This window comes from Methylomonas sp. AM2-LC, assembly GCF_039904985.1.
In the GTDB taxonomy this organism is placed as follows: Bacteria; Pseudomonadota; Gammaproteobacteria; order Methylococcales; family Methylomonadaceae; genus Methylomonas.
This window is the reverse complement of the sequence record NZ_CP157005.1, coordinates 3,057,501-3,172,843: the sequence shown is the minus strand read 5'-3', so window position 1 is coordinate 3,172,843 and position 115,343 is coordinate 3,057,501. Positions and strand designations below refer to the sequence as shown.

The following is a 115,343-nucleotide window of genomic DNA, read 5'->3' as shown; positions in this document are numbered from 1 at the left end:
ATATAGACAGTGTTGGTCGGGTTGCCGCCAATATTTTAAATGCCCTGTCCATTCCTTACCAGTTAGGCGATCAGCTGACGTATACCTCTGCAAGTATAGGCATTACTATTTATCCAGATGATGCCACTGATATTAGCACCTTACTCAAGAACGCTGATCAAGCTATGTATGCCGCTAAGCATAGAGGACGCAACTGTTATAATTATTTTACCTTAGCCATGCAAGAGGCGGCTAATGCGCGTATGGATGTGCTGAATGGTTTACACGATGCACTGCTTAAGAACCACTTCAAAATGTATTATCAGCCCATTGTTAATTTAGCAACGAATAACATAGAAAAAGCGGAGGCATTAATACGCTGGCATCATCCAGGCAAAGGCATAATCAGTCCGCATGACTTTATCTCTGTTGCTGAAGAAACCGGATTAATTGGTGAGATTGGGGCATGGGTGTTCAATGAGGTGGCAGTGCAATCTAAGCACTGGCAAACAATATATCACCCGCAGTTTCAAATTAGCATTAATCAGTCGCCGCTAGAGTTTAAAGATTACCCGCATAAACTTGATAAATGGTTTGTTTTTATGGATAAACTGGGGTTGTCGGGTCAGAATATTGTTATTGAAATTACTGAAGGCATACTCATGGAAGCCAGCGATGAAATTTGTAATACCTTTTTGGCATTGCGTGATAAAGGCATACAGGTGGCGTTGGATGATTTTGGTACAGGGTATTCTGCGATGGCTTACTTGAAGAAATTTGATATCGATTACATAAAAATTGATCAGTCTTTCGTGCGTAATCTTGCTCCGCAATCTGATGATCACGCGCTCTGTGAAGCCATGATTGTAATGGCACACAAACTGGGAATTAAAGTCATTGCAGAAGGTGTGGAAACTGTACAGCAACTACAGTTATTAAAAGATATTAATTGTGATTATGGGCAGGGATACTTATGGTCGCCCCCTGTGACGTCCAAGGTATTTGAATCGTTATTGGTTAACCGTCAATGATAACTTTGTAGTAAACCATTAAACAAGAATGAGTGAGTGTTACTTCAATAACAGTTCAAACGCTTGCAAGGGTAAAGGAGGGCTGTTTTTAAACGGTCATTTACATTGAGCAAACCGACGTGAGTCTGGTTGTCAATAGTTTTCATAATGTTGAAATCTTGTCTGGTTAAAATCGAGGTAATTCACCAGTAAGGTACACTCACCAGTGTTTGCAGACTTGCTTTTCCGAGCTAAAAATCTAACCCTAAAAATGCAAAATTGTCATTTAATACTATTATTGGCAATTTTGTTGCCAGCCTGCGCTGCTTCGCCAACTAAAACCGCAATATGGTCTGATGAGGTTCCTGCTCAATCCTATTTTAAAGAGGTATATGCTCAGGACAACAACAATAATAGTCGGCAGACTTTGGAAGAATATTTGCTATGGGTTATGCGTTTTTATCAAGGTACTGAACTTTATGCAAATGGTTGGAATACCATTACGCAAGCTATTTTGTTAAAGAACGATACGCCTGAACGGGTAGCTGAACTCAAGGATAAAATGGAACGTTTGGGTTTTTTGGTTTCTAGTGAATGGGCCAAAGATAACCAGACGCGTATTATCACTACTCGGCATGTATCCATATGGGGAAACGCACTATTAAAGTCTCTGGAGTTAGGTGAAAGTTTGGCATTGATAGACCGAGTAACGGCTGATGTTGAAGATTTACTTGCCAAGCGCATTTCAGCAGAGATGATTACCGAAGACCGTTTTTACGCAGAGGAAGATGTTTTTCAATATCTTAATTAACGCGGTGTATTTAATGCAACGCGTATTTAATTAATTATTTTGAGTGATGATAGCTATCTACCGTCAATATAAATAGTTATCGGTTGTGACTAGGCTATAAGGCGAATGATTAACTGACAAACTAATTACTTGCGTAGTTTCTTACAAATGGTATAGTGTAAATACCTAATTATAATCAAGAGTTTTACGTTTATGAGCCTAACTAAATATCTTATTTTTCCTGCATTGTTGTTTACTTCAGTTGCTGCACAGGCCAGTAGTTACGATGCCATTTATGCGTTTGGTGATAGTTTAAGTGATAATGGCTCAGCTCACTCCACTAATCCGCCGTCACCCTATGTGGGTGGACGATTTTCTAATGGACCCGTCGCGATAGAATATTTAGCTAATTTATTAAACGCACCCTTAACAGATTATGCCTTTGCTGGCGCAACCACGGGTACAGATAATCCTGATTTAGTCGGTACGCCCTATGCGAATACGGGTATGCTTTCACAAGTGAATGCCTATGCCGCTAGCAACGCTAAAGCGGATCCGAATGCTCTTTACTTTCTGTGGGCAGGCGGTAACGACTTATTAAATGCGGCAACTACAGTGCCTGCCATAAACGCTGCCATTCAAACCGCAGTGGCTAATATTGTGCTTGAAGTGAATACACTGGAAAGCATGGGGGCTCAACATATCTTAATACCTAACTTATCCGCTTTGGGTTTAGAGCCCCAAGTTTCAGTATTAGGTAGTGCTGCTATCAGTTTTGCAGATCAGGCCACCATTGCCTTTGACACAGCCTTGGCGGCTGCATTGCCTGCAAATGTCACGCAATTTAATACCTATGTTGCAGTCAGTGCCATCATTGCTAATGCCGGAGCTTATGGCTTTACCAATACAACGGATGCCTGTTTTAACGGGTCTACTGTCTGTACTAATCCAAATGCTTATGTGTTTTGGGATGGATTACATCCCACAACCGCTGCGGATCAATTGTTGGCTAATGAATTTGCTGCTGCTGTCGTGCCGCTATCACCTTCGTTTAGCTTTATGTTGATAGGCTTGGGGTTAATGGGTAGACGAATGCTACGTCGTGCATAAGTAATATACTTTCACAACGCACTCTAGGGTTTGTAAAGGCTGTTTGATTAAGTTGGGTTTCTACTGGGTAACAGGCTTTTTTGCACGTGTATGCACAACCATGCTGCTGCCAACGCCAATAGCCAGCGGCCGCCCATTTCGCAAAATACCATCCAATCCACACACCAGGGAACTGCGCGCGGGTTTTCTCCACTTAGGGCTATATCCTGAAAAGATATTTCCAGATTGGCTAATAAATGTGTGGGTAAAGTCAGCACGATGACGCATGCTGCCGACACTAATCCCCATGTAAGTAGTAATAAACGCTGTAGCCAGTGCTGAACTGGCCAAACGCATAAAACAGTCACTTCAATGACCAGCGGCACCAGAATATGTAGCAAGTGCACTGTTGATTGCAAATCGGTGCCTATTGGAATGAAGTGGCTGGTGTTTAAGTAAACGGGTCGCACTACCCATGCTGATAATTGTAGCGATGTATCCCATTGCGATTGGGTGGACTTGATCAGTTCTATGCTGGGTAAAAATTCTGGGGCCAGCATGATTATAATGGCCTTTATTACAGGAAATAGTCCAGTTAGCAGCCATTCACCCACATACCCGGTCAGGCATGATAACAATAGCCATATCAGTAGGGCTTTTCCGGTTAACCAAAGCAAATCACGCTGGTTCATTGCGCTTATTGCTAATCGCCAAAGCCCACCAGGCGAAGTAAGTGCTGGCCATTATCACCATTAACGTGGGTGCCAGATAAGTGTGTACTAAGGTGAACCAAGCAGGTTGATAAGCAAAAGTAAAATACAAAGTAGCAATACGTACTAGATTAATCACATAGATTAAGCCTACGCCGAAAAAAAGACCGCTTAGTTTACGATAGATAGTGGCCGGAAAAACCAGAATGGCAGAGATCAGTAAAAATATAACCCCCGCCCCATCACAGCCGTTCACAATTTCCAGATCGGCTTTGCTGGATAGTAAATGATTATGCATTGCCGATACCTGTTCTTGCGGGGCTATCAGATTGATAACATCGGCACAAACGCGGACAACACCTTGATAATAAATGACATTAATAAATACATCGACCGGAATCTTGAAATAGCTGTAGTCTAGTAATACATAGCAGGCAACGAATAAAAAGAACTGTAGCCATTCATAGCGTTTACCCGCAAAATGTTTGAATGTATTCATTTTAGGATGTACATAAACAAGCTTGTATAGTGCGATGCCAAAATTTCACGTTTAAAAACGTTTATTGCTTAAACACCGCTTTAAACAAGGCCTGCATAGCTGTCCAGGATTGTTTATCCGCTTCAGCATTGTACGCTAAAGGCATGTTGTTGGTTTTGCCAAGCCGATCAGCATCACTATTAGTGAAACCATGCATAGCATTTGGATAATTAATAAATTGATATTTTGCGCCCGCCTGTTTCATTTCGTGTTCAAACTGGGTGATACTGTCGGCAGTAACGAAGTTGTCATTAGCTCCGTTCAGCACTAAAATTTGCGCTTTAACTTGGCCAGGTTGTGCGGGTGTTTTAGTTGCCAGGTTGCCGTGAAAACTGACTACAGCGGCCAAATCTACACCCATTCTGGCCATGTTCAGTACGGTAGCACCACCGAAACAGTAACCAATGGCCGCTATTTTGCCGGCATCAACGCTCGGTTGACTGGCCAATAAATCCTTGGCGGCCAGAAAACGTAGTTTTGCTAAATCTGCCTGTTTAAGTACGCTAGACATAAATTTGGCCGCATCATTAGGGTGGTCTGTATTTTTACCCTCTCCATACATATCAACTGCCAGCGCAGTAAAACCTAAGTCAGCCAGCATACGTGCTCTGTGGCGGGCATAGTCATTAAGCCCCCACCATTCATGTACCACCAGCACTCCCGGTTGTTTGTCGCCTTTGGCATCATCCCAAACCAGATAACCTTTAAGAGTAGTTTCGCCAGCTTTATAGTCAACGTTTTCCTCATGTAATACTGCTTGCACGCAGGTACTAAACAGTAAAATGCATAGTAATAGGCAATGTTTCATAGTCTGTATCGATAGTTAGGTTATTGATAAATGTTTGTTTTATAATGTTTATTTATGTGCTTCTAATTAGTCTTAAAGCTTTTCCAGATACACTAAGGTTTTGATATTTAGCGCTATATTTAATATAGCTTGTCAGCCTATTATTTAGTATAACAATTCATTTTGATTTGATTTTACAACAAAGAATACGCCACCATGCATGAATGTTTGCACTTACTCATTTTTTACAAATTAAAGCTTATGTAAGAGTAATTTATGTTTTTGGCTAATTGCTTAGTTGTATACCATTTTATTCAATGCTAATGAGTACTATAGCGTAATAATATAGGTACATATGGCGTAGAAGCCTCGCCCTTCCATACATTATCGTTAAAAATCTTATGACTAGGAAGCTCTGACTCCAGATTTGAAAGTGAATTTTGATATACGAGTCTAAGCAGATAGTTGCCTGGTTTTAAGTCATCAAAATACTGTCCAGGTTCTCCTGATGAAAGCCACCATCTAAACGTAAGTGTGCTAGGTTCTAGATTGGGCCAAAACAAATCAACCAGAAGAGGTAGAGTTATACTATTACCATGCTCAATCAGTGGATAATCGCTGTCTTGTGCTTGACGATGTCGCAGGGTTTCATCTGGAGCTTGCCAGCAATGTAGATGCTTGCCATCCGATGTAACCAGCTCTGGAAAGAGTGAATTAAAGCCGTTAAAACGTAGTGGTTTGTTTGTGGTATTAGTGATTCGTAACTTTACATCCAGTAAAGCAGTTGAATTACCCGGTTTATTTTCGGGTATCACCCAATCCGTGTAAGGTAAAACTATTTCAAAAACTATTCCATTTTTTTCCACCGTAAAATCCTCGTTATTGACGGTTCGCTGTGGTAAAGCTTGTCCAGCCAAAGCTAAATTGTTAGTTGTCACCAGTATAAGCACCACTAGCTGTATAAACTTCATAAGATAACTCCTTGATAAAGGATAAAAATTAGCAATCGGTGACAGATGTGGGTTATTGGTGGATTGCTTGTATCAGTCAGTTTGCATCCACGCTATTCTTTGTTAAGCTATCTTAACTTGCATAATGAATAATTGAAGGTAAAAAAGTCACCTCTAATGAGGTGACATGATCGCTTCGGACAGATGCTTGTCATAGTATTTCAACGACTTATGGAAAGTCAGTGCTTAAATTATTGTTTTATTTCCGTCTGATTTTAGATAGCTAGCGCATTGTTAATCTTCTGGTTGTTTGCTTCATTAATGCCAGGATGTTTACGATGGGTTACCCAGCCAATCATTGGTAAACCCAGCATTAGTAACAGCCATTCTTCTGCTTCGGGGGCGGGGGAAGCATTAATTTGGAAGCCATATGCAATCCCATAGGAGCCAACATCAATCGTTTCTGATGCTGCTTTACCTCCTGCTGCCGGAGTATAAATATCCCAAGTTGGAATGGCGGTAAAATGCAGATAAGTACCAACACCTGAATAATAATGTGGGAAGTCGTGGAAGGTAGGTGGTACCGAAAAGCCGCCGCCCGCAGCATTGGAATCGTAATAAGGACCAGTGCCTGCACCTGCTGCTGCACCACCTGCTTTGTCGCCATTATCCAATTGCCAAAATCCATTCTGTCCTGCAATAGCGTAACCAAATCCACCATATTTTTGGTCTTCGTTAAGTATCTGTAACCAATGCTCGGTGACTGTGGAACCTGCGGGTGCAGTTGGTGCAGCAGGATTAGGATTTAATGTAAAGTCCATGGTTTCTCCAAACTTAGTACCTGTACCGTTGAGAGAAAGAGAGTAGTTTGTGATATTAAATTTTGTATTATCAGCAAGTGCAACCGCGTTATTCACCAGCGTCCAATTATTAGCAGCGGTAAAGCCTTGAGCATTTAGTGTTGCTTGAAGAACGTTGGTAAAGTTTGCTGCTGAAACCAGAGTAGCAGTATCTGCGACAGCTATTTGCTTAGGATTAAGTCCCGTTGATGCCAAATTTGGTGGCGGGTTAACGACGCCAGCACCCAGGGTAATTGATGGAGCGGCATGTGCCGGTACCATCAGCAGCAGGTACAATAACCCTGCTAAAATAAATTGATTTAAAAGGATACGACTTTTCATTGGAAGAAAACCTCTTAGAGTTGTGGATTATTAGAAAATATTTCTATACATCAATCAATTGCCCAAATAGGCTTCACAATCTACCTTACTACTGATTAGTCAGCACTTTGTTGTGTAATCCCTGCTGTTATGGGCAACTTTCATCTGACCTTTTGTTGTTAAAAGGCACTTTACCTATATCATAAAACTGATTTTATTGTCTAGGTAATTATTCTGGGTTATGCATAAATGTAGCTATCTGCTCTACTAATTCCTTATAAATTCAGGTGTCTCCATATTTTCAACGGTTTTCTAGCTCCGTAATATTTTTAACTTTATCAAGTAGATTAGTGTTTTTTTGGTGTAGTTTGTCTAAATTATTTTTATTTCTCACAATATAAACCAAGTGTTAGTTGTTATCCGCTTTGTCTGTTTGCCTAGTATCTTACCCCTGTTGGTCTTATTTTTTCCTGTAAGCTGGAATTTACTCGGAACCGCAAAACAATTACCAAGCACTTTACTTGGTAATTAAATAGTACTAAAATAGTACTCATTCAAGGAGTGGCAATGTTAAGACTCAGTAAGTTGACCGATTATGCAACCGTTATCTTAAGCTATATGGCTAAGGATAAAGCGCGTGTGCAAGGTGCGCTGGAAATTGCTGATGCCACTGGCATTGCTGCCCCTACTGCCAGCAAAATTCTGAAAATTTTGGTCAAGGCCAATTTGTTAACCTCGCTACGTGGTACCAAGGGTGGGTATAAACTGGCTAGGTCACCTGAAAAAATTACAGTGGCCAGCGTCATTAGTGCTTTGGAAGGACCCATTGCGTTGACAGAATGCACTGCTTCACATAAAGGCTGTGAACAGGCTGTGGGCTGCCGGATTCAGGGTAACTGGCACATGATTAATCAACGTATTTCGCAAGCGTTGGAATCAGTAACCTTGGCGGATATGATTTTGCCTCACCACGCGCCGCAGGAAGTAACTATTCCTGTTAGTCGTTTGTTTCGTTAATTTGTTTTAAGGCGTTATATGTCAACCAGCGCACAAGAAATTGAAAATTTAATTTCGCAAGAATACAAACAAGGGTTTGTAACTGATCTGGAAGTGGATACATTTCCACCCGGTTTGGATGAAAGTGTGATTCATCGACTGGTTAAAATTAAAAACGAACCAGAGTTCATGCTGCAATATCGATTACAGGCGTTTCGACACTGGCAAACTATGCCAGAGCCGGATTGGGCGCAATTACAAATTGAGCGAATCGATTATCAGGCTATCAGTTATTATTCTGCACCCAAATCTAAAAAAGACGGACCTAAAAGCCTGGACGAGGTTGATCCTGAGTTATTAGATACCTATAAAAAACTGGGTATCCCGTTGGATGAGCAGGAGCGGTTGGCGGGAATTGCGGTTGACGCGGTATTTGATAGTGTCTCCGTAGCCACTACTTTTAAGGGCAAGCTAAAAGAAGCAGGGGTTATTTTTTGCCCTATGTCGGAAGCATTGCAAGAGTATCCGGAATTGGTAAAACAATATCTGGGGTCTGTTGTACCCGTTGGCGATAATTTTTTTGCCGCTTTAAATGCGGCGGTATTTACCGATGGTTCTTTTGTGTATATTCCAAAAGGCGTGCGCTGCCCTATGGAGTTGTCTACTTATTTTCGTATCAATGCTGCCAATACTGGGCAGTTTGAACGCACACTGATTATTGCCGATGAAGGTTCGCATGTGTCCTATTTAGAGGGCTGTACGGCACCGATGCGTGATGAAAATCAATTACATGCTGCAGTGGTGGAGCTGGTGGCACTGGATAATGCCACCATTAAATATTCAACCGTGCAAAATTGGTATCCAGGCGACAAAGACGGAGTAGGGGGGATCTATAATTTCGTCACTAAACGCGCGGAGTGTCGTGGACATCATTCTAAAGTATCTTGGACACAGGTGGAAACCGGTTCGGCAATTACTTGGAAATATCCCAGTTGCGTTTTACTTGGCGATGATTCTATTGGTGAGTTTTATTCTGTGGCCTTAACCAATAATCGTCAGCAAGCCGATACCGGTACCAAAATGATACATATCGGTAAAAACACACGTAGCACTATTGTTTCCAAAGGTATTTCTGCAGGTAAAGCGCAAAATACCTATCGGGGACTGGTTAAAGTGGCCAAATCGGCTGTAAATGCCCGTAACCATACCCAGTGTGATTCGCTGCTAGTCGGCGATAAATGTGGCGCGCATACTTTTCCGTATGTTGAAGTAAAGCAGCCTACTGCACAAGTTGAACATGAAGCAACGACGTCCAAAATTAGTGAGGATCAGTTGTTTTTTTGTCAGCAGCGTGGTCTGTCCGCTGAGGATGCAGTCTCGATGATTGTGAATGGTTTTTGTAAAGAAGTATTCCGCGAACTGCCTATGGAGTTTGCCGTAGAAGCTCAGGCTTTGCTGGGAATTAGTCTGGAAGGTTCGGTCGGCTAGTGCTGAATAGTGAGTATTTAACTTATTACCCATCCTAGGATTTGAATAATTTCGTTTATTTTAAAGCAGCAGCCATTAACAGGCTGCCACTTATTGAGTTTAATCAGGTACACATATGCTGAGCATTAAAAATTTACACGTTAGCGTTGGCGATAAACCCATTTTAAAAGGGTTAAGTCTGGACATAAAACCCGGCGAAGTACATGCCATTATGGGACCGAATGGTGCTGGTAAAAGTACTTTGTCGCATGTATTGTCTGGCAAGGCCGGTTATACGGTAACTGAAGGTAGTGTTAGCTATTTTGGTAAAGATTTGCTCGAGATGGCACCGGAAATACGGGCGCGTGAAGGAATATTTTTGGCTTTTCAATATCCGGTCGAAATACCAGGGGTTAGTAATGTCTATCTGTTAAAAGCAGCCTTGAATGCGCAACGTAAGCATCATGGTTTGCCTGAACTGGATGCCATGGATTTTCTAACCCTGGTTAAGTCCAAGGTTAAATTATTACAAATGGATGAGAAGTTTTTATATCGCGCAGTGAACGAAGGCTTTTCGGGTGGCGAAAAAAAGCGTAATGAGATTTTGCAAGCCGCACTACTGGAACCAAAGCTGTGTATTTTGGATGAAACCGATTCCGGTCTGGATATTGATGCCTTGCGCATAGTTTCAGAAGGTGTCAATTCTTTGCGAAATGCGGAACGTTCATTTTTGATGATTACTCACTATCAGCGTTTATTGGATTACATTACTCCAGATGTTGTACACGTGCTGGCCGATGGTCGTATTGTCACTTCTGGTGGTCCAGAACTGGCATTGGAATTGGAAGAAAAGGGTTATGGCTGGCTGGAAGGGCGGGCAGCATGATGGCTGGTGAACATTCTGCACAACATTATCTGTCTGTTTATCCAGATTATGCAGCTACATTGCCTGGCCAGAATAATGCTTTTCTTAGCTCATACAGGCAGTCTGCATGGCAAGCATTTAAAACCTTAGGCTTTCCCCATCAGCGCTTGGAAGAATGGCGTTATACTAATCTGGCTGGTTTAAGTCGTGCCAACTATTTGCCTGTCGTTTCTGAGTCTGTCGATCTGGCTTGGCTTGAAACGGTAAGACTGGCTGACAGTTGGCAGATCGTATTAGTCAACGGTTGTTTTGCTGCGTCTTTATCTAATTTGTCCGGATTGCCACCTGAAGTGTGTGTGCAAAGTGTGCGTGATGTTTTGCAAACACAGCCACATCGTGTGGAAGCTTTGTTGGGTAAAGCTGTCAGTGTTGATGAACATAGTTTAATTGCTTTTAACAATGCCTGGTTTAGTGATGGCGTGTTTGTCGATGTACCTATGGGTGTAAGACTGATAAAACCCATACAAATCATACATGTCAGTAATGCTGACAATAGCTTGGCTGTTAGTAGACAGTTAGTGTTTGTTAATGAAAATGCTGCTGCGGAATTAGTGGAAACTTTTGTAGGTAGCGCAAGCAGTTATTTTAGCCATACGGTAAATGAGTGTTTTTTACAGCCGGGAGCAGAATTAACCTGGTATAAAGTACAAACGGAAGGCGTGGGTGCAACGCACTTTGGCGGTACTTATGTTAAACAGGCCGCAAAGAGTCAGTTTAAGCATCATAATTTTGCTTTGGGTAGTTTATTAGCGCGTAGCGAAATCCACACCGATTTACAAGATGCCGCAGAATGTGAACTGAATGGTTTGTTTCTGGGCAGCCAACGCCAACATTTGGATAATCATACGCGTATCAATCATCTGCAACCCAATGCCATTTGTCGCGAGTTTTATAAAGGCGTGTTGGATCAACGCGCAAGAGGCGTGTTTCAAGGCAGGGTGATAGTGGCCGAGCAAGCACAGAAAACCGATTCGCAAATGAATAACCGTAATCTGTTACTGTCTGCCGATGCAGAAGTAGATACTAAACCGCAATTAGAAATTTACGCGGACGATGTAAAATGTGCTCACGGTGTCACCGTAGGGCAACTTGACGAAAAGTCTGTATTTTTTCTGCAGGCACGCGGTATTGATATGGAAACTGCCCGGCATATTTTAACCTTTGCTTTTGCAAACGAAATGGTAGACAAGGTTGAAAATGCTGCCTTACGTAGCCAGTTGGTCAAGCAATTACAAGTGCATTTTCCGGCAATCAGCCTGTAATTGTTACCTGTTGTCCAGGTCAATCCCAGCGCGAACTTTATTTTATTTTATAGTCAATTCAAGATATGAGCTCATTCCCTATAGACGCTATTCGCGCCGACTTTCCAATACTGTCCGATAAAATTCGCAATAAACCGCTGGTTTATCTGGATAACGCGGCCAGCTGTCAAAAGCCACAAGCTGTGATAGATAGCTTAGTGCAGGTCTATAGTCATGAATACGCAAACATCCATCGTGGTGTGCATACGCTAAGTGTTCGAGCCACCGACCGATTTGAAGCTGCACGTGAAAAAGTACAGCATTTTATAAACGCTGCTAGCGAAAAAGAAATCATATTTGTGCGCGGTGCTACCGAAGCCATCAATCTGGTGGCACAAAGTTACGGTAAATCGCAATTACAAGCGGGTGATGAAATTCTGATTAGTGCCATGGAGCATCATGCCAATATTGTACCTTGGCAAATGCTTTGTCAGCAGATAGGTGCAGTATTAAAAGTAGCCCCCATGAACTTGCAGGGTGAATTAATATTCGACGATTTTGTAGCCTTATTAAACAGTAATACCAAATTGGTGGCTATTACACATATGTCAAATGCGCTAGGCACCATTAATCCAGTCGAAAAAATTATTGCCGCTGCCCATGCTCATAATATTCCAGTATTATTGGACGGTGCTCAAGCTATCCCACATTTACAAGTGGATGTACAGGCGCTTGATTGCGATTTCTATGTGTTTTCAGGTCATAAGCTCTACGGGCCATCCGGGGTAGGGGTGTTATACGGCAAACAAGCTTTATTATCTGCCATGCCGCCTTATCAGGGGGGCGGTGATATGATACGCAGGGTGACATTTGCAGAAACCGAATACGCCGGTTTACCGCATAAGTTTGAAGCAGGTACGCCCGCGATTGCTGAAGTGATTGGTTTGGGCGCGGCTATTGATTACGTTCAACAAATTGGTATTGATAATATTGCCCAATATGAGGCTGAATTGTTAGCATATGCTACAACACTGGCTGCGGAAATTCCGGCTTTAAAGATTATTGGTCAGGCTGCTGAAAAAGGCGCTATCCTATCTTTTACCTTAAAACGTATACACCCACACGATATTGGTACCATGCTGGACAGTTTGGGTATAGCTATTCGTGCCGGTCATCATTGCGCCATGCCGGTAATGGATTTTTATGGAATACCGGCTACTGGTCGAGCTTCATTTGCAATGTACAATACTCATCGGGAAATAGACGTTCTGATGCAGGGAATTAAGTCTTTAATAGAGGTATTTGGCTAATGTTTGATGATTTACGCGATCTATATCAGGAAGTGATATTCGATCATAATCGTAATCCCCGTAATTTTCGGGTGATTGCTGATGCAGACCGTCAGGTAGAGGGCTTTAATCCCTTATGTGGTGATAGGTTAACCCTCTATGTAAAAATTGCAGATCACGTGATCACTGATATCAGTTTTCAAGGGGAAGGTTGTGCCATATCTACTGCTTCTGTGTCGTTATTGACCGAAATTGTAAAAGGCAAAACCGAACAAGAAGCCGAGGAACTGTTTACGCTTTTTCATGAAATTACCACCGGCAAATCTGAGCAATTAAATTTGGAAGCGTTAGGCAAGTTAGCTGTATTGGCTGGTGTGCGCGAATATCCAGCGCGGGTAAAATGTGCCACTCTGGCTTGGCATACTCTGGATGCCGCGCTGAAAAATCAGGCAAAATCAATTTCTACCGAATAATTATTGCTGATGCAGGTATTGGCGGAGCTTTTGGCGGTCACTCACGCTGATGAGCTGGATTTTTCTACTTGTCAGACTCTGGCAGTTGGTTTAAATGTACCGTTACTGTCTATGGCTAAGTTACCAGATCCTGTAAAGCAGTCATTTTTTCTGTGTTACCGAGAAGGTTGTCTAAAGTTACTGGATCAGGATAGCTTGAAAAAAGGCGGTCTGATGGTGGAAATTGAGCCACGGCCAGGAGAGCAACATTCTTATCCTGCTCCTAAAAAAGATTTGTTAGCAGTAGCCGTGGGTAAAAAATCAAAGACCATTGTCGATGCTACAACTGGTTGGGCGCAAGATAGTTTAGCCTTGTTTCGTATGGGATATAACTTAACTTGTATGGAACGCTCTCCTGTCATGTCTGCATTAATCAATGATGGCTTTCAGCGTCTGGCGCAAAAAGACTGGGTAGTTAATCGCGAATTGCAAGTACCCACTCTGCTGAGCGGTAATGCTATACAGCTCTTAACCCACCTAAGTTTTTCACCTGATTGTATTTATCTGGACCCTATGTTTCCACCTAAGCGTAAAAAATCAGCTTTGGCAAAAAAAGCTATGCTGGTATTGCGTGATATTTTAGGTGATGACGAAGATCGTGAGGCTCTATTTGCTGCCGCCTGGCAGGCTACTGGCCGGCGAGTGGTGGTTAAAAGTCCAGATTATGCAGAGCCTTTGGGAGGTAAACCTCAGGAAAGTTATCAGGGTAAATTGCTGCGCTATGATGTGTATATAAAATGAGGACGTAATAATGAATGATTGGGTCGATGTAGGTGCTGAGCAGGCTTTAGCCGATGGCGAACATCTACTGGCTGATATTCAAGGCTATAGTGTTGCTGTGTTTAAGATTGCCGGCGAGTGTTTCGCTATTGAAGATGTCTGTACACATGACGGTACTGAAATAGCCAGTGGTGAGTTAGAGGGTGACGAAATTATCTGCCCACGTCATGGCGCTCGTTTTTGTGTGCGCACTGGGGCGGTTAAGTGTGCGCCTGCCTATGAAGATGTAGCCAGTTTTCCAGTGCAAATTATGCATGGACGCATACAGGTTAAAGTACCTCAGTATTAATTTGTAATGGAAAAGCGCTATACATTTTTGAGCATTTCAGCAAAATTCTGCTAATAAGGTTCACAGTTATCGCTGTCAATAAGCGTGGTATCATTCACGCTTCGTTTAACTTAACCATTGTCACTATTCGTCATTATGGAACACTTTACCTGGCAGATTGACCCTATTTTAATCAACTTTGGTTTTCTGAAAATCCGTTGGTATGGCGTTATGTTTGCCAGTGCTTTTGTGTTCTGTTTTAACATGATGCAATGGATTTATAAGCGTGAAGGTAAAAATGTTGAGGAGTTGGATCGTCTGTTATGGTATTTGGCTATCGGTACCGTAGTGGGAGCAAGATTAGGACATACTTTATTTTACGACCCTGGGTTTTATTTTACTCACCCCATTAAGATATTAGCTATCTGGGAAGGTGGTCTAGCCAGTCATGGTGGTATTATTGGAATTTTACTGGCTTTGTATTTGTATGTGCGAGGTAGCAAGGATGATTATCTTTGGTTGCTCGATCGGGTGGCATTTCCATGTGTGATGGGTGGGGCATTTATAAGGCTGGGTAACTTCTTTAATTCCGAAATTCTGGGTACTGTTACCGATCTACCTTGGGGCGTGGTGTTTGCACGGATTGATGACTTACCAAGGCATCCGGTGCAACTGTATGAAGCATTTAGCTACATCATTATTTTTCTGATTTTATTGGCCGTGTATAAAAAAACCTATGATAAGCCAATAAAGGGTTTGCTGTTTGGATTGGATATTAGTTTGGTATTTCTGGCACGTATTATTCTGGAATTTTTCAAAACTGAACAGGCTATGTATACCAACAGCCTACCCTTTACCACTGGTCAGTTATTAAGTTTTCCTTTTTTGCTGGTGGGGATCGGTTTTGTTTATTGGTCTTTGCAAAACTACCGAAACGCAATACGTAGCTAATCGTTTATAATTGCGGCTTTTGATGTCCGGAATGTATCCGGTTTTGTACCTGGAAAAGGTTTATGCAAGAAATTAACCCTATTAAATATAAGATTGCCGATCTACGTGAACGTGGTAATGGTTTAAAAATCTACCTGGATTTTGAAACGAAAAGCGAAAGACTGGTCGAAGTATTACGCGAACTTGAAGATCCCGCAATTTGGAATCAGCCTGAACAAGCACAGGCCATGGGTAAAGAACGTAGTATGCTGGAAGGTATTGTAAATACTATTCTGGAACTGGAAACTGGCTTGGCAGATGCTGAAGAATTATTACAACTTGCTGTAGAGGAAGATGACGAAGAAACAGTGGATACGGTTGTCACTGATCTGGCGCATTTTGAAAAACGCGTTGCCGATCTGGAGTTTCAACGCATGTTCTGCGGGGAAATGGATGCTAATAACGCCTTTTTAGATGTGCAGTCGGGTTCCGGTGGTACTGAGGCACAAGATTGGGCATCAATGATAGAACGTATGTATCTTCGCTGGGGCGAAAGTCGCGGCTTCAAAACCGAACTGATTGAAGAGTCACCCGGTGATGTGGCCGGCATCAAAAGTGCCACTATCAAATTCGAAGGACCGTATGCTTTCGGTTGGCTGCGAACTGAAACTGGTGTGCACCGCCTAGTTAGAAAGTCACCTTTTGATTCTGGAAATCGTCGTCATACTTCTTTTGCCTCGGTGTTTGTGTCGCCGGAAATTGATGATGACATTGAAATTGACATTAATCCAGCCGATTTACGTATTGATGTGTACCGTGCCAGTGGTGCGGGTGGTCAGCACGTCAACCGTACCGAATCTGCTGTGCGTATTACCCATAATCCCAGTGGTATAGTGGTGCAGTGTCAAAGCGATCGTTCGCAACATAAAAACAAGGACACCGCCATGAAACAGTTAAAAGCCAAACTGTACGAATTGGAAATACTAAAACGTAATCAAACCCAGCAAGCTGTGGAAGATTCAAAATCGGATATTGGCTGGGGTAGCCAAATTCGTTCCTATGTACTCGATCAGTCACGTATTAAAGACTTACGTACCAATGTAGAAACCGGCAATACTCAGGCTGTGTTGGATGGAGCGCTCGATCAGTTTATTGAAGCGAGTTTGAAGAGTGGACTGTAAGCAATCTAAAACTAAATACCCATTGTAAAATCAGTAAACAGGGAAGCTTAAGATGCATACGGATAGTCTTTTTTACCGCCTGTTTCAAAACTGGCCGCAGTTAGCTTTAAACATGCTGCAATTACCTTATGCCGCTGAAAGTTATCGGTTTGTTTCGGAAGAAATTAAACAAACTGGGTTTAGAATTGATGGAATATTTAAGCCTTTAGATACTCAACTGGAGCAGCCGATTATTTTTACTGAAGTACAATATCAGCCAGATCCTGATTTTTATGGTCGGTTTATCAGTGAAATCATGTTGTACTTATATCGGCAAAAACCAGGAAGGCGTTGGCTGGCCTTAGTGATTTATCCAACCAGAAATATCGAGAAACCTGCCAGTATTGAATTTGAAGCGTTGCTATCGTTACCACAGTTGAAACGTATTTATCTTGAGGATTATCAGTACCGCCCTGAGCCAGGTTATGCCATGTTACGTTTGCTCGGCTGTTCAGTAAACGATACTGTAAAGGTGGCGCAAGCTTTACTTGAACAACATGATAAACTGGATAAAGAGGTAATTGAATTTATAGAGACTGTTTTAGTCTATAAACTACCTAATTTGAGCCGCGAGGAGATTAGAATCATGCTAGCATTAAACGATGTTGAATTAAAACAAACACGTTTCTATCAAGAAATTGCCGCCGAAGAAAGATGCGAAGGTAAGAAAGAAGGCAAGTTGGAAGGCAAGCTGGAAGGTGAATGCCATTTGTTAATACGCCAGCTTAACAAACGCTTCGGCCCTTTACCTCAGTCAGCGTTGCAAAAATTGGAACAAGCAAAAATAGAACAACTTGAGTTATGGGGCGAACGCATATTGGATGCCAAATCGTTGGCTGAGGTTTTTGAGTAAGCTATAGTTTCCTTGCTCTATCTATATTGACGCTAGTTAATCTCACAAGAGATACCGGCATTTAGGTTTTTATTTCACCGGCTCATCCATGTGATGAGTATCTTCTACATATTTTTCAGAGATTTAATAACAATAAAACAAACCATGTCAGAACTAGAACACGACGAACAAGAACAAATTAGACAACGCCGCGAGAAACTTACTCAGTTACGTGCCGAAGGTATAGCTTTTCCAACTGATTTTCGACGTGACAGCATTACCAGTCAATTACTGGCCAGTTATGCTGACAAGACAGAAGAAGAGCTGTTAGCGCTACCCGTACGGGTAAAAATCGCTGGTCGAATGATGACGCGGCGTATTATGGGTAAAGCTAGTTTCTGCCACTTACAGGATATGAGTGGTCAGCTACAAGTTTATGTCAGTCGCGATAATTTAGCGGAAGGCGTGTATAACGAGCAGTTTAAAAAATGGGATATTGGCGATATTCTAGGTGCAGAAGGGGTGTTATTTAAAACCAAGGTTGGCGAACTGAGCTTGCGTGTGGATAGCATACGCTTACTGACCAAGGCTTTGCGGCCTTTACCAGAGAAGTTTCATGGTATTGCAGATCAGGAAATTAAATACCGGCAGAGATATTTGGATTTGATTATGAGCGAGGAAACTCGCCACACCTTTTTAATGCGTTCTAAAATTATTGCCTACATCCGTCAATTTTTACTGGAACGTGATTTTCTGGAGGTGGAAACGCCGATGATGCAAGTCATTCCCGGCGGTGCAACGGCTAGACCTTTTACGACCTTTCATAATGCGTTGGATATGGAATTATATTTACGTATAGCCCCCGAATTGTACTTAAAAAGATTGGTTGTGGGTGGTTTTGAACGGGTGTTTGAGATTAATCGTAATTTTCGTAATGAAGGTTTGTCGACCAGGCATAATCCAGAATTTACCATGCTAGAATTCTATCAAGCGTATGCTGAATACGGCGAGTTGATGGATTTAACAGAAGCAATGCTTAAAGGTATCGCCGAAAACGTAGTGGGTCATACGGTCATTGAGTATCAAGGTGAACAATATGATTTTGGTAAACCTTTTGCCCGTATGACGGTGTTGGAATCAATTTTGCAATTTAATCCAGATTTGCAACTTGCTGATTTAAACAACAGAGAAGCTGCACAGGCGGTGGCAGAAAAACTGGGTATCATGGTTAAAGATAACTACGGTTTGGGTAAAATTCAGATTGAAATTTTTGAAAAAACCGTAGAACATAAATTGTTGAATCCGACCTTTATTACTGCCTATCCGGTGGAAGTATCGCCTTTGGCTCGACGTAATGATCTAGATCCACATGTGACTGATCGCTTTGAATTTTTTGTGGGAGGTAGAGAGATTGCCAATGGTTTTACAGAGTTGAACGATGCTGAAGATCAGGCGGAACGCTTTCAAAAGCAAGTAACTGAAAAAGAAGCGGGTGATAATGAAGCCATGCATTATGATGCTGATTATATCACCGCACTTGAACACGGTTTGCCGCCAACAGCGGGTGAGGGTATAGGTATTGATCGTTTGGCTATGCTGTTTACCAATGCCCCCAGTATTCGTGATGTGTTATTGTTTCCGCATATGCGGCCTAAAAATTAAGCGCATACCTCAAGTAATACTATACTGAGGCTGAATTTCAATTTAAAACCTATTGAGAACAAGATGAGCGTAAATGCTAATGACTTTAAAAACGCATTAAAATTATGGGCGAGTGGCGTGACAGTGGTGACTGCTCAATCTGCTCAGCAAGGTCCTAAAGGGATGACAGCTACCTCTTTTTCCAGTGTTTCGATGGAACCACCGCAAATTCTAGTATGTCTTAACCAGACTACTGATACTGGTGCGTTGGTACTTGAAGAACAAAGCTTTGCCATCAATATATTAAGTGCTGAACAACAAGCGGTATCGAATGAATTTGCAGGTGGTAGTAATCAGGAACAGCGCTTTGCTAATGTCGATTGGGAAACTGGGCTGTATGGTGCTCCCTTATTATCTGCTGCCTTGGTGAGTATTGAATGCAAGTTGGTACAGCAAGTAGTTGCAGGTACGCATTGGGTAGTCATAGGCGAAGTTGAAAACGTTATTTGTCGCACGGGTGAACCTTTGCTTTATTACCATGGCGGCTATCGACAGTTAGCTGAAGTATAGATTCAGGTCACTATTAACCGTAAAGGTAAGCATATAGAGGATGTGCCGACGCTTGGAGGTGCATCTGTCGTGACAGATGCTTAACATATCCAATAGCCCTAAATGCTAAATGTGTTGTTTTTCCATTTGGCTAGATTTAAAAATAACGGAATACTGTTTGCATTAGCGTTAAAGTCAACTCCTGGATTACCGTATGCACATACATCAATTGAGTAACTGGCAGCACCCGCATAATTTTGCCAAAATCAATCGACGCGGTGAAACGCGCACAAAATGGGTGTTATTGCTGACTTTTACCACCATGTTGGTGGAAATAGCGGCAGGAATTCAGTTTCGTTCAATGGCATTGCTGGCCGATGGTTGGCATATGGCTACGCACGTTTTGGCATTTATTATTACCTTGTATGCCTATCGCTATAGCCGTATTCACGAGCAAGATCAGACCTTTGCTTTTAGTCCAGCCAAGGTCAGTATACTGGGCGGTTTTGCCAGTTCCATTGCGTTGGCGATGGTGGCATTGATGATGATAGCTGAATCAGCAATGCGCTTGGTAAAGCCAGAAGAAATTAATTTTGATGATGCTACTCTGGTAGCCTGTATTGGTTTGGGTATTAATTTACTCTGTGCATTTTTGCTTAGCGACCATCATGACCATGCTCATGAAGCGGTAAAGCAGCATAATCACCATGAGCATGAGCATGAGCATGAGCATGAGCATCATCCTCACTCGACAGGCAAACACCAAGATCACAATCTGCGAGCTGCTTTTATGCATGTGCTCGCTGATGCTCTGACCTCTGTATTGGCCATTACAGCTTTGCTAGCCGGAAAATATTATGGCTGGAACTGGTTAGATGCCATTATGGGGTTTGTCGGTGCGGTCATTATTCTGATATGGGCTTGGGGCTTGATTCGTGATACCAGTCCGGCTTTGTTGGATCAAAGCGTCGATCAAGACTTTATACAATCAATACAGAATACTGTGGAAGCCGATGATGATTGTCGTGTAACCGATTTACATGTGTGGCGTTTGGGTGCTACTCATCAGGCAGCTATAGTGGTCATCGTCACACAACAGCCAAAGCCCCCCAATTACTATAAAGCAAAGCTGGCCAATTTTGTGCATCTTGATCATATCACTGTGGAAGTGAATGTCTGTGTCGGAGAGGCGTGTTTGGCTGAGTAGTCTTTGTAAATTGTTGCTAAAAAGTCTTGTTTACGGAGTTGGTTGTAAACTGCATAGAGCTAACGACAATCTTATTTGTCGTTAGGATAACAAGGCTTATTCCATTTATACCAATATATTAAACCGGATTTAATCGTAATCAGAAAAAATTTTTTACTCCGATGCGTTGCTCTTGCCCAACGGTGTATTGCTCTTGCATTGGGCAGGTAAACAACGCCCGCAATTTTGCGCATTCTTCGACCAATGTCAGCATCTTCGTAATACAAAAAATAATCAGGATCAAATCCCTGAATTTGTTGTAGTGGCTTTGTTCTAAAGAACATACAACAACCACTTGGAAATTCAACATTTTCAATAATTTGTTCGTAATTACAGTCGCGCATCTCAAATTTGGCTAAAGTCGATTGGAATAAAGTTTTAATCCACTTGAAAGGTAATGAACGAATAAACATGATGCATAAAGTAGGATTACGTTTGCATAGGTAATGACGATCACCATTTTCACCAAATACAGCAGGTACTAATAAGCCTATGTTAGGGTTGGCTTCCATAAAACGGATACATTGTAGCAACATATCCTGCTCAATAAATAAGTCTGGATTAATGACCAAATGATAATCAGATTTTACCTCCCTGATTACTTTATTATTGCCTGCTCCATAGCCCATATTGTCAGCGGAATGCAATAATTCCAGTGTCCAATCAGGCGCGCATTTTTGATACTGCGCATACTGAATTTGCAATTGTTTTTGCCAGCATTCTTCATTTGAATTATCGACGATAGTGAGTGAAAAACTGATTGTATAGTGCTGTTTAGCGGTTAAAGCGGCTTTTTGTAAGGATAATATGACTTCCTCAAGCATAACCAAATCTGGTTTATAAACGACCAAGGATGATGGCATGGACTTCTCCCCACCCCTAACGGTGTCATAATGCACCTGGCAAATAAACAAGGGTAAGGAGAAATCCATGATCAAGAATAACGTAATTGGTTTAGATTTAGCAAAAAACATTTTTCATCTGGTGAGTTTTAATGCTGAACTGAAACAGATTAAAAAGAAAGTAAAGCGAGCGGATTTATTGTCGTACATAGCGAACTTGCCAGTCAGTATCATTGGTATGGAAGCCTGTGGAGGCTCGCATTATTGGGCGCGAGAAATCAAGAAACTGGGGCATGAAGTGGTATTGCTGAATGCCCGTTATGTGAAAGGGTTTGTGGTGGGCAATAAAAATGATTATAACGATGCAGAGGCTATTTGGACGGCAACACACCGCAACCGAAAAGACGAACAGTTTCGCTTAAGACGCTTGAGCAGCAAGATATTCAAATGCTGCATCGATTGCGTCAAAGTACAGTGGATGAACGGACGGCGGTGGCGAATCGAATTCGGGGTTTTTTAGGTGAGTGGGGAATTGTGCTGCCTATAGGCATCAATCAGCTCAGAACGCACCTCACTGAAATTATTGAAGATGCTGAGAATGGTTTAAGCGTGATCAGTCGAAATCTGTTTGCCAAACAGCTTGAAAAACTCAAGGAATTGGATAAAACGATCAAAGAGTATGATAAGCAGATTGATCAACTCTGTATTCAGAGCGAATTATGTCAACGATTTGTAGAGGTTCCAGGTATAGGAGCCATTACGGCTACTATGGCTGCATCGGATATAGGGGACGGTAAAGGCTATACCAAAAGCAAAAATTATGCAGCCAGTTTAGGCATTGTACCCAAACAGCACACGAGTGGTGACAAGGTGGTGTTGTTGGGTATCAGTAAACGAGGTAATGGCTATCTGCGAACTTTACTGATTCACGGCGCCCGATCAGTCTTGAAAAACTGCCAAGGTAAAACAGACTCGCTAAGTCGATGGTTGCAGGCGCTAATTGAACGACGTGGTTTTAACAAAGCGGCCGTCGCACTGGCCAATAAAAATGCCCGAATTTTGTGGGTAATGGCTACACAAAATAAGAGGTATGAGGTTAGGTCCGCCGATGTAGTCATGTCGTAGCGTGTAGGCCGGGTTATCCACGCCTTACCCAACACCTACACGTGATAGAAGGGTTCCGGTGTTGGGTAAGGCGTGGATAACCCTCAGTTGATATGATTAAAAGTGAATGGTGTAACACAGAGTAAAACAGATTGCGGAGGCAAGTAAATCCAATTGATGATAACAACAGGTCAGACCGGTGCTATTTATCCCGTTCAAGCACATAGATTTTAAAAATCGTTAGGATGTTTGTGGAAATAGCGCGCGAATACGTTCATCAAGGTTCAGTGGTTAAATTAATCAACCTCTAATTGAAACCGAATATATGGCGGCAATCTTGATTACTTTTGAAATCATTCATTTTGGTAAAATTTGTCTTGCAATAGGGGGGAAGTCCATATATGTGCTAAGTGAAATTTTAGTCATTTACTTGTTTTTGGCTGACGATTTTAGCCGGTACACCCACGGCTAAGCTATTGGCTGGCACATCTTGTAATACCACCGCATTTGCACCAATCTTTGCGTAGTCACCCACGGTAATATTACCGATAATTTTAGCGCCAGCACCAATGAGTACATGATTGCCAATAACGGGTCTAGTACCCGTTGTAAAGTACATGTCGGGTTCTTTAGCACCTAAGGTAACCCCTTGCATAATGGTCACATTTTTACCAATTCGTTCTGCACCAATCACTGTACCCACCGTATGGGGTAAAAACAAACCGCCCGCAATTTGTACCCTGGGTGATGATTCAAGACCAAAAAAAATAACATTGATTAAGCTAAATAACTTAGCAATAAAACCCAGTTTTTTTTGGTAAAAATATTCTGATAAACGTATCACCACCACAGGAGCTATACGAGGATTAAAGCAGGAACGCAGTAAAATAAATGGAGTAATTAGCTCTGTGTTTCCTGAGAGTTGGTGAAATCGTTCAATATCCAGTCGTAGTTTATTCATAAAGCAATTTTTTTATAATTACACCAGGATAATCCACTAACAGCCAAACCTGTGGCCATGAATATAAAATTAGTTTGTTTTGATAAAATAGGCATATTATCGTTACAAAGTACTATTAACAGTAAAGGTAGTACGGCAAGTATTATCAAAGGCCAAATCTGGCGACGTGTTAGCAATTTATTGTTATAACACGCGTATTCCAGAACAAATGTCAAATAAAAAAAATGAGGTAACACAAATATCCAGCCGATAGAATCCATAGAAGAATAGTTTTGCATAACATATTGGGCTGATATCAATAATAATAAGTTAAAAGTTAAGTCTGACAATATCAGCATACGCGTATTTTTTTTTGCGACTATTAGCATCCCATACACCCAAGAAATGCTTCGAAAAATCACTGCTACGGTCAGAATGACTATCAATTGACCTGATTCTGCAAATTCTGGGGTATATAAAATTGAAATTAATTCTTTCTGGAAAACCACAATAAAAAAACAGATGAGTGTACAAGAGACTAAAATCAGGTAAGCTGTTTTTAACAAATATGTTTTTTGTTCTTTGTCTCCCATGCTACTCGCCAATAAAGGTAGGTATAGTGTACTGCATGCCGTTAATAAAAGGGTAATATAGTTAAATGTTAGAGTCCATGCCGCATCAAACAACCCGGCAAAGGCTAATCCATGGCTTTCAATAATCCAGGCTCTGATAAATAATAAGCTGACTGTTGAAGAAATAGCAGCTATTAGGGTGGCTGCTGCAAATTTAATAAACACGGCGGTGTCTGTTTTGCTCAGATAGTTAGCTTTTAAAGCGGATAACGCTGGTTTGGGTAGACGTAAAACCCCATAACTGCCGGCAAGGTAAGCGAATAAAAAACAGACTATCAGTAAATACCCTAATATTTCGGCATGAAATGGAAATTTCATGAAATATAAAAATGACAGCGCAATAACAAGTGCAAGAGGTCCAGCAAGTTGTGCTAATGCTAACAGCTTGTAAGAGCAGTATCCATTCAACACTGCAATTGTGTAGGTGCTACCCACATTTAACAAGATGGCAAAACAAATCAGGCGTAAAGTTCTAATCAGCTCGTCTGAGTCAGACGATAAAAAAGTGTGTGTTGCTGGCGTGGCGAACAGTAAGGCTAAGGCGATAATCAATCCAGCAGTGATTATCACTAAACGACTTGCAGTACCTCGTAATTGAAAGCATGCTTGCAAATTATTGCGGCGTTCGGCCAGACTTTGCACGATAGCGTTAGTTCCTCCATAGGTAATTGCTATAGTGGCCGCCTGCGTTATTTGTCGTAATTGTGAAAATAATCCAACCCCCTCAGGACCAAACCAACAGGCGACTAATTTAAAACTTAGCAACCAAAGCAGTGCAGAGCCAAAAACACTGCCAACGCTGATATAAATTTCTGATTTCATCTATAAACAGTAGAAGAGGGTGTTTGATCGTGATTGACACGAAGATTTGATAATAATAATCCCCACATAAAAAAGGCAAAAATACCGGGATAGGGTTGGCGTAAAGTCACTTTAAAGTTATTGTCAATAATCACTAAAAAAAATACGATGACTGCCAGCCAAAAAGTATCTGAACCCACTTTTCTTTTAGAGCGAAGGTATTGATGAGTCGTGAATAAAATTAAAAACAAGATGGGTAGTAATGCAATTATTCCAAAATTGTAAATAAGATCCAAATACCAATTGTGAGCGCTAGAACGAATTTCTCTTGGTAATGGCGCTGGGTGGCCAAGTAATAGTATGGCCGTGTTATCGGTCATACCATCAGTATATAATTTCCAGATATCCAGTCTCTCTTGTATGTTTGAGGGTATTTTTCCATTATAGAGATCTGTATATTTAGTACTTAGATTTTCAGAGGTTAGCGAATTATGATGGGTTAAATTTCCTAACTTATTATAAGCAGTTGGAAGATAAAAAATAATAACTGCAACTGTCATCAACGATAAAATCGGTAAAATAAATCGGCGCTGACTTTGTTGCCAATTGCCATAGATTTTAGAGCATGAAAAGACAATAATAAAAGAAAAGTAAGCAAAAATGGTTAAAAATGAAGTCGATGAAACCACGTAAATTAACATTAACAAAGTCAAAATACTCAGCCTTCGCTTATGGCTATCCCACAGTAATGACAATGTATAGGCAAAAGCACACACTAAAATAGGGGGAACATATTCAATATGAGAGTATATGCCGAATAAATAAAGATTGTGTGTTAGCGTTATCGTATCTTGCATCCAGCCACATATTAACTGAAGGGGTACTAAAAACAATAAGGTATAGAGAAAACTTTTGGCGATGGATTTATCATTGTCTTCGATTAGCAATCCAGCGATCAGGCCAAAAGTTGGCAGTAAAAATTGTAACATTAATAAGGCTTTGCGTAGCTCAAACCCCACGCTTATGCTGGAAGCGCACAGGGAAATCGACATAACAGCGCAAAAAATGGTAATGAATATCCAGCCAAAGTATGTACTTTTGTAATTTTTAATCCATACTAAAATCCCGCCAAAACAGACCAAAATTGAAAGCGGTAATGGGAGTGTCGCCAGCTTTCCGCCTGAATCTAATAAAGTTGTGCTGCTATTATAGATATGTCCAGACAGTTGAAAAAACAGTGGAAAGATTAATCCTATTCCAAAGAAACTCGATAGATTTAGCTTACTTTCTGGAGTCATTGATAGATACAAAAATATGTTTGGAATAACTATTTTAGAGATAATTATTTAAGGTCGATGTCGTATGAGCCGACATTGACCTTAAAAAGTAGCAATACCTAACTCTGTGGGATTCAAGCAGTAGTGTGTATAGAGATACCTCATCAGTAAAATCTACAGATAATGACATGCATGCGATAGGTGGATAACTTATGAATTATCTACTTCAATGGCAATCGCCACTAATTGCTGCATACTCTCTGTAAAGACAGCCTCATTATCGCTTCTAATAGTGGCATGCGCCACTTTGCGACCTTTGCGCGGCGTCTTGTCGTACAGATGCAGGTGACAATCCGTCAGATTTAATAACTGGCGAGTCTCCGCTAGTCCACCGATAAAATTAACCATTGCTGCATGGCCACGCGCTGTGGTTGCCCCCAATGGCAGATCAAGTATGGCTCGTATATGATTCTCAAACTGGCTGGTTTCCGCACCTTCTATAGTCCAGTGTCCAGAGTTATGCACGCGCGGTGCAAATTCATTAGCCAGTAGGCTGCCGTTTACATCAAATAATTCCAAGGCTATAACGCCAACATACTCTAGTTTTTCAAGTAATGCTCGTACATAAGCTTCTGCATTTGTTTGTAAGGGATCTCCACTTTTGCATTCTGCTACTCGTAAAATTCCGCCTTTATGTCTATTTTCAGAAAGTGGGTAATACACAATCTGTCCAGAGGGATTGCGCGCAGCAATAATCGACACTTCTCTTTTAAAGTTTACAAAGCCCTCAACAATTGCATCTGCACCCTGCATGGATTCGAAGGCTGTGGCTAGTTCCTCCGCCGATTGAATTATCACTTGACCTTTACCGTCATAGCCCATACGGCGGCTTTTTAAAATGGCAGGATAGCCAATTTGTTTCATTGCTTGTTGTAAGTCAGCCAAGCTATCAACCGCTGCATACGGAGCTGTGCCAATATTCAATTGCTGAAAGAAGTTTTTTTCCAGCAAGCGATCCTGAGCAACCGCTAGCGCATTGGCAGGTGGGTAAACCGTGGTATGACTGGATAAATATTCGGCCACATGTGCCGGAACATTTTCAAATTCATAAGTGACTACATCCGCTTCAGCAGCCAGTTGGGATAGTAAGCTAGGGTCGTCATATGCACCTTGCAGATGTTGGCTAAGCGCTGCGGCTCCTGCATGACTATCCGGATCAATAACGATAAATTGTAGGCCCAATGGGTAACCTGCTAAAGCCAGCATGCGTGCCAGTTGTCCACCACCTAATATGCCTATTTTCATGCTTGCACCTGCCTAGGGTCTGAATTAGCTAGAACAGTATCGGTTTGTTGTTGTCGATAAGCTTCGAGCGCAGGTCGATATTGTGGATGTTTATTGCTGATAATGGCGGCTGCAAATAAGGCTGCATTAATGGCACCTGCTTTGCCTATCGCCAGCGTGCCAACCGGGATGCCTGCTGGCATTTGCACGATAGACAATAAAGAATCGATACCGTTTAATGTTTTAGATTGTATTGGTACGCCAAGTACAGGAATACCGGTTTTAGCGGCAGTCATTCCAGGTAAATGCGCTGCACCTCCTGCGCCTGCAATGATTACCTCAAGGCCTTTATCTGCTGCAGTTTCTGCATAACGAAACAGTTTGTCTGGCGTACGATGTGCTGATACCACTTCAACTTCATGTGGTATGTCAAGGTGTTCCAGGGTCTGTGCAGCATGCTGCATGGTTTCCCAGTCCGACGTGGAACCCATGATGATGCCTATCAATGCCGTCATGCAAAATCTCCGCTTGTAGCAATAAAATTAAACCCGATATTCTCGCATAATTTTCTATATATTGTTTGAGTTTAACGGTTTATGGATGTATTAACTAAACAAACTTTACTTTCGTAGGTAGGTGTTTCAGATTATTAGTTTTACTGCTAACGTATTTTAGATTAATCAATGCACGCTCTATTAATGAATGCTTGAAACTAGATTGTTGTAATGGGAGTTAAAGTGGATAAGACAATTGTTACGTATCTGACAGACGTTCACTGCGTTGAATTACGTGTTTTAAGGGGGAATTCTCTGCAAGACTGCTGCTAAATTAGTCAATTAAGTAGATTACGTGTAACTGCTTAGGATGTGGTGTGTTTATTGCTGTCATTTAATTTTCAAATCCTTACAGGAAATATCAACATGTCTACCCTTTATACAGAAGATGAAATGACAGCAATTCTCACCATGACAGATGAAGATTTATTGGAATATTTTCTGTTTCGTATTGCTGAAATGGATGAGGTCTGTGGCTTAAAGCAAGGACCACATTGGATTACGCGTGAAATTAAAGAACAACATACGCTGCCTGTATGGCCTTTTAAAAGTTTTGCCGCCATGACTGCAATTGATGAATGGCAACATTTAAAACCTGTAGCGGAGTCGATTGAGTTTTTTATGTACAGGATATTAAATAAACAGATAGAGCAGGGCGTGATGATTGAAATTATGCCACGTAAGACCGGTGCAGGTTGTTTGATTAGTCCTCAACGTCTGCTAAATTATCTGGAAGATATGAGAGATAGTAGTGAATGTATGGTTGGTGATTAAACATCAGCCAGTTATGAAATAAGGGTGTTAAGCCATTTCTCTTATTAGTTAATTCTGGACTATGGTAATGGTATCCCTTATCAAGGAGTATTCAAATACATATTTGAAATTATAAAAACTAATATTATTTTTCTTGTCACTATAATCTAATCTAAGATTAAATTAATCCTGAAACTTACAATTAGTGTTTTGAGTTGGTTAGTCAGATCCCACCCGTGCAGGTTCATTAAACCTTAATGTTTGCATGTCCACACACTATCTGCAAATAGGCCGTTTAAAGCTTCTTTTCTAAACCTGTTGTGCGAAAGCCAAAATTTTAATCTGATCTTAATCTGATTTTCATTAAATACTTAAGCAGGATGATTAAAATTTTAAACCTGAGTAAGGAGAAATAATGAAAAAACTACATGCCTAGCATGTGGTTTTATCCCTTTCTACAGTTAATGCCCTTACCGCATAAATTGACAGAATTTTATGAAAATTGCTATGTCTAAAACTACAAAATTCATGCTGATTACTATGTTATTAATATCTTCAGTATGCGCTAATGCTGACGTTGTGCGTGGTTACGTGCAGCATGAACACCCATTTTATCTACCTCAATACATGTTATATTCGTTACCTGTACGGAATTATTTTGGATATGAACCACCTTCACTTTCACAAGGTCTTTTGGTAGGGAATGTCGGTACAAGTGCGTCTTATCAAATGGGTAAACGTAATCCACTGGCTGCTCATATCGACATTACCGAGGAAGCTTCCCTTGTTAGTGGTTTGCGCTAACTCTAATGCTCTTAAAGGGGCGTTAAAAATTAGAGACTCAGTCAAATTAACACTGACGCCATTAGGATTGGTGTTGTTGCTAAGTGGCTGTCAGCTTTTTCCTTCTGCTCAACAGTCAATCTTGCCACCTAGTGTTGAGCCTATAAAACAGGAAAGTATAGACAGTCATACTTTCTATTTATCACCCGATCAAAATGTAGTTGGTACATTAGCCAGTGTAACGGCGCGCGAGACTGATACATTGTCGGATATTGCTCGCAACTATGGGTTAGGCTATAACGATATTACACTTGCAAACCAAAATTCCGAGCCGTGGGCACTCACTAACGAGCAAACCATACTTTTACCTTTACGTTTTGTTTTACCAGATACACCACATCAGGGTATGGTGTTAAATTTAGCGAATATGCGTATGTTTTACTATCCGCACACACCGGGGGGCACCTTGCTGACTTTTCCGGTAGGTATAGGTCGACAAGGATGGAATACGCCTTTGGGTAGTACTCAAATTATGTCCAAAAAAGCTAATCCAGATTGGACTGTTCCGGCGTCAATTAAGCGCGAACATTTAATGCAGGGTGATGTTTTGCCTAATGTGATACATTCTGGCCCAGATAATCCCTTAGGTAATTATGCTTTTTCACTTGGGTTTAAGAGTATTTTGATTCACGGCACCAATAAGCCTTACGGTATTGGTATGCAGGTCAGTCATGGTTGTATTCAGCTATATCCTGAAGATATTGAGTTTTTGTTTAACAAAGTTGAAGTGGGGACACCGGTAAAAATTGTTTACCAACCCTATATGGTCGCTTGGGAAGGGGACATGCTTTATGTTGAAGCGCATCCTTCTTTAGAGAAGTGGGCTAAACAGCAAAACAGTTTGCAAAAAGACTTACGTAACAAACTCAAAAAATTAGCGGCAGAAAAGCATGCAATCGTCGATTGGAAGCAAGTTGACAGCATATTGCAACGATCAGATGGTATACCCAGCCCCGTTTTGGTAAATTCGCCTGATGCAGCGGATATTTCTGCTAAGGCATTACTATTGCAACATCCTGATAAACTTTTAAACCAACCCCAGGTTATGGAGTTGACTGATCAAGATTGGTCCATAGTGACTAATCCTATGCAAAACCGTGCTGAGGCACAAAAATTAGCGGCCATGCTTAATCATCAAGAACCTCAAATTCCTGCGCGGTTCATGGATAGTGCAGATGGTTATAAGGTGATTGCTGGGCCGTTTAAGGATAGCCAGGAGGCTAAGCTAAATGCCAAGCGAATTAAACACTTATTTGAACTGGATGTGACAGTAAGAGCTCCCCGTAATTCTGCGTATTGTATTAATCAGATGCTAAAGTCGGTTGCTTGTAAGATGTCCACATAAACTCGCTTCGAAAATTAAGGCTATCATCGTTATGCGATTACGCTGTGTAAGTTTTGCTAGAGAGCCTGAAATATTTTCGGTTAAGTGCATTTTCAAGAGATTGAACTTGTGTTTTAGAATTAAAGAATGTTAAAAACAAATAATCAGCACTTAACTATATAAATGAAACTTAAAAACTTATTCTCTTTGAAGTCATTGTTAATATTCGGCTTAAGTGTGGCGCTGACGCCATTTTTTATTGGTTTTTTGTACGCCACATTTGCTATACGTGATATGTCGATGTTAGGTCGAAGCATGAATGCAGAAATTTTTGAACAGACCAAAGCCATTGGCGTCGTATTGTTAAAAGCGTCGGACATTGAACGTAAAGCTCGATTATTTGTGTTGTTATCCGATCCTGCTGTACAGGAACCCTACGAGCGGCAATCATATGAAAATGCGCGGATAGCCTTTAAAAATGCGCTGAATCAATTGCTTAAATTATCAGTAGACAACAAAATAGCGTTATTAGGCAACGAATTATTAGCCAAAGAAGATATTATTTATCAACAGATTAGTAATACTGAAGCGGAAAACCTGATGCGCTTACCCATTGACGAGGCTTTTCAAGGTTTTCGTGAAACTGCCAATAATCTATCTCATGAAATTGAAACCAGTGTTGATTTAAAGTTTAAGGGATTTAGCGCAAATGCAGAAGATTTAGAACACACACATTTTTATGCTGGCATATTGTTGTTTCTACTTTCGTTAGTTTTTATTATTGTTTTATTGAGCATAGTCACGCGTGCTATTTGGCAGCTAAATATGGCTGTTCGCCGTTTAAGTGCAAGAGATTTGGTCGAACCCATTAATATTGTGGGTCCAAGTGATTTGAGTTATTTAGGAACTCAACTTGAGTACTTACGTCAACAGTTTGTAGAACTTGAAAATTCGAAACAAAACTTTATCTACAACTTTGCTAATGAAATTCATGTGCCAATTGATACGATACACGGATGTGCCGAATTTTTGATCTGTGAGGCTACGGCAAATATGAATAGGTCTGCACAAAAGGTTGCAGAAAATTTATTAGCTGAAATAAAAATATTGGAAACACTGTATAAACAATTGTTACGTTATAGTCAGTTGAATACACAGACTGATGCACAAATTAAAGAAATAACCAATGTGGATGCAGTGTTAGAGTCAGTGGTGGATGCTTTTCAAACTGATTTACAGCAAAAATCAATAATTCTGCACAAATTCATAGAACCTGTGCAATTATTTTGTATTCAAAGCGAATTACACACAATTTTCGAACAATTGTTGGCTAATGCGATAAAATTTTCACCGCAAAATGGTGAAATTCGCATGGTATTGCACAGCAATGCAGAGCAAATGGAGTTTGAAATTGAGGATGAAGGTCCAGGAATCGCCCCCGCACAACATTTAGCGGTTTTCGAGCCGTTTTTTCGGTCACAAACTCTGGTAGGAACTGATAATAAGCATGTTCCTGGTGTGGGATTGGCAATTGTTAGACAATATATTATAAAGCATCAAGGTACAGTAGAAATTATTGATTCTTCACCTGATCAGCTTGGTACCCGAGTACTGGTTAAAATTCCTCTTGGCGCAAACAGTTAAAAATGAATAGACTCCCGATTACAGTAAAAATATGGTGTTTAACTTCAATTCTGCTTTTACTGGCAGGATGTTCGCAATTGAATACTCAGGATGAGTATCCGCAAAGTAGTGGTCAAAACCAAGCGCCTGTAGTTAGTGCTTCCCCAGATTATGACGTCTTATTGGATTTTAGCCTAAAAGTAAGCAACATGGCTGTAGCGGGCCGCGCAGAATTATGCCGGTCTTTATTAAAACGCCAAAAAGAGACACCCAGTACAGAAATTTCGGTACAGCTTTTAATTGGACGACTATTTTCTGAGTCGTGTGGCGACATTTCTAAAATTTTGGACGCGGTTGCATCCGTTTCAAGCACTAATCAGTACGATGAACACAGCCAAAAGTTGATAGTCATCTATGCGGAAATTTTAAAACGCATGCAAAATAGTTCTAAAAAGCTTGTTGCTTTAGAACGTAAACAGAAATCGCTGCAAGCATTACTCGATAGTAAAGGCAATAAAAATCCCCAAGGTTCTAGCAATGATTCCCGCTTATTACGCGATAAACTGGATGCTATAAGGAATATGGAAAAGCAATTAGATGAAACCTCTGACAGTAACTAAACAGAATGTTGCGTATTCGTTTGGCGATGGTGATTATCGTTACTTTTATTTTTGTTTTATTATTGGCTATTACTTTATATTGGGGTTCTAATCAGGTCTCTATCTATATTCAACGTAGTGAAACTGCCTATATAACCTTTGAACAGTATGAACGCTTGTCCAATGAAGCCAATCGCCATTTTAAACAATACACGGAGCAATTGATTTTAGCGGGTACAGAGCAGGGTCACAGTGCAGACGTTGAGTCCTCCAGGCTGAGTTTGTATGCGGCCATGGATCAACTCAGGGCTCTTGTGGTTAATATGGGAGGCACAAGTTTACAGACGGATGACGCTGCCAATAATAAAATTGCTGAACTGAAACGGGTAGCGCAATTCTCTGCCATGTTAGATGCCAGTGAATATCGATTTAAAGAGGTTCAGCACTTGCACGAACAAGGTCTGCACGATTTAGCATTGCAAAAGTTATTGAAATATTTTAAAGAAGAAATTGATGGTAAATTTCAACCGTTAATTGATATAGCCATTAATCAAGAAAGGGAACATGCTGAAAAATCCAAACAGGAACTGGATAAATTAATTCAGCAATTGCGTTGGATAGCTATTTTAGCGTCCTTGCTGGCAGCCGTTTTTAGTTTAGTGTCAGGGTTTGTTTTACTGCGAGGATTGCGGATGCCCATCGCTAAATTAATGCAGGGTACGGATGAAATAGCTTCGGGTAATTTGCTATACCGAATAAATTTGGATACTAGCGATGAATTTGCTTATCTTGCAAAGCATTTTAATCAAATGGCGCAAAAGCTTGAACTTCAGCAACAACGATTGCGAGAAGGGCGCGCTGAACTTGAGAACAGAGTAACAGAGCGTACCATAGAATTACATCGGCTAAACGAAGCATTAATACAAATGGATAATGTGAGATGTGAGTTTTTAGCCGATATCAGTCATGAGCTGCGCACACCTATCACCATCATACGTGGCGAAGCAGAGGTGACATTGCGTGGTCAAGATTGTGATGTAAACGACTACAAAGATACTTTGCAACGTATTGTCGATTTGGCTATGCAACTTGGTAAATACGTAGATGATTTACTTTTTATTGCCAGAAATGAAACGGATAAATTGCAATTTGCATGGACCGTGGTTGATCTCTCTAGCTTGGTGGCTGATGTGGTTGATGATTTTCGGGTAATTGCTCAACAGCAAGGGCTTACTGTGTCACTGGCAATGCCGGCAGAAATACTCTGGGTTCGTGGCGATAAACAGCGGTTACGCCAGTTTTTGTTAATTTTAGGCGATAACGCCTGCCGCTACTCTAGCGAGGGTGGCAGCATCATAGTGACGTTAAAAGTAGAATCTCAAAAAGTAAAAATCAGTATTAGCGATCAAGGTATCGGTATACCCAGTCAGGATTTAAATCGGATTTTTGATCGTCATTTTCGTAGCGAAAATGCTCGAGAATCGAATAACTTTGGTTCAGGACTTGGCTTGCCTATGGCAAAAGCCATTATACAGGCACATGCAGGCAGTATTAGTGTTAATAGCACAGAGCTTGAGGGGTCCACCTTCACTGCGGTCTTGCCTTTACTTTCAATTGGCAATGGTAAGCTTTCTTATGAGCGATAATTACAGTAAATTCAATTCTCTGGTCGGTAGCAATAACAAACGCATATTGCTGGTAGAAGATGATGATCGTATCGTCAGTTTTGTTACGCGTGGTTTAAAGGCTGAAGGCTTCACGGTTGAACATGCGGGTAGTGGCAAAGCAGGTATTGCTATGGGTGCTGAAGCTGATTTTCGGGTTATTGTACTTGATCTGGGGTTGCCGGATATGAACGGTAAACAAGTCTGCGAAAGTTTACGTGATTTGGGCGTAAACACGCCACTCTTGATGTTGACAGCAAGAGATTCAATTCAGGATAAAGTAACCGGTTTACGTTCTGGCGCAGATGATTATATGACCAAGCCATTTGCCTTTGAAGAATTACTGGCTCGAATTGAGGTGCTAATGCGCCGAGGTACAATCAACAACGAGCAGGACGTTAAAGAATTAATACTGGCAGATTTGGTCTTGAATATAGAAACGCATGAAGTCAAGCGCGGGGATGTACAGATAGAATTAACTGCTAAAGAGTTCGCCTTGCTGGAATGTTTTATGCGTATGCAGGGAAAATTGCTCAGCAGAACCCGAATTTTGGAATGGGTGTGGGGCTATAGTGCAGACCCCTTAACCAATATAGTGGATGTTTATGTGAGACAGTTACGGCGTAAAATTGATGAGGAGTATGAGTTGAAACTGCTGAAAACAGTACGCGGCTATGGTTATAAGCTAGATGCTTTGTAAACATTATTTTACTAAAAATTGATTGTTATTAACGTAAAATACACTTGCTTGCAGTAGAAAAAGGCTATTTAATGATAAGCATGATTCACTTTTTATCTGTCTGAGGGTTTATGAATAAAGTAAGGTTCCTATTTTTTATAGTATTGCTATTCCCGTTTTTAGCCGAGGCAGAGGAATCGAAATTACAAAAATTTCAAGCTATGAATGAGTGCATGATGAAAGTTGATCAAACTCAATTGCAATCACTGGCCGATCGCAGTATTAAATTGATGGCTGATGCATCGGCACTGTGCGACAGCGGTAATCGGGATGCAGCCAAAGCGCTTGATGAAAGCTTTACCAAGCAGGAAGAGGCGACGCCCGTGACTCAGGCAATCAAAAAATGTGGTGAAATTTTTAAAAATGAGCAAAATAAAGACAAAGTAAAAGCGCATATTTGTGACAGAATTAAGCTCGCTACGTCGCCGAAATGATGTGTTGTAATGTGTTTGCTAATAGCTGTTTGTAAACTGGAATAAATCATTTTTTTATTTTCGCTAATTTTTTGCCAACCTCATCACCTAAGCTCGTCTGTAGGGAGAATAATGACGGGTAAGCCTAAGCCAAGGATGTAAAAAGCAGATGTTCATCATGCTGTCATTAAACCCGATAGTATCAGTGGTATTATGGGATGCTCTATTCAATTTTGCTTGCTTATTAACAGCTAGATATCAAAAAACTCTGTGAGAAAACTTACAAAGGTTATGTGGTGTAACGTACATATGAGCGGTTACTTATCTGATATTCTATTGGCTGGTGTAGCTGCCATCCTAAGTTTTAGCGTAGCTAGAATTTAAAGAGAGGTGAATCCAAGATATCTAATTGATTTAAAGTGTTTAAAAATTATAGTACAAGTGGTTATGCTGTTTGTCTGCACTTTTTTGGATAAATGATAGAATAATACAGTAAGTACAATTGACATAGTTCAAAAAAAGAATTATATCTATCCTGCAATTTGCAGTATTGAAAAAATAGCAGGGCAAATTTAGCAGTGTTGTTTGCTTTTAAGTGGTTTTATTCTTACTAATAGTTAAATGATTTTGCTCAAGTTTTATGTTTTTGTTTTGTTTGGTTTTTTATAAAGTTCTTTAGTGGTACCTGTTTTTCGTGTTTTAAATTTAGTCTTTTTTTAATTTTTAGGAGTATTAATCATGCGTATGAAAAAATCTACTTTATTAGCCAGTGCAGTTGCGTTGGCTGCATCAATGTATTTGCCAGCAGCAAGTGCTATAGGTACTGATACTTTTACACTACCAACTACTGGTGGCACCATTACTGGGGAAACAACGCTTGTTAGTTCAATATCAACCTACACCACAATCGATAGTTATCTGCAGGCTGCAAATCCCGGTGCATTTGATTTTATACTTTCATTTACTGACCCAAGTAATTCAGGTGGATACGCATTAACTACCGAGTCATGGAATTTAGCTTTTGATGATGGATCTTTTGCTGCCATACAATATATCTTGAATGGTGGAAGCTTGATTACTGCTACTGATGCGAATAATGCTTATGATGTTAACGGCTCTACTAGCATTATTGGTGGTACTACTGGTGGTACTACAACGCTTGAAGTCACAGGTATTATAACTAATAAAAATGTTACAAGTGGACATTATACATTAAATGTTACTCTTCCAAACAACGCGAGCGTACCAGAGCCTGAGATGTTATCTATGATGTTATTAGGTTTGCCATTAATTGGTTGGATGTCTCGTCGTAAACAGGTTGCTTAATTAAATAGGCAGAACCTGCCAAGTTTCACTGCTATTGATTTATTTTGTATTGGCAGTGAATGGGTTAAAGATCACATTTGAGAAATAATGTGGTCTTTTTTTATCAGTTGATTTAATAATCTGTTATCGATATCTACGACAGCTTGGTTGTGACTGTATAAGAATACACCATAAATTCTATCAAATTTCGTGATAAATAATAACTATCACTATATTGCTGCAATTTTAATTGCGATAAAAAGGCATGCCCAAATCTAAAAAACGAGTATCAACCTTAGCTTTGTGGACTCTTATCCTTTGCTTGTCGTCTACAGCAACTGCAAGTTTACAGACAGATATACAATCATATGACTTAATTAACTCGGTATGTCCAACCGGATTAGAACAGAGTCGGGCTTTTAATAAACTGCGCACCGATATTGTGACTGCGGAAACCCTCGAGCAAGCGCGTGTTATGGCGCTTAAGCCCACAGAGGACGCTATGAATGCCTTGGATAATGCTTATTCTTTTTTGCCATTTAGTGATGACTTGGCTGAGGCAAAATACCGCCTTAACGCCGCCCGTACCCGAATATTAGCTGCCTCATCACAGCAACAGGTCGCTGATGAGCTTTCTGGATTGATGTTGGCTGGTCTTGATGATAATGCAGCTACTCTTAATGTGGGTAAGACGGGTTGTCATTATACAAATGGCGAAGTCGTCGCTATTGTAATTGGGTTGATTCTAGGGATAATTCCAGGCCTTATTTTACTGGTTCTGCTTTGCTAGACTGAGCTAAGTTTCTTAAATGGGTGGTCAATTCGGTCCGCCTAGTAAAGAAATAGGTGTTTTTACGAATAGAAAATGTAGATTTTCCAGGTAATAATTAACTCGCATAGATTATACGAAATTGTAAAAAAACTTCGGCTTTTCAGTTTTATTATAGTCATAATATCAATTGGTTATGACGGTTTTGATAATAATTATGCGTGAGATAAGTTTGTGTTTTTTCTGTAAGAAAAACGCAGAATTTTGAAATTTTTTATAAATGCCATGATTTCGCAATATTACTGTGTTAGCATGGTGTCGTATAATCTTAAGATGATAGGGTTATATATGGCATTGTATAGGTCATCAAAAAATCCTATGCTCTGCACAAAATGATTTTTTTAAACTAGAGAGATTTATGGCTGCACAAATTGAAGGCAAAGTAAAATGGTTCAACGATGAAAAAGGCTTCGGCTTCATCGAGCAAGATGGTGGTAAGGATGTGTTTGTACACTTCAATGCTATCAACGGTGGAAATGGTCGCAAAACCTTGAAAGAAGGTCAACGCGTAACCATGGAAGTGGTTACTGGTGCTAAAGGACCACAAGCAGAAAACGTTACGCCTTTATAATCTTAACGCTCTCTGAGTGATTATCGTTAGTTAGTTTGAGTCTCCAACTGGAAAACCAACACGCGGTATACACTGACGGTAATATCAAATAACCCCCTTAGTCTAAAGGGGTTATTCGTTCCAATTGAAATGCTTAAAAAGTTTTTTTTGGGAAAGTATTACTGTTTATTTCGCTTTAGAGTGTTAGTTTGGAAAATATTTGGCGTGAAACCGATTAGTAAATTCGACCAAATTTGTATAGGATTTGGCGGCATCGAAAATTGGGGCTGTAAATTCTGTTACTAGCAGCATTTGCATTAATGTTGCATAAGCTGCCGCGTCTAATGAACTGGGTTTATCCCCAAAGAAGTAAGTTTTATCACCTAGCAATACGGATAAGGCGTTTAAATCCTGTTTGCCAATTTCTGTGATCTCAGCGTTGCTGTGTCTTCCCATTCCCTGTTTTTGTAGTTTACTTAACACGTCTCTGCGGGCAGTGTAGGCAATTATTTTATTCATTGGAAACGGGATACTATCAAAAAATGTTTTATGCAATGTAGTGATATTATGTGGTAATTGCCAGCGAGCATGCACCAACACCCAGTAAAGGTTTTCGTCCAGCATTTTGATAAACGCATGAGCAATCGCTTTTTCTATTGCGCTTAAATGGCTATCGATATTGGCGTTATAAGTATCCTGTACATAACGAATAATAAAACTTGAATCGGCAATCAGTTTGCCATTATCTTCAATAAACGGTAATTTTCCCTTAGGCGCTTTACATAAATACTGGGGGCCACTTGCTGTATCATAGGGTAAGTTAGCTAAACGAAAATACGCTTCAACCTTTGCACAAAACGAGCTGGCATCACAGACATCGCCCACTTGACCAAATTTATAGAGTTTAAGCATATTTTCACCTGAGTAGAAAGCGGATAATGGATTGCAATAGATAAATAAATTTTGTCTATTTGACTCTGCCAAGATGACTAACGTCAAGAAAATAGTAGGTGCTTAAGTCTCTACTCAATAAATTAACCTATTTTAATGGGTATATTTACAACACACTAAGGCGGTTCTACATGAACTCTTAGGCAAATGTGCAAAATGAAGTCATAATAAAACCATTATTATTTTTCAATTCATGCCTTATCGTGCAAAAAGCTTTTAAAATTCAAAGCAATTATCAGCCAGCCGGCGATCAACCTGTTGCCATTCAAGAATTAGTGGCAGGCATCAATGAGGGTGAGGTGCATCAAACCTTACTGGGTGTAACTGGCTCTGGAAAAACGTTCACCATCGCCAATGTTATCCAGCAAACCCAGCGGCCTGCCATGATTATGGCACCTAATAAAACCCTAGCTGCGCAGCTATATGGGGAAATGAAAGAGTTTTTTCCAGACAACAGCGTTGAATATTTTGTCTCATATTACGATTATTATCAGCCCGAAGCCTATATTCCGGCTTCTGATACCTTTATTGATAAAGATGCATCTTTAAATGAACATATCGAACAAATGCGTCTGTCGGCCACCAAGGCTTTACTAGAACGTCGTGATACTATTGTGGTAGCCACTGTCTCTGCTATTTATGGTCTGGGCGAGCCGGAGTCCTACTTCCAGATGGTGTTGCATTTGGTTCGCGGAGATATGATCAAACAGCGCGATATTTTACGCCGCTTAACAGAAATGCAATACACCCGTAACGACATTGAATTGCGACGAGCAACCTATCGAGTCAGGGGAGAAGTGATTGATGTGTTTCCTGCCGAATCAGAAGAGCAGGCCTTGCGTATCGAGTTATTTGATGACGAGATTGAACGTTTATCCATGTTTGATCCGTTAACGGGCGAAGTATTGCAACGCATCGCGCGCTTTACCTTATATCCTAAATCACATTACGTGACGCCTCGCGAACAGTTATTGATCGCGGTTGAGAAAATTAAAATCGAACTGGCAGAGCGTTTAGCTTATTTGCGCGATGCACATCAATTAGTCGAAGCTCAACGCTTGGAGCAACGTACCTTATTCGATATTGAAATGATTATGGAGGTTGGCTATTGTTCAGGTATCGAAAATTATTCCAGGCATTTGTCCAATCGCAGTCCTGGTGAATCACCGCCCACTATGTTCGATTATTTGCCCAAAGATGCCTTGGTTATTATTGATGAAAGTCATGTCACCGTGCCGCAAATTGGAGCCATGTATAAGGGCGATCGTTCACGCAAGGAAACTTTGGTAGCCTATGGTTTCCGTTTGCCTTCTGCTTTGGATAATCGGCCTTTAAAGTTTGACGAATTTGAGCAGCGCACCTCGCAACGCATTTATGTATCTGCCACACCAGGGCCTTATGAAAAAGCGCATTGTTCTACCATGGTAGAGCAGGTGGTTAGGCCTACTGGTTTGGTCGATCCACTGATAGAGGTTCGTCCAGCCACTACGCAAGTGGATGATTTGTTGTCAGAAATTAATTTGCGCGTACAACTTAAAGAACGTGTGCTGGTCACTACGCTGACCAAACGGATGTCTGAAGATTTAACCGAGTATTTGCTTGAACATGGCGTAAAAGTTCGCTATCTGCATTCAGATATTGAAACCGTAGAGCGGGTAGAAATTATACGCGATTTGCGGTTGGGGATATTCGACGCGGTGGTGGGGATCAATTTATTGCGCGAAGGACTTGATATACCCGAAGTGTCGTTAGTAGCGATTCTGGATGCCGATAAAGAGGGTTTTTTAAGATCCCATGTGTCACTCATTCAAACCATAGGTCGGGCTGCACGTAATGTCAGTGGTAAAGCCATATTGTATGCGGATAAAATTACCCGTTCCATGCAATTAGCCATTGATGAAACTGAACGCCGTCGCGCCAAGCAGCAAGTGTTTAATTTGCAACACCATATACAGCCGACCACCATTTATAAATCAGTGACCGATATATTGGAACTGTCTATACCTGGCTCAGGTGGATCTATTAATAATGCCCGTGCCAAAGTCGCAGAACCCGCCGCACAATACAAGCCGCTAACCCCTAAACAATCGGCTAAAGCACTGAAACAGTTAGAAGATAAAATGTACTATCATGCTAAAAATCTGGAGTTTGAAGAAGCAGCACGAATACGCGATCAAATTAAGTTAATTCAGGCAGAAATGGTCATTTAGGTGGTTTATATCGCCGAATAATGCCATTTATTATACAATTGCAGGTTTTGACTATCCTGCTAAAACCAGACTGTTTAACATTTTGTGGTGCATGGTTTTCTGCTTTAACCCGTAGCGACTTAAGCGTTATAGGTTCTCTAAGCATTATCTGGATAATCTTTTTTTTATTGCAATACTGTGTAATTTCGCATTCCAACTACCCTTTAACACATAAGCTGTAGTGATTTTGCTGTCATCAGCGTTGCTGTTTTTGCCAATCTATTATCAGGAAATGATTATGACTGAAACGCCTTCTGCTGCAATTCTCAATGCTATACCTAAATTGAGTGTGTATATCATTACTTATAATGAAGCAGACAAAATAGCCGCGGCAGTAGAAAGCGTGCTTTGGGCTGATGAAGTGTTAGTGTTGGATTCTGATAGTAGTGATGACACTGCAAAAATTGCTACGGCCTTGGGAGCGACTGTTAAGCAACTTGCTTTTACCACGTTTGGTAAGTTACGAAATGATGCGATTGCCGCTTGTCAACATGAGTGGGTGTTCAGTTTAGATGCTGATGAGCGTTGCACGCCAGCAGCACAGGCCGAAATTTTACGTGTACTGCAAAATCCCTTGGCAGATGCTTATTTCGTGCCACGCCGCAACTGGTTTATGGGACGTTGGATAAAGCATTGTGGCTGGTATCCAGATTACCGTCAACCACAGTTATTTCGTAAACAGGTAATGACATTTGATAATCGTGACGAAGTTCATGAGTCGTATAAGGTCACGGGAAAATCCGCCTATTTTGAAGCCTCTATTGTGCAAATACCGTTTCAAAATCTGGAGCAATTGCTACATAAAATGCAACGTTATTCCAGTTTGGGTGCGCATAAATTAGTACGCAATGGCAAACCCGTTAGTATGGGTACGGCATTGACGCATGGACTATGGGCTTTTATTCGCATTTATATTTTAAAATTGGGCTTTCTGGACGGTTGGGCTGGATTTGTATTGGCCTTGGGTAATTTCGAAGGTACTTTTTATCGCTATGCCAAAGCAGCTACCGCCAAACAAAATTGGAGTAAGCCCGACATTAAATGATTCAGCTTTTGCAGTTACTGCGTACTGTTGCTTAATGGGATGATGATGTTTGTAAGTTTTTGATTGGCTTAGTTAGCCCTAATCATTAACGCGCAAACATACAAATGGCTAACTGTATGCCAGTTCTGAATGGGTTCATGCTAATTTGTCGCAACAGCATGACAAACTTAGTATTTCATTAGGGATAACCAATATAAATTGGGTTCTATAATTGATAAAGATAAATTATGGGTGTTTTGGTTACAAAACATTAATTATAATAAGGTCTATAACGGTTGTTCTGGCAATTAATACTTTACTTTTGCTGTCGCTACCTATTAAGGCAGACGACATATTGTCCGCAAGCTCAAGATTTAGGTTTAATACTTTCGGAAGTTTAGGTATTATCAATGGCAGTAATGACTTGCATATGCAAACTGATCTAGCGCAACCCGATACCTTTCAAGGCAGCATGTCCTGGAAAGCAGATACTATGATGGGCTTACAAGCAGGGGCTTATTTAACAGATCAAATTGATGCAACGGTACAATTTGTTATTAAAGATAGAGTCAATCAGACCTTAAACGAAAATTTAGCCTGGGCTTTTTTACGTTGGAAACCTAATCAGGATGTTACCTTACGCACAGGTAGACTTGGATTTGATATCTATATGTTGTCTGATTATCGGAATGTCAGTTTTGCGTATCTGTGGGAAAGACCCCCCGTTGAATTTTATGGCCCGCTTTTGTTTCAGAATTTTGATGGTATTGATGGTAGCTGGAAAACACATATAGCTGATGGATTTTTGACCGCTAAAGTATTTGCCGGTACAACCACAAAATCCATACCCCCGCCTTTTGCAAACAGTGGACCCAGCTTGTTGTGTTTGGGGCCAATTACCGGTGGTAAATTAACTTTTGAGACTGAGAGTCTACGCTTATCTTCGGGATTCGCGTATATGTCATTCGACAAAAATTTTGCTATTACCTCAAGTTTGTCATCAGCGTTATCCGATCCCAATTTGCAAACTGCCTGGAATAACGCCAATCTATATGCTGACCAAGTTAATCAGCTAGGAAAATCCATTACTTTTTTTGCTTTGGGGGCCAGTTACGATGCGAATGATTGGGTAGTGCAAAGTGAATTGGGATACTTACATTCGAATTGGGCTGGCTTTAGAGATTTGCCCAGTGGCTACTTTAGTTTAGGCAGGCATTTTGCTAATTTAACGCCTTATGTTTTATTCAGCATGGCACGCAGTGCGGGCTCGGCATCACACGTTGTGCCGCCTGAAATTCAAGGCGACGCCATTAACCAACTTTATACAAATACGCAATTGTTCATGCGTGGTAGTCCGGTTAATCAGAAGACGGTTAGTTTGGGGGTACGTTGGGATGTCTTAGCTAACATGGCAGTTAAAGTACAATGGGACTATACGCAAATTGCCAGTAATGCAGATAGTTTGTGGATCAATGCCAACAATTTATCATCTGTTCCTGCAACAAATGTTAATTTGTTGTCAGCTAGTATTAATTGGGCGTTTTAATATGAAAACGTCACGGCTGTTCCTTATCATGGTTTTGTTAAATTATAGTTTTGAGTCTGCAATTGCTGATTTAGTGGTGGTGACGAATCAAAACAATTCAATTCAAGAGCTAAGCCGCGAACAAGTCGTCTATCTGTTTACCGGACGTGAACAAAATTTTCCTAACGGAAATTTGGCTTTTCCAATTGATCATATCGTAGACTCGACACTACGCAGTGATTTTTACCTGTTATTGTTAGGGAAAACAGTGGCACAAGTAAATGCCTATTGGGCGCGCCTTATGTTTACGGGTAATGCAACACCGCCTAAAGTTTTGCCTTCCGTTGAAGCGGTGCAAAATGAGGTACGCGAAAATCTGTATGCTATTTCTTATTTAGATGAGTCGTCCGTCGATAATAGATTAAAGGTGGTGTATCGGTTAAAGTAGAGCCGATACTCAATAGACACGAGTTCCTGAAATGAAGCTATCCATACGTATTGCCTTAGTTGTCACTGTTTTAGCCTTATTAGGATCTTTGTTGATTTCTCTATTTTCTTACCAGCACACACTAGAAAATGAACGTGACATAGCCAACACGCATATTACCCAGTTGGGCAACACCGTGTTACGCACCGCCATGATAGCCGTTTATCTGGATAACCAAGAAATTGCTGATGACGTCATTAAAGGTTTAACCAGCAATGAAATTGTTGATAGTGTGTTGTTAACCAGCGTTACCGGCATGAAAATTTATAATGATCCCAAAATGCTAGAAACTGATCAGTTATCGGGGGTTGTCAGTATCCAATTGGAATCGCCTTTTATTTCCGGCGACATAATTGGTGAATTGCAGATATTACCCAAACATGAATTAATTGAACGCAATGTCCGTTTAATCGCACAGGAAAGGGCGTTGATATTGTTTTGTAACACGGTTAGCATAGCCTTACTGGTTATGTTGGTTATCCAATATATGTTTGTCCGTGCTTTAAAACATATTGCCAAGGCTTTGCACAAAATTGAGCCTGGCAGTCAAGATAGACTTAAATATCCTGCTAACCATCAATCCGATGAAATAGGTGGTTTAGTTAATGATATAAATCATTTATTAGGTTTTGTCGCAGAGCAGTTTGAATCAGAGCGCGCCTTGCGCTTGCAAATGGAAAAGCTAGAACGGCGGTTTCGATTGATCTTTGAAAAAGCCAGCGTGGGTATTTATCTGATGGATAATGAAAACCACATAGTGTTATCTAATCCTGCCTTTTATGACATTGTGCGTACCAAAATTTCTTGCGATCAGGATTGCTTACCTTTTATTTTTAAAGATGTTTCTCTGGTTAATGATTTAATTAAAGATACTTTTTGTTTTGGCAAACTTAACAATTATGATTTGCAGTTGGCAGGCAGACCTTCTGAAAGGCCGCGCTGGGTACATTGTTTATTTTCTGTTGTTAACACCACTGACTGCGATAACGTGAGTAACACGTATTTACAAGCCATTATTGTTGATATATCTGAGCGTAAGTTTCAGGAACAGATTACCAAGTTTCAGGCAGAACGTGATCCACTGACACAATTGCTTAATCGACGCTCTATGGAAACACAGCTGATAAAATTACAGGTAAAAGCGCTGAATGAAAATAATTGTTTCTGTATTTGTCTATTGGATTTGGATAATTTTAAACCTATTAATGATACTTATGGTCATGAAGCAGGTGATCACGTGTTGCAAATTGTGGCGGATCGCATCCGTAATTTCCTACGAAGTGAAGATATTGCCTGCCGTTTAGGTGGCGATGAATTTTTAATAGCTACAATAGGTAAAATTGCTTCTGCCAGACTTGATATGGCTAATTTAGCGAGTAAACTGATTGCGACTATTATGGAACCCATTGAGCTTGGTAAAGGCAATGTGGCGAGTGTGGGTGTCAGTATGGGGATTGCTATATCGGGTGACTATAATCATGAGATTAGCAAATTGCAAAAAATGGCTGACGATGCTATGTACGAGGTTAAAAAACAAGGTAAAAAGGGTTATAAAATTTATGAGTAAATTAGACGCGCGGGTCTTGCATTTAAAATCTATCGTATCTAATTAGCGTAATTTTTTATCATTTAAACTTAATGGACTGTCTATATACTGAACGAAGTTAGGCGTATTGATCGCGATTGATGCGCCTCCTGGCATCGGCACAGCCTATAAACGCCAATATTTACGCTGAATAGTTAAAGTCTATATAGATAGGCATTATCCATTTTGGTTTGAACGACTTAATTTTTAATCGAAAAGGTAGAAAACTTAGGTTATTTTGTGTATAAGGTTAATATAAAATGATCTAAACAAACTTAATTAATTTAAGGGGTGCTATGTGAATAGGAAACAAAACACAGTACGCAAAGCAAGTCGAGCCAAAGCAAGCATAAAACGCACGGCAAAACCATCTAAAGGACGGTTTACTCACTTTTTAGAGGGTATGGCAAATATTTTTCCGGTGAGTTCTCGTGATTATGTACACCCAACAGGGGGAGGTTTTAGTAAAGATGCAGCGGCTATACGGAATGATTTTGGTACTATAGCCTTGGATTTGGATAAAGCATTATGTAAGTATGAGCAGACACAGTCAAATTAAGGCTAAGTCAGGTAATAACGAAGTTACTTTTAATGATCATGAAACAGACTCGCCCATCGTACCCATTGCTCAGATTGAGCGTCTTCATCTAATACGTCCAGATAAAGTAGACTGGATTTTTCAACAAACGGAAGCAGAGTCAACGGCAAGACGTCAAGAAGCCGCCAGACTTAACACACTTATTTTTATTGAAAGACTAGCGGGCGTTATCTTCGCTTTCTTGATTGCTAGCATAGGTTTGGCCGGATCAATATGGTTAGCTAGCCTAGGTAATCATGAAATATCAGCGGCTGCCATTGGCGGCACTACTTTGGTAAGTATGGTTTCTGCTTTTATTTATTCGGGTAAACGTAAATAATTTTGTTGTTTTAATTAAACAAAACAAAGTTTACTGTCACCCACTTTAGTGTTTCACAAATTTTTAACATGCAACAGTTACACTCTTAATTGCTAACAAGCAAACGGGTGTTACATTATCGCGACTGATAAAACTTAGTTGATCGATCCTATTAAAACCCGCCAGAGCAAATGCTAGCTCAGGTTTGCGGTTAATAAATTATTGATTTAATAGGTCTTGTTTTGACTAAACCATCCTTATTATTATTCGATCTCGGTGGTGTATTAACCGAAAATGCCGGATTCTCGCAATTAAATACCCTGTTACCGCAACCATTAGACAAACAAGATCTAAAACAGCGCTGGTTATTATCGTCATCTGTTAGAGCCTTTGAGCTAGGAGAACTAGGGGCGCAGGATTTTGCCCGGCAATTTATTCAGGAATGGCAATTGGAATTATCCGCAGAAGAGTTTTTGCTGGAATTTACTGCATGGTCGAAAGGCTTTTACCCAAATGCGCAGGCGACTTTACATTTATTGCGCCAAGAGCATCGTGTGGCTTGTCTGAGTAATTCTAACCCCATACATTGGCAAAAATTTGCGGGTTACGAAAATCATTTCGATATTGCCTTATTCTCGCATTTGCGCGGTGTAATTAAACCCGACCGTGAAGCGTTTATGCTAGCCATCGACGAATGCGCCGTTAAACCCTCTGAAATCTATTATTTTGATGACTCGGCAGCGAATGTGGAAGTGGCAGAGTCGTTAGGTATGCACGCATTTTTAGTAGAAGGATTTAAGGCTTTACTGCAATTATTAATTTGCCAAGGTTTGGTTGCAGTTCCAGTGGTTGTTGAATAAAAACGGCTTAGAGCTGGGTTAAATAAGTAGTTGCTACTGAAAAATTATTTTGACGAAAATTGGCTAAGCATAATTTAACTTCTTAGGCGGCTTCTAAAGTGACATGCACTTGCTGTGACCAAGGGCTACGGCAATATTGACCAGAGCATCCAGAGAAAAATTGATATACGACCACGCAACAGGTCATCCTACTTAGGACACGACTCTTTTTGACATTGGTGCCATTCGTTATGAATTAAAACAGCTTTTAGGGATAACGGTGGAAGTTTTAACACCAAAAGCACTGCCTGAAAATTTTAGACATATTGTGCTGAATGAAGCGTAACCAGTATGAGCAAGGCGGATATTTTACGTTTGCCAGAATATCTGCGACATATTTCTGTTTATCTAATTTTTTCGGCATCTCTTGTAGGATATTTTTCATAAATAAGTAACCCGACCCCTTTTATTCCTTTTATTCCCTTTTAGTTGGGATGAAAAAACATTGCAGAACCATAAACATTAAAATTTGTAGTTAATACCAAGCTTGGCAGTGTGGATGCCGCTGACTTTATCAGTCATGACATATGAATAACCATCAGACCCCATAGCCGTGGCTGTTTGGGTACTGTCTATCCCCAAGTAAAGATATTCAGTCTTGATAGTGACATGATTTGCCGCCCATTCAAAAGGTAAGACATATTCGATACCAGTACCAATCGCATAAGCAACAATATTGCTTTTGCTCGAAATATTCAATGTATTAAAGCTTTGATAAGGCGGAGAATCATAATTAGCCTGGATGCTGGTAAAGACAGCGCCGCTTTTCACATAGAACAGGATTTTATCAAGTGCGTAGCCTATACGCCCACCTGCTACGGCATAGCCAAAAGCACTGCCTATATTTGTGCTATGCGTTATAACAGTAGCGTTTGGAAAAGCGGCCAATCCGTTAGGGTCCGGACTTCTACCGTGCGCGCCGAGATAGCCATATTCACCTTCAAAGCCCAACACTAAGGGAGAATTCGCAACTTGCCAGTTATAACCAATAGTGCCGCCCCCCAAAAAACTAGCACTGTTTTTATAACCATAAGCAGCATTAGGAGTAATCCATGTACCACCCCAACCACTACTATACGGCTCGGTAGTGTCAGTTTTAGCGCCTGCACCGCCGCCGGCAAAACCGCCCAGATAACCCCCTGTCCAGTTATAGGCGGCATAAGTGCCGACCGTATCCGCCAAAACGGAGTTCAATAACGTAAACATTAATGGCAATAGAAATATAGCTTTAGTTTTCATTGATAATTCAATTTTTCAATTGTGTTGCTGTAAAATTTCTAAAAAAATCAATAACTTTAACACAACATAAACTATCAAGATAATTTAAAACCAACAGCGTGCCCATCTTATACAACAAATGTGCCTTCAAACCTTGGCATAGCGTTTTATCGCAAATTTTGCCGACATCCTGCGATAATACCCGGAAGTTAAATAACGAAGGGTCCGGTGTTAGTTTATCTGTTCTTTTTTGCTCTCTTGTGGGGTAATTTTCATAAATAAGTAACCCGACCCCTTTTTGTTCTACCTTTGATGACAAACGGTAGGCAATAAAAAAGCCGGAGTTACCCGGCTTGATTGGCGCCAACAAGCAATCTATATTAGCTTTTGCATTCTTGGCTTAAGGATTTTTTAATGTCAAAAAAACCTTGTTTAATAAAATTCATCCCTATTTCAAGTGGAATAGGCGATGGAGTACCAACGTGATACACCTCGGTACTTGCTTGAAATACCTTTCCTTGATTATCCTGAGTATTTAAAAAGTCATTAGCAGCTTCTACTTCTTTCTGGAACCCGAATACTTGTATTTCTAATTCAGTGCTCATTGGGTATGCCTCCAAGTTGTGAACATCATCTCGACGGATGCTGCAGTATTTAACTTCTCCATCCGTGTACTTATCATGCTTAATAGCTTCTAAAACCGCTACAACCGCATTTGGGCAGTCGTTAATAACATTTTGAACATATTTACTACCCGAACCAATTACTGTTGGTATTTGAGTAATGTTTTCAGCCTTAACTTCACTATTTCGTAATTTTTGAATTTTAATGCACGATCCATTTATATAGACCATGACAATAAAATCTCTATCCTTCCTATCCACTATAGTAGCCGGAATTATAAAGTCATCCGATTTTTGTAAAATAAAATTTAGGATCATATTGCTAAAATCGACCATACATTCTAGGCATCCCGCCATTCCGATTACAGCACCTTTGATACGCTTTACTTTTCTGAAAGGTACATCAAGGTGAACATTATCCTCACCATCTGTAAAAGCAATGTCTGACGCTATAAAGTGTGTGTCATAAGCAGTAGTTGTCAAAATTTAATCCTTTTTTATTAAAGACATACACACATAGAGCTAATCAAATATCAGTAAGTAATCTAAGTGTTACTCAAAACGCGAAGCAAAAAAAAGAGCCTAGACTCAGTGACTATTAGCCAGCAGTGCTTAGACTTTGCTTTATGCGACCTTTAATATAGCACAACAACTGTTATTAAAGCACCGTTTTGTACAAAAAAATTTAACTTAAGATAATGATATACAAAATGTAAGCAGATGATAACATGACATCTGCTCACAAAAAAGCCGATAACCCGAAGGCCACCGGCTAGAATTGGTTAAAATTGCGAGGAAGTCAATCGAACAATAAGCTGTAAGCTATGAATGTAAAGGGCTTTAAAGTTTTACATTTTAAATATACCCCCACTTAATTAATGCTACCCCACTTAAAGGGGGTGCATCCTGTTCATTAAATAACGGAAGAGTTAACACTGGATTGGATTGTAGCTCGTATTTAATCTCATCAATACCTTCGTAGAAAGTTTCAATTCTGTCATGCAGTTTTTGCAATCGGTTTTTGAACGCATCATTGCCCAGCATAAAAGGATGCTCAAGCATTACTTCAGTTACATGTGTTAAATGCATTAATTCGCAATAACAAGTATCTAATGCTTCAATAAAATCCTGAATGGTCGTTTTGTAATCACTCAACGTTTCCAGCAATGGCAAATAGGCAGCTGTAAACGGCAGAAATTTATTTATCATATAACCACCTTGTTTGTGGAATTCGCAATGCTCATCTACGACACTCAGAACCTTTGTGGCGGTATTTGTAATAATTTTTACTGTGCTGGCCAAACGATAAGTGGCTGCATATACTGGAGAGGTTTATGGTCACACAGTCACCCATGAGTTCGCGGTATTTAAAAGCTTTACAACAAGCGTTCAGTTTGACAGAGGCACATGCTTCATTAACAGGGCGCAATACCCAGTAAACACGGCGATTGCGGAAATAGAATCACAGGGGGCTAAATAAATATATGATATTTATTATGGGTGGCCATGCGTTGTTAACTATGTTCCAATCATCCTGGGGTCGAATGATGCTTATATTTTTAAAACTGTTTAAAATCATGAATTTAACTGTGTTTCAACTGGTGCATAACTAAAAATATGTACTCATTTATGTACTCAAAAAGTAAATTACTATGCATGCAATTATGTACATAAAAAGTAAATTACTTTGATCTGTCTATGCTTGCTTACCGAACAAGTTTGAAGGGGATTACTTGTGCGCCAGCTTTCAATCCGTCCAGATAATCAGCCCAGCTTTGCATCATTTTTGCCCGTTCCACAAGATGAGCGGTTCTGTTATAGGCTCTGCCGTTGGGGTCTTTAACAGCATGGGCTAGTTGATGCTCTATAAAGTCCGGTCTAAATCCTAAGACTTCATCAAGAATAGTCCGCGCCATTGCCCTAAAGCCGTGAACGCTCATTTCATCCTTAGTAAAACCCATGCGCCTTAAGGCTGCCAACAACGCCACATCAGACATTGCTCTGGAACCGTTCGGGGTTCTTGCGGAAGGAAACACAAACCGACCACCACCGGTGAGCGGGTGTAAGCTGGTTAATATTTCAACCGCTTGTGTGGATAGGGGGACAATGTGCTGTGTTTTGGTTTTAGTGACTAAGTAACGCCATTCTTTAGCCTCAAGATTAATATGCGCCCATTCCGCTTGCCGTAATTCACCAGGACGCACAAACACCAGTGGGGCTAAACTTAGGGCGCACTTAACAACAAATTACCGCTGTATTCATCAATTGCCCTGAGAAGTGGCCTTACTTGTTGCGGGTCAGTCATTGATGAAAAATTGCCGCCATCCACGCGGGATAATGCACCTTTCAAGGCTTGGGTAATGTCGCGCTCAATATATCCGCTTGCCTCGGCATAACGGAAAACTTGCCCTGATGTTTGCAAGGCTCTGTGTGCTGTTTCAATAGCATTTCTATTTTCAATGCGCTGTAGCACTTCGAGCAGTTCCGGCGCTCTGATTTCGGCAATAGGCCGAGTACCTAGCCAAGGAAATAGGTTACGCTTTAAAAGACTGAGTGTTCGCTTTTGATGACTTTCAGAGCGGATTAACATTTTCTTGTCGTACCATTCCAGCGCCACATATTCAAAGCTGTTTATTAACGGCAGGCCAGAATCAAGGCGGTTAGTGTTTTCTTTGGCTAGCTGTTCTGTGGCCTTTGTTTGTTTTCGGGTATCGCTGGGGTCTGTGCCGTTGGCCGCGCTGGTTTTGGCTTCTTCGGCTTTGCGTCTGGCATCGGCTAAGCCAATGGTGGGGTATACGCCCACTGATAAAGTTTTACGTTTACCGCTGAAGGTGTAATCAAACCGCCACCACATAGCACCATTAGGCTTGATGAGCAGGTAAAGGCCGCCGCCGTCATTCAGTCGCTTGTCATTAGCGCTAGGTTTGGCATTGCGCAAGGTTACATCGTTAAGTATATGTTTTGCCATACAGAAGCCATCTATTTGCAGTAACAAAAGTTACTGATTTCGTTGTTACTGTAAATGTTACTGCATATTTTGTCGAGTGTTACTGTATTTTACTGTACCTCGTTGGACAATAAAAAACCCGCTAAGCCAGATAACTTACGGGTTTTTTGTACTTTATTGAATCTCTTAAAACATAAACTTGGTCGACGGCGTCAACCGAATTAAGCCATATATGTACTGATTTTACTAAATTCATGCGCTTTTTAATTTATGAGTTATTACGAAAGTTATTACAGTTGCATGAAACAGCGCACCAGATTCTCCTTTTTTGAACTGAAAGTATAGGTTCAACCTCAACCAGAAAAAACAGACTCATTCTTGTTTATTGAAATGGTCGGGGGAACCGGGGAACTGAGAGAACTTTCAGGAAAATAGCCGGTTGCAGAGGTTCACTCTAGTTATATTAAGGGAACTCGGGGAATCAATTCGGATAGATACAAAAAACTTAATTTCTCAGGCGGCTTCTAAAGTTACATGCACTCGCTGACCAAGGGCAACCGCAATATTGACCAGTGCATCCAGAGAAAAATTTGATATACGACCACGCAACAGGTCATTGATCCGAGGCTGGCTCAATCCGCAATGTTCTGCCGCTTCAGCTTGTTTCCAGTTATTTGCCTTAATAATGGCTGCAATTTGCTGCATTAACTCGGCACGAGCTTGAAGATTCGCGGCCTGTTCCGGTGTATCGGCTATTGCGTCCCATACGCTGCTAAAAGTTTGAACGTCTGTCATGGCTTACCTCTCATTAAATCGTTATACCGTTTAGCTGCCAGTTCAATATCACGCTTTGACGTTGTCTGTGTTTTTTTCTGGAAAGCATGTAAAACATAAACCGCATCCTCTAGCCTTGCCGTGTAGACCACCCGGTAAATTCCGGATTCATCCTGCACGCGAATTTCTTCCACGCCTTTACCGATAGTGGGCATGGGCTTAAAATCATCGGGTTGATCACCCCGCTGAACCTTTCCCAACTGGTAACCTGCATCCTGCCGGGCGTTTTCTGGAAACTCCCTGAGGCGCTTAAGCGAATCACCCAGAAATTTGATTAGTTTAATAGTCATTACTGATCAAATATATCAAAACCGATATATTTTATAAAGCATCAACGCCAACATTTATTAAAAAAATTGGACGTAGTTGGATGTTACTGGCTTTTAAAGGACAGCAACAAAAACCTATCCTATTGAAATATTTTAAATTTTCCACTTGACAATTTATTCTCGTGTATAAGAAAATTTTTCCGCCCTAAATAACTTTTCAGGACGAACGTTCATAAGCTGCTAGCTCGGCAGTCTAAAGAAAGAGCAGTGCCAGCTTTGATGTAGTCCCTAAACCGTAAAGAATTTCTCTGCTTGTTTAGCCAAGGTATGCATTGCTTATCTCCACGCGGTTATGGCCTAATTCAATCGAGATTTGTAATCTGGCCTCGGAATCTATTCTTTGCGCTTCTTCTTCGGAAATATTCAGATAGAGCGCTAACTGAACAATTCTTTCTTTTCTTGACCAGCCTGCTTCTACCGGCGACGGGGCGCCGGTTATTTCCCGATAGCGGTCTTGGGCGTAAAAATGGCGTTCGCTATGAAAACCAATCTCGGCGAGTCGCGCTTGTTCGTAGCATTCATTTTGGAAATCAGCATACGACATGTTTTTTGGAATCAGTGATTTTCCATCCTGGATAGCTATGGCTTGTTCCAGCGCTAGTATTCCACAGGGTCTACAGGGAACGCGGCGCAGTTTTCCGCCTTTGGTGCCGGCGCGAAGGGTAATGCGTCCGTCTTTGAGTGCTTCTTTAAGCGCCAGTTTAGGATTGAGCAGGCAGCTTTCCTTAAATCGCAAACCGAATGCGCGTTGTAAACCCAGTAAGCTGGAAATTCTGTCATCGACTGCACGTTGCGCCGTTTGGTGGGTTGCCATGCTCATGGCTTTGCTTTCTGTCGGGATATACGACCTGGCTTGAATGCCGCAATCTTTCCCCGGCTTGACGGTTTTCCATTCGCCCTGGGTGGCGAGCCGCAGCACGGTGTTTACCGCACTGACATAATTCTTTGGCGAAGACGGCGATTTCCGTTCGCCAATATCCAATTCCTGCTGCAGCGATTGGCCGTATTCCATCACGATTTCCTTGGTGATTTTCTCCATGCGCTTGATACCCTGCGGCTCAGCCCATTTGCAAAAATAGGCCCAGCGTTGACCAATATCACGCTTGGACTGAAATCCGCCGTGAAAGCGCTGCTCGACCACCATCTGACCGGCGGTCGCCATGTCCCGGCTGCCGATGCTGTAGTTGCGGCTGTATGAAGTTTCGCCTTTTGCTTTTGCCATGACCATTTTTCCTGTTTTTAGCGGATTATTTGCCCTATCTCAAAGGGGTCTCGGCGAAATCGCTTTGAGATAGGGCGGGAGTTGTGTCCAAAAAATATTTTTTATCGTGAGCAGGGGCCTCCCACCCAAACCCTCTTTTTCACACAGGACACATTCTCACGATAGTTGAGCGAATTTGCGCAGGCCATACGCCCGGCAGATATGTGTGATGAACAAGGATCAATGCGCGTTTTAATACTCGCCGCGCGCAAGCGAGATCATTTGGAATTCCTTTCTAGACGGTGGGTGTCAATCGTTCCTGCGTTCCAATGCAACGCCGGTACTTACCGTTTCCGAGTGGAATTTTCCGTACTGGAAAGATAAAAGACCCTTTTTGCCCCGGCGTTCTTTAACGGAAGCAGGCGGGACTAAAGGGCTGTAGCGGTTCAGATAAAACGTCTCTTTGTGAGAAGCTTAAAAACCGTTTCTCGATTAGACCAAAGGTGGACGGTGGGGGGTATTCGATAGTTGAGAATTGGCACAACCGATTTTTAAAAACAAAAAACGGAATCTTGTTTGTGGAAGCTGGTTCCGGCAAACATTCGGCATTTTTGGGATAAAATGCAATACCAATAGCGCTGTTCGGACGCAGCTTACTAACGCGCTCTAGCGAAAATTTTTTGAATGCGTACCAAGGCACGCGGGGTGAGGTCTGGTGGTATACCAGAATTGCTTAAAGCTAGGCCTGTAGAGAGCATAGTCTCAGCCTAGATAATGGGATAATCAACGCAAGCGCAGATTGCCCTAGAAAAATAACATCACGGCAAGCCGTTAAAAATAATCACGCCGGAGCGCTTAACAGGTTCCTTATTTTAAGTGCTGAACTGGCACTACAAGTGAGCCGCAACTTGCAACGGTTAAACTGGCAAAAATTCTATTTTGAGTTTTCATTTTTGTCAACCCGTTAAATTGAATAAAAAAATAGATATTTTCGATTAAAAAATATAGGTTGAAATGAGTTTGTATGGTCTCTGAACGTCATTGACGGGTCAATGGCGTTCAGAGAGGGGGCAAAGGCGCTCAGGGAAAGGGGAGCGTTGACGTTCATTGTGAGGTCAATAACAGCCAGTGAGGGATCAGTGATAGGTCAATGACGTTGAAGAGGCTTAATAATTGCTTAGGTAGTCATGCAGGTTTTGCAAGTATCGCCAGTTTTGTTTTCTCCATTAAAAAACATTTGCCTCATAAGTTGACCATTCGCGCATCCTGTTGCAACCGAACCATCAAATTAATGCTGATGCTGCTACAGCGAAATTTCCCCGTCAATAGCCAAATGGCAGAAATTTTAAAGAGGCCGATTCTGGCGTTCTTTTGCTTCTATGAGATAAGAATAATCAGATTATTATTCTGATGATGTTATTTTTTAGGACGTTACCCCATGAGTCAATTAGTTACCTCTATCCCCGCAGATGTACGTGAACGAATCATCCAGGCTGCAAACGATTTGTACGAGCAAGTCGGTCGGCAAAGCTTCCCAACCGTTGACCAAGTGCGACGATATGCCCGCGTAGACATGAATGCGGCTTCTGCTATCATGCGCGAATGGCGACGAGTTCAGAGCGTTCAGGCAGCGCCGGTAGCTGTGCATGTGCCGGACGCCATGGTTAAGGCAAATCATCAGGTGTTGGTTGCGCTGTGGACTCAAGCCCAGGAGATGGCGAACGAAAGTCTTAAGACGGCTCAATCTGCATGGGAAGCAGAGAGAACCGAGCTAGACGACATGCGGCAGGAATTAGCTAATGCCTATGAGACACAGGCCGCCGAGTTTGAGCAATTTAAAACTCAGGCCGCCGATACGGCGCTGACCCACCAAGAAGACGCAAAGCTGGCCGCTAGTGATCTGGCAAGCGTCCGGATAGAATTAGCTCAAGCATTGACCAGAGCGGAACGTGCGGAAGCACAAGTCGGCGAGATTGAGCGCCGGGCCGCCGATCTTCGCGGCGAATTGGACAGAGCGCATGAGGATATTGACCAAGCACGTAGTGCCTTAACAGATCAGCAAAAATTAACCGCATCTATCGCCGTCGAGCGTGACGCGGCCAAATCTGAGCTGACCAGGGTGCTTGCGACCGCTGAGGCAATGGCGGAGACTCAACGGGAACAACGTAACGCCGCCACCCAAGAACTTGCTAAGTTGACTGAGCAGCGCGATCTGGCGCTTAAGTCGGCAGCGGCAGCGCGTGAAAATGGGGCGGAATTGGCCGGTAAGTTATCGGTCTTGCAGGAACAGAACGTGGCATTGTTGGCTCGACTGGTGCCAAATAACAATACTGCATTGTAAACAGGGGCAATACAAGAAACAAAGATTTTGATGCACACTTAGCGGTGTAAATGATTATGATGGTATTTTTGCTAAAACAATGATTACAATTATAAAAGACCCACTCGGATTTCTAAAAAACATTTAATTGTTGCTTTAAAAACTAATTAACCTTCCTTAACGCACACAATTTGAAGGCCAATAACCAATTTACGCGCAATTTCTTCTGTTACTGCTATATTTGGTAAATAATATGTGCCACCACTATCACGGTACTCAAATTTTTTAGAGCTATAATCGATATTCAATAGTTGAATTACACCTATATCAATGCAATTAAATTCAACCAAACTTTGAATGTTTCTGGTTTGTGCTTCGACAAATAATTTACTTATGTCATGCCCAATTTTTTTAAGTTCATTAGCAGTCATTCCAGAGCTAAATAGAAACGCTTTCAATGAAAGCTCTATAGAATGACCAAACAAATAAAATATTGGGTATTGCATGTTGTATTGAATATCAGCTGCTTTATTAAGCAGCGTTTCAGCAGCGATTAAAAACTCCGTAGCATGTAACAGCAAGCCATTGGTAGTTACGTTTATCTCAGACATACAAGCTCCAAATATAAAAGTTAATATTTCACGGGTCAATATAATATCAAAATATTATAGTAATTTTTCCATACAAATATTTCTATTTTTAAAAGGCGGATACCAGTAACGATGTCTGATAAGACTGATGTTATAAATTTATTTAGTCCCACGGGGAATGCCTCTTTATAATTTAAAAAACCAATAAAATAAACTATTTAGTGTCAGCAGATTGATTAATTCTTTCTTTCCAATATTTTGCTTTTTCAAAGTCGATTTTCTGATCAAGAAGTCCTTTTTCAAACGCTTCTTGTATTTTTTTCATTGATTCGACATCATCTTTAATTGCTGCTACCTTGGCGTAATATTGAAATGCTTTACTACCATTTTTTATAGTTCCAATACCATTTTCGTACATTTGTGCTATTTTGACATTTAGAGAAACATCATAATTTGATTCAGAAGCTCTCTCATAAAGTTGTAATGCTTGAACCGAATCTTTTGGTACACCTAAACCATCTTCATAAATCTTCCCTAATCGAGCAAAAGCAATATTGCTATCAGATATATCGATTGCATTCCTATACCAAGTAATAGCCTGTATATAATTTTGTATTACACCTTTGCCACTTAAATATGCATCACCAAGTAAAACAAATGCGCTGACGTCAGCTTCTTTAGCAGCTTTATTTAACCAAAAAATAGCGTCTGTATATTCTGTATCCGTGTTTCCATATTTAAGTAAAAGAATCCCGAGAAGTGATTCTGCAACAACATAATTTTGCTTAGCAGATTTTAATGCCCATTCTTTCGCTTTAGAAATATTAACTAATACAGTCTTTTCTTTAGGATATTTCATATTTAAATTCCCAGAATATATTAATGCTAGGCTATATTGTGAATCAGCATTACCTTGATTTGCCGCTAATAAATACCATTTCTCAGCCTGTATTTCATCACGATCAACCCCGATTTCGAATTCATAAATAAAACCAAGAAGTCTTTGAGCTGCTATATTGCCTTTTTCAGCGGCTTTGAGAAACCAACCTAAAGCTTGAGATTGGCTTGCTTGCAAATTGTCTGGAACGCCGAGCAAAGAACTAAAATACATGCAGCCTAAATTAACTTGAGCATTTACATCACCCTGTTCTGCTTTTCTTCTCAGGTGATCTTGTGCTTGATTAATAACTTCCTTAATTTGGCTATCATCCGTAATTTGTTTATCATCCGTACTGTAAGATAGCTTATTGCCGTTATGGCCATTAAGGATAAGAATGGCAAAAGTACCTGCTTCCAAAGATTTCCGATACCAATCGATTGCAATCAACATATCTTGTTTAACACCATAGCCGTTTGCATAAAAATTGGCTATTTTCTCCATAGAATCCCCATTGCCTTGATTAGCCGACTTACGGTACCAAACAAGTGCTTTATCATAACTTTTATCTACTCCATTTCCTTCTGCGTATAATGTACCGAGTAAGTTTTGAGCTGTGGGTATACCCTCCTTGGCGGCTAATTCAAATTCCTTAGCTGCGGTTTTATACTCCTTTTTTTTCATAGCTACTAATCCAGACTCAAGATCAGCTGAGGCATTTGTAGTGTACAAAATAGTAATTATTACGAATTGAGCAATTTTAATTTTCATCTAATTTACATTTATTTATTAAGTAATATAAAAAATTAAGAATTCAGAACAAAATTTAAATTTTATGTTGAACACTAAACTTTGGTGTAACTAATCAAGTTCTAGTTTTTTTCTGCGTTCATAATCTATCAATTTTATAAAGCAATCTTAAAGTTTAATTTTTCAATTTATTTAGTCCAGAAAAATAAAATTTTGGTTTTTTTCTGTCAATAACATCGTTTTGTTCATTTCCACTATTTTTAATTATATTTTGAATATTTCTTGACTGGATAGGTATGCCAGATGCTACTGCTTGAAGACGATTAATAGATTTTAAAACTGGTTCGAATAGTTTTTCGTAGTAAATTGGATCTGATTCAGCGGCTTCATCCATTACCATAATCAAGCTAGTAAAAACCTCAGCAGACAAATTTATTTCATAATTATGATGTGATTTGGTATTAAAGTCTTTTATATTTCTTGCAACTATATTAAAACTACGATTAAGCCCTAGCGATATTTGAAATGATTCAATATAAATAGAAGAGATGCCATGGTAATTATAAGCACCATAACGACTTATTTTTAAATTTGAATTTCTCATATTTATACTCCAACTCTTAAGTAAAGTTTGTTTTTAAAACTTAAAAAAGTAATTTTTCTAAAAAGTCTATTTAAAATACTCATTCAAAACTATCATAAGTACTATTAAATTCTTTTGTGCCTGGCACTTGGGAATCATCTAGAAAGCATGAAAATCCAATTCGTTCCGGTGGCAGCTCTAAAAGATAAATACCAGTGTTATATTGCTTTCTAACAGCATTTTCTATATAGAAAAACGGGTCTGATATTACTGACTCAATCGCATAAAGTGGACTAGTTGGCATACTCTCGCAATGTCTCAAATCTGGATCATCAATTGTTGGTGGGATGTCTAAATAGCTCAACAGTTTATCGCTTGATCGTAGAAATAAAAAAAGCCTATTCATGAATGCATCTCTCACCATATTATGACGATCGATAATTTCATTAAGGAAATCAGCAACGTCTTTCTCAACGACAATGTTGATATTTTTAGTGCCTAAACGCCTTAACTCTTGGGATATGTAACGTCTAGCCTCTCTGGATAAGCGTTTGCCTTCCATTTCCTTATCGAGTTTTTTGATTTCTGTCTTGAGTATGTTGTTTAAAAAAGCATCTCTTTTAAAAAAAACTCTATCCAATTGACTATCAAATGCACTCAAAAGAGGTTCGTAGATTTTGATACTAATTTTTGTGGTATTCATGCCCCCCCCTCTTTTATGATATCGAATGATTAAAAGTCTACATCTGAAAGAAAATTGTGTCAATAGTGTAAAGAAAAATCTTTTTACTTAACAAAGAAATCGCACTTATTAATTGCTGATCTATCATCCTATTGATTTGAAACGTCGACAATGCGATATATCGGACTTGTCTCGTTGCGGCTTAACTCTTCGTTATAGACCCGCGCCAAGCCTAATTGAATTACCGGGTATCGCCGCAGCATCAGATTGTCACGCAACGGCAGTAAACTTTCCTTCCACCAGCACAATCGACTTAACACCAAGAACTTTCTTACGCAGAATCATCTTTCAAGCGCCAGTTCAGTATCCAGAAATTGAAGGTTATAGCCCACCCAAGGGACTGTCAAAACTCTTCGCCTCTCATCAATATAGGCACCAGGCAGCAATGTGCAGCTACCACAATTTATGGTTTTTTTCTACTTCTAGACAGTTCGAAATTCGGCGTTTTTCGATGTGATAGATGATTTGTTCTTGTTGCACAATTTCAATTTACACAAATATTACCCTTCTCTGGATCAAGGCGTACCTCCATGTCCAAACTACCTGAAACCGGTTATCTGCGATTAGCGCAAATCATTGGTAATCCCAAAGCCAACCCTCCAATACCCGCCTTAATTCCAGTCAGTAAATCCACCTGGTGGGAAGGCGTAAAATCCGGACGATATCCAGCGCCTGTCAAACTCGGTCCACGCATTACCGCCTGGCGTGTGGAAGATATTCGGGAATTGATCAAAAAACTCTTTCAAGATGCAGTCAGCGCCTAGAAAAAAACTGCCACCGTTCGGCAGAATATTATCGGAGAAATTGCAATCTGCAAATCCACCCTGGCTGCTGATTGTCTGCATAGGACGTGACAGTTGGCGACGCGCCAAACATTGGCAGAAAAACCCGACTGTCTGGGCATTGGTGATGCCTGCGTCAGAATCGCCACTTTGCTATGTCTGGCAGGTTTCGGCGCTATATGTCCTTGTAGACTGGGATCTAGGGCCAACCCACAATCAAATTATTCAATTGGTGAAAATTCTGCTGGTTGCCGGAGCAGAGCAGGTGACGGTTCTCCCTTGCTGGGTCGATGTCAGTCAACCAGCCGTTGAATACGACTCATCAAGGCCTGCGGGTGATCGCTGGGTTCAGGCCAGGGAACAGATCATGATTTATCCGGGACTCAAGCAGAGAGATGGCGATGTTTCTGCCTGAAGCAATAGAACTGGACGATGCTGAATTGTCTAGCCTGGAAAAAAGCGTCCTTTCCAATAAAACCGAGATTAGGCAATTATCCTTTGCCGACTTGGATTTACCCTGTTATATCGTAGAAGAACACTGGTTCGACTTGGGCGGCAAGCGTCAATCTGGCGTCTGGTATTGCTATCAGAGCGAAGGCAACCAGAAAAGTCCTGCTGCACAGCATGCCATACGGATTTGCTCGCCACTGTATATAGAGGCGGTCACCAATACCGAAGATGGCCAGTATTTTGGGCGCTTGCTACGTTTCCGTGATACCTTTGGACGTTGGCGGCAATGGGCCATGCCTATGGAATTGCTGCGTGGTTCCGGCGAAGAATTACGCGGAGAACTGCTGGCTGCCGGTGTGGAGATAGAATGGAAGCATCGTCACAAACTGGCGGATTATCTCCAATCGCATATTCCGGAAAAAGTAATTACCGCCGCCACGCATACCGGCTGGGCGGCCAAAGGCCATGCCTTTGTGATGCCGGATCGGATTCTCGGTGCCGATAATGTCTATTTGCAAAGTGATTGTATTAGTCACTATGGAGCCATTCGTACCGGTGGCGATTACCTGCAATGGCAGCAGCTTGCGGGCTATTGCGCCGGAAATCCGGTATTGGTCTTATCGCTGTGCGTCTCATTCGCCGGGCCATTGCTAGCTAAAGTCCACCACGATTCCGGTGGCATACACTGGGTAGGCGACTCCAGTACCGGTAAGACCACGGCTTTACTGCTGGCTGCTTCGATATGGGGCGGCGAGGATTTCAAGCGCAGCTGGCGGGCCACTTCAAATGGTCTGGAAAGTGTTGCGGCCATGTTGTCTGATACTTGTTTGTGTCTGGATGAAATCAATGAAGCTGAACCGCAGGAAATTGGCGGTATTGTCTATTGTTTAGGCAACGGCACTGGCAAAACCAGAGCCAATAAAGCCGGTTCTGCCAGACAAGTACAGCGCTGGCGGTTAACAATCCTATCCACGGGCGAACGTTCAATCACTACCGCCATGAAAGAAAGCGGTAAACAGGCCAAGGCCGGCCAGTTACTGCGTTTGCTCAGTATTTCGGTAAAACGGCAATTTGGGCTATTCGACAACCTACATCATTTTAATGATGGCAGAACCCTATCGGATTTCTTCAAAACCCAGTCTGCCAAGCATTACGGCCATGCCGGTATCAAGTTTGTTGAATATCTGATTCAGCAAGGCAATGCCGATTTCGGTACGGTACTGGCAAAAATCGTAACCCAATTCAGTCATATTGATCATCAGTCGGCCAGGGTAGCCTCTAAATTTGCCTTGTACGCGATGGCCGGAGAACTGGCTATCGAAGCCGGCATAGCACCTTGGGAACAGGGGACTGCATTACAGGCTTGCCAGTTGTTTTTTTCCCAATGGCTGCGTGAACGCGGTAAAGGGCTTACAGAAGACCAGCAAATTTTACAAAATGTCGGCACCTATATTCTGAAATACGGCGATACCCGATTCACAGACAAAAATAATCCCGACGAGAAACCACGGGCCGAACGAGCGGGATGGTATCAAGATAATGATGATGAACGCATTTATCTATTCACCAGTGACGCACTAAAGGAAGCTGGCGGCAATTTTGATTTCAGCCGGGTACTGAAAGCCCTGGAAGACGCCAAATGGATAGTCGCTCACAATGCCGGTAAACGCGCCAGAAAAACCACGATAGCCGGCTTAGGCAAACCTTCTTTGTATTGGATATTGCCAGTCGAGGAAGTGGATCATGCTTGAAGGCCTGTTTAACCAGATTGCTGGGCAAATGCCGCCGACAGTTCCCCCGGATTCTTCACAAAAACCACCAAGGGAACCGCTACAGACCAGGGTTTATAAGCCTATTCTCTGGGTTCCCCCGGTTCGCTCAGAAAAATTCAAAATCCAAAATGCACAACCATTTTCTGAACAAGAAAGGCAAAAAATACTCGATTATTTGGCCGCTATTGGCGAGACCGATCAGGAAATTATTCAAGAGGTGTTGGAAGCTTGCGTTAGGGATACCAGCAAAAGGCTTTGGTTGCTGCAATGGGCTGACAAGATTTTGCCACCCCCAAAAATCGATATATTGGATGATCGGCATTATTGCCGGGAGTGCGGTTTTATGAAAAACCGCAGATGCCGAAAGCATGGCTTTAAGCCAGTGGATGATATTCCCCGGCGGTGTGTGGATTTTTTAAGTAAGGGAAATGGTTGATACACCAATTTCTCTAACCAAAAACCGAAATCAAGAAAAAAAGTCATGGTCTGACGTGCACAAGCAAAAACAAACAATTCGCTCATCCGCTTACTACAGGCCAAAATTTGATTACTGTAAATTCAACCATAGCGCGTAAGCGAAGTAGCAAATTTTAGCCCTGTTTTCTAAACGGAATCACCTGGGCTGCAGCTTTCAAGTTATCTAAATAATCAGCCCAGGTTTGCATCATCTTATGACGTTCCGGTAAGTGTGCCGTTCTATTGTAAGCTCTGCCGTTGGGGTCTTTGACGGAATGAGCTAGTTGATGTTCGATAAAATCCGGCCTGAATCCCAGCACTTCATCAAGAATAGTCCGCGCCATCGCCCTAAAACCATGGACTGTCATTTCATCTTTACCAATTCCCATGCGCCTTAAGGCAGCCAGCAAAGCCACATCTGACATGGCTCTTGAGCCGTTTGGGGTTCTGGCTGATGGAAACACGAATCTACCCATCCCTGTAAGCGGATGAATTTCTTCTAAAATTTCAATCGCCTGTCTGCTAAGCGGTACAATATGATCGGTTTTTGTTTTTGTTACCTGATAACGCCATTCTTTAGTATCAAGGTCAATATGATTCCACTCTGCTTGACGCAACTCACCAGGCCGCACAAAAACCAAAGGCGCAAGTCTTAACGCACATTTAACAATAAAAGAGCCGCTATATTCATCAATTGCTTTTAATAACGGCTTAACTTGTTGTGGATCGGTCATAGATGCAAAATTTCCACCATCGACCGATGTTAACGCGCCCTTTAAGGCTTGGGTAATATCGCGTTCAATGTAGCCGTTTGCCTCGGCATAACGAAAAACCTGCCCGCTGGTCTGTAAGGCTCTGTGCGCTGTTTCAATAGCGTTTCTGCTTTCAATACGTTGCAAAACTTTCAAGAGTTCCGGTGCTTTGATTTCAGTTATCGGCCGACTGCCTAACCACGGATATAAATCGCGTTTCAATAAGCTCATTGTCCGTTTTTGGTGGCTTTCCGACCTGATCAGCATTTTTTTGCTGTACCATTCTTCCGCTACGCATTGGAAGCTACCGATAGGCGATAGCCCGTCGGCAATTCGTTGTTCGGCTTCAACCTGTTTGGCTTTTACAATTTTGCTTTCTTTACGAAGGTCGCTGGGGTTTATGCCATTTGCCAGATTTTCTCTATTTGCTTCTGCTTGTTTTCTTGCCGCTGATAATGTTGTTTGTGGATATACGCCAAGTGATAAGGCTTTTCGTTTTCCCTCGAAAGTGTAAACAAAGCGCCACCATTTTTTACCGTCTGGCTTGACGAGCAGAAACAGGCCGCTGCCATCACTAATAAGCTGATCTTTGTCAGTGGGTTTAATCGCCCTCAAAGCCGTGTCATTCAAAAGGTTCTTAGCCATAGCGTAATAACTCCAGATGTAATAATTATGAATTTTAGGACTTATTACAATAGTTATTACATTTTTTGTCCAATCTTATTACATTTTACTGTACATCGCTGGACAATAAAAAACCCGCCAAGCCAGACAGCTTGCGGGTTTTTGGATTTTATCGTACGGTATAAAACATAAACTTGGTCGGGACGGCGGGATTTGAACCCACGACCCCTACACCCCCAGTATAGTGCGCTACCAGACTGCGCTACGCCCCGAAGTTTATTTCTAACAAGGATGCTGTTAAACATTAACAGCAAGCCGATTATTATACCAGAAATATTGTATAAATTACTTTAGTAATTCCAGAATATCTTCCAGCTCACCTATCATTTGATGGATAAGCTGTTTGGTCTTTAAGGTATCTTCTTTGGCATTGTCGCTAGTCAGATGCGATCTGGCACCGCCAATAGTATAGCCTTGTTCGTACAGTAAAGACCTGATCTGCCGGATTAACAACACATCGTGGCGTTGATAATAACGTCGGTTGCCACGTCTTTTTACAGGGCTAAGCTCAGTAAACTCTTGCTCCCAGTAACGTAGCACATGCGGTTTTACACAGCATAACTCGCTAACTTCACCAATGGTAAAATAGCGTTTAGCCGGTATGGCAGGCAGTTCGTTATTATTACTCGCTTCCAGCATACGCTTCTACTCGGGCTTTTAATTTTTGACCAGTCCGAAAAGTGACAACCCGGCGTGGTGTAATGGGAATTTCTTCACCCGTTTTGGGGTTGCGACCCGGACGACCACTTTTATCGCGTAATTCGAATTTGCCGAACCCGGATAATTTAACCTGTTCGCCACTTTCCAGAGAGCTTTTGATTTCATCAAAAAACAACTCAACTATTTCTTTGGCTTCGCGTTTATTTAAGCCAAGGTCTTCAAATAATTTTTCTGCAATATCTGCTTTTGTTAATGCCACAATCACTCCCTCAATCTTGCATTGTGTTTTGCCGCCAAAACAGCGAGTATCCGTTGAAATATAGCATCAATTTCCAATTCGGTAAGGGTTTGTGAAAAATCTTGTAAAATTAGGCTTAGAGCCACACTTTTACAACCTTCTGCAAGCCCTGGTCCCCGATAGATATCGAAAATCTGTACTTCACGAATGACTGCTTCCTGACAACGGGTAATACAGTCGATAATCGTACGTGCGGATAAGGCGTCATCAACAATCAATGCCATATCGCGGCGTACGGATGGAAACTTGGAGAGCGGCGTAAATTTAGGTACCGCTCTGGCCAATACTGCTTCTTGTTTTAACTCGAATAAGAAGACTGGGTTATCAAAACCGAGTTGCTTTTCAAGTGTTGGGTGCAGCATCCCCATTAAACCGATAATTTCACCACTATTATTTCTGATTTCTGCCGTTTGTCCGGGGTGTAAAGCCGGATGCTGTGCCGCGACAAATTCTGCCGTGGTCGCCGTTAAAGCAAATAATGATTCTACATCTGCTTTAAAATCATAAAAATCAATGGTTCTGGATTTTTCGCCCCATTGTTCGGCTTGTACAGAGCCGTAAGCTAAACCAGCCAACATTTTATCTTGCTGGATGCCATCTGTCGTGCGATAAAAACGTAAGCCGGCTTCAAATAGACGTACTCGATTTTGCTGGCGGTTTACATTGTAGAGTGCTGCATTTAGCAAACCACACCATAAACTGCTACGCATGACAGCCAATTCAGATGAAATTGGATTTTGAATGCGTATTATTTCATCAGCAGGTGCAATTAAGGATTGCATTGTTTCGTCTACAAAACTATAGGTAATCGCTTCTTGATAACCTCTATCTACCAGACAGTCTTGTAATCTGGCTAAAGGAAGTTCCGATTCCGGTGCTTTTGCAAGTTCAGAGCGCATCAGCAAGCTGTTACTTGGCAAATTATTATAGCCGTATATGCGTGCTATTTCTTCTAGTAAATCTTCTTCGATACTAATATCAAAACGAAAGCCTGGCGGGGTAATTTCCCAACCTGTGCTTTGTTCTGTTATTTGCATGCCCAAGCCTTTAAACATAGTCGAAATTTCGGCATTGCCAAGTTGAATGCCTAATATTTTTTCTATGCGTTGCTGGCGTAAAAAAATAGGTGAACGCGAGGGCAGGGCAGTGGCATTGCTTGCGGCGTTGATAGGTCCAACACTGCCACCAGCAATGTCCACTATCAATTGTGTAGCGCGTTCAATCGCACGTTGTTGCAGGGTAAAATCTACGCCACGTTCAAAACGATGCGAAGAGTCGGTGTGCAAGCCAAACTGGCGCGCTTTGCCAGCGACACTCAGTGGGCTAAAAAAAGCGCATTCCAGAAAAATATTACGCGTAGCCGCAGAAACTGCGCTGGCGTTGCCGCCCATAACACCCGCAAGAGCCAGTGCTTGCTGTTGATCGGCAATCACTAGTGCTTCACCATCCAGCGTGATGGTTTGCTCGTTAAGCAAGGTTAGGTTTTCACCCGCATGGCTGCGTCTAATAACGATGGGTGCGACTAGTTTGTCTGCATCAAAAGCGTGTAAAGGTTGTCCCAGCTCAATTAAAACATAATTGGTCACATCAACAACAGGGCTAAGGCTTCTAATGCCAGAGCGGCGCAAACGTTCTTGCATCCACAGCGGGGTTTCGGCCTCTGCATTGATGTTTTTGATCAGTCTGCCCAGATACACAGGACAATCCTGGTCGGCTTGCAGATCTATTGTCAATGTGTCTTGATGCTGAACGGTGGCGGTATCAATTAAAGGGCTGGAAAAAGCGATTTCATTCAGTACCGCTATTTCACGAGCCACGCCTTCCACACTTAAGCAGTCGGCACGATTGGGTGTCAGGCCCAATTCGATAGTGTGGTCGTTAAGCAATAAATAATCGCGTATATCGGTACCAACAGGTGCATCAGCTGGCAGCTCCATTAAACCGTTAGAATTAGTTGCTAGTCCCAGTTCTTTTTCGGAGCAGAGCATACCAAACGACAATTCACCGCGTAATTTGGATTCTTTTATTTTAAAATCGCCGGGTAATACCGCACCTATTAATGCAGCGGGAATTTTTAAACCCGGTCTGACATTGCTGGCGCCGCACACAATTTGCAGCGCTTCTGCTGTGCCAACATTGACCTGACAAACTTTCAGTTTATCAGCATTAGGATGTTGTACAGTTGATAATACTTCGCCAACCACCACGCCGCTAAAATCGGCTGCGACAGGTTGTACTGCATCCACTTCCAAACCCGCCATCGTCAATTGTGCGACTAAGCTGTCGGTGGATATTGACGGATTGACTAGTTCCCTTAACCAGGCTTCACTTACTTGCATGATTCAATCCACCGTTAATTAAACTGTTGCAAAAACTTAAGATCGTTTTCGAAAAACATTCGTAAATCATTGATTCCATAGCGTAACATTGCCAATCTTTCCACACCCATGCCAAAAGCAAAGCCAGAAAATTTTGGATATTCAATATTGACCGACTTAAACACTTCGGGATGTATCATGCCGCATCCCATTACTTCCAACCAGCCCGTTTGGCTGCAAACCCGGCAACCTTTACCATCACAGATAACGCATTCGATATCTACTTCGGCAGAGGGTTCTGTAAAGGGGAAATAAGAGGGGCGGAAGCGAACTTGAATGTCCTTCTCGAAAAAGGCACGTAAAAATTCGTACACAACACCTTTTAAGTCGGCAAAACTAACGTCTGTATCCACTAAAAAACCTTCAACCTGATGGAACATCGGGGTGTGGGTTAAATCGGAATCACAGCGGTATACCCGGCCCGGAGCAATCACTTTTAAAGGTGGTTGTGCGGATTCCATCACTCGAATCTGTACGGGTGAGGTATGGGTTCTTAATACGGTATGCGCATCAAAATAAAAGGTATCATGCATAGCCCGGGCAGGGTGGTGTGCAGGGATATTCAGAGCGCTAAAATTATGATAATCGTCTTCTATTTCTGGGCCTTCGACGACGGTAAAGCCGACACTGGCAAAAATTTTGGCAATACGACGCAGAGTAATGGTAACAGGATGTAATCCAGCGGGGGCTTGGCCGCGACCAGGCAGACTGACGTCAATACATTCACTGTTTAATCTGGTCAGCAGTTCCTGCTCTTCCAGTAATACTTTGCGAGCCTCTAAACTTTCCTGAAAAGTATTTTTAGCCGTATTGATCACTTGACCAACTTCACGGCGTTGTTCGGGATCAAGGCTACCCAGCTCTTTCATTTGTTGGGTAAAAAGGCCTTTTTTTCCTAGATAATTGACTCTGACCTGATCTAATTGATTAAGGTCATGGGCTTCTGCAACTGCTTGCAATGCCTGCGTAATAATGTCTTCGATATTAACCGGCACAACTCAGCTCACTATGGGTTATGTAATGGGGTGGCAGTCCAGAAACTAGCAATTCCAATCAGCAGATTCTCCGTATAAAACGGAGAATCCGATTCGAACTAGTCTTACACCTGAACTAAAAGGTAAAGACTATTGCCTGTATTAAGGTTTGCTTTGATTTGCAATTGCAATTTTGGCAATAGCGCCAAATGCATCTAAATCACGTACGGCTAAATCAGCCAGAACTTTACGATCGATTGCAACATTGGCTTTATTTAAACCGTTAATTAGGCGGCTGTAGGATATACCAAACAAACGCGATGCTGCGTTGATACGGACAATCCACAGGGCGCGGAATTGGCGTTTTTTCTGTTTACGGTCGCGGTACGCATACTGACCCGCTTTAATAACCGCTTGTTTGGCAACGCGATATACCCGGCTTCTAGCGCCGTAGTAACCTTTTGCCAGTTTTAAAATTTTCTTATGTCTTGCTCTAGCGGTGACGCCGCGTTTTACTCTAGCCATGTTCTACTCTCTTCAATGATGACAACAATTAACTGTAAGGCAACATACGCGCTACTAAAGGCGTATCTGAAGGGTGAAGAATGGCTGTTTTACGCAGCTGTCTTTTCCGTTTAGTCGATTTTTTGGTCAGAATATGACGCTTATGCGATTGTTTGCATTTAAATGCACCCGTACCGGTACGCTTGAAGCGTTTGCCAGCACCGCTATGGCTTTTCATTTTTGGCATTTGTTTTCTCCAATATAGTAAAGTTAAGTCCCTGATATAAAAACCCAGTGAGGCAAAATGCTTGGCCCCATTGAATTAGCGGCATCAAAAAACGATACCCGTTAACGATTCAATCCCGAATCGCAAAGCCGATTTTAAAATTAAAACGGCGAAATTATTTTTTCTTTTTAGGTCCCATGACCATCACCATCTGCCGGCCTTCCAGTTTTGGAAACTGTTCAACCAGGGCAACTTCTTCAAGGTCGGTTTCGATTCGTTTTAACAAATCCATCCCCAGCTCACGGTGAGTAAGCTCGCGGCCTTTAAAGCGCACAGTGATTTTGGTTTTATCACCTTCAGAAAGAAATTTGATCAGGCTACGTAATTTCACCTGATAATCACCTTCTTCGGTGCCAGGTCTGAATTTAATTTCCTTGATCTGGATTTGTTTTTGCTTCTTTTTGGCAGCTTGCAGTTTTTTGTTTTGTTCAAACTGATACTTACCAAAATCCATGACTTTACAAACGGGAGGATCGGCATTGGGTGATATTTCCACCAAATCCATGTTCGCATCATATGCAAGTTGTAATGCTTCGTTAATTGAAACAACACCAACCTGTTCACCTTCTGCACCTATTACTCGAACCCGTCTAGCGGTAATTTCAGTATTTAAGCGCGTTGCATCTTTTTTAGAGCTGATACCCTAATCCTCCACGTTGTAATTATTTCCTGTCCACAATCTGGTTATTCAAACGTTCAACTAATTCGCTGACGACTAAACTTCCAAGATCTTCGCCCTGTTGGGTACGAAGCGTGACAGCTTGATTTTCCAATTCTTTGTCACCGATAATTAAAAGATACGGTATACGCTGAATAGAATGTTCGCGAATTTTAAAGCCTATCTTCTCATTTCTCAAGTCTATTTTAACTCTAAAGCCTTGTTTTAGAAGTTCGAGCCTAACTTGTTCAGCATATTCGGCATGTTTGTCGCTAATATTTAGTATAACTAATTGTACCGGAGCCAGCCATAATGGGAAGTTTCCAGCATATTCTTCTATTAATATACCGATAAAGCGTTCCAACGAACCTAAAATTGCGCGGTGTAACATGACAGGAGTATGACGAGCACTGTCTTCGCCAATATAGGCAGCGCTTAATCGTTCCGGCATGGAAAAATCTACTTGGATAGTACCACATTGCCAGACCCGACCAATACAATCCTTTAAAGAGAATTCGATTTTAGGGCCATAGAAGGCGCCTTCACCGGGTTGAAGCTGCCATGGTAAACCTTTGGTATTCAATGCAAGCTCTAAAGCATTCTCGGCCTTGTCCCAGACGCTGTCGTCACCGACACGATTCTCCGGGCGGGTAGATAATTTAATCAATACTTCAGTAAAGCCAAAATCTTTGTAAACTTCGAACAATAAATCAATGAAAGTGGCTACTTCAGATTGAATTTGATCCTCAGTACAAAAAATATGTGCGTCGTCTTGTACAAAGTTACGAACACGCATAATGCCATGCAAGGTACCGCTGGGTTCGTTACGGTGGCAAGAACCAAATTCGGCAAGACGCACTGGTAAATCGCGGTAACTTTTTAGTCCTTGATTATAGATCTGAATATGGCAAGGACAGTTCATCGGTTTAACTGCGTAATCGCGGCTTTCCGAGTGCGTGGTAAAAATCATGTCACCAAATTTATCCCAGTGTCCGGATTTTTCCCATAAACTGCGATCAACAATTTGCGGTGTCTTTACTTCAGCATAGCCATTTACACGTAATTTTTGGCGAATATAGTTTTCTACCTGTTGGTAGATGGCCCAGCCTTTTTCATGCCAGAAAACCATGCCGGGCGCTTCTTCTTGCGAATGAAACAAATCCAGGGCTTTACCAATTTTACGGTGATCACGCTTTTCAGCTTCTTCCAGGCGATGCAAATAGGCGGCCAATTCTTTAGGATCGCTCCAGGCTGTACCATAAATGCGTTGCAACATTTCGTTTTTGGCATCGCCGCGCCAATAGGCACCCGCAATTTTCATTAGTTTAAAGGCTTTTATTTTTCCGGTGCTGGGTACGTGCGGACCCCGGCATAAATCGGTAAACTCGCCTTGTGTATACAGAGATAAGTCTTCGCTAGTCGGAATAGAGGCGATTATTTCTGCCTTATAGGTTTCGCCCAGGCCAGTAAAAAATTCAACAGCTGCGTCTCTGGATAGTAATGAACGACTAACGGGTATGTCTGCATTGACCAGTTCCTGCATTTTTTTCTCAATAGCAGTCAGGTCGTCTGGCGTAAAAGAGCGTTCGAAAGCAAAGTCGTAATAAAAGCCGTTTTCAATCACGGGTCCTATGGTTACTTGCGCTTTAGGGAATAATTGTTTTACGGCTTGTGCTAGCAAATGTGCTGTAGAGTGGCGGATAATATCAACGCCTTCTTCATCTTTGCTGGTAATTATTTGTAGACGGGCATCAGAATCGATTAAGGTTGATGCGTCAACCAATTTGTCATCAACTTTGCCAGCCAATGTTGCTTTGGCCAGGCCCGCACCAATAGATTTAGCGATATCCATGACGCTAATGGCTTGATCGAATTGACGTTGTGAACCATCGGGAAGAGTAATAACAGGCATTGTCTGTTCCGTAATAAAAAAAGCACCGACAAGCGGTGCTTTACTTTGTTTGGTAGGCACGAGTGGACTCGAACCACCGACCCCCACCATGTCAAGGTGGTGCTCTAACCAACTGAGCTACGCGCCTGAAGTCTTATCGTTCGAGCCGTTCATTATAACCAGACGCGAATAATATGCAAGTACTTTTATGCGTAACAGAGTATAAACTTGGCGTTTTAGGCTGTGTAGTTAGTGTTTTAGCCTTGAAGCAAGGAGTCGAACACCTCAAAGTTAAATAACAGGGGGAAGTGGTACTCCCCCCGTATTTTGGTCAAAAAGTAAGCGATTTTAAGGTTGTGGGGTAGCGACTGTGCTGGGGCTTACTTCTGCTTTATCGGCGTTCAAGCTGCTAAATTCGCCTTCAAATTCAATTTTGGCATGCACTTTTAACTCTTTAATGGCATTTTCAACAAATTGTTTGTGTTGAGTAGCGTTTAAATATTTTTCAATGATAGGTGTGGCTTTGGCTAAATCCACATTTTCGGTGGTGAAAGAAATGACAGACATAACCAATATTGCATTGTCTTTATCAAAAGTTATGTATTGGCCTTCTTTTAAACCTACTAAAGTGGTTAACTGTTCTAACGGAACATTTTCCGCGCCTTGGGTTACCTGTTTTGCCTGATAAGGAATTCTATTTTGATCAAGTGCTTTTAATAAATCATCAAGAGCAGCATTAGTTGCCAAGGCTTCGGTTAAAGCGGTTTGTTTACCTTCTGCTTTACTGATTAACACTTCTTTAAGTTTAAATGTTTTATGCGCGGAAAACAGGTCTGGATGTTCCTGATAATAAACCTGTACTTCATTTTCAGTAGGTTTAGGCGCATTTTTGGTGATTTTTTGCAATGTGGCTTGTGCCAGAATTTGTCTTTTGCCTTGTTCGATAGCCAGCATGGTTTCTGGATCACGATCTAATTTATCGGTAAGTGCCTGTTGATATAGAACAGAAATGTCTACCAGATTATTAAGAATTTTCTTTTTAGCGGCATCAGCATTTTCAGGGGTGATATTTTTGCTGTGCGATAAAACATAATTCAACTGATGAATGGAAATTTCATCGTTGTTAATTTTTGCGATGACCTGAGTGGCACCCTTTTCTTTATCGTGCTGTTCGCATGCCGCAAGGGTCAGCATTGAAAGCGCAATTAATAGTTTTAAAGAGATGAAATTTTTCATGCGAATTAATAACCTGTAGTGAAAATAAAAATCAGTAAAATGATTGGGTTTAAAAATACTGGGGATAGTCAAGAATAGTTTGATATTAAACACGAATGTGCATAATGCTTTAACTATTGACTGTATTACAGTTGATTAGATTATATTACACTACGTTATCCAATCAGACTTATTTGCTAGTTACAGAGGTAAATACTAACCGATTACAGAAAGTTCTGCCATACACTATAAGGGATTTTGTTAAAATAATGCGGCTAGATAGAGTTTTAAGCCGCGAATAAGTTTTATTTTGCTATATCAAAAAGGTTGGCTCTCATCATGCCATTCATACAATTCCGTCAACAGAGGATTGCATTGGCAACAACTGGTTCCGCACGATGGACCGCCAGATTGCAGTTGTCTAACCTTGCCTTTTTTTATCCATTTGGACAGCATACCACGTAATGCATCCGCTTCGATCTGAAAGTGTACGACTAATTCATCCAGACTAACGCGTTGTTTGGATTGTAAAAAAATGCGCAAATCGGCTAATATCATGTGGGTAATCCGGAGGTTGGTTTTTGACCAAACTGGCGAAAACTAATAATAATAACAGCAAATAATAGTAGTAATCCCAGCCACCAACCCAGGCTAGCTGCCGGGTGATGTTGGTAGGTCAGTGCTTGATAAAACAAGGTGGCGGTTACATAAGCCATAAACGTTGTCCACACCACCACAAACGCGGTCCATCCTGCGCTGGTTTCTTTGTAGATTGCAGCAGTAGCTGCTACACAAGGTGCATATAGCAGAATAAATAATAAATAGGCAAAAGCGCCTATTTGGCCGTCAAAATGCTGTTGCATCACAGTAAAGGTATTGATTTTTACTTGTTGGCGATCTGCTACAGCGGTGGCATCACTCATATCTCCCATATTCAAGCCTAATGGGTCGGTTAGTTTAGTTAAAACAGTGGATAAATTGTCAGGAACTGTCTGGCAAGCACTAAGCAGAGCTTGTTTTAAGTCAAATACTTTTTCTGGAGTGTTTCCAGCTTCTGTTCCCATCTGACTATATAAAGCATCTAAAGTGCCAACTACGGCTTCTTTAGCTAATACGCCCGTAAAAATACCCACGGTGGCAGGCCAGTTATCAGGCGTAATACCCATCGGTTTAAATGCAGGTGTTAAAAATCGACCAATTTCGCTTAACACCGAACGGTCACTATTTTCACGCCCAAAACTGCCATCTGTGCCATAAGAATTCAGCATATTCAGTATTAGCACCATGGGTACAATGATTTTGCCGGCATTTAATAAAAAGGTTTTTAGTCTATCCCAGGTTTTAGTAAACACACCTTGTAAAGTAGGCAGATGGTAAGCCGGTAGCTCCATTAAAAAAGGAGTGGCTTGGCCTCTGAGTAAGGTATGTCGCATGATTAATCCGGTCAACACGGCGATAATAATGCCCAAAAGATACAAGCCGAATACCAGATTTTGTCCTCCGACTGGAAAAAAAGCAGCCGCAAACAGTGCGTAAACCGGTAAGCGGGCACCACAGGACATAAAGGGTGTCATTAAATTGGTTAAAATGCGGTCGCGTTGATTATCCAAGGTGCGGCTGGCAATAATGGCGGGTACATTACAACCAAATCCAACGATCATGGGTACAAAGGATTTTCCAGGTAAACCAATCAGGCACATAAAACGGTCCATGACAAACGCTGCCCTGGACATATAGCCAGAGTCCTCAAGCATGGACAGAAAAATAAACAGAAAACCAACGATAGGAATAAAAGTGGCCACTACCTGAACGCCACCACCAATTCCATTGGCAATTAATACAACTAACCATTCAGGTAACTGCAAATTGTTAAGTAGTACACTAAGCCCATCAACTAAGAACGCGCCTACAAATTGTTCAAAAAAGTCTATAAAAGCGCTACCAATATTAATGGTAAACAAAAACATGGCATACATAACCATTAAAAAAACCGGTATGCCTAAAAAACGATTGAGAACTATGCTGTCAATTTTATCGGTGGCATTTCTGGAAACTTCATTCAGTTTGCAGATTGCAGATTTAACTAATTCATTGACCAGACCATAACGTGCGTCAGCGGCTAATATATCAATTTCATCGGCGGTATTGGTTTCAATCGTTTCGCGTAATTCATCAGCCAGCGCACACAAATTGGCACCCGCTATTTGTTTGGCTAAGGTGTCGTTTTCCAGCAGCCTTAAGGCTAGCCAACGTTTGTTGCAATTGGGATTAGGCAGTTGGCTATCAATAGCGGTCAGTAATGTAAGAACGGCCTGTTCAATCTCCGTATGATAGGTCACGCTTAAGCTGGGTACGGGCGAGTTAACACACGCTTGATTGATAGTTTCTTTTAATTCTTTTAAACCCCAGCCAGTTGCGGCGGTAATGGGGACAACCGGGCAACCTAACTGTTTGGATAGTAGTGCTATATCAATTTTAATGCCACGCTTTTTAACAGCGTCCATCATATTTAACACTACTAGCATTGGTACTTGCATTTCCATTAACTGGGTAGTCAAATACAGATTACGCTCAATATTAGCGGCATCCAGAATATTGATCACTAACTGCGCCTGACGGCTGGCGACAAAATCACGGGCTACTTTTTCGTCTAGTGAGATATTGTCATCATCGGCTTCTAAAGAATAGGTGCCGGGTAAATCAATTAAATCAATCTGTGTGCTATTAAACTGATATTGACCGGTTTTTTTTTCAACAGTAACACCAGGCCAGTTACCTACATGTTGTTTGCTGCCTGTTAAGGCATTGAATAAGGTGGTTTTGCCGCAATTTGGATTGCCGACTACACCGACAGTAAAAGTTTGAGTCATAGCTTATCTATTAGCAGCACTGAAGCTTCGTTTTTACGTAAAGTAAGCGAGAAGCCGCGAATTTTAATTTCAACTGGATCACCTAACGGTGCAAACCGGGTTACGCTAAATTCAGTTCCCGGTGTTAATCCCATAGCCAACAATTTTTTTCGGTACACACCTCCCGCTTGATCGAAACCAATAATGCGGCCGGAATCCCCAACCGCCAGGGTTTTTAGGTAAGTAGCCATATCAAAGCCGAAAGGTAATTAATAATGATTATCATTAAACCATAAATTTAAGTAAAAGTGGATGTATTTTATTAAAGCTTGTGAAGCAATAAACAGACTATTTATGGCTATAGATAATTGATGCAAGCGCGGACACCTTAATGTGTAATATTGCTGCTAATAGACGCTATGATACAGATAGCTTGGATTACGACTTGCCCGTTCTTAAGAAAATGCAAGTGTTTGTTAAAATTATATTCAACGTATCATGGTTGATGCACTTGATAAGCGCTACTTGTGTGTGGGATGTAGCAGGTAGGTAACTCTATGTCTGCCTAAGAGTTACCCCACCTCCCTATATAAACAATCATAAAACCATGGTTAATAATGCCCAAAGCTTGCATTGCATTAATTGATTTTAATTATTGTGTCTGTAATACAGGCTTATGCATTGATTATTGGAAGAAATTGTCCTCCAGTAACATATCTTCAAAAAAGGCACCATAGGCTTCGCTGGGATGGCGAATATGGATTTCCAGCACCCAGATCAAGCGGGAAGGATTGAATTCAACATCGGCAAGCGGTCCATCGTAAATGGCTGCATGTGGAAAATCTCCAATGCGATGGCCCGATAAATCCATATTCAGTTCCCATCCGCGCTGTTCAGCCTGAGCGGCCGCATAGTCATAGAGTGCTTTACCTGTCGCACCCGTTTCAAACCAAAGTTTACGTGTTAATGCAAATATCTCTCTGGCATCATCGGCACATTTTTGTAGTTCTGGTTTGTTCCCAACCACAAAGGTGTCGCCACCATCGCCTTCCCATAGCTTCCATACCGGGCCAATATCAATCAGAAATATATCGTTGTCTTTTAGCACAACACCCGGCTCTGAGGGCGCTCCAAAGGTTTTAATGGTATTTCTGCCAAAACGTACAAAAACATCGTGCCATCCCCTTAACATACCCGCTTCGGCAAGTATGTCCTTAGCCATTTCCACGGCATCTTCTTCCACCATGCCTGGTTTAACCGCTTGTGCGATTTGGTGGATGGCATTTCGAGTCATGCTGCGCACTTCAAGCAGTTGTTCTGCATCAAATGCCGTACCGGTTTGTTCAAGTGCATGTTGGGTCAACGTTTCAGCGTGTGTGCTTGTCATCATCATTCCTTAGTAGGATGGTTAATAAAATAAAGACGTTGGATGTGTCTTTACGAAGGTATTGAAAAACATAAATCTTCCAGCTTGGCATGCAGTTGAATCTGACAGGCCAGACGATCATACGGTGTTGGGTTATCGAGAACATTCAACAATCTTGCTTCGACCCTATCAGCAGGTTCGATACGGTCCATCCATGCTGCTTCTATGTGTATACGGCAACTGCCGCATGATTTATTTCCACCACAGATGCCTTGCAACAAACCTTGTGCTTTTAAACCTGTCAAAAGGGAAGCCGTATTGGGTAACAGCAATTCTTGTGTTTCTCCATCACTACGTAACAGCTGTACTCGAAGTTGATTATCAGTTGAAAGGGCGCGTGGCTGTTGCATTCCAGAAGACGAAAATGCATCGGCATAAAAGTGTTGGGCTTTCATGTTGCATTGCCTCATTAGTCGTTCACGTGCTGTGGCTATCATGCTAGGTGATCCGCAAGCGTAAACAAGGCTATCCTCTAGACAGGGCAAATCTGCAACAACCCTATCTGTAATAAATTTAATATATTCAGTTTTGCTCTCTGTTCTCTGAGTTAATATCGGTACAAATTTAAAATTTGGATATTGAATGGCAAGTTGATTAAATTCATTTGCCAAGAACAATTGGCTAGGCTCAGTGTCGGCCCAGTACAAACTGATAGCTTGATTACAGTTTGCTGCAAGTCTTTCTTCCAGGATTGCGGCCAGTGGCACAATACCTGTTCCTGTCGCCAGCATTAAGGTAGTGGCCGCAGGCTGTTCGGCATCGTGCCAAACACAGTTTCCGTAAGGACCGCTGATGGAAAGTGGTAATGGTTGCTGTGGTTGTAAAGACAATGCTTCTTGCAGCCAGGTTGAGAACAATCCATTGCTGCGCAGTCGAATATAAAACTCTAACGCACGACCTGGCTGATAACTGTTGGCCATCGAATAGCAACGCGTTTCACCATTGTTTAAATGTATGGCGATATATTGCCCAGCTTGATAGGGCATATCGGTCCTATTCCCTATGCGTAACCGCAGTAGCACAACATTGTTACACATTTTTTCAATGGTCTCGACCGTCGCTATCTGTTTGACACTATTTAGCATTGTTTGCGAACTACTCATCATTATTATTGGTATGTTCTGTAATTTAGGTAAATAGTCTCAAATTATGTGACCATTACATACATCCAGTTTTAGAATTATTACTGGTCCAGTTATTGAATAACTATCGATATACTTCATTAAGTGAGTACCGTTATGCTTAGAATTTGGGATTTTGACCTTAACATTAATCGTGATAGCGACATTGCCTTGCATGTGCAAATTGTGCAATCTTTGATTGGGGAGATAAGGCGTGGACGTTTAAGCAACAGCACACCCATTCCCGGTAGCCGCGAATTGGCTGAGCGTTTACAGGTTAACCGCAAAACCGTGGTGTTAGCCTATGAAGAGCTGGTTGCCCAGGGTTGGTTAGAAACTCAAGGTCGTCGCGGCACCTTTGTTGCGGCAAAGCTCCCAGTCATTCATACCGCAAAATCGAGTACCGATGACGCTAATAACGAATTTATTGCAGTAAAAAATAGTAAGCCGACTTTGCTTAGCAATACCGGTAGTTGGGATACATTGATGCAAAATGGGGTTATTGATCTAAATGACGGCATTCCCGATGCACGCATAATCCCCTATACGGTTTTATCCCGCGCATACCGCCATGCGCTTTTGAAGACATCCAGAAATAATCTACTTGGTTATGGCGATCCGCGTGGTGTTAGCGCGTTACGCAAGTCCTTAGCCAGCATGCTAAATTTAAAGCGCGGACTCGCCGCAAATGAAAACAATATCTGTATGGTGCGTGGCAGTCAGATGGGCTTATATGTGGCTGCCCGTGTATTGGTGAGTCCAGGCGATTGTGTGGTTTTCGAAACCCTGAGTTATGCGCCTGCACAGACAGCATTCCAGGCCTGTGGAGCTAAAATTTTAACCGTCGAGCAGGATCGTGGTGGCCTGATTGTAGAGCATCTGGAATCCTTGTGCAGTAAAAATCCAGTAAAAGTGGTGTATGTAACACCTCATCATCAATATCCTACCACTGTTATGATGACGGCAGAACGGCGTTTACGCTTGCTGATGTTGGCAGAACAATTCAATTTCACTATTGTGGAAGACGACTATGATCACGAGTTTCACTTTGATCATAGTCCCACGCACCCCATTGCCAGTATCGATCAGCATAAAAGAATTGTCTATATTGGCTCGATGTCAAAAATTTTGGCACCCGGCTTACGGGTTGGCTATTTGGTGGCCTCACAACAGCTAGTCGATCAATGTGCAAACATCATTCTGCAAATAGACAGACAAGGGAATCCGGTCACTGAATTTGCCGTCAATGAGCTAATGGAGAGCGGAGAGTTGCATAGACATATTCGCAGGGCGCTTAGAACCTATGCGCAACGGCGCAACGCTGCCATAGAGTCAATCAGGACTTTTCTTGGCGATTATGTTGAATTCGACATACCAGCTGGTGGTTTGGCATTCTGGTTGCGGTTACACAAGGAAACCGATAGCAAAACTCTCGCCACTATGGCATTGCAAAATGGTTTGCGTATCGTATCTAGTGAACAATATTCAATTATTACTGCAAAAGTAGCGGGTATTCGCGTGGGATATGCCAGCCTTTCTGACGATGTTTTCAAAATGGGCATCAAACGTCTAAACGAGGTTTTAGCACAAATAACAATGTAGCTTATTAAAGAATAAAAGTGATGGGTGTATAGTCGAGAAGAAACTGGCTGCACCGCTGAGTGATGCAGCCAGTCAAATTGTAACTATCCTTGTTTACATTCAGATTTTAGTCTTTGTGATGATGATGGCCAAAGTCGAACAGAGTGGTCAAATCGCCAATGGATGGACCATTTTCGGGTTTATATGGGTTTTCATCATCTGCAACTGGATTAGGCAGATTGTCACGACTACGGTTAGAGATAGGAGACAGATGCCAGTTTTTCTCGATAAACTTCAGAATAGAAGCATGGTCGGTGTAAGTGTGATCTACGTGACCTTTTTTAGCATAAGGAGAAACGACTAACAAAGGAATACGTGTGCCATCACCAAAGAAGTCAACTGCTTGCACATAACCTGAGTCATAGTATCCGCCGCCTTCATCCGTTGTGATGATAATTGCGGTTTCAGCCCACAAGGTAGGATTGCTTTGAACTTGCTTAATTAAATCTTGCAAGAACAGTTCGTACAAATCAGCATTGGAATCAGCTGGATGGCCAGCTAAGGCTTCGAATGGACGTACATAAGACACGGCAGGCAAGGTATTGTTTTTAACATCAGCCAGGAACGCGCCATAGTTTTGCAGTTTTGCTTCCTCGCTAGGATTGGTCATAATGCTGCTATAGCCAGTCAAAGGGTCGCAAATGCCGCAGTAAGAATGAAACAGTAAAGATACGCCGTTCACATCGTTTGCATATTTAGTGAGGTCATCACCACGGTCTGCGCTGTAGTATTTCCAGGAAATACCGTTAGCGGTCAACTTATCGGCAATAGTTGGAACGCTTTGTGGTGGCAAAGTGAATGATGTAGGTCCTAAAGTACGGGTAGAACTACTGGTTTGGTTCCAATACAGGTTGTAATTGTTAACCAGGTAATAGTGATTTTTTTCGCAATTGCCGTGTTTAACACCTTGTCTTTTAATTTCCTGATTGACTGCAGCAACACCGGGTTGACTATCATCCGCACAGTTTACATAAGAACCGCCGCCATAACCGTCTTGGGTGTAATAGTTATTGGTGCCAGAAACTGGATTTGGATTTTCAATTTGATTTGGCCAAGGTTTAGCTGCTGAACCGTCCAATTTCGTTGGGTCGGTAAAGAAAGCGGCATCACCTGTGATTAAAGCTTGGAAGTTAGCGCCTGTACCACCCATGATAGCTTGGTGATAGTTATCGCTGATGGCATATTGGTCGGCCAGAGATTTGAAGACAGGGGCGTCACCGGCGCTCATGTTAAAGAAGCCCATTGATATTGCGCCTTCTTGTGGGTTAAAACCGCCAGCAGGGTATGGGTTGCCATTGGAGCCTGTGCCGATTGTTTCTTCTACCCAAACGAATTTATCGTGTTTGCCACCATCCAGATCTTGCCACATTTGGAAGAAACGATGAACTGGGTCGCCAGTATAGGAATTATAAGGTGCGTAGTGGCTGATTTGGTAGGGACCATTAGCCAGGTTGCTTGGGAAACGGCTATCCAATACACCGGCTGATTCGCCTATTGCATAAGTAGTGTAAGGTTGTGGCAAACCTGCGTCGTAATCGCCTTTGTTTTTGGTGATGACACGATATTTGTCAGTATCCACGCCAATGTTTTGTTTAGCAAGGTGGAAATTGACACCGGGAGTGCCGTCTGCGTTAACAATTCTTTTGCTCAGCAAGTTATCAATATGTTGACCAGCTTTAGGTGTGTATGCGCCAAACAGGTTATCGAAACTGTGGTTTTCACCCACAACAACGATAACATGTTTAATTGGCGTTGCGGTAACGCTTGCATTTACCTGCGTTACAGGCATCATCATTGCCGTCAACGCCATAGCCGCTACTAGAGGGCGTAAGCGTAATGTCTTCTTGTTGTTCATTTATGTTACTCCATAAATACAAATTGATAAGGTTTTTACACATTGAACACTCACTGTGCAATTGGATTGTAATAGTTTGTTATTACAGCTTTATTGAACTGATATTACAGTTTGACGAAACCATAGTAAGAACAGTGGTACTTTTTAAAGTAACTTCAAATCTATTGCGGATGTGGAAGGTGCCAATCCGATTTCATCCCTATTGTTTGCATGTGAATTGAACAAAAGCGAACTATTTCACGCTTTTCTAGTGAATTACTTTGCAGATTACAAACATGAATATCCTGATACTGTCCGCTAAGATGATTTGTATTTAATACAAAAAATTTTAAGTCATTACTTATATTTATTAGCCCAGTTAACCTATTGCAAACAAACTAGAAACATCATGATTTTAAATATGAATTTAATGCTAGGGTTTCAAGCTGGGCTTAAGCGAAGATCAATGTTCATGTGGTGAATTACCTTACAAATTTCTCGTCCTAATTGCCGATGCTGGAGGCTAACATGTCAAATATTAAAATCTTGATTGTTGTAGATGGTATTTTTAACCTTACCACTACCTATCCTGCCAACTTCACCGATGCGAATTACGGGCCAGACGCTTGGTTCACCCTGTCACATTTGATTTTGACACTTCGCGGCGCCGGTTTTGTGGTCGATACCGCAAGCCGTGGCTTCAATGTTGCTGGAAATTTCGATAATGAGGCTCTGGTGAACAGCGTTGCCGATCCTGCAGCTACGCTCAAGGGACCCGATCCGAGCAACCCCACACCGTTTCGTTTTGATGATCCAAGTGTCGATCTGCATTTCTACGACGAGTTATGGCTGTTTGGTTTTGAGGGGGTAGATGGTACTGGCTTCCGGGTTGGTCCAGGTGCAATGACTGCCGAACCCGGCGCGCTGACCGACAGTGAGTTGGCTGCGATTACAGCCTTCATGCAAGCAGGCGGAGGTATATTCGCAACGGGTGATCACGACGGACTGGGATCTGCACTTTGTGGGCGTATCCCGCGCGTACGTTATATGCGCAAATGGTATTCGTCTGGCGATAGCTACCCAGGGCGTCCACCGCTGGCAGTCGATAACTGGTCTGGAGGCGGTTCTGGACGTATCGACACACTGCAACACGGTGTTGGCGACAGTACCGATTCCAGCGGTAACCTGCACTTCTTTTTCGACAATCAATCCGATGATATTCCGCAGCCATTATATGCACTGATACCCTCGCATCCTGCCATGCAGGGTGCAAGCGGTGTATTGACAATCTTTCCTGATCACATGCATGAAGGCGAGGTCATCGCTGCTTCCGGCGATCAGCTAAAACAAACTTCGGCCAGTGACACGACGCTTGCTTTTGCCGGCGCAGGTTTCACGGAATTTCCTAGCATATCCGGCTATCGAGAGCCTCCAAAGGTTTTGGCGCAGGTCGCTACAGGTACGCCCGGAGCGGGGGGAACCTTGGTTGGACATGTCACCGACATCGGTGAGGGTGGCCCCACCCCAAATTGCGAGAATAAAAACTTCAGCTCCGATGGCACTGTCTGTCAGGCCATACCCTTTGTTCACAATGTTTCCGGTGTCAATGCGCTGGCTGCCTATGACGGTGCCACGATGAATGTCGGCAGAATCGTGACTGACTCTTCCTTTCATCATTATCTCGATCTCAACTTACTTGGTGATCCTTGCAGTATCGACGTTGCAAAGCAGAGCGGTTTCAAGGGGACACCCCATCTGGCTGAGCTAGATGCATTTTACGTTAATCTGGCGAACTGGTTAGCATGGAAAGAGCGTAATTTCTATTTCGTATTCGGTAAGAATAATTACGGACGCGATGAAGTCAATGACAGCCTCGATTACCCAACGGCCTTCTATGTGTTCCTTGAGGGTTATACGCCCAATCTGTTAGCCGGTGCGAAACCCGTGTTCGTTGGCTCTTTTTCCTCAATTAATATTCCCGGACTTACCATCACCGGGCCAATCATTACTTATGATGTTGGCAATAGCGGTTCCAACGCCAATGTGACTCAGCGCATTCGTTTTGAATATGCTGTGCACTTTACTGCTTCATCTCTAGGGGTTTTCCCTGCTCAAGGTAGTCCGCCTAAAGCCTTCTCTTTGGAGGCAAACATCCTCATCCAGGGTAAGTCCATCCCTACGCAGACCGCGGAATTTTTCTTGCTGGGTGGCGACGATCCTTATTTTGCCAATGTGAACGCCAACGCTGGCAATCCTTTTTATCTCAGTCAGGATTTACGCGTATTCACCATTACCCCGACTGCAAATGGACAGACACCAATCGGAACCGTTCCATTCAACTTTACCAGTGGTGATCCTACCACGCTGGATACAGCGGCTGGCTATCACTATATTCAAGATTTAGTGGATTATTTTAATAACCAGATCGGGTACAAAAACTCGAGTTACGTACCGCCTGACACGAACGCGACCGATCCGCTGGACGGTCTGTTGCCTGCACAATTTGGCGCATTGCTGGGCGACTCTACTGTCACACCTTTCACTGGTTCAAATGTGAATTATAATTTCGCTATTGCGCGAGTACGTCTGAAAGGCGCATCTGGCCCTGGTGCGGCTGCGAAGAATGTAAAGGTTTTCTTCCGTGCTTTCACGACGCAAACCTTCGATACGGATTACATCAATACACCTACAGTGATTTCTGGTAGCGATCCGCAATTAACCTATCCCAGCACCGGAGCGGACAATGACCCGCAAAGTCCTTTACCGGGTAGTTTTAACGGGGTTATCAATGGCTGCTCACTGCCATTTTTCGTCACGCGTAATTTTGTGGATGGTCCCAGCGACTATGATGCCGCCGGGCCGAATAATCTCACTATTGAGATTCCGGGAGGGCAGGATTACACCTGGGCATTCTTCGGCTGCTTCCTGAATGTTAATGACCCAAACAATCAATATGGCGGGCAGCCCGTGCAACACTGGTTTGCAGGTAGCGCCCATAATTGCCTAGTTGCGCAAATTGCTTATTCCGACGCACCTATTGTAAATGCCAATGGCGTGATTGCTAATCCAGAAATATCCGACAAGTTGGCTCAGCGCAATCTTCAGGTGACGACATCAGGAAACCCCGGTTTTCCAGCTACCCACAAGGTTCCTCAAACAATTGATTTACGACCTAGTCCACCAGCACTTAGTACAGCTCGTTTTGGAATTTCCAGCTATCCAGATGAGATCATGATCGATTGGGGTAATACACCTATCGGTAGTATCGCTAGAATCTACTGGCCGGCAGTGAAAATGGAGAAGGTGTTGAGCTTATCTGCACGGCTGTATTCAGCACATAACCTGATTGCGGAGGATGCCAATACACTACGATTTGAGGTTACAGGACCTGTCACTTATATACCCATACCGGAAGGACGCGGGGATGGCTTTCCGGGCTTGCTGACAGTTGATCTTCCGGCAACAGTACGGGTGGGTAATGCCTTTGATATCACTCTGCGCCGTATCACTACTAGACGATTCGGACAGGATATAAAGCTAAACAGGGATAGTGTTACCCGTCTGGCGGAATTGTCCACCGCAGCTCCGCTCTGGCGCTATGTCACTGGCAGTTTCCATATGACCATACCCGTGACGCAGGAAAGCATAATCCTCCCGGATGATGAAAATCTGCTGGCAATATTGAAATGGCGGCTGGGACTGATTGGTCCCGGTAATCGTTGGTATCCGGTGTTATTACGTTATATCGCCGTTATTTCGGACCGTATAAATGGCATGGGTGGAAACGCAGCGACTATACCGCCTTCTTCCAATGGGTTTCAGCCTCCTTCAAAATGTGGAGTCCATCACCACCATGAGCATTGCTACACAGGTAAGATTATTGATGTGCGCTATGACAGGTTCGGCGATTTCGATGGTTTTACTCTTGTTTCCGAGCAGGGACATGAACACAGGTTCAGGGGGCGTGAGCGTGAAGTAGAGGATATTGTAGTGCGTGCCTGGATTGAGCGTTCCACTATCAGCGTAGTGGTTGAAGTGAATAATCCTGATTGGCCAGCCTCTTTTGTTTTACATCGCCAAAATTGAAATTAGCTAAGCAAGTATTGCTTGAAAAAAGGGGTTATGCTCAAGCACAGCCCCTCATTCAATTAGCTGTTTAGTCGTTATCCTGTTTTAATGGTGCTTACATTGATGGAATTTTACTTATATACCTATGTAAACAAGCGTTGTAATGCCCATTCTACGTGTTCGCGCACGATAATCGAATCGTGCAACTGTTTAGCTTGCAAAGCGGTAATAATTTCCTGACAGGCTTGTGCATTTCCCAATGCCACCGCAATATTCCGTAACCAGCGCACATGGCCAATACGGCGTATTGCCGAGCCTTCTGTGTATTTTAGAAACTCGGCTTCGCTCCAACTGAATAAATTAATCAAGCTACTATTATCTAATTGGTAACGCGGTTTAAAATCGGACTCAACGCTAAGTTTTGCAAAGCGGTTCCAAGGGCAAATCAGTTGGCAGTCGTCACAACCATAGATACGATTTCCCAGTAACGGCCGAAATTCAACCGGGATACTGCCCTGCAATTCTATGGTTAAATAAGAGATACAGCGGCGGGCATCCACCTGATAAGGGGCAACGATAGCTTGGGTGGGGCATATATCAATACAGGCACTGCATTGTCCGCAATGGTTTTTGACCGGTTGATCAGCAGGTAAGGGTAGGTTAGTATAAAGCTCACCTAAAAAAAACCAAGAGCCTGCCTGACGATTAAGTAGATTGCTGTGTTTGCCAATCCAGCCCAAGCCTGCTTTTTCTGCAATGGCTTTTTCTAAAACCGGCGCACTATCAACAAAAGCACGGTAACCAAAAGGGCCGGTTGCCAGCGTAATTTTATCTGCCAACGTTTGCAGACGTTTACGCAGCACCTTATGGTAATCGCGTCCCAGCGCATAGCGGGAGACAAAAGCAGCAGCGGGATCTGTTAATATGCTTTCACTAACGCTACGCAACTCAGTTGCATAATCCATGCGTACACTGATAATACTACAGGTATCTGCTTGCAACAGGGCAGGGCGACTGCGTTTTAAACCGTGAGCCTGCATATAGTCCATTTCACCGTGATAACCAGCAGCCAACCAGTTGTGCAACTGCTTTTCAGCTATACTCAGGTCAATATCACTGATACCTACTTGTTGGAAACCTAATTCCAATCCCCACTGCTTAATTTGAGTGGCCAGTTGGATGAAATTGGGAATAAGGTGGTTTTGCATGATCAGGTATGGTTATATAATCAACAATCACGAACATTTTACACAATAGCTACATGCAAAAATTATATAAAACAGCCCAAATTCGGCAGGTAGAACGCATAACGAGTGAAAATTTCAATATTAGTGGCCAGCAAATGATGCACAAAGCCGCGCAATCTGCCTTTACAGCTTTACATCAACGCTGGCAGGAGCCACAGCAATTAGTATTGTTTTGCGGTGCTGGCAATAATGGTGGGGATGGTTATGTGCTGGCCAGGCTGGCTTTAGCGGTTGGGTATCCGGTTTGTGTGTATAGCTTGACCGATGCATCTGCTTTGCATGGAGATGCGGCAACTGCTTATCAGGATTTTATAACTGCTGGGGGTATGGTTAACACCTTCCATCCGGCAATGACTATCCCTACCAATGCCATCATTATTGATGCATTGTTTGGTACCGGCTTAAACCGACCATTGTCCAATGAATATATTCAGCTTATCAATACAATCAATGCCAGTGCTTGTCCGGTTTTAGCTTTGGATATACCTTCCGGATTGCAGGCCGATACCGGTTGTGTGTTAGGGGCAGCAGTTAAAGCCGATGTGACGGTTACCTTTATCGGTCTGAAAACAGGTTTGTATACAGGAGAGGCTGCGGATTATATCGGACATATTGTGCTTGCTGACTTAGATTTACCGGCTTTGTTGTTAGAAGAATTAACACCAGCGGCAAGTTTACTCGAAAAAATGCCTTTACCTGTACGTCAACGCTGTGCACATAAAGGCCATTTTGGGCATGTATTATTAATAGGTGGTAATGATGGCTATACCGGTGCCATCAGGCTCGCTGCGGAAGCGGCATTATTTAGTGGTGCTGGCTTGGTCAGTATTGCCACACGCGCTAGTCACAGTGCAACCCTAACCCTAAATCGACCAGAAATAATGTGTCATGCGGCTGAAAATCACGAGCAAATACAGAGCTTGTTGCAGAAAGCCAGCGTGGTCGTGATTGGGCCTGGACTCGGGCAGGACAGTTGGGCGCAAACGATGCTGGCAACCGTGTTAGAGGCCAATAAACCCACTGTCATTGATGCGGATGCCTTAAATTTATTGGCCAAACAACCCTCTCAGCGACAACACTGGATTTTAACGCCACACCCAGGTGAAGCTGCGCGTTTATTAAATACTAGTACGACTGAAGTTTCTGCGGATCGTTATGCTGCTGTTAGTGCTATACAACAACGCTTTGGTGGTGTGTGTTTGTTAAAAGGAGCAGGAACACTCTTGGCTGATGCCGAACAGATTCGAGTCGGCACTACAGGTAATCCAGGTATGGCGAGCGGCGGGATGGGGGATGTCTTGTCGGGTGTGATAAGTGGTTTGCTGGCACAGGGTTTAAGTTTGGCACAGGCAGCCGGTTTGGGCGTTTATGTACATGGCCAAGCGGCAGATCGGCTGGCGCAACGTTATGGAGATCGAGGATTGTTAGCCAGTGAATTATTTCCAGAAGTTAGGTATTGTTTAAATCATTCAGATTAAATACACCTACATTTTATAGTGTAACTGCTGCTACAATGATAGCTCCTTACTATTAATATTACGCTAAGCCTATGAAAACGTATCATTTGCCTGTAGGACTGCCGAATTTACCTTTATCAGTCAAAATGTTGTTTACAGGTTATTTATTAACCATAGGCTTTGGATTAATGATGGCGGGCGCGCAAATAATGTTGACGCATGGTATGGCCGATGGCAAACCGGGCTTATCAGTGGAAGATATTGCCTATAGCTATCACGGTAACCGCGACGGTACCACTTTGGAAGCCAAGTTAAATGGATCGATGAAAGATAAGGCAAGCCCTGAAATCCGTATTGAAGTTATTAAATGGGCTCGCGAAGGTGCGCCTGCAGAGCAATGGGAAAGTCATTTTAAGGCTGTATTTACTGAAAACTGTACCCTTTGCCATAATGCAGAGTCAGGATTACCTGATTTTAGCAAGCTAGAGAATGTGCAACATGTGGCTACCATAGACAAGGGAATCTCCATAGCCTCTTTAACTAAAGTGTCACATATTCATCTGTTTGGTATCTCCTTTATTTTTATACTGATGGGTGCTATTTTTGCTTTCGCTGTGGGTATTTCAGAACTGAAGAAAGCGATATTAATCAGTATTCCTTTTGCATTTTTGATTATAGATGTCATTTCCTGGTGGTTAACTAAATTAAATGCCGATTTTGCCTGGATTACCATTATAGGTGGCTATGGTTATACAATGGCTTCAACGGCTATGTTGTTAATCAGTCTTTATCAGATGTGGATTTTACCTATAAAACAGGCCAAACAATAATCAGAATGATCATAACCCAATGGAAGCTATCACTACTATTCCCACCGTTGCTCACGTTATACAGCAAGCCTTAACCCCAGTATTCCTGTTAGGAGGAATTGGCTCTATACTCAATGTGTTAACCGGGCGTCTGGCGCGCACGGTTGATCGTTATAGAGTGTTGAATGATAAAAGTATCACTGACTCCCCCGAGTATGCTTTTGAAATGTCTCTGATACCACGTCGGGTGCGTTTAATTCAATGGGCGATTAGCCTGTCTTCGGTTTCGGCTTTGCTGATTTGCGCATCGATTGTTACCTTGTTTTTAGGCGCAGAATTAGGGTTAACTTTATCGCGAGTCGTTTCAATTTTGTTCATATTGGCCATTACGGCGTTAACTGCCAGTTTGCTTTGTTTTTTTCGAGAGATAACCCTCGCTACCGGAAATATAATTTCCAGTTAATTCTTATTGGCGTAGAATCTAGTGGCAATACTGGAGAACCTAGTACTGCCTGTACTTTTGGTTTCAATAGAAAACCTTAACGCCTATCTGCCAATAGGACATGACTATGCAAATCGCCGTATTTAAGCCCACTTTACTGGCAGCGTTTTTGATTCCCCTATTGGCATGTGGCATGCAGTGGCTGTTGTGGGATGAATTAAAACCCTTAACCTGGATTTTATTCTATCCGGCGGTTTTTTTTAGCGCACGCTATGCTGGTTTATCCGGCGGCTTATTTGCTACTTGTCTGTCGGTAGTGTTAGCCGACTATTTGTTCATGGAACCGCGTTTTTCTTTGGCGATAGCGGACACTAGAAACTGGTACTCCATGCTAGTTTTCCTGAGTATGGGGACGTTATTCAGTCTGTTTTTTGCTAAGTTACATGCTTCATGGACTGAAATAATCAGTCTGCAATCTCTGGAATTAAAAAATAATCAGCAGCGATTAACCCAAGCACTGCATGCCGCCAATGCGGGAATATGGGAGTGGAATCTACAAGACAATAGCAATCAATGGACTGATAATCTATGGAGTTTGTATGGGCTTGAGCGAAATGTACTACCTGCCAGTTATGACACCTGGTTATCGACTGTACACAATGAAGATCGGGAAGTGCTGGAAACTGCCATAAAAATGGCTGTGGAAAACCAGCAGCCGTTAAATATAGAATGGCGCTTAGCACAAACATTTAACGGTCAGGAACGTTGGCTAATGGGGCGCGGACAGCCGGAGTATAACGCGACAGGCCAACTAATATTTTATCGTGGCATTGTTATTGATATAAGTGAACGTAAATGTATCGAACAACAACTGCGTGATAAAGATACGCGCCTTAACTTCGTCCTAGATAAGCTGCAACTCGGTGTCTGGGAAATCAATTTACACACCCAGCAAGCGCATGGATCACTGCAGCATTCACAATTATTTGGATATAGTGAATTGCAAAACAACTGGAACTATAGTCGTTTTCTTGAGCATGTGGTACCAGAACATAGACAATTAGTCGAAACCACTCGATCAGAAACAAGCGTAAATTTGAAAGATTGGCATTTCGAATGTCAAATTCAGCGTGTAGATGGAGAAATTCGTTGGATTTCGGTTAACAGTTGTTATCTTTTTGATCACTATGGGCAAGTTCAGTCTATGGCGGGTCTCGTTCAGGATATTACGCAACGCAAGCAGAATGAAAATAACTTACGTTATGCCGATATTCGTTATCGAACCTTATTTGATCAAGCTGCGCCGGATGCCTTGTTTGTGCATAATCATCAGGGTAATTTCATTGAGGTCAATAAACAGGCATGTGAAAGTCTGGGTTATTCCAAGCAAGAATTATTGGGCATGAATGTGATTGATCTGGAACAGGACTTTAATCTGAGTCTTGCTCAACAGGTCTGGAATTCTGTCGTTCCTGGGGAAACGCAGATCTTACTAGGACAACATAAACGTAAAGACGGGAGCAGCTTCCCCGTAGAGGTGCATTTAGGTGTATTAGTTTTTGATGAGCAACGCTATTATATTGGTGTGGTTAGAGATATTACCCAACGCCTGGCTGCCGAACATGCCCTAAAAGACAGTGAAGCCCGCTATCGGGAAATGTTTGAGGCCAACCCGCATCCGATGTGGGTATACGATGTTGATACACTGGCTTTTCTAGCCGTTAACGATGCTGCTGTAGCGCATTATGGCTATAGTCGCGCTGAATTTTTAGCGATGACTATCAAGGATATTCGCTCTGAGGCAGAAGTTAAACGCCTAATGGAGGCCATTACGGCCAATACATTTGGTGTCAATGCTTTCGATTTGTGGCGACATATTTGTAGTGATGGACGGGAAATATTGGTAGAAATCAGTACGCATTCCATGCATTTTAGTGGACATAGAGCCATGGTGGCTTTAGTGCAGGATGTTACGCTAAGAGTTAGCATGGTGCAGCAATTACGCAAACTGTCCATGGCCATAGAACAAACCCCAGAAAGTATAGTTATTACTGACCTGAACGGTAAAATTGATTATGTGAATAGTGCTTTCCTGCGTAACTCGGGTTACAGTCAGCAGGAAGTGCTGGGTAACAGTTTTGCATTTCTAAAATCAGGCCTTACCAGTGCCGACACCTATACCTATCTATGGCAGACCTTGCATAACGAACAGATATGGAAAGGCGAGTTTGTTAATCGTCGCAAAGACGGTAGCGACTATACTGAGTTTGCCACTATTTCGCCGATTCGAGATGCGAGTGGCAAGGTCACACATTATGTCGGTATTCAGGAAGATATTAGCGAAAAGAAAAAACTGAATGCAGAACTAGCGCAGTATCGCCATCATCTTGAAGAATTGGTAGAGCAACGTACCCTAGAACTGGAACAGGCTAGATCTCTGGCTGAATCCGGCAATGCGGCTAAAACTAATTTTCTGTCCAATATGAGTCACGAAATCCGTACCCCCATGAATGCGGTGTTAGGCTTATGTTATCTATTGGAACAACGTCCATTAGATGAAGACTCACACCAGCTGGTAAAGAAAATCAACAGCGCAGGTCGTTCCTTATTATGCATTATTAACGATATACTGGATTTTTCTAAAATTGAAGCTGGTCATCTGGAAATTGAGCTTGCTCCTTTTCGACTTTCAGAAATGCTGGATGAACTGGGAAATTTAATGTCAGCGGCGGCTGTTCATAAAAATCTGGAATTATTAATTGTGCCACCAGTGGATGCCGATGCTTTAATTGGTGATGGTCTGCGCTTGAAGCAAGTGTTAATCAATTTACTGAGTAATGCCATTAAGTTTACCGAGCAAGGAGAAGTGGAGTTACGAATTACTCTGGAATCAGAGCAAGCCGATCAATTAAAACTGCGTTTCTTAGTAAAAGATAGTGGTATTGGTATTGCTGAAGATCAACTGCAAGATCTATTTTCCGCTTTTACCCAAGCAGACAATAGTATTAGTCGTCGCTTTGGTGGCACTGGACTGGGTTTGTCAATTAGTCGGCAACTGGTACAGTTGATGGGGGGCGAAGTACAGGTAAAGAGTTGTATAGGCGAAGGTAGTGAGTTTTGGTTTGTGTTGCCATTGCAACGTGATCTACAGCTAGGCATTGTTCCGGCTAGCCTGAATAACCTGCAACTGTTAGTGGTTGATGATAATGAAAATGCCTGTGAAGCCTTACAAATGACGGCAAAGAGTTTGGGTTGGCATGCACTGGCAGTGAATTCTGGACAGGCGGCTTTGTTAAAGATAATGGAGAGCAAAGATGAAAAACTACCCTACGATGTGTTTCTGATTGATTGGAAAATGCCTGGATTGGACGGGGTGGCCACCACAGAATTGATACGAAAACTACTCCCTGAAACAGGGATAGTTGCAGAAAGAATGCCTATCATATTGATGGTCACGTCTTATTCGTTAAAAGAATTGCAGCTGAAGTCTACGCCAACCCTTGCGGATGGCATACTCAGTAAACCAATAACAGCGTCTGCACTTTATAATACAGTGTGCAGAGTAATCGTTGGACGTGAGCAATCGGGTGCATCTGCGTTTTCTGAATCTACACACAGTAAAGTGCCGCGCATTCCGGGAGTGCGCGTGCTCGTTGTGGATGATAGCGAAATTAACAGAGAAGTCGCACAACGTGTGCTACAAGATGAGGGGGCGCTGGTATATCTGGCTAGCGATGGTCAAGAAGCCCTGGAATGGCTCAGTCGTGATGTTCAACAGGTAGATGTAATCTTAATGGATATCCAAATGCCACGTCTTGATGGCTACGAAGCAACTCGGCGGATTCGACAATTACCTCATTGTGCAAATCTACCTATCTTGGCGCTTACTGCCGGTGCATTCAAGAGTTTACAGCAGCTGGCATTTGATGCAGGTATGAATGATTTTATTCCTAAACCCTTCGATGTCGCACAGATGATGACATTGATACAGCACTGGACTCTGGGGGTAAGTACATTAGCAACAAATATTCACACACCTGCAGAATCCAGAAAATTAGTTGTTAAAAATGATCATTTTCCACTGTTAAGAAATATTTATGAGACAAATTTGGATATTCCCGGTGTAAATCAACAAATTGTACAAACATACTGGAAAGATGCGGCTATATATAAAACGTTTTTACGTCGTTTTGTAACTAGCTATCAACAAGCTGGGTTAGATTTACAGGCTGCGCAAGATAAAGGTGATATTAATGCCGCTAAAGCTTTAGCGCATAAGCTAAAAGGTATGGTGTCAAATTTAGGCCTGGATGTAATTACACAGCACTGTATTGCGGTTGAGCAGGCACTTGCTAATCAATTATCCTTACAAATACCCGCTCAGAATCTACAAATGGCCATTAATGAACTGGCAGCTTGTTTGACAGTGGATACCCAAGTAAATATTTTGCCTAGGGAAGACTATACTTTGGCTGGTAAACGCTCAGAAATTTTACAATTGGTTGAACAATTACAGACCGCTTTAAGCTTAAATAATCCGGGAAATGCAGAACCGCTCATGGCGGCATTGGAGGCGGAACTGGGTCATGCTGTATTAGTAGCAATTAAGGATAAGGTTTTGACTTATAGTTTTCGGGAAGCTGAAAGCTTGCTTCATGAATTATCAGTCACCATAAGAAATAGTTAACTAACCAACTAATACTATGATTAGCCACCCTATCTTAATTGTAGATGATGAACCGACGAATTTAGCGCTTCTTCATCAAATTTTGAAAGACGATTATCCGTTAATCTTTGCCAATAGCGGCCAGGAAGCTTTGCTAATGTCTGCAAAACAACCCATCAGCATGATTTTACTGGATATACAAATGCCAGAAATGAGCGGTTATGAGGTGTGTTCTGCATTAAAAGCGGATCCGATGACTGCATCAATACCTGTTATTTTTGTAACCGCATTAAACGATTATGGTAACGAAGAAACCGGTTTTCTACTCGGTTGTGTTGATTATTTGATAAAACCTGTGGTGCCGAGTTTAGTGCGTTCCCGTGTACGTACACATTTGTCGCTGGTTCAGGCTTCACAGCTTAAACAAAGTCAACGCGATACCATCTTCATATTAGGGGAAGCAGGCCATTATCGCGATAACGATACGGGTTTACATATTTGGCGTATGGCCGCTTATTCAAAAACCTTGGCAAAAGCATTGGGTTGGACAGAACCTAATGTGGAATTATTGGAACTGGCTGCACCCATGCATGATACAGGTAAGATTGGTATACCCGATTCCATACTTTGCAAGCCCGGTAAACTAACGCCTGAAGAATGGAAAATCATGCAAACCCATTCGCAAATCGGCTACGATATCTTGTCAAAATCGGATGCTCCATTATTAAAACTAGCGGCCGAAATTGCCTTACATCATCATGAGAAATGGAATGGCACAGGATATCCCAATGCTTTAAAGGAAAAGGATATACCAGAGTCGGCCAGGATAGTGGCCATTGCCGATGTATTTGATGCCTTGACCATGGATAGATCATACAAAAAAGCCTGGCCGGTAGAGCAGGCTATCAACATGATAAAGGAAAATGCGGCTCAACATTTCGATCCATATATGGTAAGTTGTTTTATGGATATTCTTCCGCAATTGTTAACAATAAAGATGCAATGGGAAAATATCGAGTCAATTTGCTTAGCATATAATAAACAGCACAAAACCCAGATATTATAGACCACCAATCCTTTCCAAAGTGAATGAACCCAAAACGCCATCTATTAAGTTGTAACTTTCCTCAGATATGAGCACAGCAAAACCAGTAACAGCGAATATTGTTTGGCACCCCAACACGGTTACTCGCGCCCAGCGCGAAGCACAAAACCTCCATCGAGGTGCCATTATCTGGTTTACTGGATTATCGGGTGCAGGCAAATCTACTCTTGCGCATGCCGTTGCGGAATTTCTACATCGTCAGGGTTGTCAAACTTTTGTCCTGGATGGAGACAATGTAAGACATGGCTTATGTAGTGATCTCAGTTTTTCCATGCAAGATCGTCAAGAAAATATTCGTCGTATCGGTGAAGTAGCTAAACTTTTTATGGAAGCCGGTATTATCGTACTGACTGCTTTTATTTCGCCCTATTGCCAGGATAGGGAAAGGGTGCGGAACAGCGTGGCAGCAAATGATTTTATAGAAATTTATTGTGATACCCCGCTTGAAATTTGCGAAAAACGCGATGTAAAAGGTATCTATAAAAAAGCGCGTGCAGGCCAGATACTTGATTTCACAGGTATCTCCTCACCCTATCAAGTACCTGAAAACCCTGAGCTGGTGGTAAATGGCACAACACCATTGCCTAGTTGTGTAGAGCAGATTATTAACCTGATTATTAAGCGAGGCATTTATTTGCCCGCAACCGAAACAATCTGAAACAGGGTTAAAAAACCTTAATGATGAATAATTTAAAGCAATTAGAGATCGATAAAAAATTGGAAACTGCTTTTGCTTATCATGAAAAAGGTTGCTTTAGCGAGGCAGAAAACCTGTACCGACAGATCGTGCATAGTCAGCCGGACAATTTTGATGCTTTACGTTTATGGGCCATGATACTGCGTAGTAAGGGTGAGCCAGCCGAAGCGGTTAAATTATTTTCGAAAGCTGTTAAAATAAATTCACTGCACCCGGGTACCTTAAATAATTTTGGCAATGCTTATACCGATCTTGGTCAATATCAGCAAGCCATCAGCTGTTATCAGCGAGCCTTGAAATTACATGCCAATTATGCAGAAGCTTTTAACAACCTGGGTTATGCCCAGTTAAAATTGCAACAGCCTAAACAGGCACTGTGCAATTTTGAGCAGGCGGTCCGAATTAAGCCTGATTATCTGCAATCCTGGCAGCAAAAAGCTACCGCAGAAATGGAACTGGGGCTTTACCAACAGCTTATCGAAAGTATAGATAAAATTCTGTCTCTAAAACCCAATGATGCCGAAGCCTTTAATCTGCGTGGCAACGCATTAATTTTACTGAATCGTGATGAAGAAGCCATCACCTGTTTTAAGCGTGCTTTATATTTAAGTCCTGCCAACGTAGCAGTTTTAACCAATCTGGGCAATATTAATTACACCCGTAGAAACTTTACCCAAGCGCTGGCATATCTGGATGGAGCCTTAGCTATAGATGCAAATCTACCAGAAACACTCAATTGCCGTGGACTGGTTCTACAGAGTATCTACCGCTATGATGATGCCATTGACTGTTTCCTCTCTGCATTGGCGATTTCTGCAAATTTTGCTGCGGCGTTGACCAATCTAGGTATAGTCTATATGGAGTTAAACCGTGCCACAGAAGCGGAGCAGTGTTTTCAGCGCAGTCTAAACATAAATCCCACTTGTGTACGAACACTGTATAACCAAAGTTTACTCACCGAAAACAAGCTAGGTAAAACCGGATTTGAGAAATTGCTTAAAATCAATCGGAATGCTCGCTCCCTGTTAGCAGAAGAAAAGTATCTTATCCATTTCGGCTTAGGACGTCATTATCATCAGGCAGGCGACTTTGATTCGGCTTTCAAACATTTTGCTGAAGGTTGCCGAATTAAAAGGGAAACTATCAACTATAGTCGCCAACATATGACTGAGCATGTCGATTCCATTATCCAGGCCTTTAATAGCGAATGTTTTCATACTTTAAAAAATACCTATTATTCTAACCAACAACCTATTTTTATCTTGGGCATGCCACGTTCAGGCACTACTTTGATAGAACAAATTCTTTCCAGTCATCTACAGGTCAGTGCGGGTGGCGAAGTGGCCGAACTTCTGAATATTAGTAAATTAGGCATAGGTATGCTTAACCAAGCAATTTCCACGACACAACTTAAAGCTAGCAATATTCAGGCTTGGGCTGCGGCTTACCACGAAGTTTTGGCAAGACTTAATTTAACGGCAACACACATAACAGATAAAACCAACGATCATTTTCTGGCTGTCGGCTTAATTAATTTGCTATTTCCGTCGGCAAAAATTATTCATGTGCGGCGTAATCCTGTCGATACCTGTCTATCTTGTTTTGTAACTGCCTTTAGGGACAGTCATGATTACAGTTATGATTTGCTCGATCTGGCGCATTATTATCTGGAGTATGACAGGTTGATGCGTCATTGGCACACCTTGCTGCCAGCACAAAATTTGTTAGAAATCCATTATGAAGAGCTAATTACAGATCAACAAGGTATTACCGGAAAACTGCTAGAGCATTGCCAGTTAAATTGGGATGATGCGTGTATAAACTTTTATCAGAATAATCGGCCGGTTCGCACGGCAAGCACTTTACAGGTACGTCACCCACTCTACAATAGTTCGGTAGAACGCTGGCGCGAGTATGAAAAACATCTAGTCCCTTTGCTGGAAGTGTTATCCCCAGTTTTAAAAAGCTAAAACTTCCCATTAACAGATTAACAATGTTTGTCTATCATTTAAAATTAAGTTAAATTGTATGTAATTGTTGTAACTATTCACCTTAGTTTTTTGTGTTTAAATTCAATGGACTATAGGATGAACAAGGTGATACGCTTTCTGGCGTTAGCATATCCTATGCAGGCTTATTTTTACGGTGAATAGTTTCAAATTGTTTACACTTTAGCCTATAAAACTGACTCGGTTTTACTGCTTCTTTTAGTTGATGGTATTAGTGATTTATTTATGAATAAACAAGTTTTTCTGATGATGTTGGCATTAATGGGTTGTACCAATCAGGCGCCAGTTTGGAAAGATCATATATTATCCGAACAAGATGCTTTATACAGACTGAATCTGTGTAAAGAAAAAAAATATCCACAAATCGAGGACAATTACTCTTCCCCTTACACCATTGCTTTGGCGCTTTCAATACAATGCCGAGCTGCCAGAAACGATTTAATTGCTGCCATTGCTTCTCAAAGCCCTGATCCAGATACAGCCTATATGAATATGATGCTGGAAAGTCAAGACCCTGCAAAAAGTACTGATGGGTTTCTTTCTTATGTGTTAGGTGCCAGAAGTGCAGATCCGCAAGTCAATCCTTGATTGACTGAATTCTAGTAAAGTTTAAGCTGAATAATGACGAAAATTTAACTATACCTGAATGGCACTGACTTAAGCCTGTTTACCTTTATCAACAATGGCACACCTGTAGAATGTGGTGAGGTAACGAACCGCATCAAGTCGACTGAATATTCAGCTTATGCCTATTCGCGGAAGATGCAGTTCGTGCCTCACCACATCCTACGTAATTATATCTTTGAATATTAAAGAAAATTCGCTTAAGTCAGTGCCATTCTAACTATACCTGATTATTACTTTATCCCTTCCAACTGTTCTGGTTTCCATCCCCCGCCCAAGCTTTTATACACAGCAATTAAATCCAGTGTGGTTTGTGCCTGTGCAGCCAGTAGCTGATTTTGCGAAGCATAGAGTTTACGTTGCGCATCCAGCACCTCCAGATAGGCGCCAAGACCTGCCTGATAGCGTCCTTGTGTTATCTGGTAGATATTTTCATCTGTGGCTACTGCCGTTTGCAAGGTCTTGGTTAATTTATCCTGCTCGCGATAGGCTGCCACGCTACGCTCCACATCTGCCATGGCAGTGATAATGCTCTTCTGATAGCTTGTTAGTGCTTCTTGTTGTCTGGCATCTGCCGCATGCAGATTAGCGGATAAAGTGCCATAACTGAGGATAGGCCATAATACATTGCCACCCATGTTCCAGGATTTACTGCTCACCTGTAATAAATTACCAGCGTTGGTGTTAAATAGACCAATAAAGCCAACCAGCGATACATCCGGAAAGAATTTGGCGACGGCAACGCCTTGTTGGGCGGTGGCAGCAGCCAGTTTACGTTCGGCATAACGAATATCCGGCCGTTGGGCTATAACGTTTGCGGGAGCAGCCAGTAGCAGTTTGTCATCGCTGCCGGGTATGCTGACCAGCGTATTAATCTGGTCATGTGCTGTACCAGGTTGTGCAGCCAATAATACATCCAAACTGTATTCGCTTTGTTCCAGCAAGCTACGGTAATAGGGCAGTTGTGTTTCATCATGTTGTTGTTGCGCAGTTACTCTAGCGACATTAAGGCCAGTATTACTGCCTACTACTAAGGTCCGGCTATTAATGCGGGTTGTTTCAGTATCGGCTGCCAGGGTATCCGTTGCGATTTTTAACTGTGCCTGTAATAGTCTGATAGTGATATAGCTATGCGCCACTTCAGCGCGTGTGCTGATTAACACATCCTGTTGCGAAATTTCCGCAGCTGCCAACTCTGCACTGGCTGATTCTGCTTCACGGCGATGCCCACCAAATAGATCCAGTTCCCAACTGGCGTCAAAACCGATTTTAAATATATTAAACGGATTTTTTAGGGCGCTGGTAATACCGTTGGGTACACTATTGGGAAAACCAATCTGGTTACGTTGCCGATTGGCGTTGAATGCCATATCACCCGTAGGAAATAATGCAGCATCTGCCCCGGCACGTAATGCCCGCGCTTCTGCTATACGGCCACTGGCCAGTTTAACATCGAAATTATTGCGTTCAGCTGTGTCGATAAGTTGCGTTAAAACTGGATCATGAAAGTGTTGCCACCACTCCGTTTCGGTACTAGCTTCTGTACCTGACGCTGGTTGATCTTGAACCGCATGCCAACGCTGGGGCAGGGCAGGTGCTGGCGGTTGATAATCAGGCCCTACCTTAAAGCATGCTGGCAAGCAAAGCAGCATGGCTAACAACTTGGCATTTGCTAGGTTTGAAAATAGAGGGTGAATTAAATGTTTAGTGTCAGGCATAGATTGGGTCTGATTATCTTATCCAAGATGTCGTCGAAACATCCAGTTGGCGGGGACTAAAGTGATAAGGGCAATGATCAGCAATGGCCATAAATTAGGTAGCAAAATGCTCAGATCAATGTCTTTGAGAAACACACCTTTGACTATAACGATAAAATGCCGCAGTGGGTTAAACCAATCCAGGTACTGTAACCAGACTGGCATATTTTCAATGGGTGATACAAATCCAGACAGTAGTACGGTAGGCATCACAAAACTAAATACCCCCAGAAAAGCCTGTTGTTGGGTTGCACAGATAGAGGAGATGAGTAGTCCAAAACCTGCCAATGCCAATATGTAAAATATCATGCTCAGGTAAAGATAAGAGAATGAACCAACAAATGGAATTTTATAAATAAAGATACCTGCCAACAGAATGATAGTAGCTTGCAGCATAGCCACTATCATGGCGGGTACGGTTTTACCCACCATAATCATGCCGGGCGTTAACGGCGATACCAATAATTGATCTAAAGTCCCCTGTTCTCGTTCGCGTGCTACCGATAGGGCGGTAACAATCAGGGTGCTGATGGTGGTGATAATGGCCACCAAGCTGGGTACAATGTGCCGCACATAATCAAGATTGGGATTGTAGCGATTACGGATCAATAGCTGTGCATGCATAAACGGCTGTTTAGTATGCAGGCCTTCCACACTAAAGGCTTGCAGGATTTGCTGCACATACCCCAAAGCTATTTGTCCACTGTTAGAGCGGCGGCCGTCCAGTAAAACCTGAATGGAAGTATTGCTGCCAGCGTTTATGTTGCGAGAAAAATCAGCTGGAATACGAATCACCATTAAGGCGTGTTGATTATCCAAAACCTGATTGATGTCTGCCTCTTTATAAAGTGAAATGAGTTCGCTGAATGCTTGCGCTTGCGAAAATCGCTGGATCAATTCAAAACTGGGTTGGCCGTTGTCTTCATTAAAAACCGCTAAGGTATTATTGTTTACCTCCAGCGTAGCGGCGAAAGGAAACAGCGCTAATTCCAAGATCACTGGCACTATCAAAATGACGCGCGATTGTCGATCACGCAGCAATGCATGTAATTCTTTAAGGATAAGGGTGGTAATGCGAGATAACATGCTTATTCCAGCCCTTTGCGTGTTTTTAAGGCTGTCAAGCCAATAAAAAATACCGAAGCCAATAGTAAGAATAAGCTGCTGCTAAACAATATTGACCAAACATTACCTACCTGAAACAATGTTTGAATGGCGGTTACAAAATAACGCGCGGGAATCAGGTAACTGACATCCTGAATGATACTAGGCATGCTGCGAATTTCGTAGATAAAACCGGACAACATCAGTGCCGGTAAAAATGCAGCATTCAGTGCGGCCTGAGCGGCATCAAACTGATTACGCAGCAGGGTTGAAAATAACAAACCAATGCCTAGGCTGCTGGCTAAAAATAAGCTACCAATTGCCCATAACACCAGTAAAGAACCTCGAAACGGTACGTTGAGCAATACTACCGAAACGGCCACGCATAAAAACAGGGAAGTAATGCCCAATACATAATAGGGTAGTAATTTGCTGAGTAATAACTCAGTACGTGTCATGGGTGATGCCAGTAAGGCTTCCATAGTACCGCGCTCCCATTCACGTGCGATAACCAGCGAAGTGAGCAGAGTACCAATGACCGTCATAATAATGGTGATAGAACCTGGAATTATATAATTTCGGCTTTCTGCAGCCGTATTGAACCAAAAGCGAGGTTCAACCCCCACAGCGGCTGGCAGTGCCTCCCCGCGTTCCTTTGCGCGTTGCCATAACCAGTCATTCCACGCCCCCTGTACATAGTTATTGACGAAATTGGCGGTATTGGGTTCGGAACCATCGCTGATCAAGAACAACGGTGCAGTGGTGGTTGTGCGTTGCAATTTAACGGAAAAATCACTGGGAATGACGACAAAGCCTCTGACTTCTTGTTTAGTCATGGCAAGTTCCATGGCATCTCGATTTAAACCCGTTGTCACTGTAAAGTAAGGGGAGCCGTAAAGATTATCGGCAAAATGCCGAGCCTCTGTGCTGGTATCTTCCAGCACTAAACCCACGCGCAACGCACTAGCATCCAAATTAATCCCAAACCCAAAAATGAATAATAATACAACGGGTAGTATGAAAGCGATGATGTGACTACTGGGGTCTCGCAAAATTTGTAAGGTTTCTTTTAAACATAAGGCGCGCAGACGTCGATATGAAAGGCTGTTGTTCATGCCGATGTCTCTTCATCCTGGTGCTGCACCAGACTAATAAATGCATCTTCCATGCTGGGATCGGGCGCTTGGCTGGTAGCGACTTGTGCTTTTAGCTCATCTGGTGTGCCTGCAGCGATAATGCGTCCCCGATACACCAGGGCAATACGGTCGCAATATTCAGCTTCATCCATAAAATGGGTGGTGACCATGACCGTGACACCTTTTTCGACTACACCATTGATATGTGTCCAGAACTCACGACGCGTGACTGGATCAACACCTGAAGTGGGTTCATCCAAAAATAATATTGGCGGCTCGTGCATGACCGCACACGCCAAGGCCAACCGTTGTTTAAAACCGAGAGAAAGCGCATCCGGTGTCGTATCAAGAAACGGTTGCAACTTGAATACCTCAATCATGGCCTGCATGACTTTATGCTGTTGTTCGCCGCGTAATCCGTATATGCCCGAAAAGAATGACAGGTTTTGCTTAACCGACAAACCGCCATACAGAGAAAATTTCTGGGCCATATATCCCAATTTTTGCCTAGCCAGACTGCCGGAGGATTTAAGGTCTATGCCCATTACGCGTGCCGTACCTGATGTGGGTGCCAGTAAGCCGCACATCATTCTAAAGGTGGTGGATTTGCCTGCGCCGTTCGGTCCTAACAAGCCAAAAATTTCGCCACGTTTAACAGCAAAATTGACATGATCAGTGGCAGTAAAGTCTGCAAATTTTTTGGTAAGTTCGACAGCTTCAACCACGGTATCCGTATTTCCTGTAATGGCTTTTAAGCGCTCCGCAAGTACAGAATCGCCACCTGGTCCACCGCCGAGAGCTTCAATAAATGCATCTTCAAAGCGCGGTGCTACATGAATAATTTCTGCTGCAGCACCAGCGTTTAGCACTTGCAGATCGGGAGCTTGTGCATCTGCACGTAATACCAGTCTGATATTGTGGCCCTGGATGACACCATCCATCACTTCTGGGCAGCGTAAGGTGCGTGCCAGCAATTGGCGGCGATTGCCGCTGATGTGCCGAATTTGCAAGCTGCGCCCCTCTATACGTTGCGTCATTACTTGTGGTTTACCGTAAAACAGCAGTTGACCTTCGTTCAATAACAACACTTCATCACATAACTCGGCTTCGTCAAGATAAGCGGTACTCCACACCACGGTAATACCTTGTTCAATCAGCACATGCACCATCTTCCATAATTCGCGCCGGGAAATAGGATCCACACCCACGCCCGGTTCATCCAGTAACAAAAGACGCGGTTTGCCGATTAAGGCACAAGCAAGCCCCAGTTTTTGCTTCATTCCACCTGATAATTTACCGGCATAACGGCTACTGAAGCGGGTTAAATCAGTAAAATCCAGCAGGCGTTTAAAGGTTGCGGTGCATTCTTCGCCGATCACACCGCGCAAATCGGCATGTAGTTGCAGATTTTCCAATACCGATAAGTCTTCGTAAAGACCAAATTTTTGCGGCATATAGCCAATAAACTCTCTTAATTTTACGGCATCTTTAATGGGGTCCAGTCCATCTATACTAATCTGTCCGGCACTGGGTGCCATTAATCCAGCCAATAGACGAATTAGAGTCGTTTTACCAGCACCGTCTGGCCCAACTAAGCCGGTAATGCAACCCGGTGTTAAGGTTGCTGAAATATTGTTTAAGGCTGGTTTTGTTGCCCCTTTAAAGATCTTTTGTACATTATTTACACTGACTAGTGCGTCACTCATGCGTAATCTCTGAGTTTGCAACATGCGAATTTTCATCAGCGAGCTTAATAGTCACTGGCATGCCTTGCCGCAAAGTTTCATCTGGATGTTCCACCACTATACGCAAACGGTAGACCAGGGAAGTACGCAATTGCGTAGTCTCTACGGTTTTAGGGGTAAATTCTGCGCGCGGGGATATAAAACCAATCTTGCCACTAAACGGCTGGTTTTGGTGGGTATCGCTATATATATGGACCTGAGAGCCCGGATGTATGCGTCCCAGATCGGGTTCGTGTACATAGGCCCTCACCCACACAGGGTTTTGTAAGGATAGAGTAAAAACAGTATTACCTGCCTGTAAGATGGCACCTGCTTCCTGCGCACGAGTTAAAATTATGCCCGCATCGGGCGCGCTGAGTACACTATCTTTAACTTGCAGTAAGGCATTGGCCAAGCTGGCTTCGGCCTGTTCCAGATCAGCTTTGGCCTGGGCTTTGTCTTCACTCCGATATCCCGCTTCTAACAAGCCTAAATTTTCCCGTGCGGAAGTGAGACGCGCTTCGGCTTCATGGTAGTTGGTTTCTGCGTTATCCCGATCCTGAGTGGAGATACCTTTGATTTGCAATGTCTGTTCGGAACGTGCTAATAAAAGTTTGGCATTATTGGCGGTGGCTTCGCGCTCATGTACCAGAGATTTGGCTTGCGCAATTTCCTGCGGACGATTTCCTGTTTCGCGTAACTTTAAACGTTCGCGTAGCGATTTGACTTGAGCAGTGACGTTAGCCACTTGATGGCGATAGGGTTCGTCGTCCAGAGTGGCGAGTACATCGCCTTTTTTAACTTTATCGCCTTCATCCACATTCAACTTAGCCAGCCTGCCAGCCACGCGAAATCCTAGATTGACTTCGCGAATATCAACGTTGCCATACAGAATCAGAGTATTGTCTTTTACGCTAGTATAGTCATGATATAACCATGCTAACCCTGCAAGGGTAAGCAGAAGAACAGTAACAACAATCAGTTTTTTTTTCACCAAGAAAGCTCCGTCTTAAAGATAAGTCAACAAGGTTGATTAGTTGCCTGAAATTACTCGTTGTAAACTGTATCTGTAACTGCTAATAACTATTGAATAGCATAGTAGTAACAAACATTGCTTGTAAAGTGGTAATCTGGTTTTTTTAGTTGTCTCTAACGATGGGGTTATTCTACTCCTTTTTTGTGTCAGGCAGCAGAGGGTCAAGTTAAGAGGGGGCGGATATGTAAAACAGATTGGGCTATTAAGCCCAATCATTAAAGTTGACTACGCTAAATTTTCTAAATCTATAATTTATTTAATGACTGGAATGGGTAATTTGATGGGGTTTTTACTTATTCATACTTTAAATTATAGTTTAGCGGTGTTAATGGTTGGGCTGCCAAGCCCAACCGTATAAACATTTTTAGGCATGGGTATCGATAGTACCACCCTTGCTACCATCATGATCGCCATCCGAATCTCCCTCAGTTGAATTAACCTGGGTTGTTGCCGGTTGCTGCGGTGTCACTACGGCGGGTTTAACAGGCTGTATGTATGTATTCGCTGAAACAGGACTTGTAGCAGATATTGATGACATGAGTCTCTCCTTGAATTGCAATGAGTCGGAGAGTAAATCCGACCAATAAGTTAGCGGTAGCTGGTACGAATTCTTTAAATATTTTGCAAGTGAAATATATCGTATCCCTATATTTTTTTATAAATAGGCACCGTCAATCTGATTAATTATTTTGTAACAATAAACTGATAATGTTGATGGGTTATAGCGATAGGATAGCTATATGATCTTAAATTCAATGCTTTGGTTACTAATTGGGAAATTTTTTAATGCGTTCAAATAATAATAGATACTTACGTCAGGCAATACGTACAGCCTTAACTGGCGGTTTGGTATTGGGCTACTGTTCATCAGCCGCCTACGCTGACTTAGGTTCCACTGGTTTTACAGCTGGAAATTTGGTTATCAGTACTGTTTCTGGTAATACTCTTGATGCAGCATCACCTATTACTTTGCAGCAATATGCGCTTAGTAACAATGGAACCACTGCTACATTGAACGGTAGTATGGTCCTTGCGCAAACCAATAACGGCAGCAATTCGGCAATTTCGGGTGAATACGGCACCGCTTCTGAAGGCATATTGCAACAGTCTACTAACGGAAAATACCTGACTCTAATGGGTTATGGCGTTAATGCTGCAAACTTTAATTCCTACGCAGGTACTACAACATCGCCTTATGGCACTACAGCACTGGGCCAAACTACCAGTTTGACAGCTGCTCAGCAAAATGTTGCAACACCTTTAAATACCGTATCACGTGTGGTGGCACTGATAGGTGCCAATGGTAATGTGAATACCAGCACTGCATTAACCGGTGTATTTAACACCAATAACCCACGTAGTGTGGCTACCGTTGATGGAAGCTCATTCTATGTCGCTGGCCAGGGTGCAACTAAAACCGACACGGCAACACAAGGTGTGTTTTATACTACCTTAGGTGCAACAACAGCAACGCAAGTATATAGCGCTACAGATAGCCGAGTTGTAGAAATAGCAAAAACACCTAGTTTTAATGCCGCTACCACGACTAATACGCTATTGGCATCACGCGATTCCAACCCATCAGGCACTGCCACTCCTACAAATCCTAGTGTTGCGGACGTATCGATTTTAAAAGATGCTACAGGTGCAATGCCAACCTCTGCAGCGGGTGTAACTGACACTATTGTGGTTCCAAGTACTGGAGCCCCAAAATTTCAAGATACCATTACTGTAACAACAGGTAACGAAAATGGTGTTAATAATAGTCGTTTGGGTAGTTTTGTATATCTGAGCCCTGAGCAATATTTCTTTGCCAGCACTAATGGCGGTACTAATAACGTCATGTATGTAGCTGACAGTGGTCAACCTAAAAATGGCAGTGCGGGTGCAGCAGGATTAGGCGAGGGCGGATTGCAAAAGTGGGAATTAACCAGTAATGGTAATTGGGTGTTAGATTATGACCTAGTTGCCGGTTTAAATCTGGTGGATAATAAAAATGCCAATTCCGCCACTCCAACCGCACCTGGAGTGACTGGTTTGTTTGGGTTAACAGGTGAGGTTGTCACCATCAATGGCGTGCAGGTGGTTGAGCTGTTTGCCACCAGTTATGGACTGAATGAATTATCGACCAGTTATTTATATGAAATTACCGATAATTTGGCAAATAAAACGATAGCCGGCGCAGCCAATGAAGTGGCCACTGTTTTAGAAACAGCACCAACTGGTGTTGCTATTCGTGGTGTAGCATTTGCACCCACGGCGGCTGTTGCTGCGGTGCCATTACCACCCAGTCTGTTAATGATGCTGACAGGTATAGGTTTGACAGGATGGTTAGGCAAACGTAATAAACGTAGCTAAGCGTTTAATCTTAAAGTTATTGTAGCCAAGGACGGCGCAAAAATAAAAACCCGCATTATGCGGGTTTTTGATTTTTTTTGATTTAATACCCTAAGCCAATATCATTGCCACAAAGCCAAAAAAACCAAGTATAGTATTCTGTATTTACCCGGCAGGAAACCCGTTTAAGTGGATACCATCAGTATACGTGGCGCTCGTACGCATAATTTAAAAAATATTGATCTAGATTTGCCCAGAGATCAACTCATTGTGATTACCGGCTTATCCGGTTCTGGGAAATCGTCTTTAGCCTTTGATACCATCTATGCCGAAGGCCAGCGCCGCTATGTGGAATCACTGTCTGCGTATGCTCGGCAATTTTTATCCATGATGGAAAAACCCGATGTTGATCATATTGAAGGCTTATCGCCTGCTATCTCCATTGAGCAAAAGTCCACCTCGCATAATCCCCGTTCTACGGTAGGTACTATTACCGAAATATACGACTATTTACGTTTGTTGTATGCCCGAGTGGGTACACCCCGCTGCCCTGAGCATGGTATTTCTCTGGAAGCACAAACCATTAGCCAAATGGTCGATCAAGTGCTGGCACAAACCGAGGGCGAACGCTGGATGTTACTGGCCCCGGTGGTGAATGCTCGTAAAGGTGAATACGTATCGCTATTGGGCGATTTACGTGCGCAAGGCTTTTTACGTGCGCGTATCGATGGCGAAGTCTACGAACTGGACGAACCACCTAAACTGGATTTAAAAAAGAAGCACAGTATAGAAGTCATTGTTGATCGTTTTAAAATCAGAGACGACATGAGCTTACGACTGGCAGAGTCATTTGAAACTGCCTTAAGGCTGGCTGATGGTCTGGCGATTGCCGCCAGTTTGGATAGTGACAAACAAATGGTTTTCTCTGAACGATATGCCTGTACAGAATGTGGGTATAGCATCAGCGAACTGGAACCGCGCATCTTTTCCTTTAACAACCCTAAAGGTGCATGTCCCAGTTGCGATGGTTTGGGGGTACGCCAACATTTTGATCCGCAACTGGTGGTACATAACGAACAATTAAGTCTATCAGCAGGTGCAGTGCGTGGATGGGATAAACGCAACGCTTATTATTTTCAGATTATCTGCGCGCTTGCCAAGCATTATGGCTTTGATACAGAAACACCGTTTGCGGAATTACCCAAAGCCATACAGGCGGTCATTTTATTCGGCAGTGGTACTGAAGTTATAGAGTTTGTGTTAAACATAGGCAATGGTAAACACAAACACAGTAAATATGCCTTTGAAGGTATTATTGCCAATATGGAACGCCGCTATCACGAAACTGATTCGCAATCTGTACGTGACGAACTGGCAAAGTATTTGGCGCAACAGACTTGCACGGTGTGCGCGGGTGCCCGGCTTAATGTAGCTGCTCGCAATGTGTTTGTGGCAGAACAACCGTTACACCAGCTAACACGGCTGCCGATTAAACAAGCTTTAGAGTTTTTTACCCAACTGCTCATTCCCGGCCATCGTGGTGAAATTGCCGCTAAAATTAATAAAGAAATTAAAGAACGTTTGGAGTTTTTAGTCAACGTGGGGTTGGATTATTTAACCCTGGATCGCAGTGCCGATACCTTATCCGGCGGTGAAGCTCAGCGTATCCGTCTTGCCAGCCAAATTGGTGCTGGTTTGGTCGGCGTTATGTACGTGTTAGACGAGCCTTCCATAGGCTTGCACCAGCGCGACAACCAACGCCTGTTAAACACCCTGTTTCATTTGCGCGATTTAGGCAATACCGTTATCGTGGTAGAACACGATGAAGATGCCATCCGCGCAGCGCAATATGTAGTCGATATTGGCCCAGGTGCGGGTGTACACGGCGGGCAAATTGTCGCGCAAGGCTCACCAGAGCAAATTATGGCTAACCCAGCCTCGTTAACCGGACAATACTTGTCGGGTGCTTTAAAAATTGACATGCCTGCCAAGTTGACCCCACGCAATAAAGCCAAACTGATCACCATTAAAAACGCGCACGGCAACAATTTAAAAAATGTGACTGTCAGTTTCCCTGTTGGCTTGCTAACCTGTGTGACAGGGGTTTCCGGTTCCGGCAAATCTACTCTGGTTAATGACACCTTATATTGCCATGCGGCGCGTTTGATCAATGGTGCAGGCTGCATTCCCGCACCCTGTGCTGCTATAGAAGGGTTGGATCAGTTTGATAAAGTGGTGGATATAGATCAAAGCCCGATAGGGCGCACCCCACGCTCTAACCCCGCCACCTATACTGGCATATTTACACCGGTGCGCGAATTGTTTGCGGCTACGCCAGAAGCCCGCTCACGCGGCTACACACCGGGTCGCTTTAGTTTTAACGTTAAAGGTGGGCGCTGCGAAGCCTGTGCGGGTGATGGTGTAATTAAAGTAGAAATGCATTTTCTGGCCGATATATTTGTGCCTTGTGATAATTGCCACGGTAAACGATATAACCGCGAAACCTTGGAAGTCCGCTATAAAGGTAAAACGATCCACGAAGTGCTGGAAATGACGGTAGAAGATGCCTTACAGTTTTTTTCTGCGGTGCCCGTATTGGCTCGCAAGCTGCAAACCTTGCTGGACGTGGGCTTAAGTTATATTACCCTGGGACAAAACGCCGTTACCCTGTCAGGTGGCGAAGCGCAGCGGGTAAAACTAGCCAAAGAACTGTCAAAACGCGATACCGGTACTACGCTTTACATACTGGACGAACCCACCACCGGCCTGCATTTTCAGGATATTAAACAACTATTAGCGGTCTTGCACACCCTGCGTGATCACGGCAATACGGTGATTATTATCGAACATAATCTGGATGTGATTAAAACCGCAGACTGGATAATCGATATGGGTCCAGAGGGCGGTAATAACGGTGGTACCCTGGTGGCAGAAGGTACGCCAAAACAGATAGCCAAGCATGCTGGATCGCATACTGGGGAATATTTGAAGAGGTTTTTTTAGCGTAACTTGGATTTTTGTTCTTCAAAAATTAACGGAAGATGCACTTCGGCTTGTTAAGCACATCTGCGAAGTCATGTGAAGTACAAAGCTTGCGATCAGTGAGTTGGCAGCACCCTATAGATGCTGCCATGTTATGTCCTTGATTATAGTTATAAGAAAACTGCATGCACGTTTATTGGATGCAAACCGTTAAGCTGCCAACGCCGAAGCCTTCGTTGTTGGTTTGTCCGAGCGATTTGGCTAAAATACTAAGAGCAGAGGAATCCTCAGTTGGGAAACAATAGCCGGTTGAAAATCCACCTAGCGTGGGTGCATTACTCAATACCTGCGACATTGAACTGAAAGAATCGCTAAGATGGTTATCCGCCAATACGCTGCCGATAATTTCGATAACTAGGCTAGGTAGCCAAGGAATATCGGTCAGTAATCCATCGACACTTGCATTAGGCGAGACATTTTCTATCTTAATACATGAGGGTGGAGTCGCGGCGCACATCTGGTCTCCGGCAGTGCAGCAAAGGGCATCTTTATTATGAATAACTAGGTTGTAGGTTGGACTTGCCGACACGCTGAGTCCCCAGCCAGCGTCGATACCCGTAATATATTGTTGTACAGCGAGATGTGTCGCGTCGATACGCTTTGTCGTGGTAGGGATTCCCTGTAGCCCTGCGTTGTCTCCTCTATTATTTGCCGGATTTCTGAGTTGACTACCAACGGTACCATCAAGAAGCGAGATGAGCTCCTTTGCACGGTAACCGCCAAAATAGATTGGTGTGTGGGGTGGGAGTATGCCTAATCGTTCTAATTGACCAACATTTTGTGGATTGATATCGGGTGGTAAGAAGTTTTGCCAGTCTGCACTTGAACGAAGTTGAGCGAAGGACACCTCTATCGGTGCGGAGGAGGAAACCTTTTGGCATGTCACGCCATTGCTGCCGAACGAATGGGAGTAGATGGTTCGATTGTCAACCAGAAGCTCGTATGCGTTGACGCAAAAGGCATTGTTGTCTGGCGTTGAGATTGTCAGGTACTGGATATCCGATTGCTGAGAAATATTGTGGGTATCGAGGTTGTATTTGATATTGGAGCCAACTGTGAAATCAGCTTTTGTTGAGTTGAGCCAAGTATTATTGCCATGACCCAAACTGACCACTACGTGCTCGTTGGGTGCACCTGCGTAAGACGCGGTGGATAGTTGCAGGCGCAGCTGAATAAGTTTTGCTGGAAACAAATAGGCGCTTTTGGTGAATCCGAAGGCCCAAGGTGATTGCGCACAGGTATAGCCGCCATGAGTCACCTCACACGTGTTGCCAAACTGTTCTACGACATAATAACCGTATTCACGATCTGGGGTTAGCCCTGTTGGCGGAAGAGGGCGCATGCGTTGAACACCCGAATCTGTGTAGGTCATGGTCCCAGTAGGCAACGACTGGAAGGTGGCGATAACCTTTGGCGATCCTGATGGGTTACCATCCAGATCGTAGACTTGGCGGTATAGCGTTGTATAGGTGTTCGTACCTGACTCTTGCCATGACAAGGTTAGCGAGTTTGATGTTGCCATAGTGACATTGACTTGACTTGGCGCTTTCTCTGGAACGGGTGCGTACACATATCCACCCGATGGTGGCTGGGATATTCCTCCCCCAACGCCGGATAAAAGTTGTTGAGCAAAACTGGGGGTTGTTATAGATAATTCGGCGCACAGTACAAAAAGCCATTTAAGACATAAAATGCTGTTTTTCATTTCAATTACCCTTAAGAGAGTGGTTTGCATATTGAAAGAGTATTCTCAATATAAGTAATAGCCCTCTGCAATGATTAATCACAGAACAGCTATGTTGAGCTGAAAAAATAGCAATTTATGTTGTTGAGTTCT

The 115,343-nt window shown here is 42.3% G+C and carries 102 protein-coding genes, 2 tRNA genes and 1 pseudogene (1 of these 105 only partly in view); 54 read left to right on the top strand and 51 right to left on the bottom strand.

From position 1 onward, the window contains the following. The 3 genes from ABH008_RS14250 to ABH008_RS14240 form a co-directional block, all read left to right on the top strand. Positions 1-1,010, top strand: partial view of an EAL domain-containing protein gene (locus tag ABH008_RS14250; protein ID WP_347986281.1) — the final stretch only. It extends 1,378 nt beyond the left edge of the window; 1,010 of the gene's 2,388 nt are visible here — the last part of the coding sequence; its start codon lies off the left edge, out of view; its stop codon occupies positions 1,008-1,010. Between the two features lie 250 nt (positions 1,011-1,260). Further along, positions 1,261-1,800, top strand: coding sequence for a hypothetical protein (locus tag ABH008_RS14245; protein ID WP_347986280.1), 540 nt, complete (start codon positions 1,261-1,263; stop codon positions 1,798-1,800). 192 nt (positions 1,801-1,992) lie between these two features. After that, positions 1,993-2,889: an SGNH/GDSL hydrolase family protein gene (locus tag ABH008_RS14240; RefSeq protein ID WP_347986279.1), complete on the top strand. Its 897-nt coding sequence runs from the start codon at positions 1,993-1,995 to the stop codon at positions 2,887-2,889. Between the two features lie 47 nt (positions 2,890-2,936). On the opposite strand, the gene ABH008_RS14235 is transcribed toward ABH008_RS14240, so the two are convergent. The 5 genes from ABH008_RS14235 to ABH008_RS14215 form a co-directional block, all read right to left on the bottom strand. Continuing rightward, the gene (locus ABH008_RS14235; RefSeq protein WP_347986278.1) at positions 2,937-3,560 is read right to left on the bottom strand and encodes a hypothetical protein; all 624 of its coding nucleotides are present in this window, start codon (positions 3,558-3,560) and stop codon (positions 2,937-2,939) included. Beyond that, entirely contained in the window at positions 3,547-4,077 is a 531-nt protein-coding gene (gene xrtM, locus ABH008_RS14230) for an exosortase family protein XrtM (protein ID WP_347986277.1), read from the bottom strand. The genes ABH008_RS14235 and xrtM overlap by 14 nt, the downstream gene beginning before the upstream one ends. A gap of 61 nt (positions 4,078-4,138) precedes the next feature. After that, positions 4,139-4,924: a dienelactone hydrolase family protein gene (locus ABH008_RS14225; RefSeq protein ID WP_347986276.1), complete on the bottom strand. Its 786-nt coding sequence runs from the start codon at positions 4,922-4,924 to the stop codon at positions 4,139-4,141. Positions 4,925-5,223: 299 nt separating this feature from the next. Then, complete coding sequence (locus ABH008_RS14220) at positions 5,224-5,874, bottom strand: hypothetical protein (RefSeq protein WP_347986275.1); 651 nt, start codon at positions 5,872-5,874, stop codon at positions 5,224-5,226. A 254-nt stretch (positions 5,875-6,128) separates the two neighbouring features. After that, positions 6,129-7,034 (bottom strand): hypothetical protein, encoded by a 906-nt coding sequence (locus ABH008_RS14215; RefSeq protein WP_347986274.1) that lies wholly within the window; start codon positions 7,032-7,034, stop codon positions 6,129-6,131. A 546-nt stretch (positions 7,035-7,580) separates the two neighbouring features. Between ABH008_RS14215 and ABH008_RS14210 the strand changes: the two genes are divergently transcribed. The 14 genes from ABH008_RS14210 (at position 7,581) to dmeF (ending at position 20,870) form a co-directional block, all read left to right on the top strand. After that, positions 7,581-8,030 (top strand): SUF system Fe-S cluster assembly regulator, encoded by a 450-nt coding sequence (locus ABH008_RS14210; protein WP_347986273.1) that lies wholly within the window; start codon positions 7,581-7,583, stop codon positions 8,028-8,030. An 18-nt stretch (positions 8,031-8,048) separates the two neighbouring features. Continuing rightward, positions 8,049-9,497 carry a Fe-S cluster assembly protein SufB gene (sufB, locus tag ABH008_RS14205; RefSeq protein WP_347986272.1) on the top strand — a complete coding sequence of 483 codons (1,449 nt, stop codon included), beginning with the start codon at positions 8,049-8,051 and terminating at the stop codon, positions 9,495-9,497. A gap of 115 nt (positions 9,498-9,612) precedes the next feature. Beyond that, positions 9,613-10,362: a Fe-S cluster assembly ATPase SufC gene (sufC, locus tag ABH008_RS14200; protein ID WP_347986271.1), complete on the top strand. Its 750-nt coding sequence runs from the start codon at positions 9,613-9,615 to the stop codon at positions 10,360-10,362. After that, the gene (sufD, locus tag ABH008_RS14195; RefSeq protein ID WP_347986270.1) at positions 10,359-11,663 is read left to right on the top strand and encodes a Fe-S cluster assembly protein SufD; all 1,305 of its coding nucleotides are present in this window, start codon (positions 10,359-10,361) and stop codon (positions 11,661-11,663) included. Before sufC ends, sufD begins: the two co-directional genes overlap by 4 nt. 65 nt (positions 11,664-11,728) lie before the next feature. After that, the gene (locus tag ABH008_RS14190) at positions 11,729-12,952 is read left to right on the top strand and encodes a cysteine desulfurase (RefSeq protein ID WP_347986269.1); all 1,224 of its coding nucleotides are present in this window, start codon (positions 11,729-11,731) and stop codon (positions 12,950-12,952) included. Next, complete coding sequence (gene sufU, locus ABH008_RS14185) at positions 12,952-13,404, top strand: Fe-S cluster assembly sulfur transfer protein SufU (protein ID WP_347986268.1); 453 nt, start codon at positions 12,952-12,954, stop codon at positions 13,402-13,404. The genes ABH008_RS14190 and sufU overlap by 1 nt, the downstream gene beginning before the upstream one ends. Before the next feature lie 111 nt (positions 13,405-13,515). Next, the gene (locus tag ABH008_RS14180) at positions 13,516-14,184 is read left to right on the top strand and encodes a class I SAM-dependent methyltransferase (RefSeq protein ID WP_347989980.1); all 669 of its coding nucleotides are present in this window, start codon (positions 13,516-13,518) and stop codon (positions 14,182-14,184) included. 10 nt (positions 14,185-14,194) lie between these two features. Further along, complete coding sequence (locus ABH008_RS14175) at positions 14,195-14,512, top strand: non-heme iron oxygenase ferredoxin subunit (RefSeq protein ID WP_347986267.1); 318 nt, start codon at positions 14,195-14,197, stop codon at positions 14,510-14,512. A gap of 135 nt (positions 14,513-14,647) precedes the next feature. Then, positions 14,648-15,442 (top strand): prolipoprotein diacylglyceryl transferase, encoded by a 795-nt coding sequence (lgt, locus tag ABH008_RS14170; RefSeq protein WP_347986266.1) that lies wholly within the window; start codon positions 14,648-14,650, stop codon positions 15,440-15,442. Positions 15,443-15,504: 62 nt separating this feature from the next. Next, positions 15,505-16,602, top strand: coding sequence for a peptide chain release factor 2 (prfB, locus tag ABH008_RS14165; protein WP_347986265.1), 1,098 nt, complete (start codon positions 15,505-15,507; stop codon positions 16,600-16,602). 52 nt (positions 16,603-16,654) lie between these two features. Continuing rightward, positions 16,655-17,494: an Rpn family recombination-promoting nuclease/putative transposase gene (locus ABH008_RS14160; RefSeq protein ID WP_347986264.1), complete on the top strand. Its 840-nt coding sequence runs from the start codon at positions 16,655-16,657 to the stop codon at positions 17,492-17,494. A gap of 144 nt (positions 17,495-17,638) precedes the next feature. After that, positions 17,639-19,135, top strand: a complete 1,497-nt coding sequence (lysS, locus tag ABH008_RS14155) for a lysine--tRNA ligase (protein WP_347986263.1) — start codon at positions 17,639-17,641, stop codon at positions 19,133-19,135. 63 nt (positions 19,136-19,198) lie between these two features. Continuing rightward, positions 19,199-19,684, top strand: a complete 486-nt coding sequence (locus ABH008_RS14150) for a flavin reductase family protein (protein WP_347986262.1) — start codon at positions 19,199-19,201, stop codon at positions 19,682-19,684. Between the two features lie 193 nt (positions 19,685-19,877). Beyond that, the gene (gene dmeF / locus ABH008_RS14145) at positions 19,878-20,870 is read left to right on the top strand and encodes a CDF family Co(II)/Ni(II) efflux transporter DmeF (RefSeq protein WP_347986261.1); all 993 of its coding nucleotides are present in this window, start codon (positions 19,878-19,880) and stop codon (positions 20,868-20,870) included. Between the two features lie 71 nt (positions 20,871-20,941). Here dmeF and ABH008_RS14140 read toward each other — a convergent pair whose 3' ends face one another. Next, positions 20,942-21,772 (bottom strand): glycosyltransferase family 2 protein, encoded by an 831-nt coding sequence (locus ABH008_RS14140; RefSeq protein WP_347986260.1) that lies wholly within the window; start codon positions 21,770-21,772, stop codon positions 20,942-20,944. 67 nt (positions 21,773-21,839) lie between these two features. On the opposite strand from ABH008_RS14140, the pseudogene ABH008_RS14135 reads away from it, so the two are divergent. Next, positions 21,840-22,876: pseudogene (locus ABH008_RS14135) on the top strand (IS110 family transposase). 397 nt (positions 22,877-23,273) lie between these two features. Here the strand turns inward: ABH008_RS14135 and epsC are convergent. The 5 genes from epsC to purE form a co-directional block, all read right to left on the bottom strand. Continuing rightward, complete coding sequence (gene epsC / locus ABH008_RS14130; protein WP_347986259.1) at positions 23,274-23,816, bottom strand: serine O-acetyltransferase EpsC; 543 nt, start codon at positions 23,814-23,816, stop codon at positions 23,274-23,276. Beyond that, positions 23,813-25,249, bottom strand: coding sequence for a hypothetical protein (locus ABH008_RS14125; protein ID WP_347986258.1), 1,437 nt, complete (start codon positions 25,247-25,249; stop codon positions 23,813-23,815). Before ABH008_RS14125 ends, epsC begins: the two co-directional genes overlap by 4 nt. Further along, positions 25,246-26,526, bottom strand: a complete 1,281-nt coding sequence (locus tag ABH008_RS14120) for a hypothetical protein (protein WP_347986257.1) — start codon at positions 26,524-26,526, stop codon at positions 25,246-25,248. Before ABH008_RS14120 ends, ABH008_RS14125 begins: the two co-directional genes overlap by 4 nt. 189 nt (positions 26,527-26,715) lie before the next feature. Beyond that, positions 26,716-27,810: a 5-(carboxyamino)imidazole ribonucleotide synthase gene (locus tag ABH008_RS14115; RefSeq protein ID WP_347986256.1), complete on the bottom strand. Its 1,095-nt coding sequence runs from the start codon at positions 27,808-27,810 to the stop codon at positions 26,716-26,718. Further along, positions 27,807-28,304, bottom strand: a complete 498-nt coding sequence (purE, locus tag ABH008_RS14110) for a 5-(carboxyamino)imidazole ribonucleotide mutase (RefSeq protein WP_347986255.1) — start codon at positions 28,302-28,304, stop codon at positions 27,807-27,809. Before purE ends, ABH008_RS14115 begins: the two co-directional genes overlap by 4 nt. Before the next feature lie 405 nt (positions 28,305-28,709). Between purE and ABH008_RS14105 the strand changes: the two genes are divergently transcribed. The 11 genes from ABH008_RS14105 (at position 28,710) to ABH008_RS14055 (ending at position 39,006) form a co-directional block, all read left to right on the top strand. After that, positions 28,710-29,117: a DUF2750 domain-containing protein gene (locus tag ABH008_RS14105; RefSeq protein ID WP_347986254.1), complete on the top strand. Its 408-nt coding sequence runs from the start codon at positions 28,710-28,712 to the stop codon at positions 29,115-29,117. A gap of 474 nt (positions 29,118-29,591) precedes the next feature. After that, complete coding sequence (locus tag ABH008_RS14100) at positions 29,592-29,900, top strand: hypothetical protein (RefSeq protein WP_347986253.1); 309 nt, start codon at positions 29,592-29,594, stop codon at positions 29,898-29,900. Continuing rightward, positions 29,887-31,284 carry a L,D-transpeptidase family protein gene (locus ABH008_RS14095; protein WP_347989979.1) on the top strand — a complete coding sequence of 466 codons (1,398 nt, stop codon included), beginning with the start codon at positions 29,887-29,889 and terminating at the stop codon, positions 31,282-31,284. The genes ABH008_RS14100 and ABH008_RS14095 overlap by 14 nt, the downstream gene beginning before the upstream one ends. A gap of 162 nt (positions 31,285-31,446) precedes the next feature. Next, positions 31,447-32,907: a HAMP domain-containing sensor histidine kinase gene (locus tag ABH008_RS14090; RefSeq protein ID WP_347986252.1), complete on the top strand. Its 1,461-nt coding sequence runs from the start codon at positions 31,447-31,449 to the stop codon at positions 32,905-32,907. Between the two features lie 2 nt (positions 32,908-32,909). Further along, positions 32,910-33,506 carry a hypothetical protein gene (locus ABH008_RS14085; protein WP_347986251.1) on the top strand — a complete coding sequence of 199 codons (597 nt, stop codon included), beginning with the start codon at positions 32,910-32,912 and terminating at the stop codon, positions 33,504-33,506. Positions 33,507-33,511: 5 nt separating this feature from the next. Beyond that, the gene (locus ABH008_RS14080) at positions 33,512-35,131 is read left to right on the top strand and encodes an ATP-binding protein (protein ID WP_347986250.1); all 1,620 of its coding nucleotides are present in this window, start codon (positions 33,512-33,514) and stop codon (positions 35,129-35,131) included. After that, positions 35,121-35,849, top strand: a complete 729-nt coding sequence (locus ABH008_RS14075) for a response regulator transcription factor (RefSeq protein ID WP_347986249.1) — start codon at positions 35,121-35,123, stop codon at positions 35,847-35,849. Before ABH008_RS14080 ends, ABH008_RS14075 begins: the two co-directional genes overlap by 11 nt. Before the next feature lie 110 nt (positions 35,850-35,959). Continuing rightward, positions 35,960-36,322 carry a hypothetical protein gene (locus ABH008_RS14070; RefSeq protein WP_347986248.1) on the top strand — a complete coding sequence of 121 codons (363 nt, stop codon included), beginning with the start codon at positions 35,960-35,962 and terminating at the stop codon, positions 36,320-36,322. 717 nt (positions 36,323-37,039) lie between these two features. Next, positions 37,040-37,627, top strand: a complete 588-nt coding sequence (locus ABH008_RS14065) for a PEP-CTERM sorting domain-containing protein (RefSeq protein ID WP_347986247.1) — start codon at positions 37,040-37,042, stop codon at positions 37,625-37,627. Between the two features lie 244 nt (positions 37,628-37,871). After that, complete coding sequence (locus ABH008_RS14060; RefSeq protein ID WP_347986246.1) at positions 37,872-38,396, top strand: hypothetical protein; 525 nt, start codon at positions 37,872-37,874, stop codon at positions 38,394-38,396. A 397-nt stretch (positions 38,397-38,793) separates the two neighbouring features. Continuing rightward, positions 38,794-39,006, top strand: a complete 213-nt coding sequence (locus tag ABH008_RS14055) for a cold-shock protein (RefSeq protein WP_347986245.1) — start codon at positions 38,794-38,796, stop codon at positions 39,004-39,006. Positions 39,007-39,189: 183 nt separating this feature from the next. On the opposite strand, the gene ABH008_RS14050 is transcribed toward ABH008_RS14055, so the two are convergent. After that, a complete protein-coding gene (locus ABH008_RS14050; protein WP_347986244.1) occupies positions 39,190-39,897 on the bottom strand; it encodes a glutathione S-transferase family protein in 708 nt (235 codons plus the stop codon). A 242-nt stretch (positions 39,898-40,139) separates the two neighbouring features. On the opposite strand from ABH008_RS14050, the gene uvrB reads away from it, so the two are divergent. The 8 genes from uvrB to ABH008_RS14010 all read left to right on the top strand — a co-directional run bounded on the left by uvrB (position 40,140) and on the right by ABH008_RS14010 (position 48,562). Continuing rightward, complete coding sequence (gene uvrB / locus ABH008_RS14045) at positions 40,140-42,146, top strand: excinuclease ABC subunit UvrB (protein ID WP_347986243.1); 2,007 nt, start codon at positions 40,140-40,142, stop codon at positions 42,144-42,146. 277 nt (positions 42,147-42,423) lie between these two features. Next, a complete protein-coding gene (locus ABH008_RS14040; protein WP_347986242.1) occupies positions 42,424-43,230 on the top strand; it encodes a glycosyltransferase family 2 protein in 807 nt (268 codons plus the stop codon). A 409-nt stretch (positions 43,231-43,639) separates the two neighbouring features. Beyond that, the gene (locus ABH008_RS14035; protein ID WP_347986241.1) at positions 43,640-44,755 is read left to right on the top strand and encodes a hypothetical protein; all 1,116 of its coding nucleotides are present in this window, start codon (positions 43,640-43,642) and stop codon (positions 44,753-44,755) included. A gap of 1 nt (position 44,756) precedes the next feature. After that, the gene (locus ABH008_RS14030) at positions 44,757-45,182 is read left to right on the top strand and encodes a hypothetical protein (protein ID WP_347986240.1); all 426 of its coding nucleotides are present in this window, start codon (positions 44,757-44,759) and stop codon (positions 45,180-45,182) included. A 31-nt stretch (positions 45,183-45,213) separates the two neighbouring features. Then, a complete protein-coding gene (locus tag ABH008_RS14025) occupies positions 45,214-46,788 on the top strand; it encodes a sensor domain-containing diguanylate cyclase (protein ID WP_347986239.1) in 1,575 nt (524 codons plus the stop codon). Positions 46,789-47,104: 316 nt separating this feature from the next. Then, complete coding sequence (locus tag ABH008_RS14020; RefSeq protein WP_347986238.1) at positions 47,105-47,365, top strand: hypothetical protein; 261 nt, start codon at positions 47,105-47,107, stop codon at positions 47,363-47,365. Continuing rightward, on the top strand, positions 47,343-47,723 hold the full coding sequence (locus tag ABH008_RS14015; RefSeq protein ID WP_347986237.1) for a hypothetical protein: 381 nt from the start codon (positions 47,343-47,345) through the stop codon (positions 47,721-47,723). Before ABH008_RS14020 ends, ABH008_RS14015 begins: the two co-directional genes overlap by 23 nt. Positions 47,724-47,944: 221 nt before the next feature. Beyond that, positions 47,945-48,562: an HAD-IA family hydrolase gene (locus tag ABH008_RS14010; protein WP_347986236.1), complete on the top strand. Its 618-nt coding sequence runs from the start codon at positions 47,945-47,947 to the stop codon at positions 48,560-48,562. A gap of 501 nt (positions 48,563-49,063) precedes the next feature. Here the strand turns inward: ABH008_RS14010 and ABH008_RS14005 are convergent. From ABH008_RS14005 to ABH008_RS13965, 9 genes are all read right to left on the bottom strand, one after another. Beyond that, positions 49,064-49,840, bottom strand: coding sequence for a hypothetical protein (locus ABH008_RS14005; RefSeq protein WP_347986235.1), 777 nt, complete (start codon positions 49,838-49,840; stop codon positions 49,064-49,066). Between the two features lie 7 nt (positions 49,841-49,847). After that, a complete protein-coding gene (locus tag ABH008_RS14000; RefSeq protein ID WP_347986234.1) occupies positions 49,848-50,186 on the bottom strand; it encodes a hypothetical protein in 339 nt (112 codons plus the stop codon). A 13-nt stretch (positions 50,187-50,199) separates the two neighbouring features. Next, the gene (locus ABH008_RS13995) at positions 50,200-50,925 is read right to left on the bottom strand and encodes a hypothetical protein (protein ID WP_347986233.1); all 726 of its coding nucleotides are present in this window, start codon (positions 50,923-50,925) and stop codon (positions 50,200-50,202) included. Between the two features lie 372 nt (positions 50,926-51,297). Then, positions 51,298-51,651 (bottom strand): hypothetical protein, encoded by a 354-nt coding sequence (locus ABH008_RS13990; RefSeq protein WP_347986232.1) that lies wholly within the window; start codon positions 51,649-51,651, stop codon positions 51,298-51,300. A 497-nt stretch (positions 51,652-52,148) separates the two neighbouring features. Continuing rightward, positions 52,149-52,646 (bottom strand): site-specific integrase, encoded by a 498-nt coding sequence (locus ABH008_RS13985; protein ID WP_347986231.1) that lies wholly within the window; start codon positions 52,644-52,646, stop codon positions 52,149-52,151. A gap of 20 nt (positions 52,647-52,666) precedes the next feature. Next, positions 52,667-53,410, bottom strand: coding sequence for an integrase arm-type DNA-binding domain-containing protein (locus ABH008_RS13980; protein WP_347986230.1), 744 nt, complete (start codon positions 53,408-53,410; stop codon positions 52,667-52,669). A 492-nt stretch (positions 53,411-53,902) separates the two neighbouring features. Beyond that, complete coding sequence (locus ABH008_RS13975; protein WP_347986229.1) at positions 53,903-54,184, bottom strand: XRE family transcriptional regulator; 282 nt, start codon at positions 54,182-54,184, stop codon at positions 53,903-53,905. Beyond that, entirely contained in the window at positions 54,181-54,513 is a 333-nt protein-coding gene (locus tag ABH008_RS13970; protein WP_347986228.1) for a type II toxin-antitoxin system RelE/ParE family toxin, read from the bottom strand. The genes ABH008_RS13975 and ABH008_RS13970 overlap by 4 nt, the downstream gene beginning before the upstream one ends. Before the next feature lie 295 nt (positions 54,514-54,808). After that, a complete protein-coding gene (locus tag ABH008_RS13965; protein WP_347986227.1) occupies positions 54,809-55,774 on the bottom strand; it encodes an integrase domain-containing protein in 966 nt (321 codons plus the stop codon). Positions 55,775-57,191: 1,417 nt separating this feature from the next. Between ABH008_RS13965 and ABH008_RS13960 the strand changes: the two genes are divergently transcribed. Then, a complete protein-coding gene (locus ABH008_RS13960) occupies positions 57,192-58,094 on the top strand; it encodes a DNA-binding protein (RefSeq protein WP_347986226.1) in 903 nt (300 codons plus the stop codon). A 146-nt stretch (positions 58,095-58,240) separates the two neighbouring features. On the opposite strand, the gene ABH008_RS13955 is transcribed toward ABH008_RS13960, so the two are convergent. From ABH008_RS13955 to ABH008_RS13940, 4 genes are all read right to left on the bottom strand, one after another. Continuing rightward, complete coding sequence (locus tag ABH008_RS13955; protein ID WP_347986225.1) at positions 58,241-58,684, bottom strand: hypothetical protein; 444 nt, start codon at positions 58,682-58,684, stop codon at positions 58,241-58,243. Positions 58,685-58,877: 193 nt separating this feature from the next. Further along, on the bottom strand, positions 58,878-60,311 hold the full coding sequence (locus ABH008_RS13950) for a tetratricopeptide repeat protein (protein ID WP_347986224.1): 1,434 nt from the start codon (positions 60,309-60,311) through the stop codon (positions 58,878-58,880). Positions 60,312-60,465: 154 nt separating this feature from the next. Next, entirely contained in the window at positions 60,466-60,894 is a 429-nt protein-coding gene (locus ABH008_RS13945) for a hypothetical protein (protein WP_347986223.1), read from the bottom strand. Positions 60,895-60,973: 79 nt separating this feature from the next. Further along, the gene (locus ABH008_RS13940; protein ID WP_347986222.1) at positions 60,974-61,576 is read right to left on the bottom strand and encodes a hypothetical protein; all 603 of its coding nucleotides are present in this window, start codon (positions 61,574-61,576) and stop codon (positions 60,974-60,976) included. Between the two features lie 569 nt (positions 61,577-62,145). Here ABH008_RS13940 and ABH008_RS13935 point away from each other — a divergent pair. From ABH008_RS13935 to ABH008_RS13920, 4 genes are read left to right on the top strand one after another with little or no spacing between them, the layout of a single operon-like run. After that, positions 62,146-62,379 carry an AlpA family phage regulatory protein gene (locus tag ABH008_RS13935; protein ID WP_347986221.1) on the top strand — a complete coding sequence of 78 codons (234 nt, stop codon included), beginning with the start codon at positions 62,146-62,148 and terminating at the stop codon, positions 62,377-62,379. Then, the gene (locus tag ABH008_RS13930) at positions 62,363-62,812 is read left to right on the top strand and encodes a hypothetical protein (protein WP_347986220.1); all 450 of its coding nucleotides are present in this window, start codon (positions 62,363-62,365) and stop codon (positions 62,810-62,812) included. The genes ABH008_RS13935 and ABH008_RS13930 overlap by 17 nt, the downstream gene beginning before the upstream one ends. After that, positions 62,799-64,598 carry a DUF927 domain-containing protein gene (locus tag ABH008_RS13925; protein ID WP_347986219.1) on the top strand — a complete coding sequence of 600 codons (1,800 nt, stop codon included), beginning with the start codon at positions 62,799-62,801 and terminating at the stop codon, positions 64,596-64,598. Before ABH008_RS13930 ends, ABH008_RS13925 begins: the two co-directional genes overlap by 14 nt. Continuing rightward, positions 64,591-65,055: a hypothetical protein gene (locus tag ABH008_RS13920; protein WP_347986218.1), complete on the top strand. Its 465-nt coding sequence runs from the start codon at positions 64,591-64,593 to the stop codon at positions 65,053-65,055. Before ABH008_RS13925 ends, ABH008_RS13920 begins: the two co-directional genes overlap by 8 nt. Before the next feature lie 154 nt (positions 65,056-65,209). Here the strand turns inward: ABH008_RS13920 and ABH008_RS13915 are convergent, their stop codons facing one another. The 17 genes from ABH008_RS13915 to ABH008_RS13835 all read right to left on the bottom strand — a co-directional run bounded on the left by ABH008_RS13915 (position 65,210) and on the right by ABH008_RS13835 (position 80,735). Next, a complete protein-coding gene (locus ABH008_RS13915) occupies positions 65,210-66,472 on the bottom strand; it encodes an integrase arm-type DNA-binding domain-containing protein (RefSeq protein WP_347986217.1) in 1,263 nt (420 codons plus the stop codon). Between the two features lie 174 nt (positions 66,473-66,646). After that, positions 66,647-66,723, bottom strand: a tRNA-Pro gene (locus tag ABH008_RS13910). 73 nt (positions 66,724-66,796) lie between these two features. Then, positions 66,797-67,150 (bottom strand): MerR family transcriptional regulator, encoded by a 354-nt coding sequence (locus ABH008_RS13905; protein ID WP_347986216.1) that lies wholly within the window; start codon positions 67,148-67,150, stop codon positions 66,797-66,799. After that, positions 67,134-67,433 carry an integration host factor subunit alpha gene (ihfA, locus tag ABH008_RS13900; RefSeq protein ID WP_347989978.1) on the bottom strand — a complete coding sequence of 100 codons (300 nt, stop codon included), beginning with the start codon at positions 67,431-67,433 and terminating at the stop codon, positions 67,134-67,136. The genes ABH008_RS13905 and ihfA overlap by 17 nt, the downstream gene beginning before the upstream one ends. Beyond that, positions 67,433-69,808: a phenylalanine--tRNA ligase subunit beta gene (gene pheT, locus ABH008_RS13895; RefSeq protein WP_347986215.1), complete on the bottom strand. Its 2,376-nt coding sequence runs from the start codon at positions 69,806-69,808 to the stop codon at positions 67,433-67,435. Before pheT ends, ihfA begins: the two co-directional genes overlap by 1 nt. 14 nt (positions 69,809-69,822) lie before the next feature. Continuing rightward, positions 69,823-70,842, bottom strand: a complete 1,020-nt coding sequence (gene pheS, locus ABH008_RS13890) for a phenylalanine--tRNA ligase subunit alpha (protein ID WP_347986214.1) — start codon at positions 70,840-70,842, stop codon at positions 69,823-69,825. A 141-nt stretch (positions 70,843-70,983) separates the two neighbouring features. Then, on the bottom strand, positions 70,984-71,346 hold the full coding sequence (gene rplT / locus ABH008_RS13885) for a 50S ribosomal protein L20 (RefSeq protein WP_347986213.1): 363 nt from the start codon (positions 71,344-71,346) through the stop codon (positions 70,984-70,986). Between the two features lie 28 nt (positions 71,347-71,374). Further along, positions 71,375-71,572: a 50S ribosomal protein L35 gene (rpmI, locus tag ABH008_RS13880; RefSeq protein WP_347986212.1), complete on the bottom strand. Its 198-nt coding sequence runs from the start codon at positions 71,570-71,572 to the stop codon at positions 71,375-71,377. A 154-nt stretch (positions 71,573-71,726) separates the two neighbouring features. Beyond that, on the bottom strand, positions 71,727-72,251 hold the full coding sequence (infC, locus tag ABH008_RS13875) for a translation initiation factor IF-3 (RefSeq protein WP_347989977.1): 525 nt from the start codon (positions 72,249-72,251) through the stop codon (positions 71,727-71,729). 22 nt (positions 72,252-72,273) lie between these two features. Beyond that, positions 72,274-74,181 carry a threonine--tRNA ligase gene (gene thrS / locus ABH008_RS13870; protein ID WP_347989976.1) on the bottom strand — a complete coding sequence of 636 codons (1,908 nt, stop codon included), beginning with the start codon at positions 74,179-74,181 and terminating at the stop codon, positions 72,274-72,276. Between the two features lie 50 nt (positions 74,182-74,231). Continuing rightward, a tRNA-Val gene (locus tag ABH008_RS13865) sits at positions 74,232-74,308 on the bottom strand. Positions 74,309-74,508: 200 nt separating this feature from the next. After that, entirely contained in the window at positions 74,509-75,396 is an 888-nt protein-coding gene (locus ABH008_RS13860; RefSeq protein ID WP_347986211.1) for an EpsD family peptidyl-prolyl cis-trans isomerase, read from the bottom strand. 297 nt (positions 75,397-75,693) lie between these two features. Then, entirely contained in the window at positions 75,694-75,933 is a 240-nt protein-coding gene (locus tag ABH008_RS13855; protein ID WP_347986210.1) for a FeoC-like transcriptional regulator, read from the bottom strand. After that, positions 75,930-78,245, bottom strand: a complete 2,316-nt coding sequence (feoB, locus tag ABH008_RS13850; protein ID WP_347986209.1) for a Fe(2+) transporter permease subunit FeoB — start codon at positions 78,243-78,245, stop codon at positions 75,930-75,932. Before feoB ends, ABH008_RS13855 begins: the two co-directional genes overlap by 4 nt. After that, a complete protein-coding gene (locus tag ABH008_RS13845) occupies positions 78,242-78,475 on the bottom strand; it encodes a FeoA family protein (protein WP_347986208.1) in 234 nt (77 codons plus the stop codon). Before ABH008_RS13845 ends, feoB begins: the two co-directional genes overlap by 4 nt. A gap of 434 nt (positions 78,476-78,909) precedes the next feature. Next, positions 78,910-79,611: a M24 family metallopeptidase gene (locus ABH008_RS13840; protein WP_347986207.1), complete on the bottom strand. Its 702-nt coding sequence runs from the start codon at positions 79,609-79,611 to the stop codon at positions 78,910-78,912. A gap of 50 nt (positions 79,612-79,661) precedes the next feature. Continuing rightward, a complete protein-coding gene (locus ABH008_RS13835; RefSeq protein WP_347986206.1) occupies positions 79,662-80,735 on the bottom strand; it encodes an FAD-binding oxidoreductase in 1,074 nt (357 codons plus the stop codon). A gap of 153 nt (positions 80,736-80,888) precedes the next feature. Here ABH008_RS13835 and ABH008_RS13830 point away from each other — a divergent pair, with 153 nt between their 5' ends. Next, on the top strand, positions 80,889-82,373 hold the full coding sequence (locus ABH008_RS13830; protein WP_347986205.1) for a PLP-dependent aminotransferase family protein: 1,485 nt from the start codon (positions 80,889-80,891) through the stop codon (positions 82,371-82,373). A gap of 106 nt (positions 82,374-82,479) precedes the next feature. Here ABH008_RS13830 and ABH008_RS13825 read toward each other — a convergent pair whose 3' ends face one another. After that, positions 82,480-84,267, bottom strand: coding sequence for an alkaline phosphatase family protein (locus ABH008_RS13825; RefSeq protein WP_347986204.1), 1,788 nt, complete (start codon positions 84,265-84,267; stop codon positions 82,480-82,482). 507 nt (positions 84,268-84,774) lie between these two features. Here ABH008_RS13825 and ABH008_RS13820 point away from each other — a divergent pair. Next, complete coding sequence (locus ABH008_RS13820; protein ID WP_347986203.1) at positions 84,775-88,332, top strand: hypothetical protein; 3,558 nt, start codon at positions 84,775-84,777, stop codon at positions 88,330-88,332. 125 nt (positions 88,333-88,457) lie between these two features. Here the strand turns inward: ABH008_RS13820 and queG are convergent, their stop codons facing one another. Continuing rightward, positions 88,458-89,522 carry a tRNA epoxyqueuosine(34) reductase QueG gene (gene queG / locus ABH008_RS13815; RefSeq protein ID WP_347986202.1) on the bottom strand — a complete coding sequence of 355 codons (1,065 nt, stop codon included), beginning with the start codon at positions 89,520-89,522 and terminating at the stop codon, positions 88,458-88,460. 53 nt (positions 89,523-89,575) lie between these two features. On the opposite strand from queG, the gene ABH008_RS13810 reads away from it, so the two are divergent. From ABH008_RS13810 to ABH008_RS13775, 8 genes are all read left to right on the top strand, one after another. Beyond that, on the top strand, positions 89,576-91,039 hold the full coding sequence (locus ABH008_RS13810) for an NAD(P)H-hydrate dehydratase (protein ID WP_347986201.1): 1,464 nt from the start codon (positions 89,576-89,578) through the stop codon (positions 91,037-91,039). 71 nt (positions 91,040-91,110) lie between these two features. Next, positions 91,111-91,848, top strand: coding sequence for an elongation factor-1 alpha (locus ABH008_RS13805; RefSeq protein WP_347986200.1), 738 nt, complete (start codon positions 91,111-91,113; stop codon positions 91,846-91,848). 19 nt (positions 91,849-91,867) lie between these two features. Beyond that, complete coding sequence (locus tag ABH008_RS13800; RefSeq protein WP_347986199.1) at positions 91,868-92,290, top strand: DUF2721 domain-containing protein; 423 nt, start codon at positions 91,868-91,870, stop codon at positions 92,288-92,290. 106 nt (positions 92,291-92,396) lie between these two features. Next, entirely contained in the window at positions 92,397-96,956 is a 4,560-nt protein-coding gene (locus ABH008_RS13795; RefSeq protein WP_347986198.1) for a PAS domain S-box protein, read from the top strand. Between the two features lie 16 nt (positions 96,957-96,972). After that, complete coding sequence (locus tag ABH008_RS13790; RefSeq protein WP_347986197.1) at positions 96,973-98,001, top strand: HD domain-containing phosphohydrolase; 1,029 nt, start codon at positions 96,973-96,975, stop codon at positions 97,999-98,001. Between the two features lie 67 nt (positions 98,002-98,068). Continuing rightward, positions 98,069-98,698 (top strand): adenylyl-sulfate kinase, encoded by a 630-nt coding sequence (gene cysC, locus ABH008_RS13785; RefSeq protein WP_347986196.1) that lies wholly within the window; start codon positions 98,069-98,071, stop codon positions 98,696-98,698. Positions 98,699-98,718: 20 nt separating this feature from the next. Beyond that, positions 98,719-100,707 (top strand): sulfotransferase, encoded by a 1,989-nt coding sequence (locus ABH008_RS13780; RefSeq protein ID WP_347986195.1) that lies wholly within the window; start codon positions 98,719-98,721, stop codon positions 100,705-100,707. Between the two features lie 264 nt (positions 100,708-100,971). After that, a complete protein-coding gene (locus tag ABH008_RS13775; RefSeq protein WP_347986194.1) occupies positions 100,972-101,334 on the top strand; it encodes a hypothetical protein in 363 nt (120 codons plus the stop codon). A gap of 269 nt (positions 101,335-101,603) precedes the next feature. On the opposite strand, the gene ABH008_RS13770 is transcribed toward ABH008_RS13775, so the two are convergent. The 6 genes from ABH008_RS13770 to ABH008_RS13745 form a co-directional block, all read right to left on the bottom strand. Continuing rightward, positions 101,604-103,088, bottom strand: a complete 1,485-nt coding sequence (locus tag ABH008_RS13770; RefSeq protein WP_347986193.1) for an efflux transporter outer membrane subunit — start codon at positions 103,086-103,088, stop codon at positions 101,604-101,606. An 18-nt stretch (positions 103,089-103,106) separates the two neighbouring features. After that, positions 103,107-104,213, bottom strand: a complete 1,107-nt coding sequence (locus ABH008_RS13765) for an ABC transporter permease (protein WP_347986192.1) — start codon at positions 104,211-104,213, stop codon at positions 103,107-103,109. A 2-nt stretch (positions 104,214-104,215) separates the two neighbouring features. Then, positions 104,216-105,346, bottom strand: a complete 1,131-nt coding sequence (locus ABH008_RS13760) for an ABC transporter permease (RefSeq protein ID WP_347986191.1) — start codon at positions 105,344-105,346, stop codon at positions 104,216-104,218. Beyond that, a complete protein-coding gene (locus tag ABH008_RS13755) occupies positions 105,343-107,073 on the bottom strand; it encodes an ATP-binding cassette domain-containing protein (RefSeq protein ID WP_347986190.1) in 1,731 nt (576 codons plus the stop codon). The genes ABH008_RS13760 and ABH008_RS13755 overlap by 4 nt, the downstream gene beginning before the upstream one ends. Beyond that, positions 107,066-108,085 (bottom strand): secretion protein HlyD, encoded by a 1,020-nt coding sequence (gene hlyD / locus ABH008_RS13750; protein WP_347986189.1) that lies wholly within the window; start codon positions 108,083-108,085, stop codon positions 107,066-107,068. Before hlyD ends, ABH008_RS13755 begins: the two co-directional genes overlap by 8 nt. Positions 108,086-108,491: 406 nt before the next feature. Beyond that, positions 108,492-108,665 carry a hypothetical protein gene (locus ABH008_RS13745; protein ID WP_347986188.1) on the bottom strand — a complete coding sequence of 58 codons (174 nt, stop codon included), beginning with the start codon at positions 108,663-108,665 and terminating at the stop codon, positions 108,492-108,494. Positions 108,666-108,913: 248 nt separating this feature from the next. On the opposite strand from ABH008_RS13745, the gene ABH008_RS13740 reads away from it, so the two are divergent. After that, positions 108,914-110,485 carry a hypothetical protein gene (locus ABH008_RS13740; protein WP_347986187.1) on the top strand — a complete coding sequence of 524 codons (1,572 nt, stop codon included), beginning with the start codon at positions 108,914-108,916 and terminating at the stop codon, positions 110,483-110,485. Between the two features lie 168 nt (positions 110,486-110,653). Next, a complete protein-coding gene (gene uvrA / locus ABH008_RS13735; RefSeq protein ID WP_347986186.1) occupies positions 110,654-113,467 on the top strand; it encodes an excinuclease ABC subunit UvrA in 2,814 nt (937 codons plus the stop codon). A 172-nt stretch (positions 113,468-113,639) separates the two neighbouring features. On the opposite strand, the gene ABH008_RS13730 is transcribed toward uvrA, so the two are convergent. Next, on the bottom strand, positions 113,640-115,211 hold the full coding sequence (locus ABH008_RS13730) for a hypothetical protein (RefSeq protein WP_347986185.1): 1,572 nt from the start codon (positions 115,209-115,211) through the stop codon (positions 113,640-113,642). Positions 115,212-115,343 lie beyond the last annotated feature (132 nt).

What these genes read in the sequence shown, in the direction of transcription:
- ABH008_RS14245 (WP_347986280.1), top strand. Translation starts at nt 1,261, where the DNA reads ATGCAAAATTGTCATTTAATACTATTATTGGCAATTTTGTTGCCAGCC.
- ABH008_RS14240 (WP_347986279.1), top strand. Translation starts at nt 1,993, where the DNA reads ATGAGCCTAACTAAATATCTTATTTTTCCTGCATTGTTGTTTACTTCA.
- ABH008_RS14235 (WP_347986278.1), bottom strand. Translation starts at nt 3,560, where the DNA reads ATGAACCAGCGTGATTTGCTTTGGTTAACCGGAAAAGCCCTACTGATA.
- xrtM (WP_347986277.1), bottom strand. Translation starts at nt 4,077, where the DNA reads ATGAATACATTCAAACATTTTGCGGGTAAACGCTATGAATGGCTACAG.
- ABH008_RS14225 (WP_347986276.1), bottom strand. Translation starts at nt 4,924, where the DNA reads ATGAAACATTGCCTATTACTATGCATTTTACTGTTTAGTACCTGCGTG.
- ABH008_RS14220 (WP_347986275.1), bottom strand. Translation starts at nt 5,874, where the DNA reads ATGAAGTTTATACAGCTAGTGGTGCTTATACTGGTGACAACTAACAAT.
- ABH008_RS14215 (WP_347986274.1), bottom strand. Translation starts at nt 7,034, where the DNA reads ATGAAAAGTCGTATCCTTTTAAATCAATTTATTTTAGCAGGGTTATTG.
- ABH008_RS14210 (WP_347986273.1), top strand. Translation starts at nt 7,581, where the DNA reads ATGTTAAGACTCAGTAAGTTGACCGATTATGCAACCGTTATCTTAAGC.
- sufB (WP_347986272.1), top strand. Translation starts at nt 8,049, where the DNA reads ATGTCAACCAGCGCACAAGAAATTGAAAATTTAATTTCGCAAGAATAC.
- sufC (WP_347986271.1), top strand. Translation starts at nt 9,613, where the DNA reads ATGCTGAGCATTAAAAATTTACACGTTAGCGTTGGCGATAAACCCATT.
- sufD (WP_347986270.1), top strand. Translation starts at nt 10,359, where the DNA reads ATGATGGCTGGTGAACATTCTGCACAACATTATCTGTCTGTTTATCCA.
- ABH008_RS14190 (WP_347986269.1), top strand. Translation starts at nt 11,729, where the DNA reads ATGAGCTCATTCCCTATAGACGCTATTCGCGCCGACTTTCCAATACTG.
- sufU (WP_347986268.1), top strand. Translation starts at nt 12,952, where the DNA reads ATGTTTGATGATTTACGCGATCTATATCAGGAAGTGATATTCGATCAT.
- ABH008_RS14180 (WP_347989980.1), top strand. Translation starts at nt 13,516, where the DNA reads ATGGCTAAGTTACCAGATCCTGTAAAGCAGTCATTTTTTCTGTGTTAC.
- ABH008_RS14175 (WP_347986267.1), top strand. Translation starts at nt 14,195, where the DNA reads ATGAATGATTGGGTCGATGTAGGTGCTGAGCAGGCTTTAGCCGATGGC.
- lgt (WP_347986266.1), top strand. Translation starts at nt 14,648, where the DNA reads ATGGAACACTTTACCTGGCAGATTGACCCTATTTTAATCAACTTTGGT.
- prfB (WP_347986265.1), top strand. Translation starts at nt 15,505, where the DNA reads ATGCAAGAAATTAACCCTATTAAATATAAGATTGCCGATCTACGTGAA.
- ABH008_RS14160 (WP_347986264.1), top strand. Translation starts at nt 16,655, where the DNA reads ATGCATACGGATAGTCTTTTTTACCGCCTGTTTCAAAACTGGCCGCAG.
- lysS (WP_347986263.1), top strand. Translation starts at nt 17,639, where the DNA reads ATGTCAGAACTAGAACACGACGAACAAGAACAAATTAGACAACGCCGC.
- ABH008_RS14150 (WP_347986262.1), top strand. Translation starts at nt 19,199, where the DNA reads ATGAGCGTAAATGCTAATGACTTTAAAAACGCATTAAAATTATGGGCG.
- dmeF (WP_347986261.1), top strand. Translation starts at nt 19,878, where the DNA reads ATGCACATACATCAATTGAGTAACTGGCAGCACCCGCATAATTTTGCC.
- ABH008_RS14140 (WP_347986260.1), bottom strand. Translation starts at nt 21,772, where the DNA reads ATGCCATCATCCTTGGTCGTTTATAAACCAGATTTGGTTATGCTTGAG.
- epsC (WP_347986259.1), bottom strand. Translation starts at nt 23,816, where the DNA reads ATGAATAAACTACGACTGGATATTGAACGATTTCACCAACTCTCAGGA.
- ABH008_RS14125 (WP_347986258.1), bottom strand. Translation starts at nt 25,249, where the DNA reads ATGAAATCAGAAATTTATATCAGCGTTGGCAGTGTTTTTGGCTCTGCA.
- ABH008_RS14120 (WP_347986257.1), bottom strand. Translation starts at nt 26,526, where the DNA reads ATGACTCCAGAAAGTAAGCTAAATCTATCGAGTTTCTTTGGAATAGGA.
- ABH008_RS14115 (WP_347986256.1), bottom strand. Translation starts at nt 27,810, where the DNA reads ATGAAAATAGGCATATTAGGTGGTGGACAACTGGCACGCATGCTGGCT.
- purE (WP_347986255.1), bottom strand. Translation starts at nt 28,304, where the DNA reads ATGACGGCATTGATAGGCATCATCATGGGTTCCACGTCGGACTGGGAA.
- ABH008_RS14105 (WP_347986254.1), top strand. Translation starts at nt 28,710, where the DNA reads ATGTCTACCCTTTATACAGAAGATGAAATGACAGCAATTCTCACCATG.
- ABH008_RS14100 (WP_347986253.1), top strand. Translation starts at nt 29,592, where the DNA reads ATGAAAATTGCTATGTCTAAAACTACAAAATTCATGCTGATTACTATG.
- ABH008_RS14090 (WP_347986252.1), top strand. Translation starts at nt 31,447, where the DNA reads ATGAAACTTAAAAACTTATTCTCTTTGAAGTCATTGTTAATATTCGGC.
- ABH008_RS14085 (WP_347986251.1), top strand. Translation starts at nt 32,910, where the DNA reads ATGAATAGACTCCCGATTACAGTAAAAATATGGTGTTTAACTTCAATT.
- ABH008_RS14080 (WP_347986250.1), top strand. Translation starts at nt 33,512, where the DNA reads ATGTTGCGTATTCGTTTGGCGATGGTGATTATCGTTACTTTTATTTTT.
- ABH008_RS14075 (WP_347986249.1), top strand. Translation starts at nt 35,121, where the DNA reads ATGAGCGATAATTACAGTAAATTCAATTCTCTGGTCGGTAGCAATAAC.
- ABH008_RS14070 (WP_347986248.1), top strand. Translation starts at nt 35,960, where the DNA reads ATGAATAAAGTAAGGTTCCTATTTTTTATAGTATTGCTATTCCCGTTT.
- ABH008_RS14065 (WP_347986247.1), top strand. Translation starts at nt 37,040, where the DNA reads ATGCGTATGAAAAAATCTACTTTATTAGCCAGTGCAGTTGCGTTGGCT.
- ABH008_RS14060 (WP_347986246.1), top strand. Translation starts at nt 37,872, where the DNA reads ATGCCCAAATCTAAAAAACGAGTATCAACCTTAGCTTTGTGGACTCTT.
- ABH008_RS14055 (WP_347986245.1), top strand. Translation starts at nt 38,794, where the DNA reads ATGGCTGCACAAATTGAAGGCAAAGTAAAATGGTTCAACGATGAAAAA.
- ABH008_RS14050 (WP_347986244.1), bottom strand. Translation starts at nt 39,897, where the DNA reads ATGCTTAAACTCTATAAATTTGGTCAAGTGGGCGATGTCTGTGATGCC.
- ABH008_RS14040 (WP_347986242.1), top strand. Translation starts at nt 42,424, where the DNA reads ATGACTGAAACGCCTTCTGCTGCAATTCTCAATGCTATACCTAAATTG.
- ABH008_RS14035 (WP_347986241.1), top strand. Translation starts at nt 43,640, where the DNA reads ATGCAAACTGATCTAGCGCAACCCGATACCTTTCAAGGCAGCATGTCC.
- ABH008_RS14030 (WP_347986240.1), top strand. Translation starts at nt 44,757, where the DNA reads ATGAAAACGTCACGGCTGTTCCTTATCATGGTTTTGTTAAATTATAGT.
- ABH008_RS14025 (WP_347986239.1), top strand. Translation starts at nt 45,214, where the DNA reads ATGAAGCTATCCATACGTATTGCCTTAGTTGTCACTGTTTTAGCCTTA.
- ABH008_RS14015 (WP_347986237.1), top strand. Translation starts at nt 47,343, where the DNA reads ATGAGCAGACACAGTCAAATTAAGGCTAAGTCAGGTAATAACGAAGTT.
- ABH008_RS14005 (WP_347986235.1), bottom strand. Translation starts at nt 49,840, where the DNA reads ATGAAAACTAAAGCTATATTTCTATTGCCATTAATGTTTACGTTATTG.
- ABH008_RS13990 (WP_347986232.1), bottom strand. Translation starts at nt 51,651, where the DNA reads ATGATAAATAAATTTCTGCCGTTTACAGCTGCCTATTTGCCATTGCTG.
- ABH008_RS13980 (WP_347986230.1), bottom strand. Translation starts at nt 53,410, where the DNA reads ATGGCAAAACATATACTTAACGATGTAACCTTGCGCAATGCCAAACCT.
- ABH008_RS13975 (WP_347986229.1), bottom strand. Translation starts at nt 54,184, where the DNA reads ATGACAGACGTTCAAACTTTTAGCAGCGTATGGGACGCAATAGCCGAT.
- ABH008_RS13970 (WP_347986228.1), bottom strand. Translation starts at nt 54,513, where the DNA reads ATGACTATTAAACTAATCAAATTTCTGGGTGATTCGCTTAAGCGCCTC.
- ABH008_RS13965 (WP_347986227.1), bottom strand. Translation starts at nt 55,774, where the DNA reads ATGGCAAAAGCAAAAGGCGAAACTTCATACAGCCGCAACTACAGCATC.
- ABH008_RS13960 (WP_347986226.1), top strand. Translation starts at nt 57,192, where the DNA reads ATGAGTCAATTAGTTACCTCTATCCCCGCAGATGTACGTGAACGAATC.
- ABH008_RS13955 (WP_347986225.1), bottom strand. Translation starts at nt 58,684, where the DNA reads ATGTCTGAGATAAACGTAACTACCAATGGCTTGCTGTTACATGCTACG.
- ABH008_RS13950 (WP_347986224.1), bottom strand. Translation starts at nt 60,311, where the DNA reads ATGAAAATTAAAATTGCTCAATTCGTAATAATTACTATTTTGTACACT.
- ABH008_RS13945 (WP_347986223.1), bottom strand. Translation starts at nt 60,894, where the DNA reads ATGAGAAATTCAAATTTAAAAATAAGTCGTTATGGTGCTTATAATTAC.
- ABH008_RS13940 (WP_347986222.1), bottom strand. Translation starts at nt 61,576, where the DNA reads ATGAATACCACAAAAATTAGTATCAAAATCTACGAACCTCTTTTGAGT.
- ABH008_RS13935 (WP_347986221.1), top strand. Translation starts at nt 62,146, where the DNA reads ATGTCCAAACTACCTGAAACCGGTTATCTGCGATTAGCGCAAATCATT.
- ABH008_RS13930 (WP_347986220.1), top strand. Translation starts at nt 62,363, where the DNA reads ATGCAGTCAGCGCCTAGAAAAAAACTGCCACCGTTCGGCAGAATATTA.
- ABH008_RS13925 (WP_347986219.1), top strand. Translation starts at nt 62,799, where the DNA reads ATGTTTCTGCCTGAAGCAATAGAACTGGACGATGCTGAATTGTCTAGC.
- ABH008_RS13920 (WP_347986218.1), top strand. Translation starts at nt 64,591, where the DNA reads ATGCTTGAAGGCCTGTTTAACCAGATTGCTGGGCAAATGCCGCCGACA.
- ABH008_RS13915 (WP_347986217.1), bottom strand. Translation starts at nt 66,472, where the DNA reads ATGGCTAAGAACCTTTTGAATGACACGGCTTTGAGGGCGATTAAACCC.
- ABH008_RS13905 (WP_347986216.1), bottom strand. Translation starts at nt 67,150, where the DNA reads ATGCTGGAAGCGAGTAATAATAACGAACTGCCTGCCATACCGGCTAAA.
- pheT (WP_347986215.1), bottom strand. Translation starts at nt 69,808, where the DNA reads ATGCAAGTAAGTGAAGCCTGGTTAAGGGAACTAGTCAATCCGTCAATA.
- rplT (WP_347986213.1), bottom strand. Translation starts at nt 71,346, where the DNA reads ATGGCTAGAGTAAAACGCGGCGTCACCGCTAGAGCAAGACATAAGAAA.
- rpmI (WP_347986212.1), bottom strand. Translation starts at nt 71,572, where the DNA reads ATGCCAAAAATGAAAAGCCATAGCGGTGCTGGCAAACGCTTCAAGCGT.
- thrS (WP_347989976.1), bottom strand. Translation starts at nt 74,181, where the DNA reads ATGCCTGTTATTACTCTTCCCGATGGTTCACAACGTCAATTCGATCAA.
- ABH008_RS13860 (WP_347986211.1), bottom strand. Translation starts at nt 75,396, where the DNA reads ATGAAAAATTTCATCTCTTTAAAACTATTAATTGCGCTTTCAATGCTG.
- ABH008_RS13855 (WP_347986210.1), bottom strand. Translation starts at nt 75,933, where the DNA reads ATGATATTAGCCGATTTGCGCATTTTTTTACAATCCAAACAACGCGTT.
- feoB (WP_347986209.1), bottom strand. Translation starts at nt 78,245, where the DNA reads ATGACTCAAACTTTTACTGTCGGTGTAGTCGGCAATCCAAATTGCGGC.
- ABH008_RS13845 (WP_347986208.1), bottom strand. Translation starts at nt 78,475, where the DNA reads ATGGCTACTTACCTAAAAACCCTGGCGGTTGGGGATTCCGGCCGCATT.
- ABH008_RS13840 (WP_347986207.1), bottom strand. Translation starts at nt 79,611, where the DNA reads ATGACAAGCACACACGCTGAAACGTTGACCCAACATGCACTTGAACAA.
- ABH008_RS13835 (WP_347986206.1), bottom strand. Translation starts at nt 80,735, where the DNA reads ATGCTAAATAGTGTCAAACAGATAGCGACGGTCGAGACCATTGAAAAA.
- ABH008_RS13830 (WP_347986205.1), top strand. Translation starts at nt 80,889, where the DNA reads ATGCTTAGAATTTGGGATTTTGACCTTAACATTAATCGTGATAGCGAC.
- ABH008_RS13825 (WP_347986204.1), bottom strand. Translation starts at nt 84,267, where the DNA reads ATGAACAACAAGAAGACATTACGCTTACGCCCTCTAGTAGCGGCTATG.
- ABH008_RS13820 (WP_347986203.1), top strand. Translation starts at nt 84,775, where the DNA reads ATGTCAAATATTAAAATCTTGATTGTTGTAGATGGTATTTTTAACCTT.
- queG (WP_347986202.1), bottom strand. Translation starts at nt 89,522, where the DNA reads ATGCAAAACCACCTTATTCCCAATTTCATCCAACTGGCCACTCAAATT.
- ABH008_RS13810 (WP_347986201.1), top strand. Translation starts at nt 89,576, where the DNA reads ATGCAAAAATTATATAAAACAGCCCAAATTCGGCAGGTAGAACGCATA.
- ABH008_RS13805 (WP_347986200.1), top strand. Translation starts at nt 91,111, where the DNA reads ATGAAAACGTATCATTTGCCTGTAGGACTGCCGAATTTACCTTTATCA.
- ABH008_RS13800 (WP_347986199.1), top strand. Translation starts at nt 91,868, where the DNA reads ATGGAAGCTATCACTACTATTCCCACCGTTGCTCACGTTATACAGCAA.
- ABH008_RS13795 (WP_347986198.1), top strand. Translation starts at nt 92,397, where the DNA reads ATGCAAATCGCCGTATTTAAGCCCACTTTACTGGCAGCGTTTTTGATT.
- ABH008_RS13790 (WP_347986197.1), top strand. Translation starts at nt 96,973, where the DNA reads ATGATTAGCCACCCTATCTTAATTGTAGATGATGAACCGACGAATTTA.
- cysC (WP_347986196.1), top strand. Translation starts at nt 98,069, where the DNA reads ATGAGCACAGCAAAACCAGTAACAGCGAATATTGTTTGGCACCCCAAC.
- ABH008_RS13780 (WP_347986195.1), top strand. Translation starts at nt 98,719, where the DNA reads ATGATGAATAATTTAAAGCAATTAGAGATCGATAAAAAATTGGAAACT.
- ABH008_RS13775 (WP_347986194.1), top strand. Translation starts at nt 100,972, where the DNA reads ATGAATAAACAAGTTTTTCTGATGATGTTGGCATTAATGGGTTGTACC.
- ABH008_RS13770 (WP_347986193.1), bottom strand. Translation starts at nt 103,088, where the DNA reads ATGCCTGACACTAAACATTTAATTCACCCTCTATTTTCAAACCTAGCA.
- ABH008_RS13765 (WP_347986192.1), bottom strand. Translation starts at nt 104,213, where the DNA reads ATGTTATCTCGCATTACCACCCTTATCCTTAAAGAATTACATGCATTG.
- ABH008_RS13760 (WP_347986191.1), bottom strand. Translation starts at nt 105,346, where the DNA reads ATGAACAACAGCCTTTCATATCGACGTCTGCGCGCCTTATGTTTAAAA.
- ABH008_RS13755 (WP_347986190.1), bottom strand. Translation starts at nt 107,073, where the DNA reads ATGAGTGACGCACTAGTCAGTGTAAATAATGTACAAAAGATCTTTAAA.
- ABH008_RS13745 (WP_347986188.1), bottom strand. Translation starts at nt 108,665, where the DNA reads ATGTCATCAATATCTGCTACAAGTCCTGTTTCAGCGAATACATACATA.
- ABH008_RS13740 (WP_347986187.1), top strand. Translation starts at nt 108,914, where the DNA reads ATGCGTTCAAATAATAATAGATACTTACGTCAGGCAATACGTACAGCC.
- ABH008_RS13730 (WP_347986185.1), bottom strand. Translation starts at nt 115,211, where the DNA reads ATGAAAAACAGCATTTTATGTCTTAAATGGCTTTTTGTACTGTGCGCC.